This is a genomic window from Rhodanobacter sp. FW106-HT46G03, assembly GCF_058789895.1.
Genome location: NZ_JBYTCC010000001.1, coordinates 977,968 through 1,091,167 on the forward strand (window position 1 = coordinate 977,968; position 113,200 = coordinate 1,091,167).

At 67.1% G+C, this 113,200-nt stretch carries 103 protein-coding genes (2 of these 103 running past the window's edge); 56 read left to right on the forward strand and 47 right to left on the reverse strand.

The genetic code is table 11. The features are described from left to right. The 4 genes from AC3WP6_RS04090 to AC3WP6_RS04105 all read left to right on the forward strand — a co-directional run. Positions 1-139, forward strand: the end of a protein-coding gene (locus AC3WP6_RS04090) for a serine hydrolase (RefSeq protein WP_492626518.1). 1,655 nt of this gene lie to the left of the window's left edge; the window shows 139 of its 1,794 coding nt (coding positions 1,656-1,794); its start codon lies off the left edge, out of view; it ends in the stop codon at positions 137-139. 106 nt (positions 140-245) lie between these two features. Next, positions 246-2,045, forward strand: coding sequence for a sensor histidine kinase (locus AC3WP6_RS04095; RefSeq protein ID WP_492626519.1), 1,800 nt, complete (start codon positions 246-248; stop codon positions 2,043-2,045). Continuing rightward, on the forward strand, positions 2,042-2,488 hold the full coding sequence (locus AC3WP6_RS04100; RefSeq protein ID WP_492626520.1) for a response regulator: 447 nt from the start codon (positions 2,042-2,044) through the stop codon (positions 2,486-2,488). Before AC3WP6_RS04095 ends, AC3WP6_RS04100 begins: the two co-directional genes overlap by 4 nt. Before the next feature lie 20 nt (positions 2,489-2,508). Continuing rightward, the gene (locus AC3WP6_RS04105; protein ID WP_492626521.1) at positions 2,509-4,068 is read left to right on the forward strand and encodes a response regulator; all 1,560 of its coding nucleotides are present in this window, start codon (positions 2,509-2,511) and stop codon (positions 4,066-4,068) included. 142 nt (positions 4,069-4,210) lie between these two features. Here the strand turns inward: AC3WP6_RS04105 and AC3WP6_RS04110 are convergent, their stop codons facing one another. Both AC3WP6_RS04110 and AC3WP6_RS04115 read right to left on the reverse strand, forming a co-directional pair. After that, the gene (locus AC3WP6_RS04110; RefSeq protein ID WP_492626522.1) at positions 4,211-5,611 is read right to left on the reverse strand and encodes a sigma-54-dependent transcriptional regulator; all 1,401 of its coding nucleotides are present in this window, start codon (positions 5,609-5,611) and stop codon (positions 4,211-4,213) included. 95 nt (positions 5,612-5,706) lie between these two features. Continuing rightward, positions 5,707-7,350: a sensor histidine kinase gene (locus tag AC3WP6_RS04115; protein WP_492626523.1), complete on the reverse strand. Its 1,644-nt coding sequence runs from the start codon at positions 7,348-7,350 to the stop codon at positions 5,707-5,709. Between the two features lie 226 nt (positions 7,351-7,576). Here AC3WP6_RS04115 and AC3WP6_RS04120 point away from each other — a divergent pair, with 226 nt between their 5' ends. Next, on the forward strand, positions 7,577-8,860 hold the full coding sequence (locus AC3WP6_RS04120; RefSeq protein ID WP_492626524.1) for an NTP/NDP exchange transporter: 1,284 nt from the start codon (positions 7,577-7,579) through the stop codon (positions 8,858-8,860). Positions 8,861-8,943: 83 nt separating this feature from the next. Here AC3WP6_RS04120 and AC3WP6_RS04125 read toward each other — a convergent pair whose 3' ends face one another. Beyond that, positions 8,944-9,372, reverse strand: a complete 429-nt coding sequence (locus tag AC3WP6_RS04125; protein WP_492626525.1) for a CBS domain-containing protein — start codon at positions 9,370-9,372, stop codon at positions 8,944-8,946. Positions 9,373-9,415: 43 nt separating this feature from the next. Then, the gene (gene mtgA / locus AC3WP6_RS04130) at positions 9,416-10,186 is read right to left on the reverse strand and encodes a monofunctional biosynthetic peptidoglycan transglycosylase (RefSeq protein WP_492626526.1); all 771 of its coding nucleotides are present in this window, start codon (positions 10,184-10,186) and stop codon (positions 9,416-9,418) included. A gap of 96 nt (positions 10,187-10,282) precedes the next feature. Between mtgA and hslO the strand changes: the two genes are divergently transcribed. Continuing rightward, positions 10,283-11,182 carry an Hsp33 family molecular chaperone HslO gene (gene hslO, locus AC3WP6_RS04135; protein WP_492626527.1) on the forward strand — a complete coding sequence of 300 codons (900 nt, stop codon included), beginning with the start codon at positions 10,283-10,285 and terminating at the stop codon, positions 11,180-11,182. On the opposite strand, the gene AC3WP6_RS04140 is transcribed toward hslO, so the two are convergent. Then, a complete protein-coding gene (locus AC3WP6_RS04140; RefSeq protein ID WP_492626528.1) occupies positions 11,176-14,076 on the reverse strand; it encodes a bifunctional diguanylate cyclase/phosphodiesterase in 2,901 nt (966 codons plus the stop codon). The two genes, hslO and AC3WP6_RS04140, sit on opposite strands and share 7 nt — an antisense overlap. Before the next feature lie 226 nt (positions 14,077-14,302). Here AC3WP6_RS04140 and AC3WP6_RS04145 point away from each other — a divergent pair, with 226 nt between their 5' ends. Continuing rightward, complete coding sequence (locus tag AC3WP6_RS04145) at positions 14,303-15,214, forward strand: hypothetical protein (RefSeq protein WP_492626529.1); 912 nt, start codon at positions 14,303-14,305, stop codon at positions 15,212-15,214. 219 nt (positions 15,215-15,433) lie between these two features. Here the strand turns inward: AC3WP6_RS04145 and AC3WP6_RS04150 are convergent, their stop codons facing one another. From AC3WP6_RS04150 to AC3WP6_RS04170, 5 genes are all read right to left on the reverse strand, one after another. Beyond that, a complete protein-coding gene (locus AC3WP6_RS04150; RefSeq protein WP_492626530.1) occupies positions 15,434-16,345 on the reverse strand; it encodes a DUF4097 family beta strand repeat-containing protein in 912 nt (303 codons plus the stop codon). Positions 16,346-16,350: 5 nt separating this feature from the next. Next, entirely contained in the window at positions 16,351-16,767 is a 417-nt protein-coding gene (locus AC3WP6_RS04155; RefSeq protein ID WP_492626531.1) for a hypothetical protein, read from the reverse strand. Then, positions 16,764-17,312, reverse strand: a complete 549-nt coding sequence (locus AC3WP6_RS04160; protein ID WP_492626532.1) for an RNA polymerase sigma factor — start codon at positions 17,310-17,312, stop codon at positions 16,764-16,766. Before AC3WP6_RS04160 ends, AC3WP6_RS04155 begins: the two co-directional genes overlap by 4 nt. A 107-nt stretch (positions 17,313-17,419) precedes the next feature. Then, a complete protein-coding gene (locus tag AC3WP6_RS04165) occupies positions 17,420-19,249 on the reverse strand; it encodes a phosphoenolpyruvate carboxykinase (GTP) (protein WP_492626533.1) in 1,830 nt (609 codons plus the stop codon). A gap of 82 nt (positions 19,250-19,331) precedes the next feature. Next, positions 19,332-19,910: a TetR/AcrR family transcriptional regulator gene (locus tag AC3WP6_RS04170; RefSeq protein ID WP_492626534.1), complete on the reverse strand. Its 579-nt coding sequence runs from the start codon at positions 19,908-19,910 to the stop codon at positions 19,332-19,334. Positions 19,911-20,008: 98 nt separating this feature from the next. Between AC3WP6_RS04170 and AC3WP6_RS04175 the strand changes: the two genes are divergently transcribed. Further along, on the forward strand, positions 20,009-20,899 hold the full coding sequence (locus tag AC3WP6_RS04175) for an alpha/beta fold hydrolase (RefSeq protein ID WP_492626535.1): 891 nt from the start codon (positions 20,009-20,011) through the stop codon (positions 20,897-20,899). 20 nt (positions 20,900-20,919) lie between these two features. Beyond that, positions 20,920-23,388, forward strand: a complete 2,469-nt coding sequence (locus tag AC3WP6_RS04180; protein ID WP_492626536.1) for an acyl-CoA dehydrogenase — start codon at positions 20,920-20,922, stop codon at positions 23,386-23,388. 21 nt (positions 23,389-23,409) lie between these two features. On the opposite strand, the gene AC3WP6_RS04185 is transcribed toward AC3WP6_RS04180, so the two are convergent. Then, complete coding sequence (locus AC3WP6_RS04185) at positions 23,410-24,324, reverse strand: CPBP family intramembrane glutamic endopeptidase (protein WP_492626537.1); 915 nt, start codon at positions 24,322-24,324, stop codon at positions 23,410-23,412. Positions 24,325-24,715: 391 nt separating this feature from the next. Here AC3WP6_RS04185 and cysD point away from each other — a divergent pair, with 391 nt between their 5' ends. From cysD to AC3WP6_RS04215, 6 genes are all read left to right on the forward strand, one after another. Beyond that, positions 24,716-25,642, forward strand: a complete 927-nt coding sequence (gene cysD, locus AC3WP6_RS04190; RefSeq protein WP_492626538.1) for a sulfate adenylyltransferase subunit CysD — start codon at positions 24,716-24,718, stop codon at positions 25,640-25,642. Next, positions 25,642-27,501, forward strand: a complete 1,860-nt coding sequence (cysC, locus tag AC3WP6_RS04195) for an adenylyl-sulfate kinase (RefSeq protein WP_492626539.1) — start codon at positions 25,642-25,644, stop codon at positions 27,499-27,501. Before cysD ends, cysC begins: the two co-directional genes overlap by 1 nt. A gap of 186 nt (positions 27,502-27,687) precedes the next feature. Beyond that, positions 27,688-28,788 (forward strand): glycine cleavage system aminomethyltransferase GcvT, encoded by a 1,101-nt coding sequence (gene gcvT, locus AC3WP6_RS04200; protein WP_492626540.1) that lies wholly within the window; start codon positions 27,688-27,690, stop codon positions 28,786-28,788. A 58-nt stretch (positions 28,789-28,846) separates the two neighbouring features. Next, the gene (gcvH, locus tag AC3WP6_RS04205) at positions 28,847-29,242 is read left to right on the forward strand and encodes a glycine cleavage system protein GcvH (protein WP_492626541.1); all 396 of its coding nucleotides are present in this window, start codon (positions 28,847-28,849) and stop codon (positions 29,240-29,242) included. A gap of 408 nt (positions 29,243-29,650) precedes the next feature. Beyond that, entirely contained in the window at positions 29,651-30,199 is a 549-nt protein-coding gene (gene metJ / locus AC3WP6_RS04210; protein WP_492626542.1) for a met regulon transcriptional regulator MetJ, read from the forward strand. A 313-nt stretch (positions 30,200-30,512) separates the two neighbouring features. Further along, a complete protein-coding gene (locus AC3WP6_RS04215) occupies positions 30,513-31,553 on the forward strand; it encodes an energy transducer TonB (protein WP_492626543.1) in 1,041 nt (346 codons plus the stop codon). 72 nt (positions 31,554-31,625) lie between these two features. Here AC3WP6_RS04215 and AC3WP6_RS04220 read toward each other — a convergent pair whose 3' ends face one another. Next, positions 31,626-32,828 carry a serine hydrolase domain-containing protein gene (locus tag AC3WP6_RS04220; RefSeq protein ID WP_492626544.1) on the reverse strand — a complete coding sequence of 401 codons (1,203 nt, stop codon included), beginning with the start codon at positions 32,826-32,828 and terminating at the stop codon, positions 31,626-31,628. A gap of 378 nt (positions 32,829-33,206) precedes the next feature. Here AC3WP6_RS04220 and sucC point away from each other — a divergent pair, with 378 nt between their 5' ends. From sucC to AC3WP6_RS04240, 4 genes are all read left to right on the forward strand, one after another. After that, complete coding sequence (sucC, locus tag AC3WP6_RS04225) at positions 33,207-34,367, forward strand: ADP-forming succinate--CoA ligase subunit beta (RefSeq protein ID WP_492626545.1); 1,161 nt, start codon at positions 33,207-33,209, stop codon at positions 34,365-34,367. A 14-nt stretch (positions 34,368-34,381) separates the two neighbouring features. Further along, positions 34,382-35,254, forward strand: coding sequence for a succinate--CoA ligase subunit alpha (sucD, locus tag AC3WP6_RS04230; RefSeq protein ID WP_492626546.1), 873 nt, complete (start codon positions 34,382-34,384; stop codon positions 35,252-35,254). A gap of 119 nt (positions 35,255-35,373) precedes the next feature. Continuing rightward, the gene (gene bioA / locus AC3WP6_RS04235) at positions 35,374-36,666 is read left to right on the forward strand and encodes an adenosylmethionine--8-amino-7-oxononanoate transaminase (protein ID WP_492626547.1); all 1,293 of its coding nucleotides are present in this window, start codon (positions 35,374-35,376) and stop codon (positions 36,664-36,666) included. A gap of 59 nt (positions 36,667-36,725) precedes the next feature. Then, entirely contained in the window at positions 36,726-38,411 is a 1,686-nt protein-coding gene (locus AC3WP6_RS04240; RefSeq protein ID WP_492626548.1) for an NAD+ synthase, read from the forward strand. Between the two features lie 108 nt (positions 38,412-38,519). Here AC3WP6_RS04240 and AC3WP6_RS04245 read toward each other — a convergent pair whose 3' ends face one another. Further along, positions 38,520-39,383 (reverse strand): outer membrane protein assembly factor BamD, encoded by an 864-nt coding sequence (locus tag AC3WP6_RS04245; RefSeq protein WP_492626549.1) that lies wholly within the window; start codon positions 39,381-39,383, stop codon positions 38,520-38,522. A gap of 81 nt (positions 39,384-39,464) precedes the next feature. Here AC3WP6_RS04245 and rluD point away from each other — a divergent pair, with 81 nt between their 5' ends. The 3 genes from rluD (at position 39,465) to AC3WP6_RS04260 (ending at position 42,806) form a co-directional block, all read left to right on the forward strand. Next, positions 39,465-40,436, forward strand: a complete 972-nt coding sequence (gene rluD / locus AC3WP6_RS04250; RefSeq protein WP_492626550.1) for a 23S rRNA pseudouridine(1911/1915/1917) synthase RluD — start codon at positions 39,465-39,467, stop codon at positions 40,434-40,436. A 38-nt stretch (positions 40,437-40,474) separates the two neighbouring features. After that, complete coding sequence (gene pgeF / locus AC3WP6_RS04255; protein WP_492626551.1) at positions 40,475-41,227, forward strand: peptidoglycan editing factor PgeF; 753 nt, start codon at positions 40,475-40,477, stop codon at positions 41,225-41,227. Positions 41,228-41,297: 70 nt separating this feature from the next. Beyond that, a complete protein-coding gene (locus AC3WP6_RS04260) occupies positions 41,298-42,806 on the forward strand; it encodes a peptide MFS transporter (RefSeq protein ID WP_492626552.1) in 1,509 nt (502 codons plus the stop codon). Positions 42,807-42,915: 109 nt separating this feature from the next. Here AC3WP6_RS04260 and AC3WP6_RS04265 read toward each other — a convergent pair whose 3' ends face one another. Together AC3WP6_RS04265 and AC3WP6_RS04270 are read right to left on the reverse strand one after the other, a co-directional pair. Next, positions 42,916-44,172: a polyhydroxyalkanoate depolymerase gene (locus AC3WP6_RS04265; protein ID WP_492626553.1), complete on the reverse strand. Its 1,257-nt coding sequence runs from the start codon at positions 44,170-44,172 to the stop codon at positions 42,916-42,918. Positions 44,173-44,314: 142 nt separating this feature from the next. Then, positions 44,315-44,848, reverse strand: a complete 534-nt coding sequence (locus AC3WP6_RS04270) for an RDD family protein (RefSeq protein WP_492626554.1) — start codon at positions 44,846-44,848, stop codon at positions 44,315-44,317. Here AC3WP6_RS04270 and xerD point away from each other — a divergent pair. From xerD to AC3WP6_RS04300, 6 genes are all read left to right on the forward strand, one after another. Further along, a complete protein-coding gene (gene xerD / locus AC3WP6_RS04275; RefSeq protein ID WP_492626555.1) occupies positions 44,829-45,764 on the forward strand; it encodes a site-specific tyrosine recombinase XerD in 936 nt (311 codons plus the stop codon). The two genes, AC3WP6_RS04270 and xerD, sit on opposite strands and share 20 nt — an antisense overlap. A 77-nt stretch (positions 45,765-45,841) precedes the next feature. Further along, positions 45,842-46,648 (forward strand): DsbC family protein, encoded by an 807-nt coding sequence (locus AC3WP6_RS04280; RefSeq protein ID WP_492626556.1) that lies wholly within the window; start codon positions 45,842-45,844, stop codon positions 46,646-46,648. A gap of 87 nt (positions 46,649-46,735) precedes the next feature. Next, positions 46,736-50,653, forward strand: a complete 3,918-nt coding sequence (gene purL, locus AC3WP6_RS04285) for a phosphoribosylformylglycinamidine synthase (protein ID WP_492626557.1) — start codon at positions 46,736-46,738, stop codon at positions 50,651-50,653. Beyond that, positions 50,611-51,405, forward strand: a complete 795-nt coding sequence (locus tag AC3WP6_RS04290) for a hypothetical protein (protein WP_492626558.1) — start codon at positions 50,611-50,613, stop codon at positions 51,403-51,405. Before purL ends, AC3WP6_RS04290 begins: the two co-directional genes overlap by 43 nt. 10 nt (positions 51,406-51,415) lie before the next feature. Then, positions 51,416-52,309, forward strand: coding sequence for a glycosyltransferase family 2 protein (locus AC3WP6_RS04295; RefSeq protein ID WP_492626559.1), 894 nt, complete (start codon positions 51,416-51,418; stop codon positions 52,307-52,309). Then, positions 52,306-53,208 carry a DMT family transporter gene (locus tag AC3WP6_RS04300; protein ID WP_492626560.1) on the forward strand — a complete coding sequence of 301 codons (903 nt, stop codon included), beginning with the start codon at positions 52,306-52,308 and terminating at the stop codon, positions 53,206-53,208. The genes AC3WP6_RS04295 and AC3WP6_RS04300 overlap by 4 nt, the downstream gene beginning before the upstream one ends. On the opposite strand, the gene AC3WP6_RS04305 is transcribed toward AC3WP6_RS04300, so the two are convergent. From AC3WP6_RS04305 to AC3WP6_RS04320, 4 genes are all read right to left on the reverse strand, one after another. Beyond that, positions 53,193-53,720, reverse strand: a complete 528-nt coding sequence (locus AC3WP6_RS04305) for a DUF2127 domain-containing protein (protein WP_492626561.1) — start codon at positions 53,718-53,720, stop codon at positions 53,193-53,195. The two genes, AC3WP6_RS04300 and AC3WP6_RS04305, sit on opposite strands and share 16 nt — an antisense overlap. Positions 53,721-53,779: 59 nt before the next feature. Continuing rightward, a complete protein-coding gene (locus tag AC3WP6_RS04310; RefSeq protein WP_492626562.1) occupies positions 53,780-55,894 on the reverse strand; it encodes a putative bifunctional diguanylate cyclase/phosphodiesterase in 2,115 nt (704 codons plus the stop codon). A gap of 280 nt (positions 55,895-56,174) precedes the next feature. Then, entirely contained in the window at positions 56,175-56,369 is a 195-nt protein-coding gene (locus tag AC3WP6_RS04315) for a YbdD/YjiX family protein (RefSeq protein ID WP_492626563.1), read from the reverse strand. Positions 56,370-56,379: 10 nt separating this feature from the next. Continuing rightward, positions 56,380-58,434, reverse strand: a complete 2,055-nt coding sequence (locus tag AC3WP6_RS04320) for a carbon starvation CstA family protein (protein WP_492628631.1) — start codon at positions 58,432-58,434, stop codon at positions 56,380-56,382. Positions 58,435-58,636: 202 nt separating this feature from the next. On the opposite strand from AC3WP6_RS04320, the gene def reads away from it, so the two are divergent. The 3 genes from def to AC3WP6_RS04335 all read left to right on the forward strand — a co-directional run bounded on the left by def (position 58,637) and on the right by AC3WP6_RS04335 (position 60,263). Next, positions 58,637-59,173, forward strand: a complete 537-nt coding sequence (gene def, locus AC3WP6_RS04325; protein ID WP_492626564.1) for a peptide deformylase — start codon at positions 58,637-58,639, stop codon at positions 59,171-59,173. Between the two features lie 168 nt (positions 59,174-59,341). Beyond that, the gene (locus tag AC3WP6_RS04330; protein WP_492626565.1) at positions 59,342-59,716 is read left to right on the forward strand and encodes a hypothetical protein; all 375 of its coding nucleotides are present in this window, start codon (positions 59,342-59,344) and stop codon (positions 59,714-59,716) included. A gap of 304 nt (positions 59,717-60,020) precedes the next feature. Beyond that, a complete protein-coding gene (locus AC3WP6_RS04335; RefSeq protein WP_492626566.1) occupies positions 60,021-60,263 on the forward strand; it encodes a hypothetical protein in 243 nt (80 codons plus the stop codon). 24 nt (positions 60,264-60,287) lie between these two features. On the opposite strand, the gene hemE is transcribed toward AC3WP6_RS04335, so the two are convergent. From hemE to AC3WP6_RS04355, 4 genes are all read right to left on the reverse strand, one after another. Continuing rightward, complete coding sequence (hemE, locus tag AC3WP6_RS04340) at positions 60,288-61,358, reverse strand: uroporphyrinogen decarboxylase (RefSeq protein WP_492626567.1); 1,071 nt, start codon at positions 61,356-61,358, stop codon at positions 60,288-60,290. Positions 61,359-61,360: 2 nt separating this feature from the next. After that, on the reverse strand, positions 61,361-61,621 hold the full coding sequence (locus AC3WP6_RS04345; protein WP_492626568.1) for a WGR domain-containing protein: 261 nt from the start codon (positions 61,619-61,621) through the stop codon (positions 61,361-61,363). Between the two features lie 104 nt (positions 61,622-61,725). Then, complete coding sequence (gene aroB / locus AC3WP6_RS04350) at positions 61,726-62,826, reverse strand: 3-dehydroquinate synthase (protein ID WP_492626569.1); 1,101 nt, start codon at positions 62,824-62,826, stop codon at positions 61,726-61,728. Next, entirely contained in the window at positions 62,823-63,371 is a 549-nt protein-coding gene (locus AC3WP6_RS04355) for a shikimate kinase (RefSeq protein WP_492626570.1), read from the reverse strand. Before AC3WP6_RS04355 ends, aroB begins: the two co-directional genes overlap by 4 nt. 28 nt (positions 63,372-63,399) lie before the next feature. Between AC3WP6_RS04355 and AC3WP6_RS04360 the strand changes: the two genes are divergently transcribed. Next, a complete protein-coding gene (locus AC3WP6_RS04360) occupies positions 63,400-64,233 on the forward strand; it encodes an NAD-dependent epimerase/dehydratase family protein (RefSeq protein WP_492626571.1) in 834 nt (277 codons plus the stop codon). 23 nt (positions 64,234-64,256) lie between these two features. Continuing rightward, positions 64,257-64,607 (forward strand): YbjQ family protein, encoded by a 351-nt coding sequence (locus AC3WP6_RS04365; protein ID WP_492626572.1) that lies wholly within the window; start codon positions 64,257-64,259, stop codon positions 64,605-64,607. A 15-nt stretch (positions 64,608-64,622) separates the two neighbouring features. Here the strand turns inward: AC3WP6_RS04365 and AC3WP6_RS04370 are convergent, their stop codons facing one another. Next, a complete protein-coding gene (locus AC3WP6_RS04370) occupies positions 64,623-65,462 on the reverse strand; it encodes a kinase (RefSeq protein WP_492626573.1) in 840 nt (279 codons plus the stop codon). A 135-nt stretch (positions 65,463-65,597) separates the two neighbouring features. Here AC3WP6_RS04370 and pdxH point away from each other — a divergent pair, with 135 nt between their 5' ends. Then, entirely contained in the window at positions 65,598-66,185 is a 588-nt protein-coding gene (gene pdxH / locus AC3WP6_RS04375) for a pyridoxamine 5'-phosphate oxidase (RefSeq protein ID WP_492626574.1), read from the forward strand. A 27-nt stretch (positions 66,186-66,212) separates the two neighbouring features. Here the strand turns inward: pdxH and AC3WP6_RS04380 are convergent, their stop codons facing one another. Further along, the gene (locus tag AC3WP6_RS04380; protein ID WP_492626575.1) at positions 66,213-67,877 is read right to left on the reverse strand and encodes an APC family permease; all 1,665 of its coding nucleotides are present in this window, start codon (positions 67,875-67,877) and stop codon (positions 66,213-66,215) included. A 195-nt stretch (positions 67,878-68,072) separates the two neighbouring features. Beyond that, positions 68,073-69,455, reverse strand: coding sequence for an L-serine ammonia-lyase (locus AC3WP6_RS04385; protein ID WP_492626576.1), 1,383 nt, complete (start codon positions 69,453-69,455; stop codon positions 68,073-68,075). A 72-nt stretch (positions 69,456-69,527) separates the two neighbouring features. Here AC3WP6_RS04385 and AC3WP6_RS04390 point away from each other — a divergent pair, with 72 nt between their 5' ends. Then, a complete protein-coding gene (locus tag AC3WP6_RS04390) occupies positions 69,528-69,761 on the forward strand; it encodes a glutaredoxin family protein (protein ID WP_492626577.1) in 234 nt (77 codons plus the stop codon). On the opposite strand, the gene AC3WP6_RS04395 is transcribed toward AC3WP6_RS04390, so the two are convergent. Next, positions 69,748-70,734, reverse strand: a complete 987-nt coding sequence (locus tag AC3WP6_RS04395; RefSeq protein WP_492626578.1) for a mitochondrial fission ELM1 family protein — start codon at positions 70,732-70,734, stop codon at positions 69,748-69,750. The two genes, AC3WP6_RS04390 and AC3WP6_RS04395, sit on opposite strands and share 14 nt — an antisense overlap. Before the next feature lie 157 nt (positions 70,735-70,891). Here AC3WP6_RS04395 and AC3WP6_RS04400 point away from each other — a divergent pair, with 157 nt between their 5' ends. From AC3WP6_RS04400 to AC3WP6_RS04415, 4 genes are all read left to right on the forward strand, one after another. Continuing rightward, complete coding sequence (locus AC3WP6_RS04400; protein WP_492626579.1) at positions 70,892-71,476, forward strand: YceI family protein; 585 nt, start codon at positions 70,892-70,894, stop codon at positions 71,474-71,476. A gap of 98 nt (positions 71,477-71,574) precedes the next feature. After that, positions 71,575-71,829, forward strand: a complete 255-nt coding sequence (locus AC3WP6_RS04405; RefSeq protein WP_492626580.1) for a zinc-finger domain-containing protein — start codon at positions 71,575-71,577, stop codon at positions 71,827-71,829. Positions 71,830-71,923: 94 nt separating this feature from the next. Further along, positions 71,924-73,051 carry a glycosyltransferase gene (locus AC3WP6_RS04410; protein WP_492626581.1) on the forward strand — a complete coding sequence of 376 codons (1,128 nt, stop codon included), beginning with the start codon at positions 71,924-71,926 and terminating at the stop codon, positions 73,049-73,051. A 39-nt stretch (positions 73,052-73,090) separates the two neighbouring features. Continuing rightward, on the forward strand, positions 73,091-74,353 hold the full coding sequence (locus AC3WP6_RS04415) for an O-antigen ligase family protein (protein ID WP_492626582.1): 1,263 nt from the start codon (positions 73,091-73,093) through the stop codon (positions 74,351-74,353). Between the two features lie 625 nt (positions 74,354-74,978). Here the strand turns inward: AC3WP6_RS04415 and lpxL are convergent. After that, positions 74,979-75,914 (reverse strand): LpxL/LpxP family Kdo(2)-lipid IV(A) lauroyl/palmitoleoyl acyltransferase, encoded by a 936-nt coding sequence (lpxL, locus tag AC3WP6_RS04420; protein WP_492626583.1) that lies wholly within the window; start codon positions 75,912-75,914, stop codon positions 74,979-74,981. 75 nt (positions 75,915-75,989) lie between these two features. Between lpxL and waaA the strand changes: the two genes are divergently transcribed. Continuing rightward, positions 75,990-77,261 carry a lipid IV(A) 3-deoxy-D-manno-octulosonic acid transferase gene (waaA, locus tag AC3WP6_RS04425; RefSeq protein ID WP_492626584.1) on the forward strand — a complete coding sequence of 424 codons (1,272 nt, stop codon included), beginning with the start codon at positions 75,990-75,992 and terminating at the stop codon, positions 77,259-77,261. A gap of 113 nt (positions 77,262-77,374) precedes the next feature. Here waaA and AC3WP6_RS04430 read toward each other — a convergent pair whose 3' ends face one another. After that, positions 77,375-78,724: a TolC family outer membrane protein gene (locus AC3WP6_RS04430; RefSeq protein WP_492626585.1), complete on the reverse strand. Its 1,350-nt coding sequence runs from the start codon at positions 78,722-78,724 to the stop codon at positions 77,375-77,377. Between the two features lie 28 nt (positions 78,725-78,752). Further along, positions 78,753-79,412, reverse strand: coding sequence for a protein-L-isoaspartate O-methyltransferase family protein (locus AC3WP6_RS04435; protein WP_492626586.1), 660 nt, complete (start codon positions 79,410-79,412; stop codon positions 78,753-78,755). 285 nt (positions 79,413-79,697) lie between these two features. Here AC3WP6_RS04435 and AC3WP6_RS04440 point away from each other — a divergent pair, with 285 nt between their 5' ends. Then, entirely contained in the window at positions 79,698-80,297 is a 600-nt protein-coding gene (locus AC3WP6_RS04440; RefSeq protein ID WP_492626587.1) for a TetR/AcrR family transcriptional regulator, read from the forward strand. Positions 80,298-80,355: 58 nt separating this feature from the next. Here the strand turns inward: AC3WP6_RS04440 and AC3WP6_RS04445 are convergent, their stop codons facing one another. The 9 genes from AC3WP6_RS04445 to proC form a co-directional block, all read right to left on the reverse strand. Next, positions 80,356-81,306 (reverse strand): PLP-dependent cysteine synthase family protein, encoded by a 951-nt coding sequence (locus AC3WP6_RS04445; RefSeq protein WP_492626588.1) that lies wholly within the window; start codon positions 81,304-81,306, stop codon positions 80,356-80,358. Between the two features lie 2 nt (positions 81,307-81,308). After that, positions 81,309-81,650 carry a carboxymuconolactone decarboxylase family protein gene (locus tag AC3WP6_RS04450; protein ID WP_492626589.1) on the reverse strand — a complete coding sequence of 114 codons (342 nt, stop codon included), beginning with the start codon at positions 81,648-81,650 and terminating at the stop codon, positions 81,309-81,311. A gap of 18 nt (positions 81,651-81,668) precedes the next feature. Continuing rightward, a complete protein-coding gene (locus AC3WP6_RS04455) occupies positions 81,669-81,869 on the reverse strand; it encodes a hypothetical protein (RefSeq protein ID WP_492626590.1) in 201 nt (66 codons plus the stop codon). A 60-nt stretch (positions 81,870-81,929) separates the two neighbouring features. Beyond that, a complete protein-coding gene (lipA, locus tag AC3WP6_RS04460) occupies positions 81,930-82,907 on the reverse strand; it encodes a lipoyl synthase (RefSeq protein ID WP_492626591.1) in 978 nt (325 codons plus the stop codon). A gap of 101 nt (positions 82,908-83,008) precedes the next feature. After that, positions 83,009-84,025: a zinc-binding alcohol dehydrogenase family protein gene (locus tag AC3WP6_RS04465; RefSeq protein ID WP_492626592.1), complete on the reverse strand. Its 1,017-nt coding sequence runs from the start codon at positions 84,023-84,025 to the stop codon at positions 83,009-83,011. Positions 84,026-84,149: 124 nt separating this feature from the next. Next, complete coding sequence (gene ppa / locus AC3WP6_RS04470; RefSeq protein WP_492626593.1) at positions 84,150-84,737, reverse strand: inorganic diphosphatase; 588 nt, start codon at positions 84,735-84,737, stop codon at positions 84,150-84,152. A gap of 161 nt (positions 84,738-84,898) precedes the next feature. Beyond that, positions 84,899-85,705 carry a 2OG-Fe(II) oxygenase gene (locus AC3WP6_RS04475; RefSeq protein ID WP_492626594.1) on the reverse strand — a complete coding sequence of 269 codons (807 nt, stop codon included), beginning with the start codon at positions 85,703-85,705 and terminating at the stop codon, positions 84,899-84,901. A gap of 56 nt (positions 85,706-85,761) precedes the next feature. Next, positions 85,762-86,337, reverse strand: a complete 576-nt coding sequence (locus AC3WP6_RS04480) for a YggT family protein (RefSeq protein ID WP_492626595.1) — start codon at positions 86,335-86,337, stop codon at positions 85,762-85,764. After that, a complete protein-coding gene (gene proC, locus AC3WP6_RS04485; protein WP_492626596.1) occupies positions 86,334-87,161 on the reverse strand; it encodes a pyrroline-5-carboxylate reductase in 828 nt (275 codons plus the stop codon). The genes AC3WP6_RS04480 and proC overlap by 4 nt, the downstream gene beginning before the upstream one ends. Positions 87,162-87,510: 349 nt before the next feature. On the opposite strand from proC, the gene AC3WP6_RS04490 reads away from it, so the two are divergent. Continuing rightward, the gene (locus AC3WP6_RS04490; protein WP_492626597.1) at positions 87,511-88,548 is read left to right on the forward strand and encodes a type IV pilus twitching motility protein PilT; all 1,038 of its coding nucleotides are present in this window, start codon (positions 87,511-87,513) and stop codon (positions 88,546-88,548) included. A gap of 130 nt (positions 88,549-88,678) precedes the next feature. Then, positions 88,679-89,845: a PilT/PilU family type 4a pilus ATPase gene (locus tag AC3WP6_RS04495; protein WP_492626598.1), complete on the forward strand. Its 1,167-nt coding sequence runs from the start codon at positions 88,679-88,681 to the stop codon at positions 89,843-89,845. Between the two features lie 62 nt (positions 89,846-89,907). On the opposite strand, the gene AC3WP6_RS04500 is transcribed toward AC3WP6_RS04495, so the two are convergent. From AC3WP6_RS04500 to gshB, 6 genes are all read right to left on the reverse strand, one after another. Beyond that, the gene (locus tag AC3WP6_RS04500) at positions 89,908-91,704 is read right to left on the reverse strand and encodes a hypothetical protein (protein WP_492626599.1); all 1,797 of its coding nucleotides are present in this window, start codon (positions 91,702-91,704) and stop codon (positions 89,908-89,910) included. A 61-nt stretch (positions 91,705-91,765) separates the two neighbouring features. After that, positions 91,766-92,692, reverse strand: coding sequence for an aspartate carbamoyltransferase catalytic subunit (locus AC3WP6_RS04505; RefSeq protein WP_492626600.1), 927 nt, complete (start codon positions 92,690-92,692; stop codon positions 91,766-91,768). After that, complete coding sequence (gene ruvX / locus AC3WP6_RS04510; protein ID WP_492626601.1) at positions 92,689-93,144, reverse strand: Holliday junction resolvase RuvX; 456 nt, start codon at positions 93,142-93,144, stop codon at positions 92,689-92,691. Before ruvX ends, AC3WP6_RS04505 begins: the two co-directional genes overlap by 4 nt. Then, the gene (locus AC3WP6_RS04515; protein ID WP_492626602.1) at positions 93,141-93,710 is read right to left on the reverse strand and encodes a YqgE/AlgH family protein; all 570 of its coding nucleotides are present in this window, start codon (positions 93,708-93,710) and stop codon (positions 93,141-93,143) included. The genes ruvX and AC3WP6_RS04515 overlap by 4 nt, the downstream gene beginning before the upstream one ends. A 25-nt stretch (positions 93,711-93,735) precedes the next feature. Beyond that, complete coding sequence (locus AC3WP6_RS04520; RefSeq protein WP_492626603.1) at positions 93,736-94,590, reverse strand: energy transducer TonB; 855 nt, start codon at positions 94,588-94,590, stop codon at positions 93,736-93,738. Further along, the gene (gene gshB, locus AC3WP6_RS04525; RefSeq protein ID WP_492626604.1) at positions 94,587-95,549 is read right to left on the reverse strand and encodes a glutathione synthase; all 963 of its coding nucleotides are present in this window, start codon (positions 95,547-95,549) and stop codon (positions 94,587-94,589) included. Before gshB ends, AC3WP6_RS04520 begins: the two co-directional genes overlap by 4 nt. Positions 95,550-95,887: 338 nt before the next feature. Between gshB and AC3WP6_RS04530 the strand changes: the two genes are divergently transcribed. From AC3WP6_RS04530 to AC3WP6_RS04560, 7 genes are all read left to right on the forward strand, one after another. Beyond that, positions 95,888-96,298, forward strand: a complete 411-nt coding sequence (locus AC3WP6_RS04530; protein ID WP_492626605.1) for a response regulator — start codon at positions 95,888-95,890, stop codon at positions 96,296-96,298. A gap of 23 nt (positions 96,299-96,321) precedes the next feature. Next, positions 96,322-96,693 carry a response regulator gene (locus AC3WP6_RS04535; protein ID WP_492626606.1) on the forward strand — a complete coding sequence of 124 codons (372 nt, stop codon included), beginning with the start codon at positions 96,322-96,324 and terminating at the stop codon, positions 96,691-96,693. Next, complete coding sequence (locus tag AC3WP6_RS04540) at positions 96,690-97,232, forward strand: chemotaxis protein CheW (protein ID WP_492626607.1); 543 nt, start codon at positions 96,690-96,692, stop codon at positions 97,230-97,232. The genes AC3WP6_RS04535 and AC3WP6_RS04540 overlap by 4 nt, the downstream gene beginning before the upstream one ends. Positions 97,233-97,336: 104 nt before the next feature. Further along, positions 97,337-99,367 (forward strand): methyl-accepting chemotaxis protein, encoded by a 2,031-nt coding sequence (locus AC3WP6_RS04545; protein WP_492626608.1) that lies wholly within the window; start codon positions 97,337-97,339, stop codon positions 99,365-99,367. Positions 99,368-99,440: 73 nt separating this feature from the next. Further along, positions 99,441-105,377, forward strand: coding sequence for a hybrid sensor histidine kinase/response regulator (locus AC3WP6_RS04550; RefSeq protein WP_492626609.1), 5,937 nt, complete (start codon positions 99,441-99,443; stop codon positions 105,375-105,377). Continuing rightward, positions 105,370-106,959 carry a chemotaxis protein CheB gene (locus AC3WP6_RS04555; protein ID WP_492626610.1) on the forward strand — a complete coding sequence of 530 codons (1,590 nt, stop codon included), beginning with the start codon at positions 105,370-105,372 and terminating at the stop codon, positions 106,957-106,959. The genes AC3WP6_RS04550 and AC3WP6_RS04555 overlap by 8 nt, the downstream gene beginning before the upstream one ends. Further along, positions 106,956-107,465, forward strand: coding sequence for a chemotaxis protein CheW (locus tag AC3WP6_RS04560; protein WP_492626611.1), 510 nt, complete (start codon positions 106,956-106,958; stop codon positions 107,463-107,465). Before AC3WP6_RS04555 ends, AC3WP6_RS04560 begins: the two co-directional genes overlap by 4 nt. Before the next feature lie 35 nt (positions 107,466-107,500). On the opposite strand, the gene AC3WP6_RS04565 is transcribed toward AC3WP6_RS04560, so the two are convergent. Next, positions 107,501-108,235, reverse strand: a complete 735-nt coding sequence (locus tag AC3WP6_RS04565) for a 16S rRNA (uracil(1498)-N(3))-methyltransferase (protein WP_492626612.1) — start codon at positions 108,233-108,235, stop codon at positions 107,501-107,503. Between the two features lie 205 nt (positions 108,236-108,440). On the opposite strand from AC3WP6_RS04565, the gene gspN reads away from it, so the two are divergent. The 6 genes from gspN (at position 108,441) to AC3WP6_RS04595 (ending at position 113,080) form a co-directional block, all read left to right on the forward strand. Then, positions 108,441-109,232 (forward strand): type II secretion system protein N, encoded by a 792-nt coding sequence (gspN, locus tag AC3WP6_RS04570; RefSeq protein WP_492626613.1) that lies wholly within the window; start codon positions 108,441-108,443, stop codon positions 109,230-109,232. Between the two features lie 11 nt (positions 109,233-109,243). Further along, positions 109,244-110,005 (forward strand): inositol monophosphatase family protein, encoded by a 762-nt coding sequence (locus tag AC3WP6_RS04575; RefSeq protein WP_492628632.1) that lies wholly within the window; start codon positions 109,244-109,246, stop codon positions 110,003-110,005. Positions 110,006-110,032: 27 nt separating this feature from the next. Continuing rightward, on the forward strand, positions 110,033-110,590 hold the full coding sequence (gene nudE / locus AC3WP6_RS04580) for an ADP compounds hydrolase NudE (protein ID WP_492626614.1): 558 nt from the start codon (positions 110,033-110,035) through the stop codon (positions 110,588-110,590). Beyond that, positions 110,587-111,408, forward strand: a complete 822-nt coding sequence (gene cysQ / locus AC3WP6_RS04585; RefSeq protein ID WP_492626615.1) for a 3'(2'),5'-bisphosphate nucleotidase CysQ — start codon at positions 110,587-110,589, stop codon at positions 111,406-111,408. Before nudE ends, cysQ begins: the two co-directional genes overlap by 4 nt. A gap of 2 nt (positions 111,409-111,410) precedes the next feature. Then, positions 111,411-112,220 carry a nucleoside triphosphate pyrophosphohydrolase gene (gene mazG, locus AC3WP6_RS04590; RefSeq protein WP_492628633.1) on the forward strand — a complete coding sequence of 270 codons (810 nt, stop codon included), beginning with the start codon at positions 111,411-111,413 and terminating at the stop codon, positions 112,218-112,220. Positions 112,221-112,300: 80 nt separating this feature from the next. Further along, entirely contained in the window at positions 112,301-113,080 is a 780-nt protein-coding gene (locus AC3WP6_RS04595) for a DUF4097 family beta strand repeat-containing protein (RefSeq protein WP_492626616.1), read from the forward strand. Positions 113,081-113,086: 6 nt separating this feature from the next. Here the strand turns inward: AC3WP6_RS04595 and AC3WP6_RS04600 are convergent, their stop codons facing one another. Further along, positions 113,087-113,200: the 3' portion of an AmiS/UreI family transporter gene (locus AC3WP6_RS04600; RefSeq protein ID WP_492626617.1), read on the reverse strand. It continues 381 nt past the right edge of the window; the window shows 114 of its 495 coding nt (coding positions 382-495); its start codon lies beyond the right edge, outside the window; its stop codon occupies positions 113,087-113,089.

Below are 113,200 nucleotides of genomic sequence, written 5' to 3' on the forward strand. Positions count from 1 at the left end.
CATCCACGTCTGGCACGCGTGGCGCAGCCCGTGCAGCCTCTGGCGCCGACTGGATGGCGTGCTGCTGCTCGCGGTGGGCCTTGCCGCCACCTGGTTCATCCTCGCCTTCGGGCTCCTGGTTCCGCGCCTGGGCATTTGAGGGTGGCCAGGCCCGTCGCTGGTCCTTGCCGGCAAACATGCGAGAATGCCGGGGTACCCGCAGGGAACGAGTACGGCCTTGTGAGAGCTGCCATGTCGCCTGTCCAATGAAAGTCAGGGGCCTGTTGCGCTGGCGCGTTGCCGGTTTGTTGCTGGCGATGGTCGTCATCGTTGCGTTGCCGTATCTGGCGGCACAGGTGATGGCGAGCGAAACCCAGCAAGCCAATGCATGGCTCAACCATGCAAGCGAAGTGAAGGCGCTGACCTACCGCATTGGTTATGTGGTGCGCGACAGCGAAGCGGCCACGTACCAGTTGTTGCTCGGTGACGGTGGCGCCGAGGTGGAAAGTCGGGCGATGGCGGCCAGCCGCGAGATGCCGGCGATGTTGGCGCGCTTGCGCCAACTGGCAACGACGGACGCCACCCAGCAAACCGGGGTGGGGGCGCTCGAAAGCGTGGTCAACGGACGCGTGGCATTGGTGCGTCAGGCATTGACGCGCCTGCAGCGCGGCGAAACCGCCGCTGCCCGGCAATCCCTGCGCGATGGCGGCGACCTGTTTCACCTGCAGTCGCTGATTGGCGACATTGCAAAAACCGAGGATGGTCTGCAGATCGCACATACCCGTGACCTGGCGCAGCGTGTGCGCCGCAGCCAGTTGGTGCTGGGCTTCATCGCACTGGCGCAGTTGCTGCTGCTGGTCGTGATGGTGGTGGCTTCCGAGCAGCAGATCGGCAAGCGGCGGCTGGCGGAAACCCGCGAGGGCCGCGCGGTGCTGCGCTCGCAAATGATCGTGCAGGCGGTGCGCGAGCCGATCGCGTTGTTCGGCGAGCACTTCCGCACGCTCTTGGTCAACACCGCGTTTGCCGAAATGTATGGCCTCGACGTGCACCAGCGCGGCGCGCTGCCGCCGCTGCCGGAAATGGGCCACGGCGCGTGGAGCGATGGTGCCCTGCTGCAGCGCCTGAGCGACGTGCTGTTGCGCGACCGCGAGCTGTGGGATTACGAGCAGGTGCAGCGCACTTCCGATGGCGTGGATCGCCACGTGCTGATCAACGCGCGGCGCATCCAGCAGCAGGAGCATGACGGCCAGGTGCTGCTGGTCACGGTGAGCGACATCACCGCGCGTTCGCTGGCGGAGGACAAGGTCAACGAGCTCAACCACCAGCTCGAAGGCAAGGTGGCGCAGATCTCCGACGTCAACCGCGAGCTGGAGGCGTTCAGCTATTCGGTGTCGCACGACTTGCGTGCGCCGCTGCGCCACATTGCCGGGTTTTCGCGCAAGCTCGGCGAGCATCTCGGCGCCCAGGTGGATGCGACCAGCGCGCATTACCTCGAGGTCATCGCCAGCTCGGCACAACACATGGCGCAGTTGATCGAGGACCTGCTGGTGTTTTCGCGGCTGGGCCGCGGCGCGATGCGTCTGCAGCCGGTGGATATGCAATCGCTGGTGGAAGAGGCGCGCGCGCTGAGCGAAGGCGACCTCGGTGGGCGCCGCGTCAGCTGGTCGATTTCACCATTGCCGATCGTGGTCGGCGACGAGAACATGCTGCGCACGGTATGGCAAAACCTGATCGGCAACGCGGTGAAATACACCGGCAAATGCGAGCTGGCCGACATTCGCGTCGAGGTCGAGCGCGACCGCAACGAGGATTACATCTTCACCGTGAGCGACAACGGCGCCGGCTTCGACATGCAGTACGCCAGCAAGTTGTTTGGCGTGTTCCAGCGCTTGCACCGCGCCTCGGATTTCCCCGGCACCGGCATCGGACTGGCCAGCGTGCGGCGCATCATTGCGCGCCACGGCGGCCGCGTTTGGGCCGAGGCCGAGCCGGATCGCGGCGCGCACTTTCATTTCTCCCTGCCGGCCCGCGACTTGGGCGGCATCAACCAACGGAAGATCGCATGAGTCATCCGCCCCTCCGCACCATTCTTCTCGTCGAAGACAGCCTGGCCGACGCCGAGATGGCCCTGGACGCGCTGCACGAAGCCAACCTCGCCAACCCCATCGTGCACGTGGAGGATGGCGTGGATGCGATGGACTGGTTGCACCGCCGCGGCGCGTTTGCGCTGCGGCCGGCGGGCGACCCGGCGGTGGTGCTGCTGGACATCAAGATGCCGCGCATGGACGGCCTCGAAGTGCTCAAACGCATGCGGGCAGACGAACACCTGCGGCGGGTGCCGGTAGTGATCCTCTCCTCGTCGCGCGAGGAGCGCGACCTGGCGCGCAGCTGGGATCTTGGCGTCAACGCGTACGTGATCAAGCCGGTCGATGTCGACCAGTTCTTTACCGCCGTGCGCACGCTCGGCCAATTCTGGGCGGTGCTGAACCAGGCACCGGAACAACCGTGAACCGCAACGGGGAACAAGGCATGCACGGCTCATCCGATCAACCGATCGTCCGCGTGCTGGTGGTGGAGGACAACCGCAACGATGCCGAACTGGCATTGACCGAGCTGGACGATGACGACTTGCGCTACGAGGCGCGCGTGGTCGACAACGAAGACGCCTACGTGCTGGCGCTGAACGAGTTTTTGCCCGACGTGGTGCTCTCCGACGTGAGCCTGCCGGGATTTTCCGGGCAGTGCGCGCTGGCCTTGCTGCGCCAGCGCGATGCCGATCTGCCGTTCATCTACGTATCGGGGATGATCGGCGAGGAGGCCGCGATCGAAGCGCTGCACACCGGCGCCACCGATTACATTCTCAAGCAGAACCCGGCGCGACTCGCCAGCGCGGTGCGCCGCGCCCTGGCCGAGGCCGCCGAGCGCCGTGCCGGCAAGCGCGCCGAAGCCGAGCTGATGCGTTCCCAGCGGTTTGAGAGCCTGGCCATGCTCGCCGGCGGGCTCAGCCACGACCTGCGCAATCTGTTGCAGCCGCTGCTGCTGGCGGGCGACAGCCTGCGCAATTACCAGGATGACCCGCAGGTGGCGCGCCTCGGCGCGCTGGTGCACGACTGCGGCAAGCGCGGGCTGGAAATGGTGCGCTCGATGTTGTCCTTCGCCCGCGGGGCGCGACAAAGCGAGCAGACCGTGCGCCTCGGCGCGTTGATGGATGCACTCTCGCTGCTCCTGCAAGGCAGCGTGCCGCGCACCGTCCGCATGGAGATGCAGGTGCATGCGCCGGACCTGCAATTCGAGGGCAGCCACACCGAGTTGCAGCAGTGCCTGCTGAACCTGTGCCTGAACGCGATCCAGGCGATGCCCAAGGGCGGCACGCTGCGGTTGGAAACCAGCCGCCGCCAGCTCGACGCCGGGTTCTTCGCCACGCACGAGTCGCCGCATCCGGGTTGCTACCTGTGTCTGTCGGTGATCGATACCGGTGCCGGCATGAGCCGCGAGGTGCTCGGCCGCCTGTTCGAGCCGTTTTTCACCACCAAGCCGCAGGGCACCGGGCTGGGCCTGGTTTCCTGCCGCCGCATCGTGGCGGCGCATGGCGGCGTGGTGCGGGTGGACAGCACGCCCGGCAAGGGCACGCGCTTCGATCTGTACCTGCCGCTGCAGCCGGTTGCGGTCGAATCGGGCGTGCCGGAGGACGGCGACACGCTCGAAGGCGCGGCCGAAGAGGTGCTGGTAGTGGCCGAGGCGGCCAGCCAGTTGTCGCTCCTGACCAACACGCTGGATGCCTGGGGTTATCACCCGCATGCCAGCCAGAGCGGCACTGCGGCGTTGCAGTGGGTGCACGCGCACGGCCTGCCCGATCTGGTGCTGATGGACGCGGACATGAACCTCTTCACCGGGGTACGCACGCTCAGTGCGCTGGTGGAGCAGGGTTACGCCGGCGCCGTGGTGATGCTGGCGCAGGCCGAGGTGCCGCCCAACATGGATGAGCTCCCGCCATTGCCGCACCTGCTGGTGCTGGACAAGCCGGTCACCACGCGCAAGCTGCTGCGTACCTTGCGCCAGGCATTGTCCGATGCGGGCGCGCCGGCGTGAAAGGCCGGGATTGGGGATTCGGGATTAGGGATTCGGAAGAGCCGATGCACCGGGCTTCCGTCGGGCGGGCTGTGGCCCGGCAGCGCCGCGCGAAAAGCCAGTCGGGATTCATCCCGACAGCAGTGCGGGCGGGCCGTCCGACTCAGTCGATGCCGAGCTTTTTCAGCTTGTAGCGCAGCGCGCGGAAGGTGATGCCGAGTTTCTTGGCGGCCGCGGTCTTGTTGTAGCGCGACTCTTCGAGTGCCTTGACGATGGCGGTGCGTTCCAGGTTGTTGATGTAGTCGTCAAGGCCACCGGCGGCGGTCGTCGGCAGCGGCGCCGGTGCAGTGGCGCTGGCCGCAACCGGCGTGGGCGCAGCCGGAGGGGTGTCCATGCGCATTTGCCGTTGCGGCAGCATCAGGTCGTCGGCGGTGATGCGCTCGCCGTCGCACATGGCGGTGGCGCGCTCAAGGATGTTTTCCAGCTCACGCACGTTGCCGGGGAAATCGTAGGCTTCCAGCGCGTCGCGGGCGCTGGGCAGCAATTGGTGGCCGCCGCCGGCGTTCTTGCGGGCAAGGCTTTTCAGGATGAAATCCGCCAGGAGCGACACGTCGCCACGGCGGTCGCGCAGCGGCGGCACGTGCAGCTCGATCACGTTGATGCGGTAGAACAGATCCTGGCGAAACTGGCCGTGCTCGACCAGCGCGGCGAGATCCTTGTGGGTGGCTGAAAGGATGCGCACGTCAACCGGAATCTCCTCGCGCGCGCCGATCGGGCGCACGGCTTTTTCCTGGATGGCGCGCAGGAGTTTCACCTGCATGTGCAGCGGCAGCTCGGCCACCTCGTCCAGAAACAGGGTGCCGCCGTTGGCGGTCTGAAACAGGCCTTCCTTGTCGCCGACGGCACCGGTGAAACTGCCTTTGTGGTGGCCGAAAAACTCGCTCTCCATCAACTCGGAGGGGATCGCGCCGCAGTTGACCGGCACGAACGGGCCGGCCGCGCGCGGGCCTTGTTCGTGGATCAGGCGCGCGACCAGTTCCTTGCCTACGCCGGATTCGCCGGCGATGTACACCGGAGCCTGGTTGCGCGCGAGCTTGGCGATCGTGGCCCGCACCTGCTGCATCGCCGGCGAATCGCCGATCAGGCGTTCATCGGCACTGCCGGCTTTCGCGGCTGCCTTGCCGCTGCGTTTCTCCTCGACCAGGCGCAGGGCGGTGCGCACCAGCTGGCGCAGCATCTGGATGTCGACCGGCTTGGAGACAAAATCAAAGGCACCGGCCTTGAGTGCGGTGACCGCGGCGTCGACGTTGCCGTAGGCGGTAATCATTGCCACCGGCGTTTCCGGATGGTTGGTTGCAATGTGCTCGATGATCTCCTGACCGTTGCCGTCGGGCAGGCGCATGTCGGTGAAGCACAGGTCGTAGGTTTTGCTGCCGAGTGCACGCTGCGCTTCGGCTACCGTGCCGACGGCATCGACCTGCAGATCCATGCGGCCGAGCGTGATCGTGAGCAGCTCACGAATGTCGCGCTCATCGTCGATGACCAGGACGGTCTGTTGGCTCATGGATTAAATGCCTGATGGCAGCGTTGCGGCTCAGGATACCCGTGGTTCCGGGGCGGGGCAAAAGCGCCGGTCGCCAAGGCGTCCGGCAGGGCACGTCAGCCCACGGCGGCATCCGCCGTCGACAGGCCCATTTGGGCCGGCGTCAGCACCAGCCGGAAACAGCTGCCGCCGCCGGCCACGCGCACGTATTCGAGCGAGGCCTGGTTGGCTTCGGCCATTTGCCGGGCCAAATACAGGCCGAGCCCGGTGCCGTATTCGTGGGTGGTGTAGAACGGCTCGAAGATCTGCGCGGCGACCTTGGTCGGGATGCCGGGGCCGCGGTCGATCACTTCGAGGATCGGCACGCCGTGGTCGCCCGGGCGCGCCACCACCATCACCCGCGCCGATTCGCCCGGCATGCGCCCGTAACGCAGCGCGTTCTGCACCAGGTTCCACACCACTTGTTGCAACTGCTGCGGGTCGGCCATCGCGGCGACCGTGCCGGTGCTGCCGGCGATCGCGCGCAGCGAATCGGCGCCAAGGTCGTTGCCCTGGCGGTACTCCTCGACGAAATCCTGCGCCCACTTGCCGAGGTCGAGCGTTTCCGGACGCGAGCGCTCGCGGCGCGAGAGCTGCAGGATGTTCTCGATGATCTCGTTCAGGCGGATGCAATGGTTGTTGATGATCTCGACCATGCGCTGGTCGCTGGCGTCCATGCTTTCCGATTCGGCCAGCAGCTGTGCCGAGTAGCGGATGGCGGCGAGCGGGTTGCGGATTTCGTGCGCGATCGACGCCGACAGCCGGCCGAGCGAGCTCAGGGTCAGCTCCTCGGCGCGGCGCGACAGCAGCGAGGTGTCGTCGAGAAAGATCAGCACCAGCGAATCGTCGTTCGGCGCCAGCCGGGTAAACCGCGGAATCACCTCGGGCACGCCGTCGGCCAGCTGGGTGGCGGTTTCGTCGAGCTTGCCGGACGTCATCCAGTGGTACAGCCGGCGCGACAGTTCCGGCGCGAGGCGACCGAGGTCGCGCTGCCCGGCGCTCGGGTTGCCCATCAGCATCCACGCCGATTCGTTGATCTGGTGGATGCGGTTGGCGTCGTCGACCAGCAGCACGCCGGTCTTCATGCGCCGGATGATGAGTTCGTTCACCTGCGCGAGATTGGCCAGGTCGGTGCTGCGCTGCTCGGCCAGCGCCTCGCTGGCGCGCAACTGGCGGCCAAGCACATGGCACAGCGTGGTGATGGCGAAATACGCCACGCCGAACATCGCCGCTTCCATCAGCCCGCGCTCGGCGATGCCGTTGCCCGGCTCGGCCAGTGTTGCGTGCCCGAGCAGGCCGAGCGTTGCCAGTGCCGCGAAAAAACTCGACAGCCGCAGCGACAGCACCAGCGCGCCGACGCCAAGGTTCACCGCCAGCATCATGGCGATGCCGATGCGCGCGTAGTCGATGGCGGCCACCGCAAGCACCGCGGCCGCAATATCGACCACCAGCCACACCGACACCGTGGTTCGCGCGTATGGCACGCAACGCCGGGTCAGCGCCAGCGCCGCAATCGCAAACAAGAGGTAAGGCAGGGGGGCGACCAGCGCGAACGTGTGCGTGGTGATCGGTTGTCCGGTGCCTTGCAGCAGGGTGACCACCAGCGCGATGTACACCAGCGCCTGCACCAGCCGAAACACATTGAGAAACAGCAACTCGTGGCGCGCGGCAACCGGCACCGCGAGTTGGGCATCGAGTTGCGGCAGGCTGGAACTGCTCACGGCATCGGTTCCTTGGCGATCATGGCCGAGTATAAAAGCCGGCGCCCGTGCCCGCATGTGGGCACCGCCGGGGTGCGGCAACGCCGTCTTGAGGCCGCGTCGGCACCGGCCTGCCGACCCATGGTGGTGCAGCGGCCAAAGACCGCGCGGCCGCCGTCGCTTGCGTTGCGGCCACCCGCGCCCCTAGCCTCGCGCTACCGGGCAAGCGCCCGCGCTGGACGGGTTCGTGAGTTCGACTGCTGCTGTGGCCGGCGAAGGCGCCGCGCCTGCGCTTTCCGCGCTGGCGTTCTTCTTCGTGATGACGGCGTACTACATCATCCGCCCGGTACGTGACCAGCTCAGTGGCGCAGTAGGTTCGCAGTCGCTGCCGCTGTTTTACGGCGTGGTGTTTGCGCTGATGCTGCTTTTGGCGCCGCTGTTCGGCATGCTGGTGGCGCGCTTTGCGCGGCGCCGGCTGCTGCTGTGGAGCTACAGCTTTTTCATCGCCTGCCTGCTGGCCTTTGTGCCGGCCTTCGTGTGGCAGGATCGGATCGGCGCGCGCGAGCTGGGCGTGGTGTTCTTTGCCTGGGTCAGCGTGTTCAACCTGTTCGTGGTGTCGCTGTTCTGGAGCGTGATGGCCGACATCTTCAGCAGCGCCCGCGCGCGCCAGGTGTTTTCGCTGATTGCGCTGGGCGGCATGGCCGGTGCGATTTTCGGCCCGCTCCTGACCCGCGCGCTGGTGTACTGGGTGGGGGTGGCGCCGCTGCTGGTGGCATCCGCACTGGCGCTGACCGCCGCGCTGGCGCTGTTGTTGCGGCTGACCGCACACCATGAGTCGCGCAACGCCGGCTGGGATGCCGGTGCCGCGATCGGCGGTTCGCTGTGGGCCGGCATCCGCGAGTTGTGGTCGCGGCCGTTCCTGCGCCTGATGGCGTTCATGATGCTGCTCGGCGACGGCATCGGCACGCTGGCTTATGCGCTGGTGGCCGATTATGCCAAGGCGCATCTGGCCGACACGGTGGCGCGCACCGAGTTCTACAACGATCTCGACCTGGCCACCAACACGCTTGGCGTGCTGTTGCAGTTGAGCATGACGCGTTGGCTCCTGGTGCGCTTTGGGCCGGGGTGGGGGCTGGTGTTGCCGGCGGTGGTGAACGTGGCGCTGCTGATTGCGGTGGCCATCGTCGGCCACGGCCAGCTAGTGCTGTTCGGCATGGTGGTGCCGATGCTGGCGGTGATGATGGTGACCACGCGCGGCTTTGCCTATGGCATGACCAAGCCCGCGGTCGATGCGTTGTACACGCGGGTGCCGCGCGAAACGCGCTACAAGGGCAAGAACTTTGTCGAGACCGCGGTGTGGCGCTTCGGCGACCTTGTTGTCACCAGTGCGGTGAGCGGCTTGCGCGCCGTCGGCATCGGCGTTGCCGGCCTGGCCGTCGCCGGCACCGGCGTCGCCCTCGCCGCCACCTGGGTCTCCACCCATGCCGGCTGGTCCCCCGATCTTGCCCCGGAAGACCCGCCATCAGCCTGATGTGCGGAGTTCGGCGTTGCGCCACGGCTCGCCGTATCACCGCTCTTCCGAATCCCGAATCTCCAACCCCGAATCCCGGCCCGTCACCCCGTGATATACCGCTCCAGATGCGCAATCTGCTGTGCCTGCGCGTCGATCACGGCCTTCACCAGATCCCCGGTGGAAATGATGCCTACCACCTTGCCGTGCTCGAGCACCGGCAGGTGGCGCACGCGGCTGTCGGTGCACAGGCGCATGCAGTCGAACACGTCGGTGTCCGGGCTGACCGTGGGGGGATCCGCGCGCATGATGTCGGCCACCGCGGTTTGTGCGGAAGAGCGACCGCGCAGGATCACCTTGCGCGCGTAATCGCGTTCGGAGACCACGCCGGCGAGAGTGTCGCCGCCCATCACCAGCAGGGCGCCGATGCGGTGCTCGGCCATCATCTTGATGGCGTCCAGCACCGGCGCCTCGGGCGTGATGGTGTAGACGTTGTGGTTCTTGCCTTCGAGCAACTGCCTGACTTGACGCATGCCTGAGCCTCCGGTTGCGCCCGCGGTTGAGGGCACTGCGAGTCTAGCGCGCCACTTTTCGGCGGGTGTCGCCTTGCCGTGAACCCGGCATCACGCGCGGCGCGTGGCCTTCGATGTAACCCGGCCCGCCGAGCTGACGCATCTGGCGTTCGATCCAGTCGGCGCGGCGCAATACGTACGCGCTGGGGCGCTCCGCATGCAGACGGCGCGGGCTGGGCAACACGGCGGCCAGCCGCGCGGCCTGCGCCGCATTCAGGTTTGCGGGCGAGGTATGGAAATAGCGCTCACTGGCTGCCCCGACGCCATACACCCCATCGCCCAACTCGGCGATATTCAGATAGACCTCAAGGATGCGCTGTTTGGGCCAGTTGAGTTCGAGCAGCACGGTGAAATAGGCCTCCAGCCCCTTGCGCAGGAAGCTGCGGCCGTTCCACAGGAACAGGTTCTTCGCGGTCTGCTGGCTGATGGTGCTGGCGCCGCGCAGGCGGTGGCCGTCATCGGCGGCGTCGACCGCGGCGTGGATGGAATCGAAATCGAAACCGTGGTGGTAGGGGAATTTCTGATCCTCCCCCGCCACCATCGCCAGCGGCACCCACGGTGACACCGCGCGCCACGGCACCCAATGCTGATGCAGCTGAAAACCGTGCTCGCCGCGCACCAGCGCGCCGACGCGGCGCTCCACCATCACCGCCGAGGTCGGCGGCGGCACAAAGCGCAGCACGAGGACCACCAACTCGGTCAGCACCAGCCATGCGAGCGCGGCAAACGCGCACCAGCGCAGCAGGCGGCGGGGCGACAACAACGGGCGGGACATGGCGAGGCACTGGCGAAGACCGGCCGCAGTATAAGTGGCCCATTGCGCGACGCGGCTGCGCCCCCATCTCGCAGGGATTGCCGACGAGGTCTGGCCGTGGAAAACCTGCCCACCGATGATGTGTTGCACCGCTTTTTGCTGGAACGCGCCGGTGTGCGCGGCGCCTTCGTGCGCCTGGGGCCGGCCTGGCGCGAGATGGCCGGTCGCGTCGACTACCCGTCGTCCGTACGTGGCCTGCTCGGGCAGGCGCTCGCCGCCAGCGCGCTGATGACCGCGCACATCAAGCTCGAAGGCGAGTTGTCGGTGCAGCTCAAGAGCGACGGCCCCCTGCGCCTGCTGTTTGCCGAGTGCTCCGATCAAGGGCGCCTGCGCGGCATCGCACGCTGGCAACCGCCGGTGCCAGCGACGTTCGCGCTGTCGACCCTGCCGGACGCGGTGATGGCGATCACCATTGGCAACCTCGAACGCGGGCAGCGTTACCAGGGCCTGGTCGAGCTGGGGGCCGATGACCTGGCCGGCGTGCTGCAAGGCTATTTCGAACAATCCGAACAACTGCCCGCGCGCCTGCTGCTGGCTGCCGATGACGCACATGCCGTGGGGCTGATGCTGCAGCGCTTGCCCGGCACCGGCGGCCACGATGCGGTGGATGACGCCGATGCGTGGCCGCGCGTGCAGCAGCTCACCGCGACGCTGGGCACGGAGGAGTTGCTGCACAGTGCGCCGCATGAGCTGCTCTACCGGCTTTACCACGAAGAGTCGGTGCGCCTGTTCGAACCACGTCCGCTGGCGTTCGGCTGCAGCTGCTCACGCGAACGCGTCGCCGCCATGCTGCGCTCGCTCGGGCGCGCCGAGCTGGAAGCCACGCTGGCCGAGCAGAACGGCCGGATCGAGGTCACCTGCGAGTTCTGCGCCGAACGTTACGAGTTCGATCGGGTCGACGTTGAATATCTGCTGCGCGACGTACCGGGGACGGCATTGCCCGGCAGCAGTCACTGACCGGTCGCGGCGGCACCGGCGAGCCAGTGCGTCGCCGGCTGCGCCTGCGAAAACAGGAAGCCTTGCCCGTAGCCGCAGCCGATATCGTGCAGCAGTTGCCGCTGCTCCGGCGTCTCGATGCCCTCGGCGATGACCTGCATGCCGAGCGAGTCGGCCAGGGCCTGGATGGCACGCACCACCGCCGTGCCCTGGTCGCCGGATTCGCCGCCCATCTCGATCACGAATGAGCGGTCGATCTTGAGTACGTCGAACGGGTACTGGTGCACGTAGCTCAACGACGAGTAGCCGGTGCCGAAGTCGTCCAGCGCAATGCCCACGCCTTGCCGGCGCAGGTTTTGCAGCAGCTGTTTGACCTGGTCGGGGTTTTCCAGCAGCGTGCGTTCGATCACTTCGACCCGGATGCGCTCGGGGGCCACCTGATGGGTGGCGAACAGCGCCAGCAGGCGGGCATCGAAATCCGGGTAGCGGAAGTGCTGGCCGGAAACGTTGATGCTGATCGTGCCGCGGTCGCCGAGGATGCGCGGTGCATCGGCGCACACCAGCTCGAAGAGCTGCCAGTCGATCGCTTCGGCACAGCCGGTTTCCTCGGCGATCAGCAGGAAATCCTGCGGCAGCAGCAAGCCACGCTCCGGATGGTTCCAGCGCAGCAGCGCTTCGTAACCGGTGATGCTGCCATCGGCCAGCGACACCACCGGCTGGTAGTACGGCACGAATTCGCGGCGTGCCAGCCCGTGGCGCAGATCGCTCTCCATGCGCAACAGTGACAGCGCCTCGCGGCGCAGGCGGTCGTCGAACAGCGCGATGCGGTGACGCCCGCCGTCTTTTGCGTGGTACATGGCCGAATCGGCGTCGCGCAGCAGTTCTTCCGGCTGGCGGTAGTGTTCGTCGGCCATGGCTATGCCGATCGAGCCGGAGGTGAAGATTTCGCGCCCACCGAGCCGGAACGGACGTTGCAGCTCGGACAGTACGCGCGCGGCCACCTGCTGGGCATCCGCTGCGTTGTTCACGCCTTCCAGCAGCACCGCGAACTCGTCGCCGCCCAGGCGGGCCACCACGTCGCGTGATTTGAGGCAGGAGCGGATGCGGCCGCCCACCTGGAACAGCAGGTCGTCGCCGACCAGGTGGCCGACCGAATCGTTGATGACCTTGAAGCGGTCGAGGTCGACGAACATGATGGCAAACAGGGCTTCCGGCACCTTGCGCAGACGCTGCAGCGCGGTCTCCAGCCGTTGCAACAACAGCGTGCGGTTTGGCAGCCCGGTCAGCGAGTCGTGCAGGTTCTCGTATTTCAGCCGGCGCTCGATGCGCTCGCGCTCGGCGATCTGCTCGCGCAAATCGCGGTTGGCCAGCCCGAGCGCGCGGGTGCGCTCCACCACGCGGCGTTCGAGGCTGGCGTAGGCCAGCTTGAGTGCGGCGTCGGCCTGCTTGCGCTGCAGCGCGTTGGCCACGTGGTAGCTGACAAAGGTGAGCAGCTCCTGATCGCGCTCGGTGTAGGCGTGCTCGGGGGTGTAACTCTGCACCGCCAGTACGCCGCGCACCTTGCCGCCCCAGGTCAGTGGCACGCCGAGCCAGCACACGGATGCCGGGCCAATGCGGTCGATGTTGTTGCCGTCGAGCAGACGTCCGATCTCATCTTGATTGATAAGCAGCGGTTTGGCCGTGCGCTGCACGTATTCGGTGAGCCCGTGGCCGTGGCTGCGCATCGAACGCGAGGGTTCCACTTCGTCCACCGAGTAGGGAAAACTGACGACCTGCTCGCTTTCGTCGATCAGCGCGATGTAGAAGTTGCGCGCGTAGAGCAGGCCGCCGATCACCCGGTGCAATGCGGGGTAGAACGCGTCGGCATTGGCGCCTTCGTCGCTGCTGCTGGCCAGCTCGGCAATGCGGAACAGCGCAGCTTGCAGACGTTCACCGTGTTGCCGCTGCAATACCTGCTGCCGCAGCACGCGGTTCGCTTCGCGCAGGGCGGTGGTGCGGTCGGTCACGCGATGTTCCAGTTCGACGTGCGCGCCGTGGCGTTCGATTGCGGTCTGCACGTGCTGCGCCACGTAGCTGAGCAGCTCCAGGTCGTGCCGCGTGTAGCGCACATTCGTGCGGTAACTTTGCACCACGATGCAGCCGACGGTCTGCACGTCGCGGCGCAGCGGCACACCGAGGCAATGCTCGCAACGCGGGCCGTGCATGGCGAAGTGGCCGGCCAGTTGGGTGGCCAGTTCTTCCGGCGCGCCGTACAGCGGCTTGCCGAAGCGCACGAGGTTCCACGTGATGCCGTGCTCGATGGTGGCCAGCGGCACCGCGTGGTCAGGTGGCGGCGGGGCGGCGTCCAGCGTATCGACGAAATAAGGGAAGCGGACCGTGTCGGTCGCGTGGTCGTACAGCGCGATGAAGAAGTTCTCCGCATACATCAGGCTGCCGACGATGGTGTGCAGCGATTGCATCAGGGCCGGCATGTCCTGCTCGGCGCTGGCCTGTTCGGCGATCGCATACAACGCACGCTGCAGGCGTTCGGCCAGCGCGAGGCGCGAAATCGCCTCGTACAGGCGGCTGGATTCGGCCAGTTGATGCAGCCGTATGGCGGCCAGCCGACCGATCCAGGCCAGCGTGCCATGCACGCTTTCGGCAGCGGGCTCGGCGGCACCCAGCACCAGCACGCGCTGGTGTTGAACATCCTCGGCAAGTTCGTAGCACCATCCGGACCCGGGTGGCGCGGCGTTGCGCGCACGCCAATGCAGGGTGCCGTCGATCGCCAGTTGTTCGAGAATGCGCTCGCAGATTTCGCGTACACCCGAGGCGTCCGCAGTCGTCATCAGCTGCTCGATCGCGAGCGGCATCTGCGCTGACGCCGCCGCGGTCGGCAGGCAGGGGGCGGGGCGGGGCGGGGTCACGGAATTCATGCAGGCAATGCGGGCCCGGCGGTCGGTACGGCAATGTGATCCCTCTTATAGCTGTCGCGCGTTCCCGCCGCCAGCGGAACCTCGACGTGCGGAGCACGGTCTATTCGGGAGGCAGTTCACATATTCGCGCGAATTACTGTACCGACGGCTTGCAACGATGTTAGGCAAATGTAAAATACGGCTTCCGTTCATCTGACGCGTTGATTGTCGCAGACCCGAATCCGCCATGCGCCGCTTGCTGCTTCCCCTGCTGCTTTGTCTGCTGCCCCTCGTGGCGGCCGGGCAGACAGTGGACGACACCAACGGCAAGCTTGCGGCCAGGCTTCTGCAGCAACCGCCGGCCCAAATGGCCGAGGTACAGCCGGGCGTCGTGGTGCCGCTGTGGCGCGGCGCCGACGGCCGCCTGCTCGCAGTCAAGGCGGACAGCCGCAGCGGTGCACAGGCGCTGCGCGGCACGCCATTGTCGTTTCATGCGGTCGACGCCGCCAGTGTGATGAACACCGGCATTGAGTACGGCTTCAGCAAGAATTGGCAGGCGCACGCCAACGTCAACCAGCAGTCGTGGGTCAACAGCCCGCTGCGGGTGGTGGGCAGCGAAGTCGGTGCCACCTACAACGACGGGCGCTACAGCCTGGGCGTCAGCGTGGGTACCAACAGCACTGCCAATGCGGCGAGTTTGCCGCGCGTATTGCCGGGTGCCACGCCCAGCATCGACGGCTTGTCCGGCTTCGACAGCAGCTCGCAACTCAATGCGCGCGGCCGCTTGGCGTTTGGCGCCAAGAGCGGCGTCGACCTCGGCGCAAGCGTAGGCCGCATCCACCTGTTGCCCGGCAACCTGCTCGGCATCAGCACACTGGATCAAAAGGCAATCAGCTTTGGCGTGGATCACGGCGCCGTCAGTGGCACCTTGATCGGGCGCACGATGGCGCCGCTGGCCGGCATCCCTGGCAATGGCTACAGCCCGGATCGGCGCTGGAACAGCATCGACCTAGGCGTGACCTGGCGTTTGCCGTGGCAGGGCTCGCTCAGCGTCGGCGCGCAAAACATGTGGTCTTCCGGCACGCCAACCAGTACGCCAATGGGCCCGGAACCGGATCAGTCGCGCACGCCTTACGTGCAATACCACCAGGATCTCTGAGCCGCCTCGTGTGCGGCACAAATCACGAACGCCGTCGCCTTGCGACGGCGTTTCGGTTTCTGCACGCAGTTGATCCGGCGACTGATTGGCGCACCAGGCGGCCACACCTACCCGCAGTGCCGTGACTACTCGCACCGGTTGCACCGGGGTTCCGGGTTTGCCGGCAATGCAGCCGCAGGGGTTTCTCGCTGACGGCGCATGGGGTGCTGGTCGCCGGGATCAATCCGGGTTCGGCTTGCGCAGGTGCAAATCGCCGCTGAAAGTTTCCACCTTGATGCTGCCGTCGCCGCCACCAAGGCGGGTGTTGAGCGTGTGGCCGCTGCCGCGACCGGGTTCGATGGCGCTGCCGAAATCGCTGCGCAGATCGCCGCTGAAGGTGCTTGCATGCAAGCGGGCCGAGGTCGCCGCCGGCAATTGCAGTTGCACATTGCCGCTCATGCTGTCGATGGTGAGTTGCCCCTCCTTGACCAAGCTGCCGGCAAGCTGCACGTCGCCGGAAACCGTGCTGAGCGACAGCTTGCGCCAAGGTCCGCCACTGGCCTGAATGCGGCCGGACACCGTTTGCAGTTTTCCGGCATCGCCGATCACCGGCGCCAGGATGTCGCCGCTCACGGTTTGCAGATTGGCCTGCGCGGCGTACCCCGCCAGCTCGATCGTGCCGCTCACGCTGTCGACCGTGAGTTGCGGCGTACGGGCGCTGATGCGTGCGCGCCCGCTGACGGTGTTGACCTTGACGGTGCCGCCGTCGGTGCCGTCGATGCTGAGCGGTGCGCTGACCACCTGCACGTCGAGGCTGGCGCCGCGCGGCACGTGCAGATCGAGGTTGGTTGGCTCCATGTGGCGGTTGCTGCCCCAGTTGAACCAGCCGCCACCGGCTTGCGATTCGACCTCGATGGCGAGGTTGGCGCTGGTGCCGGTGATCGCCAGCGGCTTGGCGCCGGCGCCGAGTTCGCCGCTGACTTCGACCAGCGCCCGGTCCCACGCGGTCACGTGCACCGTTCCGGCCACGTTGGCGATGCGGATGCGCGCGCTGGGCGTTGCCGGGTGACTGAGACGGATCGGCGTGCCGGCAAGGGCCTGTCCGACGGACAGGCAAAGCAGCAGCGGCATGCAGGCAAGGAAGGTTTTCATGAGCGTCAGCCAGCCTCGTGGGCGAGGTGTTGCAATGCGACCTGCTGGCGTTCGGTGCGCGCCAGCAAACGCCGCAACAGGGGGGAATCGGGATTTTGCTGCAGCGCACCCTGCAGCACCTCGCGGGTGGCATCCAGCTCGATGACGGCGCCGCGCAAGCGTGGATCGGCAGGGGTGACCCGCGCGGTCGCAGCGTCACCCAGGTCTTGTCCGGCGCGTCCATGCAGGCTTGCGCCAATGCCGCCGGCAAGCAGGAATGCGGCAGCGACCACCGCGGCGAGCATCCACGGCCGGCGTTTGTGCTTGGCGGTTGCCGACGGCGTGGCATCCAGCGCAGCGGCAATATCCGGCCACAAATCGCGCGCCGGCGTGCTGGGTTGTTTGAGGTCGCGCAGGGCGCGAGGCCATTCAAGTTCGCTCATGTCGAGCCTCCGAGGGCGGCGCGCAACAGGGTGCGCGCGCGATGCAACTGGGCTTTCGAGGTGCCGGCGGCAATCGCCAGCGCGGCACCGATTTCTGCGTGGTGCCAGCCCTCGATGTCGTGCAGCACCAGCACCGCGCGGGCGCGTGGCGGCAGACGGCCGATGGCGGCTTGCAGCTCTGCGCGTTCGGCCGCGCAGAACGGGGTGTCGGCGGGGTCGGGCAGGGCATCGGCGGCGTCGAAGGTGACCGGGTCGGCACGTTGCGCGCGCAACGCCATCAGCGCGAGGTTGATCGCCAGCCGGTACAGCCAGGTGCCGAATGCGGCCTCGTGGCGAAACTGCGGCAGTTTCTGCCACGCCCGCACGAACGCATCCTGGGTGAGGTCTTCCGCGCGGGCACGGTCATAACCGGCGAGCCGGCACATCGCGCCATGCACGCGATCCACGTGCCGCCGATACAGGCGTTGGAAGGCGAGGCGATCGCCCGTGCTGGCGGCACGCACATCGTCGGCATCCGGATCAGGTGCGATGGGCGTGGCGGGCATCCGCAGAGTGGCGAGGGCACAAGGTGCAGGCATCTTGCCAGCTTGGATGCGCCTTTGCGCCGGAAGGTTTGCATCGCCATTGGCGTGGCGATGCAAACCCAGGCCGTTTACGCGACGGCAGTGGCTGCGCGCGGGGCCGGGGTGGCGAGCGCGGCCACCACGCGTTGCTGCTCCGCATGCAGCTTGGGCGGCAATCGCGGCGCAAAGCCGGCGAGATATTCGCCGATGGCCGCAAGCTCGGCTTGCCATCCCGGACGATCCACGGCGAGCAGTTCGTCGAGTGCACCGGGTGCGAGTTTCAGGCCCGCAAGATTCAACTCGTTCGGGCGCGGCAACGTGCCGATCGGCGTGTCCATGCCGCTTGCGCTGCCTTCGACGCGCGCCAGCATCCATTCAAGCACGCGCAGGTTTTCGCCAAAGCCGGGCCACAGGAAACGGCCATCGACGCCCTTGCGGAACCAGTTGACGTGGAACACGCGCGGCAGTTTCGCGCCCGGCCGGTCGAAGGCGAGCCAGTGCGCGAAGTAGTCGCCGTAGTGGTAGCCGCAGAACGGCTTCATGGCCATCGGATCACGCCGCAGCACGCCGACGGCACCGGCCGCGGCAGCGGTGGTTTCCGAGCCCATCGCTGCGCCCAGCAGCACGCCGTGGGTCCAGTCGCGCGCTTCCATCACCAGCGGCAGCAGGTTTGGCCGACGACCGCCGAACACGATCGCGCTGATCGGCACGCCTTGCGGCGCCTCGGCCTGATCCGACCACGTGGGGCACTGGCGCGCGCTGGCGGTGAAGCGCGAGTTGGGATGGGCGGCCGGGCCGTTGGCCGGGTCGTACGGGCGGCCCTGCCAGTCGGTGACCGGCGTGCCCGGCAGGCCTTCCCACCATGGCTGGTTGTCGGCGGTGACGGCAACGTTGGTGTAGATCGTGTCGTGCGCGATGGTGGCCAGTGCGTTGGGGTTGGTGGCGGCGCTGGTGCCGGGTGCGACGCCAAAGAACCCGGCTTCCGGATTGATCGCATAGAGCCGTCCGTCTGCGCCGGGGCGCATCCAGCAGATGTCGTCGCCAACCGTCCATACCTTCCAGCCGGCGGCGCGATAACCCTCGGGTGGAATCAGCATCGCGAGGTTGGTCTTGCCGCAGGCGGAAGGAAACGCGGCGGCGATGTAATGGGTTTTTCCCTGCGGGTTCTGGATGCCGACGATCAGCATGTGTTCGGCCAGCCAGCCTTCATCGCGGCCCTGGTTGGAAGCGATGCGCAGCGCGTGGCATTTCTTGCCCAGCAGCGCGTTGCCGCCGTAGCCGGAGCCGAACGACTGGATCAGCCGCTCGGCCGGGAAATGCATGATCCAGCGCCGTTCCGGATCGAGCTCGCCGATCGAATGCAGGCCGCGCACGAACTCGCCCTCGCGCTCGATGCGCGCCTGGGCGGCCGCGCCCATGCGGGTCATGATGCGCATGTTGGCAACCACGTACGGGCTGTCGGTGATTTCCACGCCACAGCGCGCGAGCGTGGAGTCGATCGGCCCCATGCAATACGGGATCACGTACAGCGTACGGCCCCGCATGCAGCCCGCAAACAGTGCGTCCATCTTCGCGTGCGCTGCGGCCGGGGCCATCCAGTGGTTGTTCGGGCCGGCGTCTTCCTCGTGCTCGTGGCAGATCACGGTGAGGCGTTCCACGCGCGCCACGTCGCGCGGATCGGAGCGGTGCAGGTAGCAGCGCGGGTGGGTTTGCTGGTTCAGTTCGATCAGCGTGCCGTCGGCGAGCATATGCGCCACCAGCGCGTCGTATTCGGCTTGTGAACCGTCGCACCAATGGACGTGGGCGGGGTGGGTGCGTGCGGCGACATCATTGACCCAACGCTCGAGCGCGGGCAGGGTGCTGGCCATCGTGTCCTCACTGGTCTTTCGGCAAAAGGTAGGCGCGACCGTAATTTGCACTTACTGGCATAGGCAAGGGCGAACGCAACACGCAACAAAAACGGCGCCGCAGCGCCGTTTGTCGCGAGCACTCGACGCGCGCTCAGGCTGGGATGAGCGTGGCGATCATGTGCTCGATGTAGCTGTCGAACTCGTCGTGATTCAGACGCGGCAAGCCGAGCGTGAAGTTGAGTTGCAGAAAGCCAACGTAGGCGGCGTAGGTGAGTCGCGCGCGATTCAACGCCTCGCGCGGCACGAGCCCCGCCTCGCGGTAGGCGGTTTCGAGAAACTCGGTGCGCCGCTTCGACACGCGGGCCATCACCGGCACCACCAACGGGTGATCCAGCGCCTTGAGCAGCGCGGCGTAGACGCGATGAGGCTGCAGCTCGTGGGCAACGCGACGGAACAGTTCCGGCAGGCGCTGGCGGGGATCGGCAATCTTTTCGATCTGGCCCAGCACCTCGCGTTCGCCGTATTCCTCCCAGCGATCCAGGGCTGCCTGCAGCAGCGCTTCGCGCGAACGGAAATGCCAGTAGAAGCTGCCCTTGGTGACGCCGAGCTCGCGTGCCAGCGCTTCGACGGCCAGCGCGCCCACGCCATGGTCGGCGATCATCTGCAGCGCGGCGAGCTCCCAGTTTTCCGCGGTAAGGCGGGTGCGTTCGGGCTTGTGGTTGGAATCCATCGGCACATGGTAACGGCTGCTTTGCGCTTTGTAATCCGCTGCGCGGGCACGCCGGGCAAGGTTGACGGTGGTGGAATCCGCGCCCCATACTCACCCGTATGGATTCGTTCACCGCCACTGCTTCGTCTGGGTTCCGCACCGCCGATGGCCTCCGTCTTGCGGTGGAAACCCATGCCGCAGCGGGTCACCCCGGCCTTCTGTTTGCGCACGGCTTCGGCCAGACCCGCGGCGCGTGGGGGGGTACGGTGGCCGCGCTGGCAGCACAGGGATGCCGCTGTGTCAGCTTCGACGCACGCGGTCACGGCGAAAGCGATCGGTTGCCGGGGGGCGCCTACCGCATGCAGCAGTTCGCCGACGACCTGTTTGGCCTGGCGCGAACCCAGCCGCAACCGCCGGTGCTGGTCGGCGCGTCGATGGGTGGCTTGCTCGGCCTGGTGGTGGCCGGCGAAACGCGGCCGGTGCCGTTTCGTGCATTGGTACTGGTGGACATCACGCCGCGCTGGGAGACCCGCGGCGTGGAACGCATCCTCGCCTTCATGCAGGCGTGCCCGGATGGCTTCGGCAGTTATGCCGAGGCGGCCGAGCGCATTGCGGCCTACCTGCCGCAGCGCGCCGGGCGCAAGAGCGAAGCCCAATTGAAGCCGTTGTTGCGCGCAGGCGCGGATGGCCGCCTGCGCTGGCATTGGGATCCGGCCCTGCTGGGCGGGGATTTCATCAACGACGGCGAGCGTTATCAACCGCGTCTGCTCGCCGCCGCGCAGCGAATCGACGTGCCGGTGCTGCTGCTCTCGGGCGCGCGCAGCGACGTGGTCTCCCATGCCACCGTAGCCGAATTCCTGAAGCTGGTACCGCACGCCCGGCACGTCGAGGTGCCCGGTGCCACGCACATGCTTGCCGGCGACGCGAACGACGCGTTCACCCGCGAGATTGCCGGCTTCATCCACACCTTGAACGACGCGGACGCCCATCGCGGCGCCCGTGCCATGTAACCGCAACGAGGGTGCCAACGATGTCCGTGATCCTGACTTTGCTTGCCGCGTTGATTGCCAGCGGCGCCTGCGCCTACCACCGCGCCAGCCTGCGCACGTTTGCCTTCGCGGCCCCCGTGGCAACGCTGGTGGTTGGCCTGGTGGCCGATGCGCCACTGACCATGATCGTGCTGCTGGTGATCGAGCTTGGCATCGCGCTGCCGCTGCTTGTCGGTGGGTTCCGCAAGCGCCAGATCAGTGCACCGCTGCTCAAGCTGTTCGCCAAGGTGACGCCGAAGCTGTCGGATACCGAGCGCACCGCGTTGGAAGCTGGCACGGTGGGTTTTGAGGGCGAGCTGTTTTCCGGCAAGCCGGATTGGCACGAGTTGCTCAAGCAGCCCAAGCCGGTGTTGAGCGTCGAAGAACAGGCGTTCATGGACGGCCCGGTCGAAGAGCTGTGCGGCATGATCGACGACTGGCAGATTACCCACGAGCTGGCCGACCTGCCGCCGGAAGTCTGGGCCTTCATCAAGCGCAACAAGTTCTTCGGCATGATCATCCCGAAGCGCTACGGCGGGCTGGAGTTCTCCGCGCTGGCGCACTCGGCGGTGCTGCAGAAGCTCAACTCGATGTCGGCCACGGTGGCCTCGACGGTCGCGGTACCGAACTCGCTCGGTCCGGCGGAGCTCTTGCTGCATTACGGTAGCGAGGAGCAGAAAAACGAGCTGTTGCCGAAACTCGCCGTCGGCGAGGAGATCCCGTGCTTCGCGCTGACCGGCCCGTATGCGGGCTCGGACGCCACGTCCATTCCCGACACCGGCATCGTGTGCAAGCAGACGGTGGACGGCGTCGAGACGCTTGGCGTGCGGCTCAGCTTCGACAAGCGCTACATCACGCTGGCGCCGGTGGCGACGCTGGTCGGCCTCGCGTTCCACATGTACGACCCCGAGCATTTGCTGGGTGACAAGGACGACATCGGCATCACGCTGGCGCTCCTGCCGCGCGAAACCAAGGGGCTGGAAATCGGCCGCCGCCACTTCCCGCTCAACATCCCGTTCCAGAACGGCCCGGTGCGCGGCAAGGATGTGTTCGTGCCGCTCGGCACGCTGATCGGCGGGCGCGAGATGGCCGGCCATGGCTGGCGCATGCTGGTGGAATGCCTGTCGGTAGGGCGCGCGATCTCGCTGCCGTCGAACGCGACCGGCGGCATGCGCATGGGCGCGGTGGCGACCGGGGCCTATGCGCGCATGCGCAAGCAGTTCGGGCTGGCGGTGGCGCGTTTCGAGGGCGTGGAAGAGGCGCTGGCGAAGATCGGCGGCCTCACCTACGCCACCGCGGCGCTGTCGCGGTCGACCGCGGCGGCGGTCGACCGTGGCGAGAAGCCGGCGGTGACGTCCGCGATCGCCAAGTACCACGCCACCGAATGGGCGCGTGTCACCGCGGGCGCCACGATGGACGTGCACGGCGGCAAGGCGGTGCAGCTCGGGCCGTCCAATTACGCCGGCCGCGGCTGGGCCTCGGTGCCGATCGCGATCACGGTGGAAGGCGCCAACATCATGACGCGCAGCCTGATGATCTTCGGCCAGGGCGCGATCCGCTGCCACCCGTACGTGCTGAAGGAAATGCACGCGCTGACCATGGCCGACTACGGCGACAAGCTGCGCGCCTTCGACAGCGCGTTGTTCGGCCACATCGGTTTCGGCCTCTCCAACGCCATGCGCAGCTTCGCGATGGGCCTGACCGGCGGGCGTCTGGGTGAGGCCGCCGGGGACGCCTACACCCGGCGCTATTACAAAAAACTCAACCGCTACTCTGCCGCGCTCGCGCTGTGCGCCGACACCTTCATGGGCGTGCTCGGCGGCAAGCTCAAGTTCAAGGAGAAACTCTCCGCGCGCCTGGGCGACGTGCTGAGTTACCTCTACATCGCCAGCGCGATGCTCAAGCGCTACGAGGACACCGACCGTCCCGAGGCGGACCGTCCGTTCCTGGCGTGGGGGTTCCACGAGTGCATGTGGCTGATCCAGAACGCGCTGGACGGCGCGATCCGCAACTTCCCGGTGCGCCCGGTGGCATGGCTGCTGCGTGCGCTGGTGTTCCCGCTCGGTCGCCGCGAGGTGCCGCCGTCCGACCGCCTCGGCCGTCGCGTCGCCGCGTTGCTCACTGCCCCGAACGAGGCGCGCGATCGCCTGGCCGAGTGGACCTACCTCACGCCCACCGCCAACAACACCGTAGGCCGCATGAATGCCTTGCTGCCGGAAGTGATCGCTGCCGAGCCGGTCGAGCGCAAGTTCCTCAAGGCGCTCAAGGCTGGCGAGTTCAAGGCACACGACTACGACGACCAACTCGCCGAAGCACTGGCCGCCGGGGTGTTGAGCCAGGCCGAGCACGACCTGATCCGGCGCGTGCGCGACGCCACGTTCGAGTTCATCTCGGTGGATGATTTCGCACCGGAGGAATTGCGCGCGGCGGTAACCCGCGCCGACCGCGAACGCAGGGCAAAGGTCGCCTGAGCAGGAAACGCTGCGCGCCGTTCAGTGCCGCCGCCATGCCGGCGGCACGATCGAGCCGCGCCGCAGGGCGACGAGCAGCAGCGCGATCGAGCACAGGCTGCACAGGGTGAGCGCCACCACCGAGGCCTCGGCGCCAAACGTGCCGCCGGAGAGCCAATCCGGCCCGCTGCGGGTTGACACCAGCCATCCATCCGCGTGCGTGCCCGACACCGGGATGCCGTAGAGCGTGCCCTGCGCGAAGTTCCACGCCGCGTGCAGGCCGATGCACGGCCACAGCGAGCGGGTGAGGTGGTACACGAGCGCAAACAGGATGCCGGCCTCGATCGCGATTGCCAGCGAACTCCACGCCGTGGCGCCGGGATTGCCGGCATGCGCAAAGCCGAAGAACAAGGCCGAGAGCGCCAGTGCCCACCAGGTGCCGAGGCCTTCCTCGATCACCCGGAACAGCACGCCGCGGGTGAGGATTTCCTCGCTGATGCCAGCGCCGAGGCCGACCGTGAGCAGCGCGACCAGCCAGTGCGCGTCGGGGTTGGTGCCGGTCACGCGATAGCTGCCGACCAGCCACAGCACGCCGACGACTGTACTGAACAACCCCAGCCCGAATGCTGCGCCGGCCGCCATGCCGCGCGGCAGCTTGCGCAGCGCGAGCTCCGCCACCGGGCGCTGCTCGATCACATGCACCAGGAACAGATAGGCCAGCACCACCGGCAGCACGAATCCGGCGAGGTAGCGCACGCTGCCGAGCGGCGTGTTCAGCGCGTTCATGGGCGTCGGCGAGCCGCCCAGCATCACCTGCACCAGCGCCCCGAACGCGAGCATGGTGACAGCCAGCCCCACGACAAACACCGCGATGCGCGCCGGCGGCGAGTACAGCGTGACGCGCAGCCAGCGCGGCGTGTTGGGCGGCGTGGCGAAGGCGAGCGGAGAGGTCGGCACGGCAACGCTCCAAGTCAAACGCGCAGCCTAGCGCAGCACGTCGCGCGGCTCATCTGACGTCGCCGTGATGCCCATCGGCCGTGCGCCCCTACAGCCCGCGTGTGGTTCAAGACCATCGGCGGGACAAATCACGGGGTCGCCCGTGGGTGATTCCTTCGCAACGGCTTCTTGGCAGCCGGCGTGCCGCGCACCGAGTTGTGACCGCGGAAGCTACGGGCATGGCCACCAAGTGCCTCCAGCTACCAATCAGTGGCAGCGCGCAGGCTTCTGATGTGCTGATATGTCGCGTGGCGCACGCCGCAACCGTGCGGATTATTTCGGGCATTCAGTGCCTGCCGCGTAACATGGGCAGCCGATATCGCGCCGCGGGGCGCAGCAACGAGTACCGACGATGGAGTCAGTGCAGCACGCCATGGCGCAGGAAACCGCGCACCTCGATGAGCTGGAGGCCGAGGCGATCTACATCTTTCGCGAAGTGGCTGCGAACTACCGGCGGCCGGTAATGCTGTACTCGATCGGCAAGGATTCCTCGGTGCTGCTGCACCTGCTGCGCAAGGCGTTCTACCCGGCCAAGCCGCCGATCCCGCTGCTGCACGTGGATACCACGTGGAAGTTCCGCGAGATGATCGCGTTCCGCAACCAGGTGGCGGCCGCGGGCGACGTGCAGGTGCTGGTCTACACCAACCAGGAAGGCGTGCGGCAGGGCGTTTCGCCGTTCACCCGCAGCGCCGCGGTGCACACCGACATCATGAAGACCCAGGCGCTGAAGCAGGCGCTGGACCAGTACAGGTTCGACGCCGCGCTGGGCGGCGCGCGCCGCGACGAGGAGAAATCGCGCGCGAAGGAACGCGTGTTTTCGTTTCGCAACGCGCAGCATCGCTGGGACCCCAAGCACCAGCGCCCGGAGTTCTGGCACACCTACAACACGCGCTTGTGCGAAGGCCAGAGCGTGCGCGTGTTTCCGATTTCCAACTGGACCGAGATGGACGTCTGGCTGTACATCCGCCGCGAGGGAATCCCGCTGGTGCCGCTGTACTTCGCCAAGCCGCGGCCGATCGTGGAGCGCGACGGCGCGCTGATCATGGTCGACGACGACCGCTTCGTGTTCCGCCCCGGCGAGGCGCCGACGCTGCGCACGGTGCGCTTCCGCACGCTGGGCTGCTACCCGTTGACCGGCGCGGTGGAATCGGGCGCCGATACGCTGGACAAGATCATCGAGGAGATGGCCACCACGCACACCTCCGAGCGCCAGGGGCGGGTGATCGACAAGGACCCGTCGGCATCGATGGAGCGCAAGAAGCAGGAGGGTTACTTCTGATGGCCGCGAACGACAATCAGGGCCTGTTGCGTTTCATCACCTGCGGCAGCGTCGACGACGGCAAGAGCACGCTGCTCGGCCGCCTCCTGTATGACGCCGGTACGGTGCCGGCCGACCAGCTCGAGGCGCTCAAGGCCGACAGCCGCCGGCTGCATCCGGACGCCGGCGACGCACTGGATTTCGCGCTGCTCACCGACGGCCTCGAAGCCGAGCGCGAGCAGGGCATCACCATCGATGTGGCCTACCGCTATTTCCACACCGCGAAACGGCATTTCATCGTGGCCGACTGCCCGGGGCACGAGCAGTACACGCGCAACATGGCCACCGGCGCGTCGAACGCCGAGCTGGCGGTGGTGCTGGTGGATGCGCGCAAGGGGCTCCTGCCGCAGACGCGCCGGCACAGCTACATCTGCGCGCTGCTCGGCATTCGCCAGGTGATCGTGGCGATCAACAAGATGGATCTGGTCGGCTGCGACGAGCAAGTCTACGCCGGCATCGTCGAGGCGTATCGCGAGCTGGCGCAAACGCTCGGCATCACCAAGGTCGACTGCCTGCCGGTGGTGGCGCCGGGCGGCGACAACATCGGCGTGGCTTCCGCACGCATGCCGTGGTATCGCGGGCCGACGCTGCTGCAATTGCTGGAGGCGGCGGATGCGGCGCCGACCCGCGCGGCAGATTTCCGCCTGCCGGTGCAGTGGGTCAATCGGCCCGACCAGAGCTTCCGCGGTTACGCCGGCACTGTCTGCGGTGGCAGCGTGGCGCGTGGTGACGAGGTGGTGGTGCAGCCCGGTGTCGAGCGGGCGCACATCGCGCGCATCGTCACCGCCGATGGAGATCTGGAAACCGCGCGCGAAGGGCAGGCGGTGACGCTGTGCCTGGACCGCGAGCTCGACGTCAGCCGCGGCGACGTGATCGCCGATGCCGCGCATCCGGCGCCGATCGCCGACCAGTTCGCCTGCCACCTGGTGTGGCTGGGCGACAACCCGCTCCTGCCCAACCGCAACTACTGGCTGCGCATCGGCACGCGCACGGTCAATGCGCGGGTGATGTCGATCAAGCACAAGGTCGACGTCAATACCCAGGCCGAGCTGGCCGCGCGCAAGCTGACGTTGAACGAAGTGGGTTACTGCACGATCGGGGTGGACGCCGCGATTGCCTTCGAGACCTACGCCACCAACCGCACGCTCGGCGGCTTCATCCTGATCGACCGCCAGTCCAACGCGACAGTGGCCTGCGGCATGCTCGATTTCGCGCTGACCCGCGCGGCAAACCTGCACTGGCAGCATGTCGACGTGAACCGGACCGTGCGCGGCGAGAGCCTGGGGCAGCGGCCACTGTGCGTGTGGCTCACCGGGCTGTCCGGCGCCGGCAAATCCACCATCGCCAACCTGGTTGAAAAGCGCCTGCACACGCAGGGCTACCACACCTACCTGCTCGACGGCGACAACGTGCGCCACGGCATCAACAAGGATCTTGGCTTCACCCCGGCCGACCGCGTGGAGAACATCCGCCGCATCGGCGAGGTGGCGCACCTGATGGTGGATGCCGGCTTGATCGTGCTGGTCAGCGCGATCTCGCCGTATCGCAGTGAGCGGCGCTCGGTACGCGAGCGCTTTGCCGGCGGCGAGTTCGTCGAGGTGTTTGTCGACACCACGCTGGCACAGTGTGAAGCGCGCGACCCCAAGGGCCTGTATCGCAAAGCGCGCGCCGGCGAAATCCGCAACTTCACCGGGATCGATGCGCCGTACGAGGCACCGGAGAACCCTGAGGTGCACCTGCCCACGGCGGACACCCGTGCCGAGCGGTTGGCCGAGCTGCTGGTCACCCAGTTGCTTCCACGCATCGCCTCCCAACCGTAGCAACCCGCGCGGGCGTCGCCAAAGGCATCGTCCGCCAGTGCGCTCTTATGGGCGATCGGGCTTTCGCATGGAATCGTCGTCCGCGGACGGGCCCGGCCAACACCGGGCCGTGATGCCGTGCACGATGACGCGATGCCGCGGTGCGGCCGATAATGGCAACCCTCCCTCCCCGCAAGGCGTCCCGTGATGACCGAGAAGACCGTACTGAATGCCACCCACCGCGCGCTCGGCGCGCACATGGTCGACTTCGGTGGCTGGGACATGCCGGTCAACTACGGCTCGCAGATCGAGGAGCATCACGCGGTGCGCCGCAATGCCGGCATGTTCGACGTCTCGCACATGACCATTGTCGACTTGCACGGTGCGCGGGTGAAGGATTTCCTGCGCCATCTGCTCGCCAACAGCATCGACAAGCTCAAGGTCACCGGCAAGGCGCTGTACTCCTGCATGTTGAACGAGCAGGGCGGGGTGATCGACGACCTCATCGTCTACTACCTCGGCGACACCTTCTATCGCACCGTGGTGAATGCGGCCACCCGTGCCAAGGACCTGGCGTGGATCACGCAGCAGGCAAAAGCGTTCGACGTCGAGGTGAAGGAGCGCCCCGAGCTGTCGATGATCGCCGTACAGGGCCCGCACGCCCGCGAAAAGGTGCTGGCACTGGTGCACGAGGTGGATCGCGCGCGGATCGAAAAGCTCGCCAAGTTCACCGCGGCGGCGGCGCAGGGGCCGGGCGGCATGCCGCTGTTCGTCGCACGTACCGGCTACACCGGCGAGGACGGTTTCGAGGTGATGCTGCCGGCCGAACACACGCTGGCGTTCTGGAACGCGCTGCAGGCCGCCGGGGTGGTGCCGTGCGGGCTGGGTGCGCGCGACACACTGCGGCTGGAGGCCGGCATGAACCTCTACGGTCAGGACATGGATGAAACCGTGTCGCCGTGGGAGGCCAACCTGGGCTGGACGATCGCGCTCGATGCCGGGCGCGACTTCATCGGCCGCAAGGCGCTCGAAGCGCAGAAGGCGGCCGGTGTCACGCGCGTGATGGTCGGGCTGGTGCTGGACGGCAAGGGCGTGCTGCGCCATGGCCAGAAGGTGCTCACCGCCAACGGCGATGGCGTGATCCTTTCCGGCAGCTTTGCGCCGACGCTGGACAAGGCGATCGCGTTTGCGCGCATCCCGGTCGGCGAGCCCGGTGCCGTACGCGTCGACATCCGCGGCCGCGAGCTGCCGGTGCACATCGTGAAGTACCCGTTCGTGCGCGACGGCAAGCCGTGCGACGGCATCTGAAGCGCGTTTGCTTGCGGCTAGAATGTGCCCATTCCCTGACCCCTGACTGGAACCGACCATGAGCGAAATCCCCGGCGACCTGAAGTTCAACAAATCCCACGAGTGGGCCCGCGTCGAGGACGACGGCACCGTGCGCGTGGGCATCTCCGACCATGCGCAGAGCCAGCTTGGCGACCTCGTCTACGTCGAGCTGCCGGAGATCGGCTCCAGCGTCGAAGCCGGCAACGCCGCTGCGGTGCTCGAATCGGTCAAGGCCGCCTCGGACATCTATTCGCCGGTGTCGGGCGAAGTGGTCGAGGTGAACGAGCTCCTGAGCGACAAGCCGGAGACGATCAACGCCGATGCGTTTGGCGAAGGCTGGATCTTTGCGGTGCGCCCGAGCGACCGCAGCGAGCTCGATCAGCTGCTCGATGCCAAGGCGTACGAGGAGCTGATCGAACACGACGAGCAATGAGAGTTCGTCCATGTCCGCCCGCAAACGGCCGCCGCGAGCGGCCGTTTGCGTATCCGGGTGTGCCGCGACGGCCTGCGCATCGGTCGCGTGGTGTTCATCTCGAAAACGCGCGTGGCAGGTCCTCCGGACAACATGATGCGTTACTGGCGTCAATGTCCGGCGCCTCTGGGCGAGGTGGGCAAAAGTGGCTTGTTTCAAGTGCTTTCGCGTTTTGTTGCGGTCTGCGCGCTGAACGTTGTATGGACGTCCAGACGTCTGTTGATGAATACCGGCAAAGGGCCGATTTTCAAACCGCTGCCAGGGCGCGGGTGACGGGCGTGGTGAAACGGCTTGATTTGCCGACCAAAATCCATTGACAGCAGCTACCCTGCGGAATAGCTTTCGCCCAAGTTCACGGGGAACGGCAACATGGCAACACCGAAATTCATCGCACCGTATGTCGAGCATGGCGAGAAGGCCAACGCGGTTCGCAAGATCACGGTCTCGATTCCGCTGCATGTACTGAGAACGCTTTCCGACCTGCGCACAGAACGTCAGGTGAAAAATCTGCGGCACGCCACCAACAGCGACTTGCTGGTGGAGGCGTTCCTCCACGCTTTTACTGGGCAACCACTGCCAACCGATGAGGAGCTGAGACGAACCATGGTTACCACTGCCAAGAAACCTGCTGCAAAGAAACCGGCCGCTGCCAAGAAAGCGGCCGCCAAGAAGACGGTCGCGAAGAAGACCGTCGCCAAGAAAGCCGCCGCGAAGAAGCCGGTGGCAAAGAAGCCGGCAGCAAAGAAGGCTGCCGTAAAGAAGGTCGCGGCCAAGAAGCCTGCCGCGGCGAAGAAAACCACTGCCAAGAAAGTTGCAAAGAAGCCGGCGGCCAAGAAGGTCGCGGCCAAGAAGCCGGCGGCGGCCAAGGTGGTCAAGGCCACCAAGGCCAGCAAGCCGAGCAAGACCAGCAAGAAGTAAGCAACCTACAAATACGCGTCAATCGTGATTGGCTTTCCGCGGTGCCCAGCGCGGAAAGCCCGCTTCGAAATTTCGTCCCGGCCCTGCCGGGACGTTTCGTTTGGGCAGCAGGAAGGTGTGGAACCAAAGGGGCGCTGCTCCGCATGGGCGCCGGTTGCAATGGTGCCGGGTCGCCTTGTCGCTGGATTTGCACCGGTCGGCACAATGCGGGTACCGTTCGCCCATCCGCGCCGCGACGTTGTCAGGGGACTCGTCGCTCCTGGATTTACGGGGGGAAAAAGCGCGGGTATCTGTCGACACTCAGTGAGAGACCATGGATACCCGATACATGCTGCAAGCGCGCCGCTGCGCGCGCGGGGCCGCCCGGCCCGTTATCGTTGCCATCCTTGCCATCTTCGCGGCATTGGCCATCGCCGCATACCTGCTGATCTTTCGCCCGGTGCAGGAGCAGCGTGCGCTGGATGTCGGTGGCGCACCCGCCACCACGGCAGTAGTCAACCAGGCGGCCACCGCCGCTGCGACCACGGCCACGACGAACCTGCAGGCGATGGACGTCAATCAGCTTTTGACCGAAGCGGGCAAGGCGCTCAAGGCGCAGCGCCTGCTGGCGCCAGTGGGCAACAACGCATTCGAGTACTACCTGCGCGTGCTGGCCAAGCAACCCGGCAATGCGGTGGCCACCAGCGCGTTGCGCGAGACCTTCCCGTATGCGGCAACCAGCGCCGAGCAGGCAGTCAACTCGCGCGACTTCAACGAAGCACAGCGCGAGATCGACCTGTTGGCGAAGGCCGATCCGGCCAACTTCACGCTGACCATCCTGCGCTCCAAGCTCGACGCGCAACGCAAGCTGGCGAACCAGCAACAACAGCAGGCGCAGGATCAACAAAAGGCCGCGCAGTTGGTCGCGCAGCGTGCCGCAACGGAAAAGGAAAACGCCGCCAAGGCGGCGGCACAACAGGCTCAGCTGGCGGCGGAGCAGCAAGCCAAGGCCCGCCAGCAGCAGGCGGGCGAACAACAGCGCAAGCAGGCGGCGCCGGCGCAGGCCACGGCGAAGACGGCCACGGCGGCCGCCGGTGGCGAAAACGCCGACGCGGTGTTGCTCAAGCCGGCCAGTCCGAATTACCCGACCGCGGCTTTGCGTGCCGGGCAGAGCGGCTGGGTGATGGTCGGCTTCACCATTTCGCCGGAAGGGCGCACCACCGACATCCACGTGATCGAGGCGCAGCCACGCCATGTGTTCGACCGCGCGGCAGTGGATGCCGTGTCGCGCTACCGGTTCAAGCCGGCGATGCATGACGGCGTGGCGGTGGCCAGCAACAAGCAGCAGAAGATCGAGTTCAGTACCGGACGCTGACCCGATCCGTCAGGTGCAGGCAAACGGCGCGTGCCTGGCATGCGCCGTTTGCTTTGAGGGGAATGGGCCTAGCTAGCTTCCGTGGTGTTTGTGGCTTGCCGTGTGTGCAGGCGCGATGCTTGCGACTGGCGGGCTTTCGAGCCCGGCCCAGTCGACGTGCGGCAGTCCCAGCAGGCCGTCGAACACCATCGGCATGAGCCCGCTCGGCATCGCGCCGTTGGCGTTCCACAGGGTGACGACGCCGGCGCGGTAGCGGGGAAAGAAGCCGATCATGGTGCGGTAACCGGCCACCGCGCCGGCGTGATAGATCAGCGTTTCGCCGCCATAGGTGTAGACGCGCCAACCGAGCGCGTAATGCGCCGCGCTGAGCCGCGCACGACGCCACGGCGAGGCGTGCAGCTCACTCGGCGTGACTACGTCGGGGGTGTGCAGCCGCTCGAGCAGGTTGGCTGGCAGCACGTTGCGCCGGCCACCCATTTGCGCGATCAGCCAGCGCTCCATGTCGCGGATGCTCGCGTTGACGCCGGCCGCGGGGGCGAGCTGATAGTAGGTTTCGTTCGGCGTGAACGACAGCCAGCCGTTGCCCGCCGCGCGGTGCGGACGGGCCCAGCTCGGACTGGATTCGAGGCCGTCCAGTCCGTAGCTGGCGTCGCGCATGCCGAGTGGCTGGAACAGGTTGTGTTTGACCAGTTGCGGGAAGGTCTTGCCAAGGCGCGCGGCCAGCACGTTGCCGATCAGGCTGAAGGCAACGTTCTCATAGCCGTAGCAGGCGCCGGGCGCACAGATGGGATCGACCTCGGCGAGGCGTGCGATGAGATCCGCATACGGCACGCCGGCTTCGAGCAGGTTGTCGTAGGCGTTGTTCGGCAGACCGAGACGCTGGCCGAGCACATCGGCGACGGTGGCGGCATCGGTATCGGCAGTGTCCTTCAGCCGAAAGTCGGGCAGCACGTCGACGAGCCGGGTGTGCCAGTGCAGGTCGTGGCGATCCACCAACAACCCGGTCAACGCGCTGGCGAAGGCCTTGGACAACGACGCGAGGCGAAACACGGTGTCCGGAGTAACCGGCGTCTGGGTCGCCACGTCGGCGTAGCCGAGCGTGCGCTCGAATACCACTTTGTCGTCGATCACCACGGCGGTGGCGAGGCCGGCGGTACCGTCGCGCGCGGCGAGCTCATCCAGCCAGCGTTGATAGTCGGCGAGCGTTGCGGTGACACGGTCGGCCGGCAATTCCGTAGAGGCGGCGCCGACGGCTGGGGTTGGCGGTACAGCCACGTCGGCGTCTTGCGCGGCTGACGTGGCAGCACACGACAAGGCGACCGCGCAGGCAAACGCGAGGGAAGCAAGGCGGAGTGGCATGGTTCGACAACGGGTCAAGAACGGCGCGCAACGCGCCCGGGAAGCCGTCCGTTGGCGTCGAGATGAGGCGATTTTGCGGCAGTTTGCCCATGCCGACAATGCGCCACCGGGCCCGGCACTTTCCATTGCGTACCAGTTCCGCGAAAATGAGCGGCCGTGCAGCGCGATTTTTCCCTCGGGGCATGACGCGCGCATGACATGCCGGTGGCGCGTTGCGACGCCGTCCGCTCCCTGAGGTTCGCGTTGCATTTGACGCTGCGCAGCCTTGTTTCCCCGTTCGCTCGAGGCTATCGAATGAATTTCCACGAATATCAGGCCAAGGCACTGTTCGCGCAGTACGGCATTGCCGTGCCGCCCGGCAAGGTTGCCAACTCTCCCGACGCCGCCGTCGATGTGGCGAAGGAGCTTGGCGGTTCCCAATGGATGGTGAAGGCGCAGATCCACGCCGGTGGCCGCGGCAAGGCGGGCGGCGTGAAGTTCTGCAAGAGTCTCGACGACGTGCGCGCCGCGGCCAAGGGCATGTTGGGTACACGCCTGGCCACCTACCAGTCGGCCGGCCGCGCGCTGCCGGTGAACCTGGTGCTGGTCACCGATGCCACCGACATCGCCAAGGAGTTGTATCTCTCGGTGCTGGTCGATCGCGCCTCGAAGACGGTGTCGTTCATCGGCTCGCCGCGCGGTGGCATGGACATCGAGCAGGTCGCCCGCGAGAACCCGGAAGACATCCACACCGTCGCGGTCGATTTCGTCGAAGGCCTGCAGCCCTACCAGTGCCGCCAGCTTGGCTTTGCGATGGGGCTGGAGCCCAAGCAGGTCAGCCAGCTCACCAAGATCATGCTGGGCCTGTACAAGCTGTTCAACGAGAAGGATCTCTCGCTGATCGAGCTGAACCCGCTGGCGATCCTGGTCGACGGCAAGCTCGCCGCACTGGACGGCAAGGTCAACTCCGACGACAACGCCGAGTTCCGCCACCCTGATCTGGCCGCGATGCGCGATCTGACCCAGGAGGACGCCGCCGAGGCAGCTGCGCAGCAGTCGAACCTCAACTACGTGACGATGGACGGCAACATCGGTTGCATGGTCAACGGCGCCGGGCTGGCGATGGCCACCATGGACGTGATCAAGCTGGCGGGCGGCGAGCCGGCCAACTTCCTCGACGTGGGTGGCGGCGCAACCAAGGAGCGCGTGACCGAGGCATTCAAGCTGATCACCTCCTCGGACAAGGTGCGCTGCATCCTGGTCAACATCTTCGGCGGCATCGTCCGCTGCGACATGATTGCCGAGGGCATCATCGCCGCGGTCAAGGAAGTGGGGCTCAAGATTCCGGTCGTGGCGCGCCTGCAGGGCACCAACGTGGAGAAGGGCCGCGAGCTCTTGGCCAATTCCGGTCTGGCGATCACGCCGGCCGACGATCTCAACGACGCGGCGCAGAAAGCCGTCGCCGCCGCGAAGTGAGGAGCGCTTAAAACATGTCCGTACTCATCAACAAAAACACCAAGGTGCTCGTGCAGGGCCTGACCGGCCAGCAAGGCACCTTCCATGCGCAACAGGCGCTGGATTACGGCACCCAGGTCGTCGGTGGCGTCACCCCGGGCAAGGGCGGCAGCAAGCACATTGGTCTGCCGGTGTTCAACTCCGTTGCCGAGGCGGTGGACGAAACCGGCGCTGACGCATCGGTGATCTTCGTGCCGCCGCCGTTCGCGGCCGACTCCATCCTCGAAGCGGTCGACGCCGGCATCCGCGTCGTCGTGGCGATCACCGAGGGCATCCCGGTGCTCGACATGCTGCGCGTCAAGAACGTGCTGGCGCAGCACCCCGAGACCGTGCTGATCGGGCCGAACTGCCCCGGCGTCATCACCCCGGGGGAGTGCAAGATCGGCATCATGCCGGGCCACATCCACCAGAAGGGCCGCGTCGGCGTGGTCTCGCGTTCGGGCACGCTGACCTATGAAGCGGTGTTCCAGACCACCAACGAAGGCCTCGGCCAGAGCACGGTGATCGGCATCGGCGGCGATCCGATCAACGGCCTCAACTTCATCGACTGCCTGAAGCTGTTCCAGGATGACCCGCAGACCGAGGGCATCATCATGGTCGGCGAGATCGGCGGCAGCGCCGAGGAAGACGCCGCCGAATTCATCAGCGAATACGTCACCAAACCGGTGGTGTCGTTCATCGCCGGCGCCTCGGCCCCGGCCGGCAAGCGCATGGGCCACGCCGGCGCGATCATCTCCGGCGGCAAGGGCACCGCCGCGGCGAAGTTTGCCGCTCTGGAGAAAGCCGGCGTCACCACCGTGAAGTCGCCGGCCGACCTGGGCAAGGCGCTTGCCAAGCTGATGAAGTAAGCGGGGTTCGTCGTGCTCCATGCAAAGGCCGCGCATCGCCGCGGCCTTTGCTTTGTTCGGGATTTGGGATGCGAGATTCGGGGCGCCGTGAAACCCGACCGGCATTCGCAAGGACATTCATGCGCACCGACTACTTTGACCAAGCCCACCTTTGGCACCCTTACAGCGCATTGGGTGGCCTGCCTGCGCTGAAAGTGGCGCGCGCCGAAGGCGTGCATCTGGTGCTGGCCGATGGTACGCGCCTGATCGACGGCATGGCCTCGTGGTGGTGCGCGATCCACGGCTACCACCATCCGGTGCTCGACCGCGCGATCACCGACCAGCTCGGCAAGATGGCACACGTGATGTTCGGCGGGCTCACCCACGAGCCGGCGATCGAACTCGGCAAGCTGCTGCTTTCCATCGTGCCGAAAGGGCTGGACGCGGTGTTCTACGCCGACTCCGGCTCGGTCGCGGTGGAGGTGGCGCTGAAGATGGCCATCCAGTACCAGCACGCGATGGGGCGCCCCGGCAAGGCCAACATCGCCACCGTGCGCTCGGGCTACCACGGCGATACCTGGAACGCGATGTCGGTGTGCGATCCGGTGACCGGCATGCATGGGCTGTTTGGCCCGAGCCTGCCGCAGCGACGCTTCGTGCCGGCGCCGCGGACGCGTTTCGGCGAGGCGTGGGATGCCAGCGACATCGAACCGCTCGCACGACTCTTCGCCGAGCACGCCGACGAACTGGCCGCGTTCATCCTCGAACCGGTGGTGCAGGGCGCCGGCGGCATGCGCTTCTATCACCCGCGATACCTCACCGAGCTTGCGCGCCTGTGCCGCGCGCATGACGTGCTGTTTATCTGCGACGAGATCGCCACCGGCTTCGGCCGCAGCGGCAAGCTCTTCGCCAGCGAGTGGGCCGCCATCACGCCGGACATCCTGTGCCTCGGCAAGGCGCTGACCGGCGGCTACCTCACGCTGGCCGCCACCTTGTGCACGCGCGCGGTGGCTGACGCTATCGGCCACGCCGAGCCGGGCGTGTTCATGCACGGCCCCACCTTCATGGCCAACCCGCTCGCCTGCGCGGTGGCGCTCGCGTCCACCCGCCTGCTGCTGGCGGGCGACTGGCAGGGCAACGTGGCGCGCATCGAGTGCTCCTTGCGCGAACGGCTGGCGCCGGCGCGCGAGCTGGAACACGTGGTGGATGTGCGCGTGCTTGGCGCCATCGGCGTGATCGAACTCGATGCCCCCCTTCGGCTTGATCGCATCCGGCAACGCATGCTGGCGCAAGACATCTGGATTCGCCCGTTCGGCAAGCTGGTCTACGTGATGCCGCCGTACGTGATCGACGATGCCGAGCTTGCGGTGTTGTGTGCGGGCATGCTGGCCATTGTCGCCAGCCTCGAAGCCGCGGATTTCCGCCCGGCGTGATGCGCAGCGGGCAAGGGGCGTCGGTAGAATGCCGACTCTCCCCACGATGTTGATGGCTCATGGTCGACCGCTTCCGTTTTGCGCTGGCGCAGCAGGATTTCCCGGTTGGCGCGGTCGCTGCGAACGCGGCGCGCGTGCGCGAGCTGATGCGCGCGGCGCAGGCAGGCGGTGCCGCACTGGTCGCGTTTCCTGAGCTGACGCTTGCCGGCTATCCACCGGAAGACTTGCTGCTGCGTCCGAGCTTTCTTGCCGCGTGCGCGCGCGAGCTGGAAGCACTGGCGGCCGACACCCACGACATCGCCGCGTTTGTCGGCTACCCGCACAGCGCGGGTGAGGTCTACAACGCGGCGGCGCTGCTGCGCGACGGCGCGGTCGAGGCCGTGGCACACAAGCAGGCGTTGCCGAACTACGGCGTGTTCGACGACCAGCGCTATTTCCGCGCCGGCCATGAAAGCGTGGTGGCCGAGATCGATGGTGTGCACGTCGGTTTCCTGATCTGCGAGGACGCCTGGCAACCCGAGCCGGCGGCCGCGGCGGCGCGCGACGGCGCCGAGCTGCTGGTCGTCATCAATGCCTCGCCGTGGGATGGCGAGAAGACCGCTGCGCGGGAGGCGGTGCTGGTGGCGCGCGCGCAGGAGACCGGCTGCGCCATCGCCTACGTCAACCTCATCGGCGGCCAGGACGAAGTGGTCTACGACGGCAGCTCGCTCCTGGTGAATGGCGATGGCAGCATCGCCGCGCGCGCACCGGCCTTCGTCGATGCGCTGTTGTGGGCGACGTTCGACCCGGCAAGCCGCACGCTGACGGCGGATGGTTGGCCGCAGGCGACAGATACCTCGCCCGAGGCCGTGCTGTATGCGGCGCTGGTGTGCGGCATTCGCGACTACATCGACAAGAACGGGTTTCCCGGCGTGCTGCTCGGGCTCTCCGGCGGCATCGACTCGGCGCTCACGCTGGCGCTCGCGGTCGATGCGCTCGGCCCCGCCCGCGTCACCGCGGTGATGATGCCCAGCCGCTACACCTCGCAACTCTCGCTCGACGGCGCGCGGTCGCAGGCGCGGACGCTGGGCGTCGCCTACCACGTGATCGACGTTGAGCCGGCAGTCGGTTCCTTCATCGACGCGTTGACGCCGGCTTTCGCCGGCAAGGGCGCCGACACCACCGAGGAAAACCTGCAGTCGCGCACCCGTGGCGTGATGCTGATGGCGCTCTCCAACAAACACCGCCTGCTGCTGCTCGCCACCGGCAACAAGAGCGAGATGGCCGTGGGCTACGCCACCCTCTACGGCGACATGTGCGGCGCCTACGCCCCGCTCAAGGATGTGTACAAGACGGTGGTGTATGCGCTGGCAAGGTGGCGCAACGGAGCAGCGAATAGGGAATCGGGAGTAGGAAATAGGCAGAGCAGCGATGCGGCGAGCTTTTCAATTCCCGATTCCCGATTCCCGATTCCCTCCGCGGTTATCGACCGCCCACCTTCCGCCGAGTTGCGCGCGGACCAGACCGATCAGGATACGTTGCCGCCGTATGAGGTCCTGGACGCGATCCTCGAGCGCTTCATCGAGCATGAGGAGTCACAGGCCGAGATCGTGGCGCACGGCTTCGATGCCGAAGTGGTGCGGCGCGTGGCACGATTGGTGATCGCCAACGAGTTCAAGCGTCGGCAATCCGCCCCCGGTCCGCGCGTGACCACCCGCGCCTTCGGCCGCGAGCGGCGGTATCCGATCACATCGGGGTGGCGGTAGCCGAACGAGCCGAGACTCGGGATGGGAGATGCGTGATTCGGAAGAGCAGCGCGCCAACAGTCGCCAAGGCTTAGCCGAATCCAAAATCCCGCATCCCCAATCCCGTCATCAATGATGGCGCACGAACGGCACCATCCGCCGCCACATCGCCATCTCGTGCGGCCACTTCGGATCGGTGAGGTACGGGTGGTTGGGGTAGTTCAGGGCCAGCACCTTGCGGGCCTGCTCGGCCTGATCCTTCTGGCCCAAGGCAAGGTAGCTGCGGGTGAGGATGGCCAGCGCGTCGCCCGTTTGCGGCGCCTGCTGGTAATGCTCGATCACGTATTGCGCGCGGTCGGCGGCGCCGATGTAGACGCGGTTGTGCAGGTAGAATTCCGCCACGTTGATCTCGTACTGCGCCAGCACGTTGCGCAGGTAGATCATGCGCTGGCGGGCATCGGCGGCATAGGCGCTGTTCGGAAACCGGCGCGAGAGCTCGGCGAAGTCGTCGAACGACTGCAGGTTGAACGCCTGATCGCGCCGCGACTGCGCCTCTTCGTTGTGCGAGAGGCGATCCATGAAGCCGGTGGTGCGGTCGAAATTGATCAGGCCGCGCAGGTAGTAGGCATAATCGGCGTGCTTGTTCGCCGGGAAGGTCTTGATGAAGCGGTTGACCGTGGACAGCGCATCGTCGGGCTTGTTGTCCTTGTATTGCGCGTAGGCCAGCTCGAGCTGCGCCTGTTCGTTGTATTCGCCGGACGGGAAGCGCGCGATCAGGCGTTGGTAGTCCTTGATGGCGGCGGTGTAGTCGGCATGTTCGAGCGAGGTGTGCGCCTTGGCATACAGCTGCGGCAGCGGCATGGTGTCCACGTTGTCGCGCTTGTGGAACCATGAGCAACCGCTCATCGCCAGCGCCAGCACCAGCACCACGAAAGCCTTGAGGCAGGTTCCGGCGGGTACCGGCAGCTTGGACGAGTCGATTGAAAGACGCATGTAAAGGGTTCAGATGTTTGAGCGAAAAAGCATCATAGCCGAAACCGGCAAGCCCCCGCGGGGCACGACGGGAGTGGCCGGATGACCACGGTTCACCATGAAACCACGGTGCCGCTGGCGGCAGCCGGGCGTCGCTTTGACCAGACGCTGGCCGAGTTGTTCCCGGATTACTCGCGCTCGCGGCTGGCGACGTGGATCAAATCCGGGGCGGCCACGCTGGACGGTGCGGTGGCGCCACCACGGTATCTGGTGCGCGGCGGCGAGGCCGTGCGGCTGATGGCCGAGCTGGCGACCGAGGTGAGCGATGCCCCGGAGGCGATCCCGCTCACCATCGTGTTCGAGGACGAGCACCTGCTGGTGATCGACAAGCCTGCCGGGCTGGTGGTGCACCCAGGTGCTGGCAACCCTTCGGGCACCGTGCTGAATGCGCTGCTGGCGCACGACGGCGGCCTTGGCGAGCTGCCGCGCGCTGGCATCGTGCATCGGCTGGACAAGGACACCTCCGGGCTGATGGTGGTGGCCAGGACGCTGCCGGCGCAGACCGCGCTGGTGGACATGCTCACGCGCCACGACGTGCACCGGCAGTACGCCGCCGTGGTGCTTGGCGTGCTGGTGGCCGGCGGTACGGTGGATGCGCCGATCGGCCGCAGCATGGGTGACCGCCTGCGCCAGGCGGTACGCGACGATGAAACCGGCAAGCACGCGGTCACCCATTACCGCGTGCGCGAGCGGTTCCGTGGGCACAGCCTGATCCAGTGCAACCTGGAAACCGGCCGTACACACCAGATCCGCGTGCACCTGACCCACATCGGCCACCCGCTGGTGGGCGATCCGCTGTACGGCGGCGGCCTCAAGCTGCCGCGCCGCGCCGGGCCGGAGCTGGCGTCCGCACTGCGTGGCTTTCGCCGTCAGGCGCTGCACGCGGAGGAACTGGCGTTCACCCACCCGATCACCGGCGAGGCGATGCGTTTCAACGCGCCGTTTCCAGCCGATTTCGTTGCCTTGCTGGATGCCTTGCGGCGTGATCTGGCCGAGCAGGGCGCCGAAGACTGAATGTGTCGCCGATTCCCGAACTCCGAACCCCACACCCCGTGTCCCAAGCCTTCCTGATCCCCGACTGGCCCGTACCGCTGCATGTGCACGCGGCGGTGAGCACGCGCGAGCTTGCCGGGTGTTCGGCGCCGCCGTTTGGCCACGCCAACCTCGGCACGCGCAGCGGCGAGTCGGCTGACGTGGTGCAACGCAATCGCGTTGTCCTGCGCGATGCCTTGGGCCTGCCTGCCGAACCGCGCTGGCTGCACCAGGTGCATGGACGGCATGTCGTCGCCCAAGGTGCCGTGCCGCCCGGTGCTGAGCCGGAGGCCGACGCCGCGGTGACGCGCCTGCCCGGCACCGTGCTGGCGATCCTCACCGCCGATTGCCTGCCGCTGCTGTTTGCCAGTGCGGATGGCAGCGTGGTTGCAGCAGCGCACGCTGGCTGGCGCGGGCTGGCGGCCGGGGTGATGGAGGCGACGCTCACGGCGATGAGCTGCGCGCCGTCACAGGTTGTTGCCTGGCTCGGGCCGTGCATCGGCGGGCCATCGTACGAAGTGGGCGAGGAAGTGCGCACCGCATTCGTTGACCATGCGGCCAGTGCGGCGGCGTGTTTCGTGCCGACCCGGCCCGGGCATTGGCACTGCGACCTGGCGGCCCTCGCGCGCCAACGCCTCATGGCAGCCGGCGTTGCGGGCGTGCATGGCGGCGGTTTCGACACCTACACCGACCTGCGGTTTTATTCCTATCGGCGCGAAGGCGCGCGTAGCGGGCGCTTTGCCAGTCTGGTCTGGATTGACGCCCGCGGTTGACCTCGGCCCGCGCTGCCGGTACATCTGGCGGTCGCAAATTGTTGCGGTCAGCTGACCGCCGAGGGCAACCATGGGCGACACGACTCTCTCCGCGCCAGCCGGCGCGCCGGCCGATTACCCGCAGTTCCTCGGCCACCCGCGGCCGCTGTGGATGCTGTTCATGGCGGAGTTCTGGGAACGCTTCGCCTTCTACGGCATGCGCTGGGCGCTCACGCTGTACATCGTGGCGCAGTTCTGGGGCGGCGACGACGCGGGTCAGGCGGACGCGAGCCGCACCTACGGCGCCTATCTCGCGCTGGTGTACGCCACGGCGGTGTTTGGCGGTTATGTGGCCGACAAGGTCATCGGCTACCAGCGCTCGATCCTGGTCGGCGCGGTGGTGATGGCGGCCGGGCTGTTCATGGTGATGGTGCCGAACCACGAGGTGTTCATGCTGGGCTTGGCCACCATCATCGTCGGCAACGGCCTGTTCAAGCCGAACATTTCCTCGATGGTGGGCCAGCTCTACGCGCCGGGCGATTCGCGCCGCGACCGCGGTTTCACGCTGTTCTACATGGGCATCAACGCGGGGGCGCTGATTGCGCCGGTGCTGACCAGCGTGTTGGCCAACAAGGTGTTCGGCACGCCGGGGCACCACAACTATCACGTGGTGTTTGCCGCCTCCGGCATCGGCATGCTCATCAGCCTGGTGTGGTTCTGGTTCGGCCGTCGCCAGCTGGGGGCGGTGGGACGCCCGGCGCCGGAGCAGCAAGCCAAGGCGCGCGTGGGCTATGTGGCGCTGGGCGTGCTGGGTGCGATACCGCTGGTGTGGCTGCTGATGGACAAGGCCGGCGCGGTGGCGATCCAGTGGCTGCTGACTGCGCTGTTTCTCGGCGTCGGCGTGCTGCTGGTGGTGGAGGCGCTGCGCACCGGCCGGGTGGCGATCCAGCGCGTGGTGGCGATGCTCATCATCTTCGCCTTCAACGTGCTGTTCTGGATGTTCTTCGAGCAGGCCGGCAGCTCGTTCAACTTTCTCGCGCAGCACATCGTCGACCGCAACCTCGGCGGCTGGGAGTTCCCGATCGGCTGGTTCCAGTCGGTCAACCCGGTCGCCATCGTGCTGCTCGCGCCGCTCGTCACCCTGGTGTGGGGCGCGCTCGACAAGCGCCGCATCGAGCCGTCCATCCCGCGCAAGTTCGGCCTCGGCCTGATCGGCAACGCGCTCGGTTTCGTGGTGCTGATGTACGCGCTGGCGAACTTGGTCGACGGCAACGGCATGATCCCGTTGTGGACGCTGGTGCTGTGCTACGTGCTGCAGACCGCCGGCGAGCTGTGCCTGTCACCGATCGGGTTGTCGATGGTGACCAAGCTCGCGCCAGTGCGCGTGGTCGGCGTCGGCATGGGCGGCTGGTTCCTGTCCACCGCCATCGGCAACAACCTCGCCGGTTTGTTCGCCGGTCACGTCAGCGGCGAGTCCGGGATGACGGTGGGCTCGGCATTGGCGGGCTACACGATGGGCTTCTGGATCCTGCTTGGCGGTGGCGTGTTGCTGTTCCTGCTGGCGCCGCTGATCAACCGGTTGATGCACGGCGTGCGCTGATCCCGGTTGTGGGCCGGGATTCATCCTGGCCCACATAGACAGCATGTGGCTGTGCGGGCGCCGCAGCCTGCGTGGCGACAGTGACGTTTGGACGTCCGCCTGCCTGGCGTTACTTCCGCGGTGCGCGGTCGAATTGGCGGATGAAATCGCGCACCTGGGGATACACCACGTCGCGCCAGCGGCGGCCGCTGAAGATGCCGTAGTGGCCGGCACCCTCGATCACCTTGTGGGTGCGGCGTTTGGCCGGGATGCCGCTGCACAAGTCGTGGGCGGCCTGGGTCTGGCCGCGACCGGAGATATCGTCGAGCTCGCCTTCGACGGTGAGCAGCGCGCTGGTGGTGATGGCGGCCGGCGTGACGCGTTCGCCTTCGACATCCCACAGGCCGCGCGGCAGCAGAAACTGCTGGAACACGGTGTCGATGGTCTCGAGGTAGTACTTGGCCGGCATGTCGAGCACGGCGTTGTATTCGTCGTAGAACTTGCGGTGCGCGTCGGCGTCTTCGAGGTCGCCGCGCAGCAGATCCTGGTAGTAATCCCAGTGCGAATGCAGATGACGGCTGGGGTTCATGGCGATGAACCCGGCATGTTGCAGGAAGCCAGGGTAGACCTCGCGGCCGTGGCCGGGGTAGTTCGGTGGCACGGTGTGGATGACGTTGCCGCGGAACCATGCAAGCGGGTGGGTGGTGGCAAGGTTGTTGACGCTGGTCGGGCTGCGGCGCGGGTCGATCGGGCCGCCCATCATCACCATGCTGCGTGGCGTGGGCTCGCCGCGCGCGGCCATCAGCGACACCGCGGCCAGCACCGGCACCGTCGGTTGGCATACCGAGATGACGTGCAGGGTTTCGGCGCCGATCTCGCGGATGAAACGCTCGATCAGGGTGACGTAATCGGTCAGGCTGAAAGTGCCGGCCGCGGCTGGCACCATGCGCGCGTCGACCCAGTCGGTGATGTAGACCTTGTGGTCGTGCAGCAGGGTGCGCACGGTGTCGCGCAGGAGCGTGGCGTGGTGGCCGGACAGCGGCGCCACCACCAGCACCACCGGGTCGTGCTTCATGGTCTCGATGGTGGTGGGGTCGTCGCTGAAACGCTTGAAGCGCTTCAGCTGGCAGAACGGCGTGTCCAGCTTGACGCGTTCGATCACCGCGATTTCGTGGCCGTGCGCCTGTGCCTGATGGATGTCGAACGCGGGCTTTTCGTAATCCTTGCCGAGCCGGTGCATCAGCTCGAAGCTGGCCGCCATGCGCTGGGTTGCCGGCCACTGTGCAAACGGATTGCCAGGGTCGCCCAACACTTGCGCGCTGGCATCGGCAAAGTGACTGAGCGGGCCGAGCACGGCGCGTTGCCATTCGTGGATCTGATAAAGCATAGGGGTGTCTGACCGCAAGACGAAAGCAGGAATTCTAACGCAGTGCAGCAAGAGTGCCGACAACGTACCAGTCAGGTAATCGTCTGTGCGGTCAAAGACTTGAGTGGAGCCCCACGTTGGCGATGGGTGGGCGGCGCGGGCGTCAACCTAGGCGCCATACCTCGCTGTCTGCCGCGATGTCGTGCAGGGCGCGGCGGCGGGGGTCGAACATGGCGAAGGCAAACCAGATGACCCATGCGCCGACGAGCAGCCACGGTGTGGCGCGGGCACCGGCAAGGGGTTCGATCAACAGCAGGCCCAGGGGCGCGGCGCCGACGAGCAAGCGAACCACGGCCTGCTGCAGGCTGATGGGCGTGCCGTCGTCGCGGCTGACGCGGATGCGCCAGGCGCGCATGCCGAGGGTTTGTCCGCCACGGTGCCACGAGGCGACGAAGTAGCCGGCCACCACGGCGCCCTGCAGCGCCTGGTACCAGAGCGGCACGTGCACGCGCGGGCCGGTCTCGATCAGCCTGCCGCCGGTGGCGAGCTGGCAGGCGAGGCCGACCACCATCACGATCGCCACCGTGATCAGCAGGTCGTAGGCCAGCGCCGCAAGGCGGCGCCACAACGGGCAGGGTTGGAAGGCAGGGCTCATGGGCTTGCGCTCGCCACGCGCAATGCCGAGCATCGTGCGCATGCAGAAAACCGAAACGACCCCCAGTATTGCGCAGGCGGATGCCGCCAGCATTGCGGCGTTCCTCGAACGCGTGTGGTCGGAGGATGGCCTGGCCGACCGCACGCTGGCGGCGTACCGCAGCGACCTGGAGATGCTGGCGCGCTGGCTCGCTGCGCGTGGACGCAATCTGCATGATGCGCAGCGTGCCGATATTTCGGCGTTTCATGGCGCGCAGCGGGCATCGGTGCGGTCGCTGGCGCGGCGGCAGTCGGCATTCCACCGGTTCTACGCACAGCTTGCGCGCGACGATCCGGGTTTCGAGGACCCGACGCTCCTGATCGAGCGCCCGCACATGCCGCGCAGCCTGCCCAAGGCCCTGGCCGAACGCGAGATTGAGAACCTGCTGGCCGCACCGGATACGGCAACGCCGTTCGGCGTGCGTGACCGCGCGATGCTGGAGCTGATGTACGCCTCGGGTCTGCGCGTGTCCGAGCTGGTGAACCTGCCGCTGGCTGCGCTCAATTTGCGTCAGGGCGTGCTGCGCATCACCGGCAAGGGCGGCAAGGATCGCCTGGTGCCGGTCGGCGAGATCGCCGTGCACTGGATCGAGACCTATCTTGCCGGCGCGCGGCCGCTGCTCGCGCACGGGCGCCAGCCGGCGGCGTTGTTTCTCAGCCAGCGCGGCGCGGCCATGAGCCGGCAAATGTTCTGGACGCTGGTGAAGCGCTATGCGCTGGTGGCGGGCATTGTCGCCACGCATATTTCGCCGCACGTGTTGCGGCACTCCTTTGCCACCCACCTCTTGAACCACGGCGCCGACCTGCGCGCGCTGCAGATGCTGCTTGGGCACAGCTCGCTCAGCACCACGCAGATCTACACTTACGTGGCCAAGGAAGGCCTGAAACGCCTGCACGCGCAGCACCATCCGCGCGGGTGAGACCCACGCCCGGCCGCGGCTGCGACGGCCATGCGACAATCGCCGCCCAACTGATCGACGCGGCCCCGAGGTAGACGATGTTCAAGCGACTGTTGCTGGCCGTGCTTGCCGGCGGGTTCATGCTGACCGCGTGCGCGGCGGATACCGGCAGTGCGGCGCTGGCCGCCACCGGCGCCAAGGCGGAGGCGCCGCTACTCGGGGTCGGTGTGGACCAGGCTGCCGTCACGCTGGTGCGGGGCGCGCTGGCGAAGCTCGCCCCAGGGGTCCAGCTGGCGGTGGTCAACCGCGCGCCGCTGCCCGGTTTTTATCAGGTGATTGCTTCGGGCCAGCTGGTGTACATCAGCACCGATGGCAAGTACCTGTTGAACGGGGACCTGGTCGACCTGGACGCGCGCATGAGCCTCAACGACGACGCGTGGGCGAGCTACCGCAAGATCGAGCTGGCGAAGGTGCCGGCGGCCGATCGCATCAGCTACGCGGCGGCCAAACCCGGATACCGCGTTACCGTGTTCACCGACGTGGATTGTCCGTATTGCCACGCCTTGCACGACCGCATGGACGAGTACACCAAGGCCGGCATCGCGGTGGATTACCTCGCCTGGCCGCGCACCGGCGTCACCGACGCCGCCGGCCGGCCAACGGCCACCTACCGGAAGATGGTGGCAGTGTGGTGCGCGGCGGACCGCAAGGCGGCGTTTACCGCCGCGAAAAACGGCCAGCCGGTGTCCGCCCCTGACTGCAAGAACCCGGTGCGCGACGAGTTCAAGCTGGGCGAAAGGCTGGGCGTCAGCGGCACGCCGGCGATCTTCACGCCGGGCGGGCATCTGGTTGGCGGTTATCTCACGCCCGAGCAGCTGTTGGCGGTACTGCAAAAGGAAGGCTAGGAGCATGGGCGCGGATTTGCCGTGCTGCAGCATCGCCGGGGGGCATCGGCTAGAATAGGCGTTTTCCTGGACTGCGCCGTTTCCCGCATGATCGTTTTTGACGGGCAGACCGCCCTTTCGAGTTTCCGTCTCGAGCGTTTGAACACGCGCCTGGGCGCCGTGCACCGCGGTACCCGGGTGCTTGCCGCGTGGTCGGTGTATTTCATCAATGCGGATGCCACGCCCACCGGCGTGCAGCGCCAGCGCCTGCTCGACGTGCTGCAGGCGAAGGACGGCGACCCGGCTGCCGCCACGCTGTGGGTGGTGCCGCGGCTGGGCACGATCTCGCCGTGGTCGAGCAAGGCCACCGAGATCCTGCGTGGCGCCGGCTGCGAACTGCGACGGGTGGAGCACGGCACGGCGTGGCAGCTCGCCGGCCTGCCGGAAGCCGATACGCCGGAACACACGGCGGTGCTGGCGCTGCTGCACGATCCGATGACGCAGTCGCCGTTGACCACACTGGCGGCGGCGCAGGGGTTGTTCCTGGGCGGCCAGGCCGGCGCGCTGGTGCACATCGCGTTGGGTGCGGACGCCAAGGCCGCGCTGGCGGCCGCAAACCAGCGGCTGGGGCTGGCGCTGGCCGAGGATGAAATCGACTACCTTGCCGAGCGCTACGCGGAACTTGGTCGCGACCCGAGCGACGCCGAGCTGTTCATGTTTGCGCAGGCCAACTCGGAGCATTGCCGGCACAAGGTGTTCAACGCCACCTGGACGGTGGATGGCGAGGCGCAGGACAAGTCGCTGTTCGCGATGATCAAGCACACCCACGAGCACGCGCCGGCGCACACCTTGTCCGCGTACAAGGACAACGCGGCGGTAATCGCTGGCGCCGAGGGCGCGCGGTTCCTGCCCGATGCCGACGGCGTGTGGCGCGCGCACCCGGAAATGATCGACTACGCGATCAAGGTGGAAACCCACAACCACCCGACCGCGATCGCGCCATGGCCGGGTGCGGCCACCGGTGCCGGCGGCGAGATTCGCGACGAGGGCGCCACCGGCCGCGGCGGCAAACCCAAGGCCGGCATCACCGGGTTTTCGGTTTCTGACCTGCGCATTCCCGGCCACCCGCAGCCGTGGGAAACCGAACGCCCACTGCCGCCGCGCATGGCCAGCGCGTTCGAGATCATGCGCGACGGCCCGCTCGGCGCCGCCGCGTTCAATAACGAATTTGGCCGCCCGTGCCTGGGTGGCTATTTCCGCAGCTACGAACACGAAACCGGCGAGCCCGGCCTGCGGCGCGGTTACGACAAGCCGATCATGTTGGCCGGCGGCATCGCCAACCTGCGTCGCGACCAGGTGCAAAAGCGCGCGGTGCAGCCCGGCCAGGCGGTGATCGTGCTGGGCGGGCCGGCGATGCTGATCGGCCTGGGCGGCGGCGCGGCCTCCTCGGTCGCGGCCGGCAAATCCAGCGCCGAACTCGATTTTGCCAGTGTGCAGCGCGACAACGCCGAGATGGAACGCCGCTGCCAGCAGGTGATCGACGCCTGCTGCGCGCGCGGCGACGCCAACCCGATCGTCAGCATTCACGATGTCGGTGCCGGCGGTTTGTCCAACGCCATTCCGGAAATCCTCAACGACGCCGGTGTCGGCGGTGAGATCGACCTGGGCCGCGTGCCGTGCGACGACCCCACGCTGTCGCCGATGCAGATCTGGAGCAACGAGGCGCAGGAGCGCTACGTGCTCGGCATCGCCCAGGACAACCTCGCCGCATTTGAAGCCCTGTGCCAGCGCGAACGCTGCCCTTACGCCATCGTCGGCACCGCCACCAAGGACCGGGTGCTGCGCGTCACCCGTGTCCCTCGGCCCAACAACCTCGCGAGCCCCGGCTCTGCCGAATCCCGAATCCCGGATCCCGAATCCCGTGAGGTCATCATCGACCTCCCCATGGATGTGCTGTTCGGCAAGCCGCCGCGCATGCATCGCGATGCGGTACGGGTGAAGCCGCGCGTCGACCTGGTGCCCGACCTCACCGGCATCAGCCTGGACGAGGCGCTGCTGCGGGTGCTGCGCCTGCCCACCGTGGGCAGCAAGAGTTTCCTGGTCACGATTGGCGACCGCACGGTGGGCGGTTTGAACCATCGCGACCCGATGGTCGGCCCATGGCAGGTGCCGGTGGCCGACTGCGCGGTGACCATGATTGATTTCCAGGGCTATCGCGGCGAGGCGATGGCGCTGGCCGAACGCGCGCCGGTGGCCGTGCTGTCCAGCCCGGACGCCGCGCGGCTGGCGGTGGGCGAAGCGCTCACCAACCTGGCGGCGGCGCCGGTGGCCAGCTTGTCCGACGTGCGCCTGTCGGCGAACTGGATGGCGGCCGTCAACCATGCCGGCGAAGACGCCGCGTTGTACGACGCGGTGCGCACCGTGGGCATGGAATTGTGTCCGCAGCTCGACATTTCCATCCCGGTCGGCAAGGACTCGTTGTCGATGCAGGCGCTGTGGCAGGACGGCGAGCAGGCGCAGCGCACGGTGTCGCCGGTGTCCCTGGTGGTGACCGCGTTCGCGCGGGTGGACGACGTGCGCCGTTCGCTCACGCCGCAACTGCGTTGCGACCGCGGCGACAGCGACTTGTGGCTGCTCGATCTCGGTGCCGGCCACGATCGCCTTGGCGCTTCGGCGCTGACCCAGGTGTTCAACCGTGGCGGCGGCGTGCCGCCGAATCTCGACGACGCCGCTTTGCTCAAGGCGTTTTTCGATTTGGTGCAGGAGGCGAACCGCGCCGGCCTGCTGCTGGCCTATCACGACCGCTCCGACGGCGGTCTCATCGTGACCCTGCTGGAGATGGCGTTTGCCGGCCATTGCGGGCTGGAAATCCGGCTGGACGGCTGGGGCGAGGCGACGCTGCGCGCGCTGTTCAACGAGGAGCTTGGCGCGGTGGTGCAGGTGGCGACGAACCATCGCGACGCGTTTGCCACGCTGGTGGCCAAGCACGGGCTGGACAGCATCGCCCACCGCATTGGCCGGCCGAAGGAGAAACTCGGCATCAAGCTTTACGTGGGCGGCGACGTGCTGTGCAAATGGCACTGGGGCACGCTGTACGCCGCGTGGAACGACACCACCCACGCCATGCAGCAGCTGCGCGACAACCCGGCCAGCGCCGATGCCGAACACGCCTGGCGGATGGATGACGCCGACCCCGGCCTGTCGCCGCGGCTGGGGTTCAACCCGGCGGACAACGTGGCCGCGGCGTACATTGCCACCGGGGTGCGCCCGCGGGTGGCGATCCTGCGCGAGCAGGGCGTCAACGGCCAGGTGGAAATGGCCGCCGCCTTTACCCGCGCCGGTTTCGATGCAGTCGACGTGCACATGACCGATCTCGCCAGCGGCCGCGTGCGGCTCGGCGATTTTCGCGGGTTTGCGGCGTGCGGCGGGTTTTCCTACGGCGATGTGCTCGGCGCCGGGCGCGGCTGGGCGGCATCGATCCTGTACAACGACCTGCTGCGCACGCAGTTCACCGCGTTTTTTGCCGATGCGTCCAAGTTTGCGCTGGGGGTGTGCAACGGCTGCCAGATGCTCAGTCAGCTCAAGGACATCATCCCGGGCGCCGCGCACTGGCCGCGCTTCTTGCGCAACACCTCCGAGCAGTACGAATCGCGCGTGGCGACGCTCGAAGTGCTCGATTCGCCCAGCCTGTTTTTCCAGGGCATGGCCGGTTCGCGCATTCCGGTCGCGGTGGCGCATGGCGAGGGCCGTGCGTTCTTTGCCGGCGATGCCAACCCGGCCAAGGCCCAGCCGGCGGTGCGCTTTGTCGACAACCGCGGCAAGCCCACCGAGAGTTTTCCGCTCAACCCCAACGGCTCGCCCGGCGGGCTGGCCGGCTTCACGGCCGCTGACGGCCGGGTGACGATCCTGATGCCGCACCCGGAACGGGTTTACCGTACCGTGCAGCTCAGTTGGGCACCGGATGGGTGGGGCGAGGAGTCGCCGTGGCTGCGCATGTTCCGCAACGCCCGGGTGTGGTGCGGTTAGACCCCGCCCACCCGCCGCGCCGCTGGCCGTCATGGCTGCCGGCGGCGCTGTGGTTGCTGCTGCTGGCCGCGCTGCCATGGTGGCTCGGCCTGCCGTTGCTGCTGGCTTGCGCCGGCATGTTGTTGTGGCGGGCGCAAGCGTGGCCGTGGTCACCGCCGGCCTTGCGGCGTGCGTTGCGTTGGGGTTTGCCGGGCTGGTTGCTGGCCACCCTGCGCGCCGATGGCCTCGACGCCCTGGGGTGGCTCATGACCCTGCTTGCCGCGCTCGTGGGGTTTTCGCTTTTGGTGCTGCTGGAAAACTGGCTGGATCGTGCCCGGTCGCGCGCCGCCGCGCAGGCGGCGCAGTCGGACGACCAGGCGGAGTGGCCGCAGCTTGCACTGCGGCCGGTGGCACCACCAGCCAACATCATCGAACTCGATCCGGTGTGCTGGCAGGATTTGCGCGCAGGCGCGCTGGCTGACCCGCTGGGCGGCACGCTGGCTTGGCAGGGCGATGCCTTGGCCTTGCCGGGTGGCGGCAGTGTGGCCGGGGTCGAGCCACGCTGTGCGCATGCGGCCGATGGCCGTTGGCTGGCACTGCCGCTGCGGCATCAACGCGGCGTGCTGCTGCTCGATCGCCGGCGCGGTGAGCGTTATCGTTTGCGCGGCTGGCACCTCGCCGGCTGGCACGCCGGACAACCGTGGTTGGCACGCGACGACGAGCACGCGCCGCTCGCCATTGCCCACGTGCTGGGCCGCGACGTGGACGATTGAATCCGCCATCATGCAAGACATAGTGAATACGCTGTTTGCTGTCCCCGCACTGGATCTCAGCGTGGTCGTGGTTTCCGCCGACAGCGGGCCACGCCTGCGCGAATGCGTGCGCGATGTGCTGGCCTGCACCACGCCGCTGGAGCTGATCCTGGTCGACAACGGCTCGACCGATGGCGTGCCTGAGGCACTGGCCCGCGCGCATCAGCTCGACCCGCGTTTTCACTTCGTGCGGAACCACGCCAACCTCGGGTTTGGCGCGGCGGTGAACCGCGGCGAGCAGGATGCCGGCGGCCAGTGGCTGTTGATCCTCAACCCGGATTGCCTGATCGACCAGGCCAGCCTCGATGCGTTGCTGGCGATTGCGCGCGGCACGCCTCAGCTGGGCCTGCTCGGCGCGGTGGTGTGCGATCCGCAGGGGCGGCCCGATCCCGCCTCGTATCGGCGTGATCCATTGCTGTCGCGGGCGCTGCGCAGCTTGTTCGGGTGGGCCGGGCAACGCATCGAGATGGGCCGCATGCCGGAGCAGACGGTGGAGGCCGAGGCGGTGTCCGGCGCCTTGATGCTGCTGCCGCGGCACCTGTTCCAGCGGCTCAATGGCTTTGACACCGGGTATTTCCTGCATTGCGAAGATCTCGACCTGTGCCGCCGCGTGCGCGATGCCGGTTGGCGCGTGATGCTGGCCGGCGCGGTGCGTGTGGTGCACGCCAAAGGCACGTCGAGCCGGCATCGGCCGATCTTCGTCAGTCGATACAAGCATCGCGGCATGTGGCGCTGGTTTCGCAAGTTCGATCCGGCGGCGCGCTGGCCGCTGATTGCGCAGGTCGTGTGGCTCGGCATCTGGGCGCACTTTCTGCTGCAGATTCCCGGCCTGCTCCTGCGCCGCACACGGAGCGACGAAACATGAGCAGCCACCGCGCCGCCACCCTGGCGACGGCAGGGCTTCTGGTGATGACCGCGGTGTGGGGCTCGACGTTCTTCATGATCAAGGACGTCGTGGCGCGCATGCCGGTGGCGGATTTCCTTGCCGTGCGTTTTGCGATTGCCGCGGCAGCGATGCTGATGGTGTTTCCGCGCCACGTGGGGCGGCTCGGCCGTCGCGGGCTGGTGCGTGGTCTGGCGCTTGGCGGCCTCTACGGTGTGGCGCAGTTGCTGCAAACCTGGGGGCTGACCCTGATCGCGCCGAGCGTGAGCGGGTTTGTCACCGGCATGTACGTGGTGCTGACGCCGCTGCTCGCCACGGTGTTGTTGCGTCAGCGCCTGACCGGCGCGGTGTGGCTGGCGGTGGCGCTGGCCACGCTCGGGCTGGGTGTGATCTCGCTCAATGGCGTGACAGTGAACGCCGGCGTGTGGCTGACGCTGCTGTCGGCGGGGTGTTACGCGCTGCACATCGTGTTGATGGGCCAGTGGTCGCGGCCGGGCGAGGCGATGGGGCTGTCAGCGGTGCAAATGGCGGCGATTGCGCTGCTGTGCCTCATGGCCACCTGGCCGCATGGCGGGCCGATGTTGCCGCCCGATCCAGCGGCGTGGCTGGCGGTGCTGTACATGGCGATCTTTGCCGGCGCCGGGGCAATGGCGATGCAGACCTGGGCGCAGGCACGCCTGCCGGCCACGCGCGCGGCCATCGTGATGACCACCGAGCCGGTCTTTGCCGCCGCGTTTGCCGTGGCGTTCGGCAGCGATGTGCTCGGCTGGCGCGTGGTGCTCGGCGGTGCGCTGGTGCTGGCGGCGATGTACGTGGTGGAGCTCGCGCCGCGCCGAAGCCCGGCGCTGGCGGCCGAGCCGATGCATCACGAAGTGGGCTGATGCCGCATCCGGCGGGCGCGCGTCTGCAGCGCAATGCGCAGCAGATATCCCAGGATGGCGATGTTGCCGATCAGCACGGCGAGTTTCAGCCATCCAAAGCGATAGACGGTTTCGTACAGCTCGATCGGGATCAGCGAGGCCGTGGCAATCACGGTGAACCACTCGGCCCAGTACTTGCCGGCGAGCAGGCCGACGCCTTCGATGCCGAACAGCACGGCGTAGCCCAGCGCCACGGCGCCGAGGGCCTCGAAATGACTGGGCCCAAAGGCCTGCAGGGCATGCACCAGCGTGCCGCTCGAACCGCCGGCAAGCGACAGGTGTTCGAGCCAGCGCAGGAATTGTTCGAAGCGTTGCGGCTGATCGAGCCGGAACGCAGCCACCGCCACCAGCAGCAGACATGCGGTCTTGGCGACCTCGTAGATCGCGATGATGCGCAGACCGGTGCGGTTGGGTTGCGTTGGATCCGTGCGATCCGCCGGCAACGCCGCGAGAGTGGCTTCAGGTTCGATCATGGGGGATGCTCAAGCCGCCAATTGTCGCAACGCCCGGATGAACCGCGGCGAAGAGGCGATCAGCCGCGGCCGCGCGGTGCCAGCCACGCCTCGAACTGGGCCGCGCTCAGTGCCGGGCTGACCAGGTGCCCTTGCAACACGTCGCAGCCCAGGCGTTCGAGGATGGCGCGTTGCTCCGGGGTTTCCACCCCTTCGGCGATGGTCAGCATGCCCAGTCGATGGCCGACGTCGATGATGAAACCCACCAGCGGGTTGGGGGAGGCCGATTGCAACGAAGTGACAAAGGAAAGGTCGATCTTGAGCTCGTCGAGCGGCAACTGCTGCAAGTAGGAGAGCGAGGAGTAGCCGGTACCGAAATCATCGAGCGACAACCGGAACCCGGCGGCCGACAGCATGCCCAATGCCTGACGCGCGGCTTCGAAATCGGCCAGCAACGCGCTTTCGGTGAGCTCCAACGTCAGCGCTGTGGGTGCTACGCCAGTCGCCCGCACCGTGGCCGCCAGCTTGCGGGTGAATGTCGGGTTGGCCAGTTGCAGCGGGCTCACGTTGACCGACAACTGGCGGCCGAACGCGACACCGCGTTGCTGCCAATCGGCAATGTGGCGGCAAGCGGCGGCCATGACCCAGTTGCCGATGGCGTGGATTTGCCCGGTTTCCTCGGCAATCGGGATGAATGTCGAGGGCAGCACCTCGCCCAGCTCGGGGTGCTGCCAGCGCAGCAGCGTTTCCGCGCCGACCAGGTGGCCGTCGAGATCGACTTGCGGCTGGAAACGCAGCGCCAGCTCGCGGCGCTCGATCGCGATGCGCAGGCCGCGTTCGAGTTCCAGCCGCAGGTCGGCGGCGCGCTGCATTTGCGGCTCGAACTGGCGGATCGCATGGCGCCCGGCACCCTTGGCGCGATACAACGCAATGTCGGCGCGGCGCAGGATGTCGGCCATCTGCATGCCTGCCTCGGGGAAGGTGGCGACGCCGATGCTGGCGCTCACCGGCAGCTGTCGGCGGTCGACCGTGAGCGGCGGCACCAGGGCGTCCAGCAGGCGTTGCGCCACCTGTCTGCCACCTTCGCCGGCGCGGGCGATGCCGTCGGCATGGTTGTCCAGCAGCACCACGAATTCGTCGCCGCCGAGGCGCGCCACGGTGGCGTTTTCCGGCACCGTGGCCAGCAGGCGGTCGGTGATCGCCTGCAACACGCGGTCGCCGGTCACGTGGCCAAGCGAATCGTTGATGGTCTTGAAATTGTCGAGATCCAGGATCAGCAACGCGCCGAACTGGCCATTTTGTTCGGCCGCGGCGAGTGATTCGCGCAACAGCTGTTGCAGACGCAAGCGGTTCGGCAGGTCGGTGAGCGCGTCATGCCACGCGGCATGGTGCAGCTCCAGCTCGGTTTCGATCCGCGTGGTGGCTTCGCGCCGCAACTCCTCGGTGGCGCTCTCGAGCTGCGCCGTGCGGGTGTGCATCTGGCCGACCAGCGAGAAACTCATCAGCAGCACGAACGAGAGAAACGCGAAGGTGTCGGCGGCCGGATAAGGCAGCCCAAGCGTATCCACCGCCAGCATTGTCCACGCCACCGCCGCGAATTCCAGCAGCAGGCAAACCAGCAGCATCGCCGCGCGCAGCCGTTCGCCGGCCCGGAACTGGCGCACGCTGGCGTACAGCGCCCAGGCGAACACGGCATAGCTGAACCCGTAGAAGAGGCGGCCGCTGAACGAGCGCACGCCATCCAGCACGTACAGCGATTCGCCCCAGGGCAATACGAGGCGTGCGCCCGCCTGCAGGTGGGCGTCGAGTACGGTGAACGGGGCGACGAGATTGATCCAGAACAGCGCGGCTGCGAGCAGCAGCGCTAGGCCGAAAGACAGGCGGGGCAAACGCTGGCCGGTGTAGTGCGCAACGAAGCTCAACAACAGCGGAAGCGCCACCAGCGCAGTGCCGGCCGCCACCCGCAACGACAACACCGCAGCGTCCAGCGTGGATGCGGCGTACCCGCTGGCGCGGGCGCCGGAGATCACGGCAGCGCACACGCACAAGAGGGCAAACACCAGCGGTGTGCGGTCGCTTTTCTGGCGCATGCCCACCAGCAAAAACTGGATGCCGGCGGCAAATGCCACCGCCGCCGTCGCCAGCAGCGCCGCAGTGAAGTAGCCAAAGACGACGGGGGTGGTTACATCCTGCATGGAACTTCGGCCGTGTGGACGGCGCCGTGCGCCGATCCGGAAACAAAAAACCCCGCCGGCGGGTAACGCCAGCGGGATTGCTTGGTTGCGTACGGTCCAGAGGACTGACCGGCGGGGTGTACCCGTACCGGCCGGTACAGGTCGCCCCATTAGGCTGCTTGTCAGACCACCGCACGCGGCCGGTGTGCGGCAGCGGCCGCCCGAGTTGTGACGTGGTTCGGGCAACCCCGCAGGGACCAGTTCCTATGAATCCTGAATCACGGCTCCTGAACCCCGGCCATCAGCAGCAGCGGCCGCCACCACCCTTGTAGCGCGCTTCGGTGCGTTCACGGTAGAACTCGGCGTAGCTTGGCACCGTGCGCTCCGGGTGATGGCTGTGCAGGTGCTGCACGTAGACGTCGTAATCGGGTACGCCGCAGCACAGACGGGCGGTTTGCACCGCCCATTTGCGCAGGGCTGCGAAATGCTGATTCATCACGACCTCCTTACGGCGTCGCCACGTCGGCCAGGGCCACATACGGTTCTTCGTGTGCGGTCGGGTGATTGGTCTGCCACGCGCGCACGATGGCGCGCAGGCAGAACAGCGTCATGGCCACCACCAACGCCATGAACAACGCGGTCATCACCATGTCCACGCGGTTGTTGGTGACGATCTGCTGCATTGCGGCCGCGCTCTTGGCCGGTGCGAGCAGTTCGCCAGTGGCCATGGCGGTGGCGTATTTGTTCGCCGCCGCGGTGAAGCTGATCGGTCCGACCAGTTTCTCGTAGCCCGCGGCCATCGTGCAGATCAAGAGCCACACGGCCGGAATGCCCGGCACCCACACGAAGCGTTCGCGCTTGAGTTTCACCACCACCAGCGTGGCCAGCATCAGCGCGATCGCCGCCAGCATCTGGTTGGCAATGCCGAACAACGGCCACAAGGTGTTGATGCCGCCCAGCGGATCGACCGCGCCCTGGTAGAGGAAATACCCCCACAGCAGCACGCACACCGCGGTGGCCAGAAGGTTGCCGGTCCACGACTCGGTGGCCTGCAGCGGCTTGTGGATGAGGCCGGCGATCTCCTGGATCATGAAGCGACCGACGCGGGTGCCGGCGTCCACCGTGGTCAGGATGAACAGCGCTTCAAACAGGATCGCGTAGTGGTACCAGAACGCGATCATGCCTTCGCCCGGCAGGATGTTGTGCAGCAGTTGCGCCATGCCGACCGCCAGCGTCGGTGCGCCACCGGCGCGCGCCAAAATGCTCTGCTCGCCGACTTCGTGCGCGGTCTGCAGCAGCTCGTCCGGGGTCACCACAAAGCCCCATTGGCTGATGGTTTCCGCCGCCTGCTGCACGGTGGTGCCGATGATGGCGGTGGGCGAGTTCATGGCGAAATACACGCCGGGGTGCAGCGAGGCCGCGGCGATCAGCGCCATGATCGCCACGAACGCTTCGCACAGCATGCCGCCGTAGCCGACCAGTCGCGCCTGGCCCTCATTCGCCAGGAGTTTCGGCGTGGTGCCCGAGGCAATGATCGAGTGCCAGCCGGAGACCGCGCCGCAGGCGATGGTGATGAACAGGAACGGGAACAGGTTGCCGGCGAACACCGGGCCAGTACCGTCGATGAACTTGGTGACCGCCGGCATTTGCAGCGCCGGTGCCGCCAGGATGATCGCCAGCGCCAGCAGGCCGATGGTGCCGATCTTGAGGAAGGTGGAGAGGTAATCGCGCGGCGCCAGCAGCAGCCATACCGGCAGCACCGAGGCGCAGAAACCGTAGCCGATCAGCCACCAGGCAAGCGCCTTCGCATCGAGGTCGAAGATCGGCGCTAGTACGGCCGACTCGGCAATGAACCGCCCGCCCCAGATCGAGGCCAGCAGCAGCGCCAGGCCAAACACCGACACTTCGAGGATCTTGCCCGGCCGGAACCAGCGCAGATAGCCACCCATCAGCAGCGCGATGGGAATGGTCGCCGCCACGGTGAACGTGCCCCACGGGCTGTGCGTGAGCGCCTTCACTACCACCAGCGCCAGCACCGCCAGCACGATCATCATCAGCACCAGCACGCCGATCATCGCGACCAGGCCGGGGAATGGCCCGAGCTCCTCGCGCAGCATGTGGCCGAGCGAGCGGCCGTCGCGGCGCAGCGAGAGGCCGAGGATCATGAAATCCTGTACCGCGCCGGCAAACACCACGCCGAACAGGATCCACAGGGTGCCGGGCAGATACCCCATCTGCGCCGCCAGCACCGGGCCGACCAGCGGGCCGGCACCGGCAATCGCCGCGAAGTGGTGGCCGAACACCACCCACTTTTCGGTGGGCACGTAATCCAGCCCGTCGTTGCGCAGCACCGAGGGCGGCGCGCGCGTGGGGTCGAGCTTCAGCACCGAGTGCTCGACGAATTTGCCGTAGAAGCGGTAGCCGATCGCAAAGATCGAGATCGACGCCGCCACCAGCCAGATCGCGTTGATCGGCTCGCCGCGGCGCAAGGCCACCACGCCGAGGCAAAACGCGCCGATGATGGCCAACGCCGTCCAGGCGATCTTCGCCGCCGGGCTCAGGTTGGGGCGAATGACAGCAGCTTGCATGCGAACTCTCCCGTAAAGTCTTACAAGGGTCTCGCCCGACGTGGTGCAGGGTCAATGCAAAACCCCTTGTGCTTTGGTCGAATTGTCTTGCGCAAGGTCACGTTGTGGAGGCTCTACGCCGGCATCATGTATCGCTGGTTAGCGTTCGAGGGCTTGGGACATCGAGGAGGTTCCGATGATTCGCGAAATCCTGAAGATGGGTGATCCGCGTTTGTTGCGGGTGGCGCCGCCGGTGCCGGACAAGCTGCTCGGCAGCGTCGAGCTTGAGGCGTTGATCGCCGACATGTTCGAGACCATGCACGCCGCCGATGGCGTCGGCCTGGCCGCGCCGCAGATCGGTGTCGACCTGCAGCTCGTCATCTTCGGCTTCGAGCATTCCGACCGTTATCCCGATGCACCGGAAGTGCCCCAGACGATCCTCGTGAACCCGCACGTCACGCCGCTCTCGCAAGACATGGAAACCGGCTGGGAAGGCTGCCTGTCGGTGCCCGGCCTGCGTGGCGCCGTGAGCCGCTACACCTTGATCCGCTACCAGGGCGTGGATCCGCACGGGGCGCCGATCAACCGCACGGCGTCCGGCTTTCACGCACGCGTCGTGCAACACGAGTGCGACCACCTCATCGGCCGGTTGTACCCCTCGCGAATCACCGATTTCAGCCAATTCGGTTATGTCGACGTGCTGTTTCCCGAGGGCGACCACAACGTACAGTGACGCTGGCTAAAGTGTGCGCCATGGCCGCCGATACAGGGGCATGAGCACTTGTACCAACCTCACTGCCAGCCACGTCGCTCCGTGCTGCCTTGCGTGGCGCAAGGGGGCGGTTGTGGTGCGCGGGCGCATGTCGACCGGTCATGCCCCGGCCGCTACGCAGGAGCGTCCATGGACATGAGTCGAATGCGCACGCCGACTCCGAGCAACATCGTGGACTGGAGCAATCCGGATCTGCAGAAACTGCTCGCAAAAACCACCGACTGGGGGCTCGACAACCGCGGCGTGTACGCGCCGGTGGCCTGCGAGCTGCACGTTGGCTGGGGCGCGGGTGCCGGCCGCGATGCCACGCTGGTGTATGAACACAACGGTGTGCTGGTGGTGGAAACGACGTTCGCCATCCCGCAGGGCGAGAACGTGCGCGTGGATCGCATCCGCGGCGGCGCACTACGCTCGACCTGGGGAGTGGTGGCCGACGGCCGCCAAGGCAACCGCGTGGAGGACCAGGCCAACGGCACCTGGGTGCACTGGATCCATCCGCGCTGAGCTGCTGGGTACCAGCCAGCCGGCATGCGAGATGGGGCATTCGGGGTTCGGCAAGGCGCGTGCGTGCGTCCCCGATCTGAACCGACTTGCAGCACATTGACAGATCGGGTTTCCGCCCGACAGGCTGTACGCGAAGCGCTTGGTGGAGTTGAATTCCGACCCGTAGGAGTGTGTACGGGTGACTTCGCGCGACGGATGAGCAGGCCCCCCGCAAGGGGCGTTGACGTGCGTCAATTGCCCGCGTGCGGCCCCGCAGGCATCATGACGGGCTGGCGTGTGCCAGAGACGCAGCAGGATTCATCCCATGCAGTTCCAACTTTCCGGCCGACACCACGACGTGGATGCCATCACCAGCGCCATGCGCTCGCTTGATGCCGGTGCCAAGGTCATGCTCGATCCGGCGCGCAACCACCTCAAAGTGTTCGCCAGCGCCAGCGCTGAGCAGATCGTGGTCAAGCTGCGCGAACTGGGTTGCGATGCGCAACCGTTTGCGCGGGATCTCGCCGGTGGCGGCGGTTGCGGCAGCGACGGTTGCGATTGCGGCTGATCGCGGCGAGGGCTGCGCGGCGTCTCAAGCGCCGCGCAGCGTGCGCCCGTAGGCGTGCACCTCGTCGACCAGCACGCGCACGTTTTCAGGGTCGACTTCCGGCGTGACGCCGTGGCCCAGGTTGAACACGTGGCCGGTGGGTTCACCGTAGCCGTCCATCACCGCGCGTGCCTCGCGGCGGATCACTTCCGGCGTGGCACGCAGGGTCGCGGGGTCGAGATTGCCCTGCAGCGCCACCTGGCTGTTCACCGCCTTGCGCGCATCGGCAAGGTCGATCGTCCAGTCGACGCCGAGCGCGGCGCAACCGGTAGCGGCCATGGCTGCCAGGCTGGCGTTTGCGCCCTTGGAAAACAGGATCACCGGCAACTCGCGCGAGCGGGTGTCGGCCTTGAGCGCGGCCACGATCTGCGCGAGGTGGCGCAGCGAAAACTCGCGAAACGCCGCAGGTCCGAGCATGCCGCCCCAGCTGTCGAAGATCATCAACGCCTGCGCCCCGGCGGCGGCTTGCGCCACGAGATACGTCGCCACGCTGCGCGCCAGCACGTCGAGCAACTGGTGCGCCAGCGCGGGCTCGTTCCAGCACAGCGTTTTCAGCCGCGCGAAGTCGCGCGAGCCGCCTCCCTCGACCATGTAGCAGGCCAGCGTCCACGGACTGCCGGCGAAGCCGATCAGCGGCACGCGACCGGCCAGCTCGTTGCGGATCAGCCGCACCGCATCCGTCACGTAACGCAGCTCGCCGTCCATGTCGGGCACCGCGAGTCGCGCAATATCGGCAGCGTTGCGTACCGGGCGCGCAAACTGCGGGCCTTCGCCGTGCGCGAACGAGAGCCCAAGGCCCATGGCATCCGGGATGGTGAGGATGTCCGAAAACAGGATAGCGGCGTCTAGCTCGAAGCGGTCGAGGGGTTGCAGCGTCACCTCGCACGCCAACTCGGGGTGCTGGGCCAGGGCCAGGAAGCTGCCGGCGCGCTCGCGCGTGGCGCGGTATTCGGGCAGGTAGCGCCCGGCTTGGCGCATCAGCCAGATCGGCGTGGTGTCGGTGGGCTCGCGGCGCAGTGCGCGCAGCAGGCGGTCGTTGCGGAGGGGAGTGGTCATTTTCAGCGTCCGTAGGGGCCGTCCATGCCCTGCGCAAACATCACCCGAAAGCCGCGCTTGAGTTGCGCGTCGCGGGTTTTCTCGAAAGCCGCCAGCGCAGCGTCGCGCTCCAGAAACTGCTCGCGCCGCAACGTGGCCTTGCCGCCTTCGTGGCCGGTTTCGCGATACAGCGTCCAGCCGCCGAGCAGATCCTGCTCGAGGCTGATCTGGACGTAGCGTGGCGGCTCGGCGTTGCCGGGCAGATTTTGCAGATAAAGGCGCATGGCTCGTCAGGCGTAGGACCAGTGCCGGCAATGCGCCGACCCGGATAGTTTACAGGTGCGTTGGTGCGGGCGGGCCCGGTTTGCAGCGGGCCCGACGTCGCAGCTCATGCCGCGGTGATCGCCTCGTGCAGCACGGCGAGCACGTCGGTTTCGGCGATGCCGTTGACGATTTCACAGCCGCCGATGCCGTGCCACAACACCAGGCGCAGCTGGCCGGCGAGGTTTTTCTTGTCCAGCCGCATGGCGGCCAGCAAGGCATCAGGTGGCATGCCGGGCGGTACGGTCACCGGCAGGCCAAGCCTGGCCAGCAGGCGGCGCAGGCGTTCCGTGTCGGCGCCCTGGCTCATGCCGAGGCGTTCGGACAGGCGTGCCTCGAGCAGCATGCCGATCGCCACGCCTTCGCCGTGCAGCAGCGTGGTGTAGTGGCCGACGGTTTCCAGCGCGTGGCCAAAGGTGTGGCCGAAGTTGAGCAGCGCGCGTTCGCCGTGCTCGGTCTCGTCGCGCGCCACCACGCCGGCCTTGTAGCGCACCTTGCGCGCGATCGCCGCGATCACCGCGGCGGCGTCCTGCGCGTTCAACGCATCGACGTGCGTTTCGAGCCAGGCGAAAAATGCCTCGTCGCCGATCGCGGCGCCCTTCACGACCTCGGCAAGGCCCGCGCGGTATTCGCGCACCGGCAGCGTTGCCAGGGTGTCGATGTCGGCGACGACGGCGCGCGGCTGGTGGAACGCGCCGACGAGATTTTTGCCGGCGGGCAGGTTCACGCCGGTCTTGCCCCCGACCGAGGAATCCACCATCGCCAGGAGCGTGGTCGGCATCTGGATGAAGTCGATGCCGCGCATCCAGCAGGCGGCGGCAAAACCGGCCAGGTCGCCCACCACGCCGCCGCCCAGCGCGAGCACGCAGGCATCGCGCGTGGCACCGAGTGCGGCCAGCGCGCCGAGCGCGTGTTCGACGTTGGCGAAGCTCTTGTGCGCTTCGCCGTCGCCGATCAGGTGTTGCGACCAGCGCAGCCCATCGAGTCCACGTGTGACGCGGTCGAGATAGAGCGGCGCCACCGTGGTGTTACTCACCACCAGCACGTGGCGGCCGCGCAGCCGCGCACGCCAGCGCTCGGCGTCGCCCAGCAGGCCGCGGCCGATCCATACCGGATAGCTGCGCGCGCCAAGGCTGACATCGATGGTAAGGGGCGAAGGTGAATTCATGGGACCACTCGTAATGGCGTGCTGCGCCGCCAATGGCGATCGAGCAGCACGATGGCGTGGGTGAACGAGGCGCTGACGCCGTGGGCAGCCGGCAGGATCAAGTCGGCGATGCCGCGGTACAGCGGGTCGCGTGCGGCCGCCATTGCAGTGAGGCGCGCATGGCGGTCGGCGCCGGCCAGCAGCGGTCGTTGGTTGTCGTGGGCAAGGCGCGCGAGTTGCTGGTCGATGCCGGCTTGTACCCACAGCACGTAACCGCGTGCGGCCAGTGTTGCCCGGTTGGCCGGGGCGAGCACGGCCCCGGCGCCGGTTGCCAGCAGCACCTCGTTGCCGGCGGCGTATTCGGTCAGCAGTGCCGATTCGCGCTGCCGGAAACCGGCTTCGCCTTCGATCTCGAACACGGTGGCCACATCGGCGCCGGTATGCTCCTCGATCGCACGATCGAGGTCGATGAAAGACAGGCCATAATGCGCAGCGAGACGGCGGCCGAGCGAGGTCTTGCCGGCGCCGGTCGGACCAATCAGGAACAGGTTGCGCGACGGATTCATGGCGCGGACTTTAGCAGCAGGTGATTGGATGGCTGAACGAATCTTGCTTGCCGGTTGTGGCGACCTCGGCCTGCGCGTGGCCACGTTGTTGCTCGCGCAGGGCGCCGCCGTGTGGGCGTTGCGGCGCCAGCCGCCGGCGAAGGCGCCGCAAGGCTTGCGTTGGGTGGGTGCCGACCTGACCGCACCGCACACCTGGTCGAGTTTGCCGGGCGGCATTACGCGCCTGGTGTACCTACCGGCGCCGGATATGCGCGACCGCGCGGCGTATCGCGCGTTGTTCGTGGATGGCTTTCGCCACCTGCTCGATGCACTCGACGCCAAGGTGCTCAAGCGGGTGCTGATGGTCTCGTCCAGCGCGGTGTACGGCGAGCATGACGACGACTGGGTCGATGAGGACACGCCGCCGGCACCGCTGGGTTTCAACGGCGCGATCCTGCGCGAAGCCGAACAGATGCTGGCGGCGCGCGCGGTGCCCGGGGTGGTGTTGCGCCTTGCGGGCCTGTACGGGCCGGGACGCCTGCAATTGATCGAACGCCTGCGTGCCGGCGCGGTGCGGGTGCCGCGCGAGGCGCCGCATTGGGCCAACCGCATCCACGTCGATGATGCCGCTGCGGCGATCGTGCACCTGCTCGGCTTGCCCAAACCGCAGCCGCTGTATGTCGGAGTCGACGACACCCCGCTGCCGCTCGACGAGCTGTACGACTTTCTCGCGCAACTGGTGGATGCGCCAGCACCGCGCGAAGGCCCGCCGCCGGCCGGCATCGGCAGCAAACGCCTGTCCAACGCGCGTTTGCGCGCGAGTGGCTGGGCGCCGCAATGGCCGGATGCGCGCGACGGCTACGCCGCGTTGCTGGATACTTGAGCGCCCATCAGCGGAGCAAGCGCATGGCCAATCTTCCGATTTCCCACGGCATGGTCACCACCGGCAACGAGCTGCACGGCCACCGCGTCACGCGCACGCTCGGCATCGTGCGCGGCATCACCGTGCGCTCGCGCAGCGTCGTCGGCAACCTCGGCGCTGCCCTGCAAACCCTGGTGGGCGGCAACATCACGATCTACACCGAGTTGTGCGAGAAGGCGCGCGAAGAGGCCTTCGAGCTGATGCTGCAACATGCCGCCGAGATGGGTGCGAACGCGGTGCTGACGATGCGCTATGACGCCAACGATGTGGCTGAAGGCGTCACCGAAGTGCTGGCCTACGGCACCGCCGTGCAGGTCGAGCCGGTCGCTGGCTGAAGCTCCGGCAAGCTCTCAGGCGTGGGTGAGCCCGATCATGTGGCGGTCGTCGTCGTACTCGACGACGCTGTCGGCGAGCGCGGGCAAGGTGGCCAGCGCGTGCCGGCTCAAGCGCTCGAAGTGTTGCAGGAAACGCGCGAGTGTCGGCGCATCCATGGCCAGCGGCGCGTGCCGCGCGATCAGTGCCTGCTCGGTTTCGCCGCGCCAGCGGCGCACCACATTCCAGCTTGGCGCCTGCAGCACGATCAACGCGTCGAACTTGCGCCACAGCGGCTGATAGCCGCGCAGCTGCTTGTTGACCCAATGTCGCCAGCGGCCATCGATGTCTTCGCGGCGCTCCAGCTCGTTCACCGGCGTTTCCAGTGCGGACTGCAGCTGCGGGCGAACGCCGAGCGCCCAGCCTTCGACGATGACCAGTTGTGGTGGCCGCGCCACGCGTGGCCAACGCGAGGGGGGCAGGCGCGTGTCGCGTCCCTTGTCGAACCGCGGCCAGGATACCGGCAGGCGTTCCGAGGCCTGCGGCAGTGCGGCCAGCACCGACAGCAGCAGTTCGATTTCGTGGGTACCCGGCACGCCGCGCGTGCGCAGCAGCGGGTGGATTTCCTGCGCCATCATTTCGCGCTCGGAGCGCGAATAGTAGAAGTCGTCCAGCGACAGTACCTCGGTAGCCCAGCCGCGTGCTTCGGCCTGGGTGCGCATTTCGCGCGCCAGCGTGCTTTTGCCACTGCCCTGCAGGCCGGACAGGCCAAGGATGTAGGGCCGTTTCGAGCGTGCGATGCGCCCGGCGTACTGATCCAGCAGATGCCCCGCCAGCGAAGCGTTGGGCGCGGCGATGCGCGGCTTGGGCGTACTCATCGGCGGCGATCCGCTTCGGGCGGATGCAGTCGGCTGCGGACGCAGGCCGGGTGGCGGGTTACGTTAAGATTTGCCGGATTCATTCGCGTCATGATGCCGCGAGCGCGCCACGATTCAAGGAAAAGTTTCAGCCCCATGCTCAATCCCGATATTTTGCAGACCTTTCGCCAGCTGCTCGAGGAGGCCAAGGCCTCTGGCGACACTGAGCCCACCGCGATGAACCTGGCCACCATCGACGCCGACGGCCGGGTGGCCTCGCGCATCGTCCTGCTCAAGGGTGTGGACGAGCGCGGTTTTCGCTTTCACACCAATTACGACAGCGACAAGGGCTCCCAGCTTGTGGCCCATCCGCAGGCGGCGCTGTGTTTTCACTGGAAACGCGTGCGGCACGGCGTGCAAGTGCGGGTGGAAGGCACTGCGCGCAAACTGCAGCCGGAAGAGTCCGACGCCTACTTTGCGACCCGCCCGCACGGTAGCCAGATCGGTGCGTGGGCTTCGCTGCAATCGCAGACCCTGCCGGATCGGCACGCATTTGAGGAACGCATCGCGCGCTACGAACACGAGTTCGACGGCCACGAGGTGCCGCGTCCACCACACTGGGGCGGGTTTCTGATCGAGCCGGACACGGTCGAGTTCTGGTACGGCGCCGAGTTCCGCCTGCACGAGCGCGTGCGCTGGAATCGGCACGGGCAAACCTGGACCAGCCGCCTGCTTTATCCGTAAGCATCCAGGCCGCGCGCCGACGGGCCATCAGCGCCCAGTCAGGCGTTCGGCCGATGCCTCGTCCGGCGGCACCAGCGGCGCATCGGGGTCGGCCATTGCAGCCAGTTCCGCGGCTTCCACCGACGGCGTGCGCCAACCGCATTTCACGCCCCACAGGTAGAAGCCGAAACCGACGATGGCGACCACGACGAGATCCCAGCCGTAGGAAAGGTAGCCCTTGCCACCGAACGTGGTGCTGCCGGCCCAGGACAGCAGCGCAATCGTGGGCAGGTAGGCGATCATCCACCATGCGCCGTTGAGCTGGCGGCGAAAATCGCGCCAGTGATCCTTCGCCTGGTAGTACAGGTACACCGGCAGCGCGACCACCATCAGCAGGATGATTTCGCCGGTCAACGGCCATTTGGCCCAGTACAGCAGTTCGGTCGACATCACGAAGCCGATTGCCGCCAGTACCGGCAGACCGCGCAGGCGCAACGGGCGCTTGAGGCCAGGCGCGGTGCGTCGCAGCGTCATCGCGCTGACCGGGCCGGTGAGGTAGGAAATGATCGTCGCCACCGAGATCACCGCGGCCAGCGTGCCCCAGCCGCGGAAAAAGAACAGGAACAGGAACGACACCGCAAGGTTCACCCACATTGCCGCGCGCGGCACACCCCATTTCGGATGCACGGTGCCGAGGATCTTCGGCAAGGTGCCGTTGCGCTCCATGCCGTAGAGCATGCGTGCGGTGGTGGCGGTGTAGGTCATGCCGGTGCCGCTGGGGCTGATGACGGCGTCGATGAACAGCAGCGTCGCCAGCCAGTGCAGGCCCAGGATGATCGCCAGGTCGGCAAACGGCGAAGAGAAGTCGATGCCATGCCAGCCAATGTTCGCCAGCATCTCGCGCGGCACCGCGCCGATGAAGGCGATCTGCAGCAACACGTAGATGCCGGTGGCCAGCAGGATCGAGGTGACGATCGCGAACGGGATGCTCTTGCCGGGGTTCTTCGCTTCGCCGGCGAGGTTCACCGGGCTCTGGAAACCGTTGAAGCTGAACACGATGCCGGCAATCGCCACCGCCGTCAGCACCGAGGCGAAGTCGGTCGCGTGCGGCTCGCCGTGGATGCCGACGCTGAAGTTTTCCGGGTGGAAACCGCTCGCCATCAGCAGCAGTGCGGTGGCGGTCGGGATGATGAGCTTGAACAGCGTGATCGCGGTGTTGGAACGCGCGTACAGCTTCACGCTCCAGTAGTTCATCAGGAAATAGACGACGACCAGCGCCGCGGCGATGCCGAGGCCGATCGCGCTGAGCTCGCCGTGCCCGCCCGGCGCCTGATGGTAGAGATCCTTCGCCCACTGCCATTTCCACGAGGACATGTACTGCGCCGAAGCCTCGGCCTCGACCGAGATCACCGACACGATCGCGATCCAGTTCGCCCACGCGGCGATGAATCCCACCAACGAGCCGTGCGAGTAGTGCCCGTAGCGCACCATGCCGCCGGATTCCGGGAACATCGCGCCCAGCTCGGCGTACGAGAGCGCAATGGCGAGAATGATCGCCGCGCCGATCACCCACGCCCACACCGCCCCCGGCCCGGCGATCTGCGCGGCGCGCCACGCGCCGAACAGCCAGCCCGAGCCGATGATCGATCCCAGGCCGGTCAGCATCAGGTCGAACGGCTTGACGTCGCGCCGGATCGCATTGGTTGCGGGCATCGAAGACTCCTGCACTACGCAAAAAGAACGTCATGGTCGCAAACGCGACCATTGGCTGTCACGCCCCACAGGTCACGGGTGGCCATGGCCGAGGTTTCCGGTGCTCCGCTCGCACCCGCCGCCAGCCCAAGCCGATCATGCTCGCCGAGCTGCGCTTTTCCGTATTCCGAATCCCCAATTCCGCATCCCGGCCGGTCAGCACTCAATCACATTCACCGCCAGCCCGCCGCGCGAGGTTTCCTTGTATTTGTCTTTCATGTCGCGGCCGGTGTCGCGCATGGTCTTGATCACCTTGTCGAGGCTGACGCGGTGTTTGCCGTCGCTTTTGAGCGACATGCGGGAAGCGTTGATGGCTTTTACCGAACCCATGGCGTTGCGCTCGATGCAGGGGATCTGCACCAGGCCGCCGATCGGGTCGCAGGTGAGGCCGAGGTTGTGTTCCATGCCGATTTCGGCGGCGTTTTCCACTTGCCAGATGCTGCCGCCGAGCGCGGCGGTGAGGCCGCCGGCGGCCATCGAGCAGGCCACGCCCACCTCGCCCTGGCAGCCGACTTCGGCACCGGAAAGCGAGGCGTTCTCCTTGTACAGGATGCCGATCGCCGCTGCGGTCAGCAGGTATTCGGCGATGCCGGTCTCGTCCGCCTTCGGGCAGAAGCGCAGGTAGTAGTGGCCCACCGCCGGAATGATGCCGGCGGCGCCGTTGGTCGGGGCGGTGACCACGCGGCCGCCGGCGGCATTTTCCTCATTGGTGGCGAGCGCGTAGAGGTTCACCCAGTCGAGGATGGTGAGCGGGTCCTTGAGCGCGGCTTCCGGCTGGCTGCGCAGTTCTTCGGCCATCGCCGGCGCGCGGCGCGTCACGTGCAGGCCGCCGGGCAGGGTGCCGGGCGAGCGCAGGCCGCGTGCGACGCAGTCGGCCATTGCCTGCCAGATTTTCATGAGCCCGGCGCGGGTTTCCGCCTCGCTGCGCCACACGCCCTCATTGGCAAGCATCAGCTGCGCGATGGTGATGCCGTGGCGTTCGCATTGCGCGAGCAGCTCGTCGCCGGTCGAAAACGGGTAGGGCTGCGCCGTGGTGTCGGCCACGATGCGGTCTTCCGCCGCCTCGTCGTGGTTGACCACGAAGCCGCCGCCGACCGAGTAGTAGTCGCGCGTGGCGAGCTGGGTGCCGTCGGCGGCGTAGGCGGAAAAGCGCATGCCGTTGGTGTGGAACGGCAGCTTTTGCCGCTTGTTGAAGACGAGGTCGCGTTTTTCGTCGAACTCGATTTCGTGCTTGCCGAGCAGACGGATGTGGCCGGATTCCCGGATCTGCGCGAGTGCCGCGGGGATGCCGTCGGGGTCGACGCTGTCCGGATGTTCGCCGGTGAAGCCAAGCAGCACCGCCTTGTCGGTACCGTGGCCGCGGCCGGTCATGGCGAGCGAGCCGTACAGTTCGGCGCGCACGCGGGCGACGCGGGCCAGCACGCCTTTTTCGTCGAGCCAGTGTTCGGTGAAACGCGCGGCGGCGCGCATCGGGCCGACGGTGTGCGACGAGGAGGGGCCGATACCGATCTTGAACAGATCGAAGACGCTGACTGCCATGGCGTGGGCTGCGTGGAGAGAGGGCCGCTATTCTACGGGGCGCCCCTCTTTTGCCTCGGTGCGCCGCAGCACATGTCCGGTCTTGTCCTCTATCAGCGCGATTACTGCCACTTGTGCGACCTGGCGCTCGCCGTCATGGCGGAAGCACGCACCCCCGAGTTTGAAAGCCAGTGGATCGACGACGCGCCAGAGCTCGAAGCGCGCTATGGCACCCGCGTGCCGGTGCTGCGCGACAACGATAGCGGCCGCGAGCTGGATTGGCCGTTCGATGCGGCAGCGGTACGGGTGTTCCTCAGCGCGGGGTGATGCCGTCTGCGGCGGCCATCCGTTCGCGCACCTGGCGTGCGATGTCGGCGGTTTCGCGCAGCGGCGGCTGGCGCAGCGGCGCGTCGTCGTCCAGGTCATGCAGCAGGTGCTGCGCGCGCAGGGCCTGATGGAATCGTTGCAGCTTCGCTGGCATGGTTGATGTGGGGAACGTGTGTACTGCACAACCGACGGCGCAGGCCTCGCTCAGCATGTTGACCGAATCCGGCGTCGCCACCAGCCGGTCGGCCCAGCCGAGTACGCCGGGGTAGGGGTTGCGGCCATCGTCCGGGCCGGACCACAGCATGCCGGGAATGCTGGCAAGGGCGTGGCGGAAGACCGCCACCATGTCCGCGCTCGTGCGGCGCGAACGCAGCACGAACAGGCTGCCACCTTCGCGCCGCTGGCGGGCGGCAAGCCGGGCCACCAGGGTTTGCGCGTAGGCGCTGTCCATGGCGAGCCCGCTGCGCGGGCCACCAAGCAGCACGCCCACGCGCGGCTGTGGCAGTTCGGCCAGGCCGGGATTGGCCTCGCGCCCGGCGGCCAGCCATGCGTCGTCCACCGGGTTGAGTGAACCGAGCGGGGTCAGCACGTTGGCGCCGGTCAACTGGTCGTGGCGTGGCGCAATGACAATGTTCCAGTGTACCGGGTCGATGCGCGGGTCGAGGATCTGCACGGTGTGGCAGCGCCCGTGGGTGAGGCGGCCAAGCATGCGGGTGAACAGGGAGGCGGCGCGGCCGCAGCCGATGGCCAGCCGTGGCCATGGGGGGGCGAACAACGCGCGTTGCTCGCGCGACAGGACCCACGCGCCGCCGATCGCGAAGCGCGGCGCCAGCCACGACCACGGCGCGCGCGGTTCGAGTTGCAGATGGCGGGCCGGCAAGTCCATGCGCTCGGCCAGGGCCAGCGCCTGGCGCTGGTTGCCGGTGGCAAAGTCGGTAATGACCCAGCACTCGTCGCGAAGCAGGACGCTCATGGCTGGTGGCGCAGAATTGGTGTGGTTGCGTGCACGCTGCGTTGCCCCTGCGTGGATTTCGGCGGTGCGGCCATGCCGATAGACTGGCCGCTCGCTTGTGGTCGCGGTGTCAGCAGAGGATACCGGCGGCCAGCCCTTTTTCCCGTGGAGATCCCCCATGCGCGTGTTTTCCAGCCTGCTGCTTGCCGGCCTGCTTGGTGTGGCGACGGTCGCCCAGGCCAACCCGGTCACCTACCAGCTCGATCCCAACCACACCATGGTGTTGTTCAGCTGGAGCCACTTTGACTACTCCCATCCCACCGCCGACCTCGGTCTGGCGCAGGGCACGGTGACGTTCGATGAACAGCACCCGGCGGCGTCCAGCGTCGAGGTCACGTTGCCGCTGTCCAAGCTCGACACCCATGTGCCGGCGCTCGACGAGCACCTGAAGAAGACCGACTTTTTTGACGCGGCAAAGTACCCCACCGTCACGTTCAAGAGCACCAGGGTGGAGCCGGTCGACGCCAGGCATTTCAAGGTCACCGGCAACCTCACCATCCACGGGGTGACCCGGCCGATCACCCTGGACGCCGTGCTCAACCGCGTTGGCCCGCATCCGATGAACCAGCAACCGGCAATCGGATTTGATGCCACGGCCACGCTCAAGCGCTCCGATTTCGGCATGGGCATGATGGTGCCGATGGTGGGGGACGAGGTGCAGGTGCGCATCACCACCGAAGGCTCGGTGCCGAAGGCAAAGTGAAGCGGGCCGCCGTCGACCCGTGGCAGCGCGGGTCGGCAGGCGGCAGTTGCCGGGCAGGCTGCTAACATGGCGCCTGTCCTGTTTCGATCGGAGCTTCCATGTCCGTCCCTGCCACTCGGGCCGACGCCCAGCAACTGGTCAAGAAGGTGCATGAGCCGCTGACCCACGTGGGTGCGGGTCACACCTGCGCCCAAAAACGTTACGAAGTGACGCGCGCCGACCTGCCGTTGTCGTGTCCGATGCCCGGCATGTCGCTGTGGAATGCGCATCCCAAAATTTATTTGCCGATCGTCGACGACGGTGGCGAGACCGTTTGTCCTTATTGTGCCTCGCGTTACGTCCTGACCGACTGACGCGTCATGTCGTTCGGGGCCTGGACGGCATCAATCTTGCTTCGGCTTCCACATGAAGCTCTTGCACCAGGATGCAGGCCCACAGACGGGAACCATGTCCGGTAGCACTTCGCCACCGTTGCGGCTGACCGTCGTTCAGCTGATCCCCGCGTTGCGCTCCGGCGGCGCCGAGCGCTCGACGCTGGAGGTTGCGCGCGCGCTGGTGCAGGCCGGTCATCGCTCGGTGGTGATTTCCGCGGGGGGACGGTTGGTGGAGCGCCTGCTGGCCGAAGGCAGCGAGCACATCACGCTCGACATCGGGCAAAAATCGCTGACCACGCTGGCGCGCTTGCCGCGTTTGCGCCGCACGCTGCGCGAGCTTCGACCCGACATCGTGCACGCACGCTCGCGGTTGCCGGCATGGCTGGGCTGGTGGGCCCTCAAGGGCCTGCGGCCGCGGCCGCATTTCGTCACCACCGTGCACGGGCTCAACTCGCCGGGGCGTTACAGCTCGATCCTGTTGCGCGGTGAGCGCGTGGTCGTGGTGTCGCAAACCCTGCGCGACTACGTGCTCGGCCATTACCCGATGCTGGAACCCAACCGGGTGCGGGTGATACCGCGCGGCATCGACCCCGACGCGTTCCCCTATGGCTACCGCCCGGACGAATCCTGGCGCCGGGCGTTTTTGGCGGAATACCCGCAGTTGGCAGGGGCGCCCTTGCTCACGCTGCCTGGGCGCGGCACGCGGCTCAAGGGGCACCGCGACGCGATCGAGCTCCTGGCCGACCTCAAGCGGCGCGGCATCGACGCCCGGCTGCTGTTGCTCGGCGCGATCGAACCTGGGCGCGAGGCCTACATTGCCGAGTTGCGCGCATTGATTGCCGAGCGCGGGCTGGGCACGCAGGTGGTGCTGACGCCCCCGCGCAGCGATGTGCGCGACGTCTATGCGGTGTCCAGCTTGATCCTGCAGTTGTCGAACAAGCCCGAGTCGTTCGGGCGCACCGTGGTTGAAGCGCTTTCCCTGTGTCGGCCCGTGCTTGGTTACGCGCACGGTGGCGTCGGCGAGCTGCTGGCCGAGCTGTATCCCGCCGGGCGGGTGCCGCTGGGGGATCGGGAACGGCTGGTGGAACGTGCGGCCGAGTTGTTGCGGGTGGCACCGCCGATCCCGATGCTGCAGTCCTACCGGCTGCGCGACATGCAGGACGCCGTGCTGGCGTTGTACGCGGATGTTGCCACCGCCTGAGCGCTTATGATGCGTGCGGTCGCCTGGACGGCATCGCGCATGATTACCCTTGTTGATCGCATGAAGGCCGCCTTGCGGTCGCCGCTGTGGCCGTTCTGGCTGGTGGTGGCCCTGCTGCCGTTTGGGCGCAGCAGCGAGCTGGGCACCTTGCTGTGCACCCTGGTGCTGGCGGCCGATTTCGTGCGGCGTCGGCGTGCCTGGGCGTGGCCGCGCGGGGCCAGCCTGCTGCTGGCACTCTTGGCGGGGTACTTTCTGGCGGCGTTGGCTTCCGCGCCGCATTCGTTGGCGCCGGGCAAGAGCTGGGGCACGGTCGCGGCCCTGTTGCGGTATCTGCCGCTGGGCGTGTATGCGTGTCTCGTGGTGGATCGCGAATCGCGCTTGGCTGCGCTGTATGTGGCGGTGGCCGCCGTCCTGGCGCTGTGGGTGGGCGACGCCTGGGTGCAGGGGTTCACCGGCTGGAGCCTTGGCGGGCCCGCGCAGCCGGATCGCCTGACCGGCATTTTCGGGGCGAGCAACCCCAAGTTTGGGCCGACGCTCGCCGTGCTTTCGCCGTTTGCGTTGTGGGCCGCACAGCGGCGCTGGGGGCGCCCGGGGCTGGCGGTGGCGTGGCTCCTGATGCTGGGTCCGGTGCTGCTCGCTGGTTCGCGTGCCGCGTGGTTGTGCTACGGCCTGGTGGCGCTCGCGTGTGCGTGGCGCGTGGCGCCCTCCCGGCAACGGTTTGTGGCGTATCTGGGTGCCGCAGCGTTGGCCCTGGCGTTGGCTGCCGCGGTGGCGTGGCAAACCTCGGCCCCGTTCGAGGCGCGCATGGCGCGCACGCTGGACGCTTTGCAGGGCACGCGCAGCGGGCTGGATGCCGCGCTCACCGGTCGGCTCGATATCTGGCACGACAGCCTGAAGATGATCGCTGCGCACCCGTGGACCGGCGTCGGCGTGCGCGCGTTCCGCTATGCCTATCCGCGATTTGCGCCGACGCAGGACCACTTCCTCATCGCCGAGCCCTGCGGCGCCGGCCAGGGAGCGTGCCATGCACACCAGATCGTGCTGGAAATCCTGACTGAAACCGGTGCACTGGGGCTGGTGCTGTGGCTCGTGGCGCTGGCCATTGCGGTGCGCGCGTGGCGGCGCGCGGGTGCGCAGGCACGTGAACGCGCCTGGCCGGTGACGCTGGCACTGGGCGTGATGGTGTTTCCGTTCAACACCCACCTGGCGTTCTACTCCGCGTGGTGGGGCCTGCTGTTCGCGTGGCTGCTGGCATTGTGGTGCGCTGCACTCAAGTTGGCGCAGCAGCCCACACGAGAGTGAACGTGGGCCTCAGCCTGCGCGGGCGGCAGGACAGTTCGAGGGCGTCAGGCAACCAGCGGGTGGCGACAACGCGCAGTGCCTCGCGCTTGCGAAATGCACTGCGATGCTTGTGTCGACCCGGGCAATGTCGCGCACCGCGTTGCGCCTGGCGGACACCGTGAGTTCGCCTTCGTGGCTGCGGCCAGTTGGGCGGCGCAGCTCGATGCCCAGTCTCTTGCCGTCCTTCGGGGTCAGCGTGCCGACTGCTGCGCGACCGGCGGGAGCATGCGAGCGGGAGGTGCGTCAGTACCAAGGTGTAGTGGCTGCGGATGATGGCGTAGCCAGCGGCAGCGCCAAGCCTGCGGCTGATGTAGGCGTGTCGGGGCGTTCGACCAGGCGCGGGTCGTGGGCCAGCATGGCGTGCATGCGCGGCGTCTCGTACGCAAAAGCCGGTCACGCCGCATGCAGAGGCCCGCCGGCGCAGGCTGCGCCGCGCGTATTTCAAGGTGTAGAAACCGCGCGTGGCGGACGCACTGCGCCGAGCGGTGCGATCCTGCATCGACGTAAGGAAGTGCTGCATGAATGTGTCGTGGGGGGACGAGGGCGCGCACGGTGTTTCCGCCACCTTTTCGCCGGCTTTCGCGCGTCAGTAGACCGCAGGTGCACCTTCAGGCCGCGTTTTGAACCGCTTGTGCACCCACAGGTATTGCTCAGGCGCCGCACGCACCATGGCCTCGATGCAGGCGTTGATGCGGGCGGTGTCGGCGGCGGCATCGGTACTGGGAAAATCGGCCAGCGGCGCGCCAAGGCGCATGACGTAGCCCTTGCCGTGTGGCAGCCGGCGGTGGAAAAACGGGATCACCAGTGCGCCGGACAAGCGTGCAAGGTGATGGGTGGCGGTAATGGTGGCCGCCGGCACACCGAAGAACGGCACGAACACGTTGTCCTTGCTGCGCATGTCCTGGTCGGGCGCGTACCACAGCGTGCCGCCGGCGCGCAGATATTTCACCGTGCCGCGGATGTCGTCCTTGTCGAACATGGCGGTGGCGTAGTCCAGCCGCGCGCGCAGCACGACATGCTCGAACACGGCAGAGTCCATCTTGCGATACATGCCGGCGATGCCGATGCGCTGCGACACCAGTCGCGCGCACAGCTCCAGATGCGAAAAGTGCCCGCCCACCAACAGCACGCCGCGGTTTTGCGCCCGCGCGGTGGCGAGGTGCTCCAACCCCTCGATCGTCACTGGCACGCGGGCGATCGCCCGTTTCGAGCCCAGCCAACCCAGCGCGAACTCGGTCAGCATCAGGCCGATGTCGCGCAGGTGGGCGTTGACCAGCGCGGCTTGTGCTGCCGCGTCCAGCTGGGGAAAACACAGGCGGATGTTGGTGGCAGCCACCCGCCGCCGCGGTGACGGCACCCGGCATATCAGCGCGCCAAGCACGTGGCCCACGTGCATCAGTGCGCGATACGGCAGACGCGCGAGCAGCCAGATGACGCCGACACCAAGCCACGCCGGCCACAGGTGGGGGGCGAGCAAAGCGCGCTGGAAACGGGGACGACGGGAACCGGGCATCGCGCGCATTGTAGTGGACGTCCGCCTGCCGGCCGGAGTCATCGCGGCGCTCCCGTATACTCGCGTGGTTTGCGGAGCTTGCCGTTGCGTTTTCTCTACACTTTGGCGATGTACCTGGCGACGCCGCTGATCGTGCTGCGGCTGGCGTTGCGCGGTTTCCGCTCGCGACCTTACTACTGGCGCTGGGCCGAGCGCTTCGGCTTTTTCAGTGCACCGCAGCGCGTCTGCGGCTGCCTGTGGGTGCATGCGGTATCGGTGGGGGAAGTAAACGCGGCCGAGCCGTTGGTCAAGGCGCTCAAGCTGGCGTACCCCGATGCGCCTTTGGTCATCACCACCGTAACGCCCACCGGCACCGCGCGGGTGCAGCAGCTGTTCGGCGACAGCGTGTTCCACATCTACCTGCCGTACGACTTGCCGTATGCGGTGAACCGGTTTTTGCGCAAGCTCAAGCCGCGCGTTGCCCTGATCGTCGAGACCGAGATTTGGCCGAACCTGTATTTCGCCTGCCACCGGTACCGCGTGCCGCTGATGATCGTCAACGCGCGCTTGTCCGAGCGCTCGTTGCGCGGCTACCGTCCGCGCCCGCTGCGCGGCATGCTGCGCGCGGCGCTGGGTTGTGTCGACGTGATCGCGGCGCAATCGCCGGCGGATGCCGACCGTTATCGCCTGATTGGCGCGCCGTCCAGGCGCGTGCTGGTGTGCGGCAACCTCAAGTACGACATGCCGATTCCACCGGATGCGCGGGTGGCGGGTGCGCGCCTGCGCGAACACTGGGGCGCCGGACGCCCGGTGTGGATCGCGGCCAGCACGCACGAGGGTGAGGAGCAGGCTGCGTTGAACGCGCACCTGGACGTGTTGCGGCGCCTGCCGGATGCCTTGTTGCTGATCGCGCCACGCCACCCGGAGCGGTTTGCTGAGGCGATCCACGCTGCGCGCGGCATGGGGTTCACCGTGGGCAGCTATGGCGAAGACGGGATGCCGGCGGTGAGCCATCAGGTGTTCGTGATCGACGCCATGGGCCAGCTGATGCCGTTCTTTGCCGCCAGTGCCCTGGCCTTCGTCGGTGGCAGCCTCCTGCCGATCGGCGGCCACAACGTGCTGGAGCCGGCCGCGCTCGGCACCCCGGTGGTGGTGGGCCCGCACACCTTCAACTTTGCCGAGATCACCGCCAGCCTGATCGACCAAGGCGGCGCGGTGCGCGTGGCGGATGCCGAACAGCTGGGCCAAACCGCGCTGGCGCTGCTCGGCGACGCGCCGCGGCGGGCGGCGATGGGGCAGGCGGCGCAACGCTTGTTCGAGCGTGAACGCGGCGCCACTGGCCGCCTGCTACAACTGATCGACGCGCACTTGAGCTGAGGCCGGTCGGTCGGGCGGGGTTTTATCGTGACGGGGCTTCGCACGCGAAGCCGTCCGCGTCTTCGCGATGGTGCGGCTCTTCGATTCCCGATTCCCGATTCCCTATTCCCGGCTCACTGCAGCAACGCGTTGATGTCCTGCAGGTCGGACAGGCTGGCGGCACCGGCGCTCTGTTTCAGCAGCAGGCGGTTCAGCACCAGTTGATGGCGTGCCTGCGAATAGCTGCTTTCGGCCTGGGTCAGGGTCTGGATCGCGATCAACACATTGACCATGGTCTGGGTGCCGACATCGAAGCCGGCGCGGGTGGCATCCAGCGCCTTCTGCGCCGACTCCACCGCGGCCTTGCCCGACTCCACCTGGCTCACGCCGGCGAGCACCGAGCGGTAATAATTGAGCGTCGCCGCACGCAACTGGCGGCGTTCGATCTCGACCGAATCCTGCGCCGCATCGCGGTTGTAGATCGCCTGACGCACGCGCGACTGGGTGGCGCCGCCGGAAAAGATCGGCACGTTGAGCGTGAGCCCCACCGTGGTCGTGGATGGCGTGTTGGAGTGGATGGCCGCGTTTTCGTACCAACTGGAACTCTTGCCGTAATTGACGCCGGCCGTGAGCGTCGGCAGGTGGCCGGCGCGCGCCGAGGTGATGTTGTGTTCGGCCGCGGAGAGGTTGTCTTTTTGCGCCATGAGGTTCGGGTTGGCGGCAAGTGCCTTCTGCACCCACGCGTCGGGGTCGGCGGGGTCGGGCGCCTGCATCGGCAACTGGTCGCGCAGCTTTTTGAGGTCGCCGGTCGGCCTGCCGGTGATCTGGGTGAGCGCTTCGCGGTCGTTGTCGAGCGTGTTCTTGGCGGCGATGGTCTGGGTACGCGCGGCCTCGTAGGCGGATTTGGCCTGATACACGTCGGTGACTGCCGCCAGCCCCACCTTGAAGCGCTGGTCGGCCTGATCGAACTGCTGCTTCAAGGCGTCTTCGTTGGCCTTGGCGAAGGCCAGCTGATCCTCGTCGGTGAGCACCGTGAAGTAGGCGCCGGTCACGCGCACGTAAAGGTTCTGCAGCGCGGCCTGATAGAGCTGATCCTGCGCATTGGCAGAGGAATGCGCAGCCTTGAGGTTGGCGTACTTCGAGAAGTCGAACACCGTCTGGCTGAGGTTGGCATTCAGGCTGCGGGTGCGGCTGTGGCCAATGGCGCTGCTGGTGAGGAACTGGCCGGGATTGTTCGGATCCTGGAAGCGGCCGCCGGTGCCGCCGTTGGTCTGGCTGAGCGCGAGACTGCCGTTGATCTGCGGCAGCAACAGCGCGCGCGCTTGCGTCACGCCTTCGCCGGTGGCGAGGCGGGTGGCGTCGGCCTGGGCCAGCACCGGATCGTTGGCGCGTGCTTCGCGATACGCGTCGAGCAGGTCTTCGCCGTGGCCGGGCAAGGAGATTGCGGCCAATGCCAGCGCAACGGTGAGCAGCTTCAAACGCATGGGGTGCCTCGCGGGGAACAAGGGGGCTTCAAAACACGAACGCGGTGGATGGCGCGGCGTGGGCGAGATAGGGCAGGTCGGTTTCGAACAGCGTTTCCTCGCGCTGCTCACGATCGCTTTCGCGCGTGAACAACACGGCCTGTTGTGCCGGCGAGGCTCCGCGGATGGCCAGCAGGCGCGCGCCGGGCTTGAGCCAGCCGAACCAGCGCTCCGGCACTTTGGCGACGGCGCCGGTGGCAACCACGGCGTCGAACAGGCCCTGCGGTTGCCATTCGCGTACGGCTTCGCCAGTGTGCAGCGTGACGTTGGTGACGCCGGCCGCGGCGAGCCGCTCGCCGGCGCGTGCGGTGAAATCGGCGTGGATATCGACGCTTTCCACTTGCGCCGCGAGGCCAGCGAGGCAGGCGGCAAGGAAACCCGAGCCAGTGCCGATTTCCAGCACGCGGTCGGTTGGCTTGAGCTCCAGCGCCTGCAGCACGCGACCCTCGACCACCGGTTTCATCATCACTTCGCCGTGGCCGAGCGGCAGGCACAGGTCGGCAAACGCGAGCTGGCGGTGCTCGGCCGGGACGAAATCCTCGCGGCGCACGCGCCCGAGCACGTCGAGCACACGCATGTCGATCACGTCCCAGGTACGCACCTGGTTCTCCACCATGTTGGTCCGCGCCTGCTCGAAGTTCATCGCCATGTTTGCCAAGGTTCCGTGGATGCGAAAAAGACCAGAAAGCATAGGGGTTTGGCCAGGCACCGACAACGGTCAGGGTGCGACCGCGCGCGGTCGGCACGAAGTGCCGGAAGTCACCGCGCACCGCCGCCACAAGTCATGTCGGGGCGCCCGTACGCCGGCATTGGGGGCTGCTCTGGAAATAAGTAAACCGCGGCGTATAATAAAGGTCATGCCTCGTTTTGGGAAGTTTCGCGCATGAACACCAGCTCGCCGGCCAGGTCGCAAGGGCCCGGCAGACCGAAGGACATGGAAAAGCGCGCCGCGATCCTTGCCGCGGCGAAGGCGTTGTTCATCCGCAACGCGTTTGCCGGCACCAGCATGGACGCGATTGCGGCCGAGGCCGGGGTCTCCAAGCTCACCGTCTACAGCCACTTCGGCGACAAGGACAACCTGTTCCGCGAGGTGATTCGCGCACGCATCGAAGATCTGTTGCCCGAGCACACCTACGACTACGACCCGGCAACGCCCATCGCCGACACCCTGCTGCGCATTGCGTTGATCCATGCGCGACTCGATTGCGATGCGGAAACGGTCGGAACATTCCGCGCGATCCTCGGCGACTGCCGGCAAGGCAACCCGCGGTTCGGCCGCCTGCTGTGGGAGGAGGGCACCTTGCGCACGCATGGCCTGATGGAACGCCTGCTGCAGCGCGCGGTTGACGTCGACCAGCTCGCGATCGACGACGTGCGGCGCGCCACGGTGCAGTTCTTCGCGCTCATCAAGGGCGACCTGTTCATGCGACGCATGTTCGGCTGTGTGGATTGCGACGCGAATTACGCTGCCGAAATCGAAGCCACCGCGCGCGCCGGGGTCGCCACGTTCATGCGCGCGTACGCCGCCCACTGAAACCCGGGCTGTCGGTCTGCGCGACCGGCCGCCTGGGTTCCATCGTCGACCTGCGATGTCAGCGGAAGTGTTTTGCGCCCACTTCCGGCGCCGGCCCCTGCATGAAATATTCGTGCAGGTACTTTTCACCCTCGTCGCAGAACACCGTGACCACGGTCTTGAGCTCGGGGAACTGTGCGCGCACGCGTTTGGCGGCCAGCAGATGCGCGCCCGAACTCGGGCCGCAGAACAGGCCGTACTTGCGCGCCAGACGCATCATTTCGGCCACCGCGTCGGTGCTCGACACGCTCAACGTGTCGTTTACCTGCGAGGCGTTGCGCTGGAAGATGCCCGGCACGAAGCCGTCGGAAATGCCTTCGATCGCGTGGGTGCCGATCTCGCCGCACAGGATCGTGCACGACTCGGACGGCTCCATCGCGAACAGCCGCACTTTCGGATTGGCCTTGCGGAATGCCTGGCCCACGCCGATCAGCGTGCCGCCGGTGCCGACGCCAAGCACGAGTGCATCAGGCAGGCGGCCATCGGGCAGCTGCGCGAGAATCTCGGGGCCGAGCAGCTCGCGGTTTTCCTCGATGTTCCATTCCGACTCGAACTGGCCCGGGTGGAAATACCCCGGATGCTTGCCGAGTTCCTGCGCGCGCTTGAGCGCCGCATCGACATGGAAGCTGCCGCAGAACAGCACGTCGGCGCCGAACGCGCGCGAGATCGCCACGCGCTCGCCGGAAAGGCCTTCGGGCATCACCACCAGCATGCGGTAGCCCTTGGCGGCGGCCACCATCGAAAACGCGTTGCCGGTGTTGCCGCTGGTGGCTTCGACGATGGTGTCGCCGGGCTTCAAGAGGCCTTCGGTTTCGGCCTTTTCCACCATGTATTTGGCGATGCGCGCCTTGATCGAGCCGGAGGGGTTCAGGAACTCGACCTTGGCAAACACGCCCTCGATTTCCATCAGGGGTGTGTCGCCGACCGCATCCAGGATGCTGGAGGTCACTCCGGTATAACGGGTGGCCATGCTCAGCCCTCCTGGTGCGCGTGTTGCATGACATCGAGCGCAAGGTTGGAATGCGCGTACGCGCCGCCGGCGCGCATCTCGGCCGCGACCCAGATCGCTTCCATGATCTGCGCCTCGGTCGCACCCCGTTTGAGCGCCTCGGCGGTGTGGCCCTTGATGCAGTATGGGCACTGCGTGACATGCGCCACCGCCACTGCAATGAGCTGCTTGGTGACGTTGGGCAACGCGCCGTCGGCAAATACTGCCGCGCTGAATGCCTTGAATGCATCAAGCGGTTTGGGCGCCAGCTCGCGCCGTTTCTTGCCCAGTTCGACGCTGGGTTGTGGGTACATCGACGTTTCCATGTACTTCTCCTCGAAAAACTAGCGGGGCACCGGGGCGGTGCCTTGCACCCAACTCGGCGGGTCGCTGGCCGGGAAGCTCTCGGCCAGGACCTCGTCCACCAGCTGCTCGCGATGCAGGCGCGAATTGTCTGCCTGCTGCCTGGTTGGGCGCACGGTGCGGTGCAACTTGGCAGCGGGCTTGCCGCTGCCGACGTGGGGTTTGTGGGACGGGATGGACATGACGCGACCTCCGGATGCCGCCAGGCATCGTGAATGTCGGCTGGCCCGTCGCGCCTCGGGTCACAGCCCCAGGTTGTTTTTCTCCAATACGCGCTCGGCGCGATAACTCGAGCGCACCAGCGGCCCGGACACCGCTTCGACGAAACCCTTGCTGAGCGCGAGATCGCGATAGGCACGGAATTCGTCCGGCGTGACGAAGCGCTCGACTGGCAGGTGGTTGACGCTGGGCCGCATGTACTGGCCCATCGTCACGATGTCGACGTTGGCCGCGCGGATGTCGTCCAGGGTCTGGTCGAGCTCTTCGTCGGTTTCACCCAGGCCGAGCATCAAGCTTGTCTTGGTGAGTGTCTTTGGCGAGTGACGCTTGGCGAACGCAAGCACGTCCAGCGTCTGCTCATAGCCCGCGCGCGGGTCGCGTACCGGGTGGGTCAGGCGGCGCACGGTTTCGAGGTTTTGCGCGTAGGTGGCCAACCCGGCATCGAGCACGGTGGCGACCGCATCGTGGCTGCCGGCGAAGTCGGGGGTAAGCGCTTCGACTGCGGTGCTTGGTGAGCGTGCGTGGATGGCCTTGACGCAGGCGGCGTAGTGCGCCGCGCCGCCGTCGGGCAGGTCGTCGCGGTCGACCGAGGTGAGCACCACGTATTTGAGGCCCATCAGCGCGACGGCGTCGGCCACCTGCATCGGTTCCAGCGGATCGAGCCAGCCGTTCGGGTTGCCGGTGGAGACCGCGCAGAACTTGCAGGCACGGGTGCACACCGAGCCCATCAGCATCAGCGTGGCGGTGCCGCGGCCCCAGCATTCGGCGATGTTCGGGCACTTGGACTCCATGCACACGGTGTTGAGCTTGTGCGTGTGCACGATGTTGGCGATGGCCTCGTACTTGGCGCCAGTGGGCAGTTTCACCCGCAGCCACGGCGGCTTGTGGCCCACGTCGGGAACCTGGCTGTTGGCGTTGGGCTTGATGCCGCCCTTGATGGCTCGCGTGCCTTGCGGGCTGACAAACTTGCTACCGTCGGGGATGTGGGGTTGGCTGGACATTCCATGCGTACCGTGGGGGCGGTGACAGTCTCGCGCCCGCTATCGCGACCGGGCCTGATACAGGTCAGGCCAAGGTCGACTACTTTAGCAGGGCGTCTGGTTTACCAGCCGGCGAGCACCAGTTTGCCAATGGTGGCGCCCGACTCCAGCCGCCGGTGTGCTTCGCGCAGATGCGTGGCGTTGATCGTGCCCAGCGTTTCGTGCCAGATGCTCTTGATCGCGCCGGCATCGGCGAGCGCGGCGAGGCGCACCAGGATCGCGCCTTGCTCGGCCATGTCCGGAGTGCGGAATTTCGCCCTGGCCGCCATGTACTCCCAGTGGATGCCGATGCATTTGGCCTTGTACGGGTCGCCGATCCGCAGCGCGCCGCGCGGCTCGACAATCAGCCCGACGTGGCCTTGTGGTGCAAGCAGCTCACCCAGCGTCTCCCAGTAGCGGTCGGTGTCGGCGAGGTTGAGCGCAGCGTCGATGTGGGTGAGGCCAAGTGCCGCCAGTTGCGGCGCGAGAGGTTCGCGATGGTTTACCACGTGCTGCGCGCCCATGGCGCGACACCACGTGGCAGTTTCCGGGCGCGAGGCGGTGGCAATCACGTTGAAGCCGGCACGCCGCGCGAGCTGGATCGCAATCGAGCCGACGCCGCCCGCGCCGGCGATCACCAAGAGGCTCTTGCCGTCGCCGCCGTGTTCCGGCGCGAACGGCATGCGCTGGAACAGCAGCTCCCACGCCGTGACGCCGACCAGCGGCAGTGCGGCGGCTTGGGCGAAATCCAGCGTTTTCGGCATCGGTGCAACCAGGCAGTCCTCGACCAGCTGGAACTGCGCGTTGCTGCCGGGACGGGTCATGTCGCCGGAGTAGTACACGCGGTCACCGGGCCGAAAGCCCTGTACCTGCGTACCGATCGCCGTCACCGTACCGGCTGCGTCGAAGCCGAGCACGCGCGGTTGCGCTTCGATTTGCGGCTTGGGCGCGCGCAGCTTGGTGTCGACCGGATTGACCGATACCGCCTCCACCTGCACCAGCAAGTCGTTCGCGCCGGGCACGGGTTGCGGCAAGCCCACGTCGAAGAGCGATTGCGGATCGTCGATCGGCAGGTAGCGGGTGAGGGCGACGGCTTTCATGTGGACTCCGAAGGCGGCAGGCAAGGCCATTATCGGCGTGTCGACGGTGCTTGCGGCGCCGACTTTCGTCGCGCACAAAAACGGCGCGTCGCTATGTGCGACGCGCCGTTCGGAGTACGCGGGATCAGGCTTGCGTGGACTCGCCGGCAAGCTTGGCAGCCTTGGCCGCGGCCTTGGCATCCTTCATTTCCTGATAGCGGGCGACGCCGGCCACGATGATGGCCTTGGCCTCTTCGGCACCCACCCAGCCGGAGAGCTTCACCCACTTGCCGCTTTCGAGATCCTTGTAGTGCTCGAAAAAGTGGCCGATACGCTGCAACCAGTGCGGCGACACGCCCTTGAGGTCGTTGATGTGCGCGTAGCCGTTGAACACCTTGGGCGAGGGGATCACCACCAGCTTTTCGTCGGCGCCGGCCTCGTCGGTCATCTTCAGCATGCCGACCGGGTGGCAGCGGATCACCGAGCCCACGGTGAGTGGCAAGGGCAGGATCACCAGCGCATCCAGCGGGTCGCCGTCACCACCCAGCGTACGCGGCACGTAGCCGTAGTTGCACGGGTAGCGCATCGGGGTGGACAGGATGCGGTCGACGAACACCGCGCCCGATTCCTTTTCCACTTCGTACTTGACCGGTTCGGCATCCTTCGGGATTTCGATGATGACGTTGATTTCGTCCGGTACGTTGCGACCGGTCTTGACCAGATGCAGGCCCATGCGGATGTCCTTGCGTATGCGATGCGGCGAGAAAGTCCGCAAGCATACGGCAAACACCTGTTGCGATGCAGCAGCGCGGGCTGAATGAGGTGCTTCAAGGCTTGCGGGAAACGCGCGTACCGGCGCGTCGAGCACAGCCCGCCGGCGGCACTTTCACCGGCTCAATACGGCCGCTCGCGCAGCCATTTGGTGGCGATCCACTTCTCGCCGCGCGCCACCGGCAAGCCGGCGTGCAGCGAGCTTTCGTCGCCACCCGTGTAGGCGAAATAGACGGCCGTGCCACGCCGCGCGGTCACCGTCAGCCCGGCCTTGGGGAACGCCGTGCCGCCGCCGGCCTCTGGTGTGTTGAGGTACATCACGATGGTGGCGATGCGTTGGCCGCCGCGCGCGGTGATCGCGTCGTAGCCGGCTTGCGCCGGGTCGAACCAGTCGTAATGGGGCTGGTACTCCTGCCCGGACTCATAGTGCAGCACCTGCAGGCCTTCGCCATGGCTGGCCGGCAGATCTACCAGTTCGGCGATGCGCTGCTCGATCCGCGCCACCAGCGGAAACTCGCCCGGTTTGAAAAACATGCCGGCATTCGTGCGCCGGCGATCCACCTGCTGTCCGCCTTGCGCGTCCACGGTCAACGCGCGCGCCAGGCGCGGACGCGCCAGGGCGATCAGCTCATCGCATTCGGCGTGAGTGAGCAGGCCGTCGAGCACGCGCACGAGCGGGCGATCGAGGCTGGCCGTGACCGCCACCGTGCGCTCGCCAAGCTGTACCTCCGGAGTGGTCGGATGCCGGGTGCGACGTGCGCCGGTCGCCGGTGGCGCCAGCTCGACCCGCACGAGCTGCGCTACCGCGTTGCGGTACGCCGTGGCGTCGTAACCGTGGGTTTCCAGCAACGCCATGATGGCGTCGAGATCGTGCCCTGCGCGGTGAGTGGCGAGGATCCAGTCGCGAAGTGACGGGCTGAGCGTAGGCATGGCGAAAGTGGGCGGTATCCGGTCAAGGCTGGTTTCACGAACGCCGCGTCGCGGTTTCAGCCGGCGAGCGTCAGGCGCATGCCAAGGTCGATCAGCGGTGCAGCGACGAGCAGGCGCGCCAGCAGCAGCACGAGGATGACGATGGTGGGCGAGAAGTCGATGGCGCCGATGCTCACCCGCCCTTCGAGCGGACGCACGAGTGGCGCGGCAAGATCACTCAGGAGCCGCTGGAACGGCTGTCGCGGGTCGGGCGCAAACATGCTGAGCAAGGCCCACGCAAACACCACGATGAGGTAGCACAACAGAGCGAAATCGAAGAGCTTGGCGGCGGCCAGCACGATGAGGCCGAGCACGTGCGGGGCGATGCCCATCACGGCGAACAGCACGGCATGTTTCACCAACACCACGAACCATGCCACCAGCAGCGCAGCAAGGTTGATCCGCCGCCAGTTCGGCAGCACGCGGCGCATCGGCGCCAGCACCGGGTTGGTGGCGCGATAGACGAATTGGCTCAGCGGGTTGTGGAACTCGGCGCGGCACGCCTCGGCGGCTACGCGCAGCAGGAACAGGATGACGACCGCATCGAACGCGATACCCAGCAGCAGGCTGATGGCGTTCAGGAGGTAGCTCACGGTGCTTCCTCCCGATCCAGTTCGTCGGCAAGCTCGCCGCCGCGGCGAGTGGCGGCAGCGACGGCGCGCGCGGTGATGGCGGCCAGACCGTCGGCGGCGAAGCTTTCCAGCGCGGCTTGTGTGGTGCCGTGCGGTGAGGTGACGCGGCGGCGCAGCTCGGCTGGATCGTCGCCGCTTTCGGTAAGCATGCGGCCGGCGCCGAGACAGGTTTGCGCGGCGAGCGCGCGCGCGGTGTCGCGCGGCAAGCCCTGGCGCACCGCGGCTTCTTCCAAAGCTTCCACCAGCGCGAAGAAATACGCCGGGCCGGAGCCCGAGAGCGCGGTGACGGTATCCATCAGCGTTTCGCGTTCGATCCAGCGCGTCAGCCCGGCGCCGTCGAGGATGCGCTGCGCCAGCGCCTTTTGTTCCGGGCTGACGCGGCTGTTGGCAACCAGGCCGGTGGCGCCGGCGCCGATCAACGCCGGCGTGTTCGGCATGCAGCGCACCATCGGCAGGGCTCCGAGCCAGCGTTCGAGCTGATCCAGCCGCACTCCGGCGCAGATCGAGATCAGCAGCCGGTGTTCGCCCTGCAGCGCAGCGCGCAACTCGCCGCGTACCTTGGGCAAGGCCTGCGGTTTCACCGCCAGCACCACCACCTCCGTGCCGGCGACGGCGCTGCGGTGATCGGGCCAGGCGGCCACGCCGTAGTCGCGGCCGAGGCGTTCGCGCGCCTCCGCCAGCGGTTCGGCGACGCCGATGTCGGCGGCCGTGGTGCCGGTTTTCAACAGGCCGCTGATCAGGCTGCGCGCCATGTTGCCGCCACCGATGAAGGCAATGCGTGTCATCGCGAAACTCGGGTTGGGAAGCTGACCGCATACCTTAGCCGAGGCAAGGGGCGATGGGGTGCCGCCGGCGGGGCGACGGCTACCCGGGCGGCGGTGGCAATGCCGTGGTGGCGGTGGTGCACATCGGCGTTGGGCCGGTCAGCCGGTGGCCGCGTTGCTTCCACGGGTTGGCGGCGCTTGCTTGATTCGGGCCCTTTGGGGCCGTGTGTGACCGGGCACGCAAAGTGCGCCATGCAGCTGGCCGCCCCGGGCGCGCCGCGAGTACCATCGAAACGCTTGACGGCGGTGCGGCATGGTCGCGCCGGGCTGCCGTTGCCACGTTGCCGACGACCGGTCGAGGGGAACCCGTATGGATATTGCCGAACTGCTTGCGTTCTCGGTGAAGAACAAGGCTTCGGATTTGCACCTGTCGGCGGGCTTGCCGCCGATGATCCGCGTGGATGGCGACGTGCGCCGGATCAACATCCCGCCGCTGGAACACAAGGAGGTGCACTCCCTGGTGTACGACATCATGTCGGACAAGCAGCGGCGCGATTACGAGGAGTTCCTCGAAACCGACTTTTCGTTCGAGATCCCCGGTCTGGCGCGTTTCCGCGTCAACGCGTTCACCCAGAACCGCGGCGCCGGCGCGGTGTTCCGCACCATTCCGTCCGAAGTGCAGTCGCTCGAGGACCTGGGGTGCCCCAAGATATTCAAGGACCTGATCGAGCAACCGCAAGGGTTGATCCTGGTCACCGGGCCGACCGGTTCGGGCAAGTCGACCACGCTGGCCGCGATGGTCGACCACATCAACAAGACCGACTACGGTCACATGCTGACGATCGAGGACCCGATCGAGTTCGTGCACACCTCGCAAAAATGCCTGGTGAACCAGCGCGAGGTGCACCGCGACACCCATGGCTTCAACGAGGCGCTGCGCTCGGCGCTGCGCGAGGACCCGGATTTCATCCTGGTCGGCGAGTTGCGCGATCTGGAAACCATCCGCCTGGCGCTGACCGCCGCGGAAACCGGCCACTTGGTGTTTGCCACCGTGCATACCAGTTCGGCCGCCAAGACCATCGACCGCATCATCGACGTGTTCCCCGCTGGCGAGAAACCGATGGTGCGCTCGATGCTGTCTGAATCGCTGCGCGCGGTGGTTTCGCAGTCGCTGCTGAAGAAAACCGGCGGCGGCCGCCTCGCGGCGCACGAAATCATGGTGGCCATCCCCGCCATCCGCAACCTGATCCGCGAAGACAAGGTCGCGCAGATGTACTCGGCGATCCAGACCGGCCAGCAATACGGCATGCAGACCCTGGACCAATGCCTCACCGACCTCGTCAAACGCGGCCTGGTCTCTCGCCAGGAGGCCCAGGCGTATGCGAAAAACAAGGAGATGTTCCGATGAGGCCGGGATTCGGGCTGCGGGATTCGTGATTCGAAAAGGCCCGCGCCCTGAACCCGACGGGCTCCATGCCCGCCATTGACTGCTTCAACCGAATCCCGAATCTCCCATCCCGAATCCCGGACTTCAAGCCATGAGCGATTTCGATTTCACCTCGTTCCTCAAGCTGATGGTGCACAAGCGCGCATCGGACTTGTTCATTACCGCCGGCGTGGCGCCGTCGATGAAGATCCAGGGGCGGATCGTGCCGATCACGCAGAGCCCGCTGTCGATCCAGCAGTCGCGCGACATGGTGCTGAATGTGATGACGCCCTCGCAGCGCGAGGAGTTCGAGAAAACCCACGAGTGCCAGTTCGCGATTTCCGCGCAGGGCGTGGGCCGCTTTCGCGTGTCGTGCTTCTACCAGCGCAATTGCGTGGGTATGGTGCTGCGCCGGATCGAGTCGAAGATCCCCACCATCGAAGAGCTGAACCTGCCGCCGATCATCAAGCAGCTGGCGATGACCAAGCGCGGCATCATCATCTTTGTCGGCGCCACCGGCACCGGCAAATCGACCTCGCTGGCGTCGATGATCGCCTACCGCAACCAGAACTCGACCGGCCACATCATCACCATCGAGGACCCGATCGAATACGTGCACAAGCACGAGGGCTGCATCATCACCCAGCGCGAGCTGGGCATCGACACCGACAGCTGGGAAAACGCGCTGAAGAACACCCTGCGCCAGGCGCCCGACGTCATCATGATCGGCGAGGTGCGTACCCGCGAAACCATGGAATACGCGGTCAACTTTGCCGAGACCGGCCACCTGTGCCTGTGCACGCTGCACGCCAACAACGCCAACCAGGCAATCGATCGCATCCTGCACTTCTTCCCCGAGGATCGGCACCAGCAGCTGTTCATGGATCTGTCGCTGAACCTCAAGGGCATCGTGGCCCAGCAGCTGATCCCCACGCCCGACGGCAAGAGTCGGCGGGTGGCGGTGGAGATCATGCTCGGCACGCCGCTGGTGCAGGACTACATCCGCCAGGGCGAGGTGCACAAACTCAAGGACGTGATGAAGGAGTCGAACCTGCTCGGCATGAAGACCTTCGACCAGAGCCTGGTCGAGCTTTACCACGCGGGCGAGATCAGCTACGAGGATGCGCTGCGCTATGCCGACAGCGCGAACGAGGTGCGCCTGCGCATCAAGCTCGCGCAGGGCGGCGATGCGCACACGCTGTCGCAGGGGTTGGAAGGAGTGGAGGTGGAGGAGACTCGCGGCGGCGACACCTTCGGCGGCGGCATGCTGCAGCGCTGAGCCGGATCACCGCCATAAAAACGGCGCCCGGTGGGCGCCGTTTTTATGGCGGAACAACGGTGTCATTTGTAGGTGGTGTGACTGGTGACCACCAGGCCGTCGTCATCGATGTGCATCTCGGCGTCGATTACCTGCACGCGCTTGGCATTGGCTTCCATCGAGGCGAATTGCGCCTTGCTGCGTGCGGCATCAGCGGCGGCTTGCGCGGCATCTTCGTCTGGCGTGGCGTCATCGATCGCCGGCACATCGCTCTTTTGCATTTCGGCGGCAGCCGCGGCGAAGTTGTCGGCCTTTTGCTCCATGAATTTCAGCCAGTCGAGATACATGCTGCCGGCCAGGTGCATGCGTCCCATCTGTCCGGCGCTGCCGGCCGCCTCGTGCAGCATGCCGGCGATGCGGTTCTGCTCGCCCGCGCCGATCCCGATGGCAAGCGCCTTCGGGCTGGTGGCCAGCCACGTCGGTTGGCCGAAGATGGTGTTGAGGTCTCTCGGCATGGGCACTGGCGTGCCGTTGATGACGGGTTTGACCTTGGCCAGGGCCGGCAGCATCAGCTGGCCGGTGGCCAGGAGGCCGTCGGGGTCGGTCGTGCCAATGACGATGCGACCGGTGAAGTCCGGCAGGCTGCTGGTCTTGTCGACCGCAAGGCTGTCCAGCGCAATGCGCACGCCGACCAGGCTGCCGAATGGCGGAATCGCGGTCTTCGGCAGGGCATCGCCGAGCTTGGCAAAGGTATCGTTGAGACTGACCAGCATCGGGCAGGTGAACGGCTTGGCCTTCACTGCCGCCACCTGGGCCGACCAGAATTTGCGCAGGTCGGCCACCGGCAACGCCAGGCTGAGGTCGAATGGCGCGGCGCTGTCGCTGTCGTTGCCCAGCCCGGGCAGCACGATGCGCAAGCCGCTGAACGCCTGGCCGACGTCGCCCGCCAGTGCCATGTCGAAACGGCCGTCCTGATGCTTGGCATCCAGCCGCGTGTAGCCGAAGCTGATGCCCGGCATGCGGGCGGCAATCCGCGCCGCCTCGGGGACGCAGCTCGGCGAAGTCTTGAGGAGGTTGGCCACCGGCTCGCCGGTCTGCGCAGATTCGGCGTTGGCGCGGGCCTGGCGCAGCGCGGAGATGAACGGGCCGTTGCCGCCGATGACCAGCGGCAAGACGCGGGTCAGATCGAACTCCCCCACCAGCCACTTTGCGTAGCCCTTGTCCTTGGCCAGCTTCGCCAGGCGGCCATCGTCCTGCAGGTTTTTGGCCGGTCGATCGATGCCGAGCGTCTGCCGCAGCAAGGCTTGGCTGGCGCCGACGGGCAGCAGCGCGGCCACCATCTGCTTGCCGACCACGCCAAGCACCAGTTGCGTGCCGAGTTTGGCAAAGGTCTGCTGGCGATAGGGCTGGTTGCCGATTGTGGCGGTGGCAAGCTTGCTGCCCCATGCGGTCTCCAGTCGGCCGACGAACGCGTCGAACGCCCTGGGGTCGGTCAGCTCGATGCGCAGCACCGGCGCCATGTCTTCGCCATACAGCGCAAAGCGGCCCTTGAGGTCGATGCCGTTGGTGGTCGCGAAGGCTTCGATGGTCTTGCCCTTGAGCTCGGCAGCGAACGCGTCGACCAGTCGGGCGGCTTCGGGATCCTTTACCGCGATGCGGGCGGCAAACGCCTCCATCTGTGCCACTTGCGAGGGCAGTTGCAGGTCGGCCTGGGTCAGCAGCGCGGTACGCGTGGCGTCACTGAGCACGTCGAGATTGGCGATCGCGTAGGGCGTATCCGCCGGCACGAAGGCCAGCGGCGCGTTCTTGTCCTTGTGCGAGCAGGCTGCCAGCACGAGGCAGGCGAACACCAGGGGGGCAAGGCACGTCCGTGGATGCATGATGGATTCCGCTAGTAAGGTGTCGCGACGCGCATTATGCCGGTTTTACCGGCAGTTTCGGTCAGCGTGCGAGCAGCTCGCCAAGCACCGCCATGCGCACGAACACGCCGTTGGCGACCTGTTCAAGCACGCGCGACTGCGGGCCATCGGCCACTTCATCGGCGATTTCGATACCGCGGTTGAGCGGGCCGGGGTGCATCACCAGGCAACCGCGATCGGCGCGCGCCAGGCGCCGCGGGTCGAGCCCGTAGTGCTGGAAGTACGCCGCCTCGTCCGGCAGCTCGGTGGCCGCCATGCGCTCCTTTTGCAGGCGCAACATGATCGCCACGTCGGCCCCGGCGATGGCGGCGTCGAAATCCTCGCTGCACTGCACCTGCGGAAACTCGTCGGCATCCGGCAGCAAGCCGGCGGGGCCGCAGAAGCGGATCGCCTTGACACCCAGCGCGGTCAACGCGTGCACGTCGGAGCGCGCCACGCGCGAGTGGCGGATGTCGCCACAGATGGTCACCGTGAGGTTTTCGAAGTCCGGCCGGTGCTGGCGAATCGTCAGGGCGTCGAGCAGGCCTTGCGTGGGATGCGCGTGATGGCCGTCGCCGGCGTTGACAATGGAAACCCCGCTCATCGCGTTGCGCACCAACTCGTCGGGCGTGCCGTCCACCTTGTGGCGCACCACGATCGCATCCAGGTGCATGGCTTCGAGCGTGTGCAGAGTGTCGTAGAGGGTTTCGCCCTTGGTGGTGGAGGAGACCCCGATGTTGAAGTTCACCACGTCGGCACCGAGCCGGCGCGCCGCCAGCTCGAACGAAGTGCGGGTGCGGGTGGACGGCTCGAAGAACAGGTTGAGCACGGTGCGCCCGGTCAAAAGATCGAGCTTGCGGGTGCCGTGGGCACAGGCGTCGCGCATCGCAATGGCGCGGTCGAGCAGGTGCTCGATGGTTGCGCGCGGCAGGTTTTCCAGCGTGGTCAGGTGGCGCAGATGGGTGGTCATGGTGTGGTGGCGGAGGTGCGAATGGATGAGGAATCAGGTGCCGCCAGCCAGCGTTCGAGGATCACGGCAGCGGCTTCGGCATCAATGGTGGCACCGTCGCGGCGGCGCTTGAGCCCGGCCGCACGCGCACCGGCAAAGCGGCGTGCGGCTTCCTGCGAGCTGTGGCGTTCGTCGACCAGCGCCACTTCGGTGGCGTAGCGGGCATGGATTTGCGCGGCAAAGCGGCGTGCGCGACGGCTGGCGGCCTGCTCGGCGCCATCGAGCGTCAGCGGCAAGCCGACGACGAGGGTGTCGGGTTGCCATTGCGCACGCAGTGCGTCAAGCGCCGGCCAGTCGGGGATATCGTTGCGCATGGCAATGGCCGCGAGCCCGCGCGCGCTGGCGGTGATGCGGTTGCCCACCGCTACGCCGATCAGCTTGCTGCCGACGTCAAAGCCCAGGGCGCAGCTCACGCGTGGCCTGCGTAGCCGGCAAGCTGGGCGGAGTCGACGCCGACCAGCCCGGTGGCAGCGCGCCAACGGTCTTCGAGCGGGGTGTCAAACACGATGCGGTCGCTGGCCTCGATGGTGAGCCAGTGGTTGTCGATCAGCTCTTGTTCGAGTTGGCCGGCATCCCAGCCGGCGTAGCCCAGCGCCATGACGGCGCGGTCGGGGCCTTCGCCGGCCGCCATGGAAACCAGGATGTCGCGCGAGGTGGTGACCGACCAGGCAGCATTGACGCGGTAGCTCGACTCCCAGTGTCCCGGCTCGCGGTGCAGCACGAAGCCGCGTTCCGGTTGCACCGGCCCGCCAATCAGCACGGGTGCGTCGATCAGTTCTGAATCGGTGCAGGGAAGCTTCAGTTGTGCCAGCACGTCGCCGAAGCGGTAGGGCGACAACTGGTTGACCAGCAGCCCGATCGCACCCTCCTCGTTGTGCTGGCACAAGAGCGTCACGCCGCGCGAAAACGGCGGTTCCGCCAGCGCCGGCATGGCGATCAGGAAGTGGCCGGTGAGATTGGAGGTTTGAGGATGACGCATGCGCGCATTGTAAGCCGCGCGGTTGTCACTTGCTGGTCAAGGTGCCGCCGGGCAGGAACTGCCAGGTGCGTGTGATATAGAGCTCGTCGGCCTTGGCGGCAGGTGGCAGCGGTGGGAATGGCGCCGCCAGCCGCACGATGCGCTCGGCGGCCTGGTCAAGCAGCGGCTGGCCGGAACTGCGGATGACGTCGATGCTGTGGATCGAGCCGTCGTGGTTGATGCCGACGGTGAGCAGCAGGTCGCCGTGCAACCCCAGGCGCCGTGCTTCGCTCGGATAATTGAGATTGCCCACCCGCTGCACGCGGTCGGACCAGCCGCGCATATACGCGGCGTAGACGTATTCTTTGGTGCTGGCCGAAATGAATTTCTTGCGCGGGCGCTTGGCGTAGGCCTCGGTCTGGTGGCGCAGTTCGGCCGCCAGTTGCGCCATTTCCTGCTGGCGTTGCGCGTCGGCCGCGCTGGGCACGTCGGTCGGGGGTGTTTCGTCGCGCGCGGTGTCGCTGTCCACGTGGTGCCGGCTTGCGGCGGTGCTGGTGACCAGCCGCTCGGCGGTCGCGGCTTGCGCTTGCGGTGCCGCGGCGGCAAGCGGCTGTGGCGCGGTGCCGGGGTTCGGCTTGGGCAAGACCCCGGAGAACATCTGCGATGGCCGCGCGGTGTGGTCGCTTTCGCCGCCGCCGCGGTTGTTGGCCTGGGCCAGGAAATCCGCCTTCTCCGGCGTTTCCCGGTTGGCCACGTTGACCAGGGTAACGTCGAGCGTGGGCAGGTCGGGCGTGGGTTTGGCGAAGTGGAAGGTGATGCCCAGCAGCAACACGCCGTGCACCAGCAGCGAAAACACCAGGGTGGCGCCGATCGGGTCGGCGGAGCGTGCGGCGGAACTCACGGAGCGGTGTTCTCGATGGCATCGAACAGCAGGCCGGCGATATTAAGACCGAACTGGTGGTCGAGCTCACGGGCACAAGTTGGCGATGTGACGTTGATCTCGGTCAGCCAGTCGCCGATGACGTCGAGCCCGACGAAACGCAGGTGACGCCGGCGCAGCTCCGGCGCCACCTGGGCCGCGATCCAGCGGTCGCGCTCGCTGAGCGGCACGCCTTCGCCGCGGCCGCCCGCGGCGAGGTTGCCGCGAAACTCGTCGCCTTGCGGGATGCGCGCCAGGGCATACGGCACCGGTTCGCCGTCGATGACGAGGATGCGCTTGTCGCCGGCGCTGATCGCCGGGATGTACTTCTGCACGATGGTAAAGTGCCGGCCCTCGCCGTGCGGCCCGCCGGCGAGCAGGGCCTCCAGCATCGAGTTCAGGTTGCCGTCGCCGGCCTTGACCTTGAAGATGCCGCGCCCGCCCATGCCATCCAGCGGTTTCAGCACGGCCTCGCCGCATTCGGCCACGAAGCGGCGCAGCTCGTGCGGGTCGCGCGCCACCAGCGTCGGCGCGATGCACTGGGGGAATTCCAGCGCGAACAGTTTCTCGTTGCAGTCGCGCAGCGCGCGCGGGTCGTTCACCACGTTCACGCCGCCGCGCTGGGCGGCTTCGAGCACGATAGTGTCGTAGATGAACTGCGGGTCGACCGGCGGGTCCTTGCGCATCAACACGATGTTCATTTCGCGCAGATCGCGCCACGCCGGCGTACCCAGTGTGTACCAGTCGTGCGGGTCGTCGCGCACGACGAGCGGCGTGAGGCGCGCCCACGGCTCGTTGCCGCGCAGCGCAAGGTCGCCTTGTTCGAGATAGAACAACACGTGGCCGCGGCGCTGCGCTTCGAGCAGCATGGCGAGGCTGGTGTCCTTGACCGGTTTGATTGCGCCGATGGGATCCATCAGCACCGCAACCGACAAACTCATCGTGATTCTCCTTGGTCGGATGCGCGGCGCAGCGAGTGCGCCGCGAAGAGAGCGATGTTCACCCAGCGCGAACCCGGCGACAAGCGCAATCGGCGCGTGCCGCAGCGGGTTCAACCTTGCCGCCACGAGTCACATCGTGCGTGGTTTGCGGCGTTCACGCAGCCGATTTGGCTTGACGGGATGCCAGTCAGGCAGTAAACAACGAACGTTGTACAGCCCGCCACAGAGCGGGTTGCCGCGGCTACAAGTTGTGGATGGTTTTGTCATGCACACCGGCGGCATGCTTGTTGCCTGTTTTTGTGACTATCCTGGGCCCGATTTGGGTAGCAGGGGGGAGAATGAACCTGAACGCGAACGCGAATGGTCTGGCCGGCTTGCGGGTCATGGTGATCGATGACTCGAAGACCATCCGCCGCACAGCCGAAACGCTGCTGAAAAAGGAAGGCTGCGAGGTGCTTACCGCAGTCGATGGCTTCGAGGCGTTGGCGAAGATCGCCGACCAGAAGCCATCCTTCATCTTTGTCGACATCATGATGCCGCGCCTGGACGGGTATCAAACTTGCGCGTTGATCAAGAACAACCCGCAATTCCGCGCCACGCCGGTCATCATGCTCAGCTCGAAGGACGGCCTGTTCGACAAGGCCCGCGGCCGCGTCGTCGGTGCCGAGCAGTACCTCACCAAGCCGTTCACGCGCGACGAGTTGCTCGGCGCGATCCATCAACACATCAGCGCCGCGCTTGCGGGCTGACCGCCGATTCTTCAGGGGGATCCGTGGCCAACATACTTATCATCGACGACTCGCCGACCGACGTGCGGGTTCTGTCCACCATGCTCGAGCGCGCCGGTCATACGGTCGACTCGGTCGGCACCGCCGAAGACGGCATCGAGCGCGTGCGCGCCACACCGCCGCAGTTGGTCATCATGGACGTCATCATGCCCGGCATGAACGGCTTCCAGGCCACGCGCACGCTCACCCGCGACCCGGCCACGGCCGGGGTGCCGATCGTGATGATCACCACCAAGTCGATGGAAACCGACCGCGTTTGGGGCTTGCGCCAGGGCGCGCGCGCCTTCATCACCAAGCCGGTCAACGAGGCGGAGCTGACCGCCTGCATCAACCAGTTGCTGGCAGGCGCGGCATGAGCGAGCGCGCCACGGCCACACCGTTCGAAGTGCTGGCGCGCTACGAGCGGTTGTCGCTCGCGCACGCCTCAGACACCCGCAACGACCTCGACGCACCTGGTTTGTGGCGCGGCATCGGTTATCGCGTAGGCACGCGCATGCTGGCCAGCGAGATCGGCGAGATCAACGAGCTGCTCGCGTTGCCGCCGCTGGCAATGATTCCCGGCGCACAGCCGTGGCTGCTCGGAATCGCCAACGTGCGCGGCAACCTGATGCCGGTGATCGATTTCGGCCGCTACCTGTTTGGCGAGCGCACGCCGGTCACCGACCGCACGCGGCTGCTGGTCGTGCGCCAAAGCGGTGGCCATGCGGCACTGCTGGTCGATGAGGTATTCGGCCAGCGTACGGTGGATGCCGAACAGTGGCGGGGTGCAACGCCCGAAGACGATGAACGGCTGTCCCGGTTTGCCGATCGGCAAGTGGCGGGCGAGCCACCCATGGCGATCCTCAGCATGGAGCGCTTGGTGCAGGCTGCGGATTTCCGACAGGCTGCCGCGTAGGGCGGCTGGCGCTGTCGGCGGCAGTGCGGGCGTGACACGGTGGTTGCACACGTGCCGGCGGCGGCAGCGCGGCTGGTCTGGTTGAAAGAACGGGTGAGGTGAACATGAGCACTACAGGGGGCGTCGGCAAGGAGCGTGGCAACACCACACTTATCGTGCTGTTGCTGGTTGCGATCGCGTTCGCTGCGCTCGACTTTTGGCAGCTCAACGTCAAGAACGGCGAAGACCGTCAGGCGGTGGCGCTGACCACGCAGATCCAGGTGCTGTCGCAGCAGACGGCGAAATTCGCGCTGGAGTCTTCCGACGGCAACACCGATTCGTTTCGTGAGCTCGAAGGCACGCGCAATGCGATCGACGCTGCCGTGCGGCGCCTGAACAAGGGCGATCCGGCCACCGGCATGGGCGCGTATGCCAACGTCAACCACACCCCGGTCGGGCGCGCGGTGGATGCGCTCAATGTGGCCTGGGCCCAGCTGGATGGCGACATTGGCAAGATCCTGCGGAACAAGGCGGTCGTGCTCGATTCGGCAAGCCGTGCGGCGACCGTCTCGCAGCAGATGCCGTTGCTCAACTCGAGCATGGAGCAGGTGGTCAACATCCTGCAGCAGCGCAACGGCAGCGCCGACCAGATGCTTGGCACCTCGCGCCAGATGCTGTCGGCCGACCGCATCATCCGTCGCGTGCAAGAGGTGCTGCAGGGCGGCGAAAACGCACTGGCGGCCGCCGACGGCCTGCAGCGCGACGGGCAGCTCTACGGCAACGTGCTGCAAGGGTTGATCGACGGTGTGCCCGGCAGCGGCGTCAGCAAGATCGGCGACGCCAACGCGCACAAGATCCTCACCGGCATGCAGCAGAGCTGGAACAAGCTCGGCGACCCGCTGGCCAAGCTGGTGGCCGCCGCCGGCAACCTCTCGGCGGTGAAGGCCGCCGGCACCAAGGCGTCGGTGGATTCGCAATCGGTGCTGCTGCGCGCGAACGACCTCGCCGACCAGATCGGCAAGCTGCCGCTGCGGCGCATTTTCCCGAACGTGTGGTGGGGCCTGATCGGTGCGGTTGGCGCGGTGGCGTTCGCGCTGCTGCTGGTGGCCAGCCTGGTGCGTGACCAGCGCCGGCGTTTCGTCGAATCCACTTCGCTCAACCAGCGCAACCAGGAGGCGATCATGCGCCTGCTGGACGAGATGGGCGCGCTGGCCGAAGGCGACTTGACGGTGAAGACCACGGTGACCGAGGAGATCACCGGCGCCATCGCCGACTCGGTGAACTACGCCATCGACGAGTTGCGTACCCTGGTGACCACGATCAACGAAACCTCGGAGCAGGTTTCCACCTCGGCGCAGGAGTCGCAGACCACCGCGCGCCACCTGGCCGATGCGGCCGAGCAGCAGGCGCGGCAGATCAACACCGCCACCGGCGCCATCAACGAAATCGCCAGCTCGCTCGACCACGTGTCGAAGAACTCGGCCGAGTCCGCCGACGTGGCCGAACGAAGCGTGCAGATCGCTTCGCGCGGCGCCGAAGTGGTGCGCGAAACGATCTCGGGCATGGACTCGATCCGCGACCAGATCCAGGAGACTTCCAAGCGCATCAAGCGGCTGGGCGAATCCTCGCAGGAGATCGGCTCGATCGTGGAACTGATCAACGACATTGCCGAGCAGACCAACATCCTGGCGTTGAACGCGGCGATCCAGGCGGCGTCGGCCGGTGAGGCCGGCCGAGGTTTCGCCGTGGTCGCGGACGAAGTGCAGCGTCTGGCCGAACGTTCCACCAGCGCCACCAAGCGTATCGAAACCCTGGTGCAGACGATTCAGTCCGATACCAACGAAGCGGTGAATTCGATGGAGCAGACCACCGCCGAGGTGGTGGCCGGGGCACGCAAGGCCGAGGACGCCGGCAGTGCACTGGGCGACATCGAACGCGTGTCGCATGACCTGTCGGCGCTGATTCAGAACATCTCCAGCGCCGCCCGCCAGCAATCGGCGGCCGCGACCGACATCTCGCAATCGATGAACGCGATCCGCGAAATCACCTCGCAGACTTCGCAGGGTGCCAGCCGCACGGCAGACTCGATCGGTACGCTGGCCCAGCTCGCCAGCGACCTGCGGCGATCGGTGGCCCACTTCAAGTTGCCGGGCTGATGGTGGGCATTTGCAGACAGGGGCCGTCTCGACCGGCAGCGGATGCCGGTCGCGCAACCGCTGAGAGAAGCGCATGAGACTCCAAGACAATACCGATTTCAGCACCTTGCAGTGGGTGCACCCCGAGTTGGCGCAGACCCTCGCGAAGGCACGCGAGTCGCTGGAAGCCTACGTCGACAACCCCGCGCGCGACGATGCGTTGCGTGGTTGCGCCACCACGCTGCACCAGGTGCAGGGCACCTTGCGCATGGTCGAGCTGCAAGGCCCGGCCGGTGTGATCGAAGAGATGGAAACGGTGGTGCAGGCGCTGCTCGACGACCGCGTCAGCCAACGCGACGAGGCCTACGCGGTCTTGATGCGCGGCCTCATGCAGCTGCCCGATTATCTGGAACGCGTGGCTGGCGGCCACCGTGACGTACCGGTGGTGTTGCTGCCGCTGTTGAATGAGCTGCGCGCGTGCTGCGGCGAGTCGGCGCTGTCCGAAGCCGCGCTGTTCTGCCCCAATCTCGATGCCTTCCTGCCGCCGCAGGCGCCGGCCGCAATGAGCGAGGCGCAGGCCAGCGAGCGCCGCGGTGAGATTGCCACGCTGCGCCTGCAGTTCCAGCAGTATCTGTTGGCGTTGTTCCGCAGCCAGTCGCAGGTCAAGCCGTACGCGGGTATGCGCAAGGCGCTGCTGGCGATCGCTGCGCATTGCTTCCATGTGCATGGCCGGCGCCTGTGGTGGATTGCCGCTGGCGTGCTCGAGGGCCTCGAACAAGGCATGTTGAACGCGCAAGCAGCCGAGTTGCGCCAGTTGCTCGGCAAGGTGGATCGCCATATTCGCCAGCTGATCGAGCACGACGAGGATACGTTGCGCGGCGGCGATGCCGACGAACTTTGCAACCGCCTGCTATACGCGGTGGCGCAGGCGCGCCAGTTCAGCCCGATGATGGAGCTGCTGCGGCGTACCTACGCACTGGACAGCCTGCTGCCGGATGCCGAAGAGCTGGAACACGCGCGCGGCTCGATTTCCGGCCACAACCGCGCCCTGCTCGACTCGGTCGCGCGGGCGCTGAAAGACGACCTGCTGCGGGTCAAGGAAGCGCTTGATCTGTACCAGCGCCAGCCAGGCGCCGACCCGGCCTCGCTGGCACCGCAGTGCGACGTGCTGGCGCGTCTGGGCGACACCCTCGGCATGCTGGCGCTCACCGTGCCGCGCCGCGTGATCGAGGAGCAACGCCGCGTGCTGGACGACGTGGCGAACCACCAGCGTCCCGCCGACGAGTCAACCCTGCTCGATGTTGCCGGCGCCTTGCTGTACGTCGAAGCCTCGCTCGACGACCACATCGAGAGCCTGGGTGCCAACGGCGGTGCGTCCACCAGTGATGATGACGGCACGAGTACATTGCCGCGCAGCGAGGCGCAAGGCGTCATCGCCACGGTGATGCAGGAGGCCATCCGCAATATCGACCAGGTCAAGGAGGCCATCGTCGGTTTTGTCGAGTCGGGCTGGGATCACGCCGGGCTTGCTGCTGCACCGGCATTGATGACTGAAGTGGCCGGCGCCGCCCGCATGTTGTCCGCCGAGCGTCCGGCCGAGCTGGCCGATGGCGTCGGCCGGTTCATCCACAACGAGCTGCTGGTCGATCGGCGCATTCCCGGCAGTGCGCAAATGGACCACCTTGCCGACGCGCTGGCCGCGCTCGAGTACTACCTCGAAGCCGTGCGCGAGCATCGCGGCGGCCTGGCGCACATCATTGATGTGGCCGAGCACAGCCTCGGCGAACTCGGTTACTGGCCGCTGTCCAGCGCCCGTCCGTTGCAAAGCGCGCCGGTCATCGTGCCTGCAGCGCCCGCTGCCGATGCGCCAGCCACGGCGGCTGCCAGCGACGTGCCGCTCTCGGAATCCGTCAGCCTGTACCCCGGCAACGATGCCGTCGACTTGTTTGTACTGCCCGAGGTGCCGGCGTCGGGCGTCGAGCCCGCCCACGATGTGGACGGCCTGCGCTATGCCGAAACCGTGTCGGATCTGGCACCGGCGGCGGTTGCCGCCGGCGACGAGGGCGACTGGGTCGAGGTCGAAGAGGAAGTCGAGGAGCAGGTGCCGGTCGCCGGCGCGCTGGCCAACGCATTCCGCTTCGACCAGTCGGTCGAGGACATTGACGACGATATCCGCGAGATCTTTCTCGAGGAGATGCAGGAGGAGATCGACAACCTGCGCAACGGTGTCGGGGCGTGGCTGACCGAGCCGGAGCGGCTCGACATCCTCACCCCGATCCGGCGCTCGTTCCACACGCTGAAGGGCTCTGGCCGCCTGGTGGGCATCGCCGCACTCGGCGAGTTTGCCTGGCGCGTCGAAGACATGCTGAACCGCGTGCTCGATCACACGATCGAACCGCATGCGGGGGTGCAGGCGCTGGTGCAGCATGCCATTGACGCCTTGCCGCAATTGCTGGCTTCGCTCAAGGGCGAGCGCCCGCCGACGGCGCCGATCGACGCCATCATGCAGACCGCCAGCAAGTTGGCGGCTGGCGATGCTGGCGCGCGCATCGAAGACTGCGCGCCGCCGGCGATGGAGACCGTGCGGCGCAAGGTGCGTCGCCGCGTGCCGCGCGCCGGCGTTGCCGCCATTCCCGCTGCGACCATCACCGACGCGCAGAGTGCGGCTTCCACCATACCGGTGGCGCCGATTGCCCCACTGGGAGTGTCGCCGTTGCCAGCGGTCGATCCGGTGCTGCTGGAGATCCTGCGCAGCGAAGTCGGCCAGTATCTGCAAACCATACGCACTGCGCTGGCTGGTCAGACGGGCGAACTCGCGGTGAGCGAACCCCTGCTGCGTGCGGTGCACACCATGCATGGCGCCATCGCCATGGTCGACATCCCGTTCCTGACCCGTTTGCTGTCGCCTTGCGAGGGCTTGCTCAAGCGCCTGCGCGCCGCGGATGTGGCGCTGCCACACGAGGGCGTGGATCTGCTGAACCATGCGGCCGACGTGGTCGATCACACCTTGACACAGCTCGATGCCGCCGTGCCGTCGTTGCCGGATGTCGAGTCGCTGGTGGACGCGGCGGTGGCGCTGCGTGATCGCTACCCGGAAGCCAAGGCCCCGCACTTTGGCGTCGAGTCGGCGGCCGAAGCGCCGGACCTGCCGCCAGCCGCAGTACCCGAGCTGCCGGAAGTCTTGCCGGAGAGCGCCGAACACGATGCCTACACGCGCGAGCTGATGGCGGCCTTGGGTGCCTTCGAGCCCGATGCCGCGCCCCCGGCAAGCACGGCTGCCGGGTTTGATGACCGGCATGTTGCCGAGCAGGCTGCAGCGCAAACGGAGGCCGAGCGCCTCGCCGCCGAACAAGCGGCTGCCGAACAGACCGCACAGGCAGAAGCTGAGCGTGCCGCGGCTGAGGAAGCCGCCGCCGAGCAGGCGACTGCCGAGCGCGCCGAGGCCGAGCGGGTCGAGGCTGCGCGTCTCGAAGCGGAGCGCGTGCAGGCCGAGCAGGATGGCGCCCGTCAGGCGCAGCTGGCAAAGGAGCGCGCGGAGCGCGAAGCCGCCGAACTGCAGATACGTGCCGCTGCTGAACAAGCCGCTGCCGAGCAGGCGCAGCGTGCCACCAAGGAAGCTGCCACTGTTGCCCATGCTGCCGCGCCGGTTGCCGCCAACGAGGTACCGTCGCTGGCCAAGCTCGGCGAGGCCTTGTCGATCGACCCCGATTTGCTCGAGGTTTTCATCGAGGAGGCGCGCGACATCCTCGATCACGCCGACGACGTCCTGGCACAGTGGCACGCCACGCCCACGGCGGCCGAGCATCGGCCGGAGCTGCAGCGTGATCTGCACACGCTCAAGGGCGGCGCACGCATTGCCGGGCTCACGTCCATTGGCGATTTGGCCCACGCCACCGAGACGCTGCTCGAAAAGCCGCTGGCCGACGAGTCGCTCGCGCCGGCACTGATCGGTGTGCTCGAAGCCACCTTCGACCAGCTCAACACGATGGTGCAGGAAGTGGCGCAGGGTCGGGCGCCGGCTTACCCGCAGGCGGCACTCGATCGCCTGCAGGTGCCGCTGGGTTCCAAGCAGTCGGTTGCTCCAGCATCCGCTTCCGCGGCGATGGCGGCCGTGGCCGAACCGGCGCCCGAAGCCCACGCGGCTGATCCGCACACGGCGCAGGAGCAGATCCGCGTACGCGCCGATCTGCTCGACGACCTGGTCAACCATGCGGGTGAGGTAGCGATCTACCGGGCCCGTCTCGAACAGCAGGTGTCCGGCTATCGCACGAACCTCGCTGAGCTCGACCAGACCGTGCAGCGCTTGCGCAGCCAGCTGCGCATGCTGGAGATCGAGACCGAGGCGCAGATCATCGCGCGCTACCAGCGCGAGAACCGCGAGGCCGGTGCGACGCCGGTATTCGATCCGCTTGAGCTGGACCGTTTCTCGCAGCTGCAGCAGTACTCGCGTGCGCTAGCCGAGTCGGTATCGGACTTGGTGTCCATTCAAGGCACCCTGGACGAGTTGACGCGGCAGGCGGAAAACCTCCTGGTGCAGCAGTCGCGGGTCGACACCGAGCTGCAGGATGGCTTGCTGCGCACGCGCATGTTGCCGTTCGACACCATGGTGCCGAACTTGCGGCGCACGTTGCGCCAGGCGGCGGCGGAGCAGGGCAAGCAGGCGCAACTGGTGGTGGATGGTGCGCACGGCGAAATGGATCGCAACCTGCTCGATCGCATCAAGGCACCGTTCGAGCACATGCTGCGCAACGCGGTGGCGCATGGCATCGAAACCCCGGCTGACCGCCGCAAGGCCGGCAAGCCGGTCGAGGGCACGGTGCGCATTGGCGTCGTGCGCGAGGCCAACGAGGTGGTGATCCGCGTTGCCGACGACGGTCGCGGTCTCGACCGCGATGCCATTCGCGCCCGCGCCATCGAGCGTGGCCTGCTGCGGGCCGAAGAGCGCACCAGCGACGATCGCCTGCTGGGACTCATCACGCGTACCGGTTTCTCCACCGCCAGCGCGGTGACCCAGCTGGCCGGTCGCGGCGTCGGCATGGACGTGGTCGCCAACGAAATCAAGCAGCTTGGCGGCTCGCTGGCCATCGCATCGGAAACCGGCCACGGCACCACGTTCACCTTGCGCTTGCCGTTTACGCTGGCGGTCACGCAAGCGATCCTGGTGCGCGTCGGCGAGACCACGTTTGCGATTCCGATGACTTCGGTGCAGGGCGTGGCGCGCGTCGACCCGTCCGATTTGAGCACCTGGCTGGCGCAACCGGTGCCGAGTTTCGAGTACGACGGCGAGGCCTATGGCATCCACGACCTTGCCGAATTGCTCGGCATGCCGCCGGGCACCGTGGCAGAGGGCGAGCAACCGCCGCTGCTGATCAGTCGGGCCGGCGACCTGCGTGCCGCGATGCGCGTCGATGCCGTGCTTGGCTCGCGTGAAATCGTGGTCAAGTCGGTGGGCCCGCAGATCAGTTCGGTGCCGGGCGTGCTTGGCGCCACCATCATGGGCGATGGCGCCGTGCTGGTCATTCTCGACCTTGCACCGCTGGTGCGCCTCGACGTGGCGCGCCGCGAGCAGCGGCTCGCCGAAGGCGAGGTCGTAGCGCCGACGCTGGTGGTCGAAGAGCAGCGCATGCGGCCGCTGGTCATGGTCGTCGACGACTCGATCACCATGCGCAAGGTCACCAGCCGCGTGCTGGAACGTCACGAATACGAGGTGGGTACCGCCAAAGACGGCGTCGACGCGCTGGAAAAGCTGGCCGAACGCGTGCCCGACCTGATGCTGCTGGATATCGAGATGCCACGCATGGACGGCTACGAGCTGGCTACCCACATGAAGGAAGACCCGCGCCTGCGCGACGTGCCGATCATCATGATCACCTCGCGCACCGGCGAAAAGCATCGCCAGCGGGCACTCGACATTGGCGTCGACCGCTACCTTGGCAAGCCGTACCAGGAGAGCGACCTGCTCGCACAGATTTCCGAGGTGCTGGAACAGCGTGCACTGGCAATTGCCGAGGCGGACGCGGGCCATGAGTGAGCCGTTACCCTCGGTGGCGCTGCTGTTCGACGACGCTGAGTTGGGCGGGCATTTGCGCGAGGCGCTCACCGCGCACGGCATGCGGATCGCCCACGAAGGGCCGTTGGCCGGCTTCACCGCCGCCGATCTGCGCCGGATCGACCCCGACGTGCTGGTGGTGAACCTCGACGACGACGATGACGACGCCTTCGACCGTCTCTACGCGATGATCGACGGCGAGCGCCCGCGACTGGTGTTCAACGATGCCCAGGCGAGCCGCATGCTGGCCGGGTGGGATCGCGCGCGCTGGGCGCGCCATCTTGCAGTGAAGGTGCTGGCAACCGGAGATCTCGACCCGCCGCGTCCGGCTGGCGCGATCGAGCCGGCAGCCCCGGCAGGCGTGCCGGCAGCGCCGGTTGCCGCGGTCGACCCAGAGCCGCTGCCGCCCCCGGCAGAGGATGCGGTGGTGGCGCCGCCCCCGATGCCCGCCGCGGATGAGCCGGTGCACGAGCTGGACGAGGTTGAACAATTGCTGGCGCCGGCGGATGACCTCGAAGCCGAGTTGGCCGCCCTGTTGGCGGCCGATCCGCTGCCGCTCGACACTGCCGCACCGGCCCCGGATATCGACCTCGTGCCGCTTGCCGACGACGACCTGGAAGCCTTGTTGTCCGGGTCGCGGGCGGCGGCAGAGCCGCCGGCACCGACGGTCACTGCGGCGGCCGACACCGCCTTGTCGGTCACCCCCGAATTCAATTTGCAGACCACGGGCGAGGCGCCGGCGGTCACGCCACCGGCGGCCCCCGACTGGTCGCTGGTGGCCGCGGATGCCGACGCGGTGCCGGCGCACGACGCCGCGGTTGCCGCGGATGGCGAGGTCAAAGTCGAGAAATTGAGCGCCGCCGATTTCCTTGCCCCCGATGTCGAGCCGGTGGCTGCCGACATCGTACCCAAGCTCGATCTGGAGCTGGTGTCGATCGAGGAGGCGGTTGCGCCGCAAGCCTGGGAACCGCATGAGATTCAGCTGGACGACCTGGATAGCGTGCCCCAGCGGGTGGTACTGCTTGGTGCCGCAGCGGACAGCATACCGTCGGTTGGCGAGTTTCTCGCGGCGATCCCGGCCCGCACCAGACTGACGCTGCTGCTGATCCAGCACGTTGGCGAGCAGTCGACGGCGAGTGTCCTTGCCCAGCTCAGTGCCCGTTCGGCGTTGCCGATGCGCATTGCAGCCAATGGCGAACACGCGCGTATCGGGGAGGTGCTGCTGGCGCCGGCGGACAGCATCGTGCAGGTGCGCCGCGATGGCAGCATCGAGCTGCGCACCACCGATGCCGCCATTGTGCCGGTACCGCCGATCGACGCTGCCTTCAGCATGGCCGCCAATGCGTTCGGTCGCGATGCCCTTGGCATCGTGTTTGCCGGCGCGTCGACCGATGCCGTGGCCGGCGCGCAGGCCATCCATGATCGCGGCGGGCAGGTGTGGGTCGAAGCCTCCAGCGGCGAGCATTTCGACGACATGGTCGGCGCGATCTTTGCCGAGCATCTGGTCAGTCATTCCGGGACGCCGCAAGCGTTGGCGGCGCATCTTGTCGAGGTATACGCATGAGCGACGAACTGCCGCGCGAAATCCGTTGCGTGCTGGTGCCCACTGGCGACATCCGCATGTTGCTGCCCAATACGACGGTGGCGGAAGTCATTACCCGGCCCGCCCACGAAGCCGTGGCGGGTGCACCCGGGTGGTTGCTCGGGCGGATTGCCTGGCGTGGCTGGCGGGTACCGCTGATCGCGTTCAGCATGCTTGCCGGTGCGGGCGCTGGCGACGGCGAGTTGACGGTACGTGTGGCAGTGCTCAAGGCGCTTGGCGGCCACCCGCAACTGCCGTTCCTGGCTGTGCTGACCCAGGGGTTCCCGCGCCTGACCACGCTGAACGCCGAGCTCATCATCCCCACCCACGATGGCAAACCGCTGCCGGCAGGGGTGAAATCACAGGTGCTGGTGCGCGACGACGTGGCTGTCATTCCCGACCTTGAGGGCATCGAGACCGAGGTATTGAAATGGCTGCCTGCCGACGCCGCCGTTGACGCCACCGCCGAGGCAACGGTCGAATCCTGACCGCGAATGCCGGCCGCGCGGCCGGCCGTTGCGCCTCAGAAATCCCCGTGCATGGCCTGCAGCGCTGCAAGCGCCGCAAGGCCAGCGGTCTCCGTGCGCAGGATGCGCGGGCCAAGATTCAAGCCCGTAAAGCCGGCGTCCACCAAGGCTGCGATGTCCTGCGCACCGAGCCCGCCTTCCGGGCCGATCACCACCAGCGCGCCTGCCGCCGGCGCGGGCAGTTGCCGCAGCGAGCACGTTGCCGTCGGCAGCAGCGCCAGCCGCAGCGCACCGTCGTCGGGCAGCGCCGTCAGCCAGGCAGCCAACGGGGTGGCCGGCAGGATCTCCGGCACCCGCGCCCGGCCACACTGCTCGCAGGCGCTGACGGCGATCGCGCGCCAATGCTCATGGCGTTTTGCGGCACGGGCGGCATCCAGGCGCACTTCCGAGCGTTCGGTCACCAGCGGCACTACCCGTGTTACCCCCAGCTCGGTGGCTTTCTGCACCACCAGATCCATCTTGTCGCCGCGAGCGAGGCCCTGTGCCAGCGTCAGCGCAAACGGCGACTCCGCAGCGTTCACTTGCATGGCGGTGATGCGGACGTGCGTCGCGCCGCGGCCCACGCTCAGCAGGGTGGCCGCGTAGTCATGGCCGTCGCCATTGAACAGGGTTACCGGGTTGCCCACGGCAAGCCGCAGCACGCGTACGAGGTGCTCCGCGGCCGCCGCCGGCAAATCCAGCTCGGCGCCGGCAGAAAGCGGTAAATCGACGTAGGTGCGGATGGTGCGCATGCCATGCCCAAGAGCAAAGCGTCAGCATAGCGGAGCGCCGTAATCCGACGACGAAGGTTCGTGGACCGGCTTCAGTCGAGCCGGGTTTGTGCGCCGGAACACGTCGAGTGACTCCCGATCCGCATTCGGCGGCGGGACGACAGTTCCCGTTATCATTGGACGTCTATTTGCGGGGCAATCCGCGCAGCGCGTGCAGGAAGGCAGTTTGCGACTTTGGCAAAAAACCGGGCTGGTGGCGCTGATCGTCGTGCTGGCCGCCGGGGCGACGCTCTGGTGGCTGCCGGCACGCTGGGCGTTGCCGTGGCTGCAGCGTTCGCTGCCTGGCCTGCGCCTGCAGCAGGTGGCCGGCACATTGTGGAATGGGCGCGCTGGCCACGTCCTGGCGGACGACGGCGAAGTGCTGGGCCGCGCGCAGTGGCGGCTCTCGCGCATGGCGCTGCTTGGCCGTTCGCAGTTGTGGCTTGACGTGACGGGGTCGCGACTCGACCTGCGCGGCGAGGTCCGTCGGCTGGTGGACGACGAGGTCGAATGGCGCAATGTAGCGGCGCGCCTCGATCTCGCTGTGTTGTCCGATCCGAAACGGCGCCTGCTGCCGCTGCGCTTGCGCGGCGAGCTGGCGCTGCGTACCAGCCGTGTGTTGCTGCAAGGCGGCTGGCCGCGCGACGGCGAGGTTGTGCTGGTCTGGCGCAACGCCGCGCTCAAGACGCGTTTCGGCGACGTTTCGCTTGGACATCTGGACGCCCAAATGACGGCACAAGACGGTATCGTCCACGCACAATGGCACGCTACCGAGGATAGTCCGTTGCGCGCGCGCGGCACGCTGGCGGCGAGTCCGCTCGGTTGGCGGGCGCAAGCCGAACTGCAGGCGCGCGCGGACGCCCCGCTGTTGCAACGCTGGCTGGCCAGTCTTGGCCGGCCAGATGCCAGCGGCATCCTGCATCTCGAACGCCACGGCGGGCTTGCCGCCGCACCTCTCCCGGAGAAAGCCGCACCGTGAATACCCAAACCATGGCCCTTGCGCTGAACGCCGCACGCGAAGCCGCCGCAGCAGCGGCCGACGTGATCCTGCATTACTGGGAGCAGGGCGTCGCGGTCGAGCTCAAGCCGGATGCCACGCCGGTCACTGTGGCCGATCGCGAATCCGAGCAGGCGATCCGCCAGGTGTTGCGCGCGGCCTTGCCGGAGGCGGCGATCTACGGCGAGGAATACGGCCTCGATGGCGCGCGCGACGGGCTTTTGTGGCTGGTCGATCCGCTCGACGGCACCAAGAGCTTCGTGCGCCGCACGCCGTTTTTTTCGACCCAGATCGCTCTGATGGATCACGGCGAGCTGGTGCTCGGCGTGTCGAACGCGCCGGTGTACGGCGAAACCCTGTGGGCCAGCCGCGGCCAAGGCACCTGGTTCGGCGGCGAGCGCGTCCACGTGGCGCCGACCAGCGACATGGCACAGGCGTCGATCTCCACCGGCAACGTCAAGACGATGACCGCCGATGCGCGTTGGGCTGCCCTCGGGCAGCTGATCCGCGACTCCAACCGCATCCGCGGCTACGGGGATTTCTGCCATTACCACCTGCTGGCGCGCGGCGGACTCGATCTGGTGATCGAATCTGACGTCAACATTCTGGACATTGCCGCGCTGGCGGTGATCGTGCGCGAAGCGGGCGGCACGTTCACCGACCTGGACGGCCGCGAGTTGTCGCTGGATACCCGCAGCGTGCTCGCCGGCACACCGGCGATCCACGCCCAGGCGCTCGCGCGCCTCGCCGGCTGACGCGCCGCCAGCAGCTACAATCCTGGGATGCACAAGCCACCGATCATTCACGCCATCCGCGATGCTGCCGTCAGCCGTTTCCTGCGTATCGAAGCGGTGGATCTCGAGTTTTCCAACGGCGAACGGCGCACCTTTGAGCGGATGAAGCCCGGTGGCGTTGGTGCGGTCCTCATCGTGGCGATGCGCGATGCCGACACCGTGCTCCTGGTGCGCGAATACGGGGTTGGCCTCGATCGCTACGAGCTGGGCTTGCCCAAAGGTCGGCTCGACCCAGGCGAAACACCGGAGCAGGGCGCGAACCGTGAGTTGAAGGAGGAGGTGGGCTACGGCGCGCGCGAGCTGACCGTGCTGCACAAGCTGTCGCTGTCGCCGTCGTACATGTCGCACATGGCGCACGTCGTGCTGGCGCGCGATCTCTACCCCGAGCGCCTGCCGGGCGATGAACCCGAGCCGCTCGAAGTGGTGCCGTGGAAGCTCGCCGAGCTGCACACGCTGGTCACCCGCGACGACGTCAGCGAAGGTCGCTCGATTGCCGCGCTGTTCATGGCACGCGAGTACCTTGCCGGCCGGATCAAGCTCGCGTGAACACGCGTCCGGGGCATCCGCTGCTGTGGCAGGTGGGCGCCATCGCGCAACGTGCAGCGGCAGCCATTCTTGCGGTGTACCACGGCGATTTTGCGGTCGAGCTCAAGGCCGACCACTCGCCGCTGACTGCGGCCGATCTCGCCGCACAGCAGGTGATCGTCGAGGGGCTGGCAGCGCTCACGCCGGGTTGGCCGATCGTCTCCGAAGAGGCCGGCAAGGCGGCCTGGGCCGAGCGTCGCAGCTGGGCGCGGCACTGGCTGGTCGATCCGCTCGATGGCACGCGCGAATTCGTCAAGCGCAATGGCGAGTTCACCGTCAACATCGCGCTGATCGAAGACCACACACCGGTGCTGGGCGTGGTGCAGGTGCCGGTCAGCGGTGAGCTGTACGTGGCGGCGCGTGGCATGGGTGCGTGGTGGCAGCGTGCGCCGGATGTGGATTGGCAACGCGTCCACACCCGCCCCCTGGCGCAGCCTGCAATTGCCGCCGGCAGCCGTTCGCACGGGGGCGGCGATCGCACCGCCCTGGCGAACCTGCTTGGGGCTGGTTATATCGAGCAGCCGTTGGGCTCCTCGCTCAAGTTCTGCCTCTTGGCGCGCGGCGGTGCGGACGTCTATTTGCGCCGCGGGCCAACCAGCGAGTGGGATACCGGCGCCGCGCAATGCGTGCTCGAGGAAGCCGGCGGCGCAGTGCTTGATCTGCACGGCGTGCCGCTGCGCTACGACCGCGGCGAGTCGCTTCTGAACCCCGAGTTCATCGCGGTCGCGGATGCCACGCACGACTGGCCGGCGAAGTTGCGCGCGGCCGGCCTGCCATGAGCATGCCGGCAAAACACACGCTGGAAGATCTGTTGGCGATCATGCGTCGCCTGCGCGACGGTGAGCGTGGTTGCCCGTGGGATGTGCAGCAGGATTTCGCCAGCATCGCGCCGTACACCATCGAGGAAGCCTACGAAGTGGTCGACGCCATCGACCGCGGCGACTTTGCCGACCTGCGCGAAGAGCTGGGCGACCTCCTGCTGCAGGTGGTGTTCCACGCCCAGATGGCAAGCGAGCAGGGGCGCTTCGATTTCTCCGACGTGGTCGAGGCGATCAGCGCCAAACTGATCCGTCGCCATCCGCATGTGTTCGGCGACGTGCATTACGCAAACCTCGAAGCACAGAAGCGCGCGTGGGATGCGATCAAGGCGGCCGAACACGCGGCAAAAGGTACGCCGGACGATGCCAGCGCGATTGCCGGTGTTTCGCCTGGCTTGCCCGAGTGGCGGCGCGCGGCGAAATTGCAGCAGCATGCGGCGCGGGTCGGCTTCGAGTGGCCCGATTGGCGCCCGGTGCTGGACAAGCTGGTGGAGGAAACCGGCGAGGTGCGCGCCGAGTTCGAAGCCGGCAGCGATCCCGCGCGGCTGGAAGACGAGATCGGCGACGTGCTGTTTGTCGCGGTGAATCTTGCGCGTCACGGCGGCGTCGATTTTTCGCGGGCGCTGCGCCATGCAAACGCAAAATTCGAGCGGCGTTTCCGGCGCATGGAGCAGCTTGCCGCAGCAGAGGGCCGGCCGCTGGCCGAGCGCAGCTTGGCCGAGCAGGAAGCGCTCTGGCAGCGTGCGAAGCAGGCGGGCGACGCCACCGCTTGAACGGCCTGCGCCGTGGCTTGCAACCCTTCGCGCGGCACGCGCATCCAACTCCCCGTCATTCATCACTCGGGAGTCGTCGCATGTTCCGTTCCGTCCTTGCCGTCCTGTTGTGCGCGCCGCTCGCGGCGTTGGCTGCACCCTGCAAATACGAGGCGCCGCGCCACCTGCAGCTCGATCTTGCCGGCGTGCGCGGCGTGCAGCTCGAGGTGCGCAGTTTCGACCTGCACGTGAAGGCGGCGCCCGGTACCCGCCAGTTGCAGTTGAATGGCCGCGCCTGCGCCTCGGAAGCAAGCATGCTTGACCGTCTGCAAGTGAACCAGCGACGCGAGGGCGACCAGCTCATCGTCACTCTTGGCGGCGATCGCTCCGGCAGCGGCTCTGGCTTCAACCTGTTTGGCGCCAGCTACGCCAGCCTCGACGTCAGCGTGCAGTTGCCGCCGGAGATGCCGACCACGGTGCGCGTGGGTTCGGGCGATGCCTGGGTCTCCGGCCTGCAACAGCTGGCGAGCATCGTCGGCTCGGGCAATCTGCACGTGAGCAACATCAGCGGCGCCTTCAGCACCAGCGTCGGCTCCGGCGATGTCGATGCCAACGGTGTCGGCAGCCTCAAGGTGGGCGCCGTCGGCTCCGGTGATCTCAAGGCGCAGGGTGTCAAAGGTGAGGCGAACGTAGGCGCGATCGGCTCGGGTGACGTCAAGCTGCGCGATATCGGCGGCAACGTGCGGGTGGACACCATCGGCTCCGGCGACCTGGTGGTGAATGGCGTCGGCGGCAGCCTCAGCGTCGGTGCCAAAGGCAGTGGCGACGTGAACTACAGCAGCGTGCGCGGCAAGGTCGACGTGCCGCGCGCCGATGATTGATCGCGTCTACCAGCGCCCAAGCAACATCAGCAGGCCGGGTACCCAGCAGGTGGCAATGGCGACCAGCACGGTGTAAGGCGCAAGGAAGCGCTTGACGCTCAGCCGGGTGCAGCCGTCGAC

Excerpts from the sequence above, each read along its gene's own strand:
- AC3WP6_RS04385 (WP_492626576.1), bottom strand. The coding sequence starts at position 69,455 with ATGGCAGTCAGCGTCTTCGATCTGTTCAAGATCGGTATCGGCCCCTCC.
- AC3WP6_RS04270 (WP_492626554.1), bottom strand. The coding sequence starts at position 44,848 with ATGCGCACGATGCTCGGCATTGCGCGTGGCGAGCGCAAGCCCATGAGC.
- AC3WP6_RS04345 (WP_492626568.1), bottom strand. The coding sequence starts at position 61,621 with ATGCGCCTTTATCTGCAAAATCTGCCCGGCAACGCCGAGCCGCCACGC.
- mazG (WP_492628633.1), top strand. The coding sequence starts at position 111,411 with ATGCCGGCAAAACACACGCTGGAAGATCTGTTGGCGATCATGCGTCGC.
- AC3WP6_RS04490 (WP_492626597.1), top strand. The coding sequence starts at position 87,511 with ATGGATATTGCCGAACTGCTTGCGTTCTCGGTGAAGAACAAGGCTTCG.
- cysC (WP_492626539.1), top strand. The coding sequence starts at position 25,642 with ATGGCCGCGAACGACAATCAGGGCCTGTTGCGTTTCATCACCTGCGGC.
- AC3WP6_RS04150 (WP_492626530.1), bottom strand. The coding sequence starts at position 16,345 with ATGAAAACCTTCCTTGCCTGCATGCCGCTGCTGCTTTGCCTGTCCGTC.
- gcvT (WP_492626540.1), top strand. The coding sequence starts at position 27,688 with ATGACCGAGAAGACCGTACTGAATGCCACCCACCGCGCGCTCGGCGCG.
- AC3WP6_RS04310 (WP_492626562.1), bottom strand. The coding sequence starts at position 55,894 with ATGCAGGATGTAACCACCCCCGTCGTCTTTGGCTACTTCACTGCGGCG.
- AC3WP6_RS04415 (WP_492626582.1), top strand. The coding sequence starts at position 73,091 with ATGATTACCCTTGTTGATCGCATGAAGGCCGCCTTGCGGTCGCCGCTG.
- AC3WP6_RS04395 (WP_492626578.1), bottom strand. The coding sequence starts at position 70,734 with ATGAGCGTCCTGCTTCGCGACGAGTGCTGGGTCATTACCGACTTTGCC.
- sucC (WP_492626545.1), top strand. The coding sequence starts at position 33,207 with ATGAATTTCCACGAATATCAGGCCAAGGCACTGTTCGCGCAGTACGGC.
- AC3WP6_RS04450 (WP_492626589.1), bottom strand. The coding sequence starts at position 81,650 with ATGGAAACGTCGATGTACCCACAACCCAGCGTCGAACTGGGCAAGAAA.
- AC3WP6_RS04555 (WP_492626610.1), top strand. The coding sequence starts at position 105,370 with ATGAGTGAGCCGTTACCCTCGGTGGCGCTGCTGTTCGACGACGCTGAG.
- AC3WP6_RS04565 (WP_492626612.1), bottom strand. The coding sequence starts at position 108,235 with ATGCGCACCATCCGCACCTACGTCGATTTACCGCTTTCTGCCGGCGCC.
- lpxL (WP_492626583.1), bottom strand. The coding sequence starts at position 75,914 with ATGCGCGCGATGCCCGGTTCCCGTCGTCCCCGTTTCCAGCGCGCTTTG.
- gcvH (WP_492626541.1), top strand. The coding sequence starts at position 28,847 with ATGAGCGAAATCCCCGGCGACCTGAAGTTCAACAAATCCCACGAGTGG.
- AC3WP6_RS04295 (WP_492626559.1), top strand. The coding sequence starts at position 51,416 with ATGCAAGACATAGTGAATACGCTGTTTGCTGTCCCCGCACTGGATCTC.
- aroB (WP_492626569.1), bottom strand. The coding sequence starts at position 62,826 with ATGAATTCACCTTCGCCCCTTACCATCGATGTCAGCCTTGGCGCGCGC.
- AC3WP6_RS04300 (WP_492626560.1), top strand. The coding sequence starts at position 52,306 with ATGAGCAGCCACCGCGCCGCCACCCTGGCGACGGCAGGGCTTCTGGTG.
- AC3WP6_RS04545 (WP_492626608.1), top strand. The coding sequence starts at position 97,337 with ATGAGCACTACAGGGGGCGTCGGCAAGGAGCGTGGCAACACCACACTT.
- AC3WP6_RS04575 (WP_492628632.1), top strand. The coding sequence starts at position 109,244 with ATGGCCCTTGCGCTGAACGCCGCACGCGAAGCCGCCGCAGCAGCGGCC.
- AC3WP6_RS04145 (WP_492626529.1), top strand. The coding sequence starts at position 14,303 with ATGCGCCGCTTGCTGCTTCCCCTGCTGCTTTGTCTGCTGCCCCTCGTG.
- AC3WP6_RS04265 (WP_492626553.1), bottom strand. The coding sequence starts at position 44,172 with ATGCTTTATCAGATCCACGAATGGCAACGCGCCGTGCTCGGCCCGCTC.
- AC3WP6_RS04360 (WP_492626571.1), top strand. The coding sequence starts at position 63,400 with ATGGCTGAACGAATCTTGCTTGCCGGTTGTGGCGACCTCGGCCTGCGC.
- AC3WP6_RS04495 (WP_492626598.1), top strand. The coding sequence starts at position 88,679 with ATGAGCGATTTCGATTTCACCTCGTTCCTCAAGCTGATGGTGCACAAG.
- AC3WP6_RS04435 (WP_492626586.1), bottom strand. The coding sequence starts at position 79,412 with ATGGCGATGAACTTCGAGCAGGCGCGGACCAACATGGTGGAGAACCAG.
- AC3WP6_RS04540 (WP_492626607.1), top strand. The coding sequence starts at position 96,690 with ATGAGCGAGCGCGCCACGGCCACACCGTTCGAAGTGCTGGCGCGCTAC.
- sucD (WP_492626546.1), top strand. The coding sequence starts at position 34,382 with ATGTCCGTACTCATCAACAAAAACACCAAGGTGCTCGTGCAGGGCCTG.
- AC3WP6_RS04430 (WP_492626585.1), bottom strand. The coding sequence starts at position 78,724 with ATGCGTTTGAAGCTGCTCACCGTTGCGCTGGCATTGGCCGCAATCTCC.
- AC3WP6_RS04110 (WP_492626522.1), bottom strand. The coding sequence starts at position 5,611 with ATGAGCCAACAGACCGTCCTGGTCATCGACGATGAGCGCGACATTCGT.
- gshB (WP_492626604.1), bottom strand. The coding sequence starts at position 95,549 with ATGAGTTTGTCGGTTGCGGTGCTGATGGATCCCATCGGCGCAATCAAA.
- AC3WP6_RS04155 (WP_492626531.1), bottom strand. The coding sequence starts at position 16,767 with ATGAGCGAACTTGAATGGCCTCGCGCCCTGCGCGACCTCAAACAACCC.
- AC3WP6_RS04405 (WP_492626580.1), top strand. The coding sequence starts at position 71,575 with ATGTCCGTCCCTGCCACTCGGGCCGACGCCCAGCAACTGGTCAAGAAG.
- mtgA (WP_492626526.1), bottom strand. The coding sequence starts at position 10,186 with ATGTCCCGCCCGTTGTTGTCGCCCCGCCGCCTGCTGCGCTGGTGCGCG.
- AC3WP6_RS04240 (WP_492626548.1), top strand. The coding sequence starts at position 36,726 with ATGGTCGACCGCTTCCGTTTTGCGCTGGCGCAGCAGGATTTCCCGGTT.
- AC3WP6_RS04175 (WP_492626535.1), top strand. The coding sequence starts at position 20,009 with ATGGATTCGTTCACCGCCACTGCTTCGTCTGGGTTCCGCACCGCCGAT.
- AC3WP6_RS04500 (WP_492626599.1), bottom strand. The coding sequence starts at position 91,704 with ATGCATCCACGGACGTGCCTTGCCCCCCTGGTGTTCGCCTGCCTCGTG.
- AC3WP6_RS04335 (WP_492626566.1), top strand. The coding sequence starts at position 60,021 with ATGCAGTTCCAACTTTCCGGCCGACACCACGACGTGGATGCCATCACC.
- AC3WP6_RS04245 (WP_492626549.1), bottom strand. The coding sequence starts at position 39,383 with ATGCGTCTTTCAATCGACTCGTCCAAGCTGCCGGTACCCGCCGGAACC.
- AC3WP6_RS04170 (WP_492626534.1), bottom strand. The coding sequence starts at position 19,910 with ATGGATTCCAACCACAAGCCCGAACGCACCCGCCTTACCGCGGAAAAC.
- bioA (WP_492626547.1), top strand. The coding sequence starts at position 35,374 with ATGCGCACCGACTACTTTGACCAAGCCCACCTTTGGCACCCTTACAGC.
- proC (WP_492626596.1), bottom strand. The coding sequence starts at position 87,161 with ATGACACGCATTGCCTTCATCGGTGGCGGCAACATGGCGCGCAGCCTG.
- AC3WP6_RS04365 (WP_492626572.1), top strand. The coding sequence starts at position 64,257 with ATGGCCAATCTTCCGATTTCCCACGGCATGGTCACCACCGGCAACGAG.
- ppa (WP_492626593.1), bottom strand. The coding sequence starts at position 84,737 with ATGGGCCTGCATCTGGTCAAGACCGGTCGCAACGTACCGGACGAAATC.
- AC3WP6_RS04445 (WP_492626588.1), bottom strand. The coding sequence starts at position 81,306 with ATGGCCACCCGTTATACCGGAGTGACCTCCAGCATCCTGGATGCGGTC.
- AC3WP6_RS04400 (WP_492626579.1), top strand. The coding sequence starts at position 70,892 with ATGCGCGTGTTTTCCAGCCTGCTGCTTGCCGGCCTGCTTGGTGTGGCG.
- AC3WP6_RS04595 (WP_492626616.1), top strand. The coding sequence starts at position 112,301 with ATGTTCCGTTCCGTCCTTGCCGTCCTGTTGTGCGCGCCGCTCGCGGCG.
- pdxH (WP_492626574.1), top strand. The coding sequence starts at position 65,598 with ATGCTCAATCCCGATATTTTGCAGACCTTTCGCCAGCTGCTCGAGGAG.
- AC3WP6_RS04355 (WP_492626570.1), bottom strand. The coding sequence starts at position 63,371 with ATGAATCCGTCGCGCAACCTGTTCCTGATTGGTCCGACCGGCGCCGGC.
- AC3WP6_RS04380 (WP_492626575.1), bottom strand. The coding sequence starts at position 67,877 with ATGCCCGCAACCAATGCGATCCGGCGCGACGTCAAGCCGTTCGACCTG.
- AC3WP6_RS04125 (WP_492626525.1), bottom strand. The coding sequence starts at position 9,372 with ATGCGTCAAGTCAGGCAGTTGCTCGAAGGCAAGAACCACAACGTCTAC.
- AC3WP6_RS04455 (WP_492626590.1), bottom strand. The coding sequence starts at position 81,869 with ATGTCCATCCCGTCCCACAAACCCCACGTCGGCAGCGGCAAGCCCGCT.
- AC3WP6_RS04390 (WP_492626577.1), top strand. The coding sequence starts at position 69,528 with ATGTCCGGTCTTGTCCTCTATCAGCGCGATTACTGCCACTTGTGCGAC.
- AC3WP6_RS04260 (WP_492626552.1), top strand. The coding sequence starts at position 41,298 with ATGGGCGACACGACTCTCTCCGCGCCAGCCGGCGCGCCGGCCGATTAC.
- rluD (WP_492626550.1), top strand. The coding sequence starts at position 39,465 with ATGACCACGGTTCACCATGAAACCACGGTGCCGCTGGCGGCAGCCGGG.
- AC3WP6_RS04440 (WP_492626587.1), top strand. The coding sequence starts at position 79,698 with ATGGAAAAGCGCGCCGCGATCCTTGCCGCGGCGAAGGCGTTGTTCATC.
- cysD (WP_492626538.1), top strand. The coding sequence starts at position 24,716 with ATGGAGTCAGTGCAGCACGCCATGGCGCAGGAAACCGCGCACCTCGAT.
- AC3WP6_RS04330 (WP_492626565.1), top strand. The coding sequence starts at position 59,342 with ATGGACATGAGTCGAATGCGCACGCCGACTCCGAGCAACATCGTGGAC.
- AC3WP6_RS04550 (WP_492626609.1), top strand. The coding sequence starts at position 99,441 with ATGAGACTCCAAGACAATACCGATTTCAGCACCTTGCAGTGGGTGCAC.
- purL (WP_492626557.1), top strand. The coding sequence starts at position 46,736 with ATGATCGTTTTTGACGGGCAGACCGCCCTTTCGAGTTTCCGTCTCGAG.
- AC3WP6_RS04140 (WP_492626528.1), bottom strand. The coding sequence starts at position 14,076 with ATGAATTCCGTGACCCCGCCCCGCCCCGCCCCCTGCCTGCCGACCGCG.
- AC3WP6_RS04560 (WP_492626611.1), top strand. The coding sequence starts at position 106,956 with ATGAGCGACGAACTGCCGCGCGAAATCCGTTGCGTGCTGGTGCCCACT.
- AC3WP6_RS04475 (WP_492626594.1), bottom strand. The coding sequence starts at position 85,705 with ATGCCTACGCTCAGCCCGTCACTTCGCGACTGGATCCTCGCCACTCAC.
- def (WP_492626564.1), top strand. The coding sequence starts at position 58,637 with ATGATTCGCGAAATCCTGAAGATGGGTGATCCGCGTTTGTTGCGGGTG.
- AC3WP6_RS04095 (WP_492626519.1), top strand. The coding sequence starts at position 246 with ATGAAAGTCAGGGGCCTGTTGCGCTGGCGCGTTGCCGGTTTGTTGCTG.
- AC3WP6_RS04515 (WP_492626602.1), bottom strand. The coding sequence starts at position 93,710 with ATGCGTCATCCTCAAACCTCCAATCTCACCGGCCACTTCCTGATCGCC.
- AC3WP6_RS04180 (WP_492626536.1), top strand. The coding sequence starts at position 20,920 with ATGTCCGTGATCCTGACTTTGCTTGCCGCGTTGATTGCCAGCGGCGCC.
- lipA (WP_492626591.1), bottom strand. The coding sequence starts at position 82,907 with ATGTCCAGCCAACCCCACATCCCCGACGGTAGCAAGTTTGTCAGCCCG.
- AC3WP6_RS04410 (WP_492626581.1), top strand. The coding sequence starts at position 71,924 with ATGTCCGGTAGCACTTCGCCACCGTTGCGGCTGACCGTCGTTCAGCTG.
- AC3WP6_RS04105 (WP_492626521.1), top strand. The coding sequence starts at position 2,509 with ATGCACGGCTCATCCGATCAACCGATCGTCCGCGTGCTGGTGGTGGAG.
- AC3WP6_RS04530 (WP_492626605.1), top strand. The coding sequence starts at position 95,888 with ATGAACCTGAACGCGAACGCGAATGGTCTGGCCGGCTTGCGGGTCATG.
- AC3WP6_RS04370 (WP_492626573.1), bottom strand. The coding sequence starts at position 65,462 with ATGAGTACGCCCAAGCCGCGCATCGCCGCGCCCAACGCTTCGCTGGCG.
- AC3WP6_RS04280 (WP_492626556.1), top strand. The coding sequence starts at position 45,842 with ATGTTCAAGCGACTGTTGCTGGCCGTGCTTGCCGGCGGGTTCATGCTG.
- AC3WP6_RS04315 (WP_492626563.1), bottom strand. The coding sequence starts at position 56,369 with ATGAATCAGCATTTCGCAGCCCTGCGCAAATGGGCGGTGCAAACCGCC.
- AC3WP6_RS04215 (WP_492626543.1), top strand. The coding sequence starts at position 30,513 with ATGGATACCCGATACATGCTGCAAGCGCGCCGCTGCGCGCGCGGGGCC.
- xerD (WP_492626555.1), top strand. The coding sequence starts at position 44,829 with ATGCCGAGCATCGTGCGCATGCAGAAAACCGAAACGACCCCCAGTATT.
- metJ (WP_492626542.1), top strand. The coding sequence starts at position 29,651 with ATGGCAACACCGAAATTCATCGCACCGTATGTCGAGCATGGCGAGAAG.
- AC3WP6_RS04465 (WP_492626592.1), bottom strand. The coding sequence starts at position 84,025 with ATGAAAGCCGTCGCCCTCACCCGCTACCTGCCGATCGACGATCCGCAA.
- AC3WP6_RS04100 (WP_492626520.1), top strand. The coding sequence starts at position 2,042 with ATGAGTCATCCGCCCCTCCGCACCATTCTTCTCGTCGAAGACAGCCTG.
- AC3WP6_RS04505 (WP_492626600.1), bottom strand. The coding sequence starts at position 92,692 with ATGACCACCCATCTGCGCCACCTGACCACGCTGGAAAACCTGCCGCGC.
- nudE (WP_492626614.1), top strand. The coding sequence starts at position 110,033 with ATGCACAAGCCACCGATCATTCACGCCATCCGCGATGCTGCCGTCAGC.
- AC3WP6_RS04305 (WP_492626561.1), bottom strand. The coding sequence starts at position 53,720 with ATGATCGAACCTGAAGCCACTCTCGCGGCGTTGCCGGCGGATCGCACG.
- AC3WP6_RS04160 (WP_492626532.1), bottom strand. The coding sequence starts at position 17,312 with ATGCCCGCCACGCCCATCGCACCTGATCCGGATGCCGACGATGTGCGT.
- hemE (WP_492626567.1), bottom strand. The coding sequence starts at position 61,358 with ATGACCACTCCCCTCCGCAACGACCGCCTGCTGCGCGCACTGCGCCGC.